Annotated in this window: 92 protein-coding genes, 1 pseudogene and 1 riboswitch (2 of these 94 cut by a window edge); of the genes and pseudogenes, 26 read left to right on the top strand and 67 right to left on the bottom strand. The window is 51.9% G+C overall.

Features of this window, described 5'->3' with window-relative positions; translation table 11 throughout:
* From GYMC10_RS06680 to GYMC10_RS06645, 8 genes are all read right to left on the bottom strand, one after another.
* A protein-coding gene (locus GYMC10_RS06680; protein WP_015733850.1) for an ABC transporter ATP-binding protein crosses the window boundary here: on the bottom strand, positions 1-81 show its 5' portion. 1,782 nt of this gene lie to the left of the window's left edge; the window shows 81 of its 1,863 coding nt (coding positions 1-81); the start codon lies at positions 79-81; its stop codon lies beyond the left edge, outside the window.
* Positions 62-1,804, bottom strand: a complete 1,743-nt coding sequence (locus GYMC10_RS06675; RefSeq protein WP_015733849.1) for an ABC transporter ATP-binding protein — start codon at positions 1,802-1,804, stop codon at positions 62-64. Before GYMC10_RS06675 ends, GYMC10_RS06680 begins: the two co-directional genes overlap by 20 nt.
* A gap of 284 nt (positions 1,805-2,088) precedes the next feature.
* Positions 2,089-5,403, bottom strand: a complete 3,315-nt coding sequence (locus GYMC10_RS06670) for an ABC transporter permease (RefSeq protein ID WP_015733848.1) — start codon at positions 5,401-5,403, stop codon at positions 2,089-2,091.
* 10 nt (positions 5,404-5,413) lie between these two features.
* Positions 5,414-6,115 carry an ABC transporter ATP-binding protein gene (locus GYMC10_RS06665; protein ID WP_009591627.1) on the bottom strand — a complete coding sequence of 234 codons (702 nt, stop codon included), beginning with the start codon at positions 6,113-6,115 and terminating at the stop codon, positions 5,414-5,416.
* A 371-nt stretch (positions 6,116-6,486) separates the two neighbouring features.
* Positions 6,487-7,077 (bottom strand): hypothetical protein, encoded by a 591-nt coding sequence (locus GYMC10_RS06660; protein ID WP_235201753.1) that lies wholly within the window; start codon positions 7,075-7,077, stop codon positions 6,487-6,489.
* A gap of 16 nt (positions 7,078-7,093) precedes the next feature.
* On the bottom strand, positions 7,094-8,101 hold the full coding sequence (locus GYMC10_RS06655) for a C45 family autoproteolytic acyltransferase/hydolase (protein WP_015733846.1): 1,008 nt from the start codon (positions 8,099-8,101) through the stop codon (positions 7,094-7,096).
* Positions 8,102-8,231: 130 nt separating this feature from the next.
* Entirely contained in the window at positions 8,232-8,714 is a 483-nt protein-coding gene (locus tag GYMC10_RS06650) for an SRPBCC family protein (RefSeq protein ID WP_015733845.1), read from the bottom strand.
* Between the two features lie 66 nt (positions 8,715-8,780).
* Positions 8,781-9,098 carry an ArsR/SmtB family transcription factor gene (locus GYMC10_RS06645; protein ID WP_015733844.1) on the bottom strand — a complete coding sequence of 106 codons (318 nt, stop codon included), beginning with the start codon at positions 9,096-9,098 and terminating at the stop codon, positions 8,781-8,783.
* 159 nt (positions 9,099-9,257) lie between these two features.
* On the opposite strand from GYMC10_RS06645, the gene GYMC10_RS06640 reads away from it, so the two are divergent.
* From GYMC10_RS06640 to GYMC10_RS06625, 4 genes are all read left to right on the top strand, one after another.
* Entirely contained in the window at positions 9,258-10,076 is an 819-nt protein-coding gene (locus GYMC10_RS06640) for an AraC family transcriptional regulator (protein WP_015733843.1), read from the top strand.
* An 81-nt stretch (positions 10,077-10,157) separates the two neighbouring features.
* On the top strand, positions 10,158-11,123 hold the full coding sequence (locus GYMC10_RS06635; protein WP_015733842.1) for a proline dehydrogenase family protein: 966 nt from the start codon (positions 10,158-10,160) through the stop codon (positions 11,121-11,123).
* A 173-nt stretch (positions 11,124-11,296) separates the two neighbouring features.
* Entirely contained in the window at positions 11,297-14,779 is a 3,483-nt protein-coding gene (locus tag GYMC10_RS06630; protein WP_015733841.1) for a copper amine oxidase N-terminal domain-containing protein, read from the top strand.
* Positions 14,780-15,124: 345 nt separating this feature from the next.
* Positions 15,125-16,837: a cellulase family glycosylhydrolase gene (locus GYMC10_RS06625; protein ID WP_015733840.1), complete on the top strand. Its 1,713-nt coding sequence runs from the start codon at positions 15,125-15,127 to the stop codon at positions 16,835-16,837.
* A gap of 57 nt (positions 16,838-16,894) precedes the next feature.
* Here the strand turns inward: GYMC10_RS06625 and GYMC10_RS06620 are convergent, their stop codons facing one another.
* The 6 genes and pseudogenes from GYMC10_RS06620 to erm all read right to left on the bottom strand — a co-directional run bounded on the left by GYMC10_RS06620 (position 16,895) and on the right by erm (position 21,736).
* Positions 16,895-18,823, bottom strand: a complete 1,929-nt coding sequence (locus GYMC10_RS06620) for a PAS domain S-box protein (protein ID WP_015733839.1) — start codon at positions 18,821-18,823, stop codon at positions 16,895-16,897.
* Between the two features lie 149 nt (positions 18,824-18,972).
* Positions 18,973-19,122: pseudogene (locus tag GYMC10_RS31795) on the bottom strand (short-chain dehydrogenase); the annotation flags it as partial.
* A 105-nt stretch (positions 19,123-19,227) separates the two neighbouring features.
* Positions 19,228-19,905: a CPBP family intramembrane glutamic endopeptidase gene (locus GYMC10_RS06615; RefSeq protein ID WP_015733838.1), complete on the bottom strand. Its 678-nt coding sequence runs from the start codon at positions 19,903-19,905 to the stop codon at positions 19,228-19,230.
* A gap of 141 nt (positions 19,906-20,046) precedes the next feature.
* Positions 20,047-20,367, bottom strand: a complete 321-nt coding sequence (locus GYMC10_RS06610) for a thioredoxin family protein (RefSeq protein WP_009595391.1) — start codon at positions 20,365-20,367, stop codon at positions 20,047-20,049.
* Positions 20,364-20,741: a MerR family transcriptional regulator gene (locus tag GYMC10_RS06605; protein WP_015733837.1), complete on the bottom strand. Its 378-nt coding sequence runs from the start codon at positions 20,739-20,741 to the stop codon at positions 20,364-20,366. The genes GYMC10_RS06610 and GYMC10_RS06605 overlap by 4 nt, the downstream gene beginning before the upstream one ends.
* Before the next feature lie 122 nt (positions 20,742-20,863).
* The gene (erm, locus tag GYMC10_RS06600) at positions 20,864-21,736 is read right to left on the bottom strand and encodes a 23S ribosomal RNA methyltransferase Erm (RefSeq protein ID WP_015733836.1); all 873 of its coding nucleotides are present in this window, start codon (positions 21,734-21,736) and stop codon (positions 20,864-20,866) included.
* Between the two features lie 349 nt (positions 21,737-22,085).
* Between erm and GYMC10_RS06595 the strand changes: the two genes are divergently transcribed.
* Positions 22,086-22,514 (top strand): GNAT family N-acetyltransferase, encoded by a 429-nt coding sequence (locus GYMC10_RS06595; RefSeq protein WP_015733835.1) that lies wholly within the window; start codon positions 22,086-22,088, stop codon positions 22,512-22,514.
* Positions 22,515-22,560: 46 nt separating this feature from the next.
* On the opposite strand, the gene GYMC10_RS06590 is transcribed toward GYMC10_RS06595, so the two are convergent.
* From GYMC10_RS06590 to rlmD, 5 genes are all read right to left on the bottom strand, one after another.
* Positions 22,561-22,947, bottom strand: a complete 387-nt coding sequence (locus GYMC10_RS06590) for an iron chaperone (protein ID WP_015733834.1) — start codon at positions 22,945-22,947, stop codon at positions 22,561-22,563.
* Positions 22,948-22,971: 24 nt separating this feature from the next.
* Complete coding sequence (locus tag GYMC10_RS32890) at positions 22,972-23,232, bottom strand: hypothetical protein (protein ID WP_015733833.1); 261 nt, start codon at positions 23,230-23,232, stop codon at positions 22,972-22,974.
* Complete coding sequence (locus GYMC10_RS32885) at positions 23,229-23,510, bottom strand: hypothetical protein (protein ID WP_015733832.1); 282 nt, start codon at positions 23,508-23,510, stop codon at positions 23,229-23,231. Before GYMC10_RS32885 ends, GYMC10_RS32890 begins: the two co-directional genes overlap by 4 nt.
* Before the next feature lie 255 nt (positions 23,511-23,765).
* Positions 23,766-24,341 (bottom strand): 50S ribosomal protein L25, encoded by a 576-nt coding sequence (locus tag GYMC10_RS06575; protein WP_015733831.1) that lies wholly within the window; start codon positions 24,339-24,341, stop codon positions 23,766-23,768.
* Between the two features lie 276 nt (positions 24,342-24,617).
* Complete coding sequence (gene rlmD / locus GYMC10_RS06570) at positions 24,618-26,216, bottom strand: 23S rRNA (uracil(1939)-C(5))-methyltransferase RlmD (protein ID WP_015733830.1); 1,599 nt, start codon at positions 26,214-26,216, stop codon at positions 24,618-24,620.
* A 235-nt stretch (positions 26,217-26,451) separates the two neighbouring features.
* Between rlmD and GYMC10_RS06565 the strand changes: the two genes are divergently transcribed.
* Positions 26,452-27,225, top strand: a complete 774-nt coding sequence (locus GYMC10_RS06565; protein WP_015733829.1) for a sporulation protein — start codon at positions 26,452-26,454, stop codon at positions 27,223-27,225.
* An 89-nt stretch (positions 27,226-27,314) separates the two neighbouring features.
* Here the strand turns inward: GYMC10_RS06565 and GYMC10_RS06560 are convergent, their stop codons facing one another.
* From GYMC10_RS06560 to GYMC10_RS06485, 16 genes are all read right to left on the bottom strand, one after another.
* Entirely contained in the window at positions 27,315-27,989 is a 675-nt protein-coding gene (locus GYMC10_RS06560; protein ID WP_015733828.1) for a GntR family transcriptional regulator, read from the bottom strand.
* A 59-nt stretch (positions 27,990-28,048) separates the two neighbouring features.
* The gene (locus GYMC10_RS06555; protein ID WP_015733827.1) at positions 28,049-28,849 is read right to left on the bottom strand and encodes a Nif3-like dinuclear metal center hexameric protein; all 801 of its coding nucleotides are present in this window, start codon (positions 28,847-28,849) and stop codon (positions 28,049-28,051) included.
* Between the two features lie 92 nt (positions 28,850-28,941).
* Entirely contained in the window at positions 28,942-30,567 is a 1,626-nt protein-coding gene (locus tag GYMC10_RS06550; protein ID WP_015733826.1) for an extracellular solute-binding protein, read from the bottom strand.
* Positions 30,568-30,614: 47 nt separating this feature from the next.
* Positions 30,615-31,487, bottom strand: a complete 873-nt coding sequence (locus GYMC10_RS06545) for a carbohydrate ABC transporter permease (protein WP_015733825.1) — start codon at positions 31,485-31,487, stop codon at positions 30,615-30,617.
* 13 nt (positions 31,488-31,500) lie between these two features.
* Positions 31,501-32,466: an ABC transporter permease gene (locus GYMC10_RS06540; RefSeq protein WP_015733824.1), complete on the bottom strand. Its 966-nt coding sequence runs from the start codon at positions 32,464-32,466 to the stop codon at positions 31,501-31,503.
* A gap of 522 nt (positions 32,467-32,988) precedes the next feature.
* Complete coding sequence (locus tag GYMC10_RS06535) at positions 32,989-33,990, bottom strand: DUF4179 domain-containing protein (RefSeq protein ID WP_015733823.1); 1,002 nt, start codon at positions 33,988-33,990, stop codon at positions 32,989-32,991.
* 61 nt (positions 33,991-34,051) lie between these two features.
* Entirely contained in the window at positions 34,052-34,594 is a 543-nt protein-coding gene (locus GYMC10_RS06530) for an RNA polymerase sigma factor (RefSeq protein ID WP_015733822.1), read from the bottom strand.
* Positions 34,595-34,805: 211 nt separating this feature from the next.
* A complete protein-coding gene (locus GYMC10_RS06525) occupies positions 34,806-35,777 on the bottom strand; it encodes a DMT family transporter (RefSeq protein ID WP_410002339.1) in 972 nt (323 codons plus the stop codon).
* A gap of 142 nt (positions 35,778-35,919) precedes the next feature.
* Positions 35,920-36,086, bottom strand: a riboswitch (FMN riboswitch).
* A gap of 233 nt (positions 36,087-36,319) precedes the next feature.
* On the bottom strand, positions 36,320-36,673 hold the full coding sequence (locus GYMC10_RS06520; RefSeq protein WP_015733820.1) for a hypothetical protein: 354 nt from the start codon (positions 36,671-36,673) through the stop codon (positions 36,320-36,322).
* An 86-nt stretch (positions 36,674-36,759) separates the two neighbouring features.
* A complete protein-coding gene (locus tag GYMC10_RS06515; RefSeq protein WP_015733819.1) occupies positions 36,760-37,707 on the bottom strand; it encodes a RimK family alpha-L-glutamate ligase in 948 nt (315 codons plus the stop codon).
* Between the two features lie 17 nt (positions 37,708-37,724).
* Positions 37,725-38,873 carry a M20 family metallopeptidase gene (locus tag GYMC10_RS06510; protein ID WP_015733818.1) on the bottom strand — a complete coding sequence of 383 codons (1,149 nt, stop codon included), beginning with the start codon at positions 38,871-38,873 and terminating at the stop codon, positions 37,725-37,727.
* A 30-nt stretch (positions 38,874-38,903) separates the two neighbouring features.
* A complete protein-coding gene (locus GYMC10_RS06505) occupies positions 38,904-39,911 on the bottom strand; it encodes an ABC transporter ATP-binding protein (protein ID WP_015733817.1) in 1,008 nt (335 codons plus the stop codon).
* Positions 39,880-40,908, bottom strand: a complete 1,029-nt coding sequence (locus tag GYMC10_RS06500) for an ABC transporter ATP-binding protein (protein WP_012819419.1) — start codon at positions 40,906-40,908, stop codon at positions 39,880-39,882. The genes GYMC10_RS06505 and GYMC10_RS06500 overlap by 32 nt, the downstream gene beginning before the upstream one ends.
* Positions 40,905-41,834, bottom strand: coding sequence for an ABC transporter permease (locus tag GYMC10_RS06495; protein ID WP_012819418.1), 930 nt, complete (start codon positions 41,832-41,834; stop codon positions 40,905-40,907). Before GYMC10_RS06495 ends, GYMC10_RS06500 begins: the two co-directional genes overlap by 4 nt.
* A 12-nt stretch (positions 41,835-41,846) precedes the next feature.
* Positions 41,847-42,797 (bottom strand): ABC transporter permease, encoded by a 951-nt coding sequence (locus tag GYMC10_RS06490; protein ID WP_012819417.1) that lies wholly within the window; start codon positions 42,795-42,797, stop codon positions 41,847-41,849.
* Between the two features lie 143 nt (positions 42,798-42,940).
* Entirely contained in the window at positions 42,941-44,539 is a 1,599-nt protein-coding gene (locus tag GYMC10_RS06485) for an ABC transporter substrate-binding protein (RefSeq protein WP_012819416.1), read from the bottom strand.
* Positions 44,540-44,700: 161 nt separating this feature from the next.
* Between GYMC10_RS06485 and GYMC10_RS06480 the strand changes: the two genes are divergently transcribed.
* On the top strand, positions 44,701-45,588 hold the full coding sequence (locus GYMC10_RS06480) for a LysR family transcriptional regulator (RefSeq protein WP_012819415.1): 888 nt from the start codon (positions 44,701-44,703) through the stop codon (positions 45,586-45,588).
* A 106-nt stretch (positions 45,589-45,694) separates the two neighbouring features.
* Here the strand turns inward: GYMC10_RS06480 and GYMC10_RS06475 are convergent, their stop codons facing one another.
* Positions 45,695-50,806 carry a choice-of-anchor I family protein gene (locus tag GYMC10_RS06475; RefSeq protein WP_041621938.1) on the bottom strand — a complete coding sequence of 1,704 codons (5,112 nt, stop codon included), beginning with the start codon at positions 50,804-50,806 and terminating at the stop codon, positions 45,695-45,697.
* Between the two features lie 234 nt (positions 50,807-51,040).
* A complete protein-coding gene (locus GYMC10_RS06470; protein WP_036662393.1) occupies positions 51,041-51,250 on the bottom strand; it encodes a hypothetical protein in 210 nt (69 codons plus the stop codon).
* A gap of 303 nt (positions 51,251-51,553) precedes the next feature.
* Here GYMC10_RS06470 and GYMC10_RS06465 point away from each other — a divergent pair, with 303 nt between their 5' ends.
* The 6 genes from GYMC10_RS06465 (at position 51,554) to GYMC10_RS06440 (ending at position 59,424) form a co-directional block, all read left to right on the top strand.
* A complete protein-coding gene (locus GYMC10_RS06465) occupies positions 51,554-53,785 on the top strand; it encodes a helix-turn-helix domain-containing protein (RefSeq protein WP_012819412.1) in 2,232 nt (743 codons plus the stop codon).
* Positions 53,786-54,143: 358 nt separating this feature from the next.
* Positions 54,144-55,511, top strand: coding sequence for an ABC transporter substrate-binding protein (locus tag GYMC10_RS06460; protein ID WP_012819411.1), 1,368 nt, complete (start codon positions 54,144-54,146; stop codon positions 55,509-55,511).
* A gap of 80 nt (positions 55,512-55,591) precedes the next feature.
* Positions 55,592-56,569, top strand: a complete 978-nt coding sequence (locus GYMC10_RS06455; protein WP_012819410.1) for a carbohydrate ABC transporter permease — start codon at positions 55,592-55,594, stop codon at positions 56,567-56,569.
* Complete coding sequence (locus tag GYMC10_RS06450) at positions 56,566-57,405, top strand: carbohydrate ABC transporter permease (protein ID WP_012819409.1); 840 nt, start codon at positions 56,566-56,568, stop codon at positions 57,403-57,405. Before GYMC10_RS06455 ends, GYMC10_RS06450 begins: the two co-directional genes overlap by 4 nt.
* A 26-nt stretch (positions 57,406-57,431) precedes the next feature.
* Positions 57,432-58,436, top strand: coding sequence for a Gfo/Idh/MocA family protein (locus GYMC10_RS06445; protein WP_012819408.1), 1,005 nt, complete (start codon positions 57,432-57,434; stop codon positions 58,434-58,436).
* A gap of 1 nt (position 58,437) precedes the next feature.
* Positions 58,438-59,424, top strand: a complete 987-nt coding sequence (locus tag GYMC10_RS06440) for an aldose 1-epimerase (RefSeq protein WP_012819407.1) — start codon at positions 58,438-58,440, stop codon at positions 59,422-59,424.
* A gap of 189 nt (positions 59,425-59,613) precedes the next feature.
* On the opposite strand, the gene GYMC10_RS06435 is transcribed toward GYMC10_RS06440, so the two are convergent.
* From GYMC10_RS06435 to GYMC10_RS06425, 3 genes are read right to left on the bottom strand one after another with little or no spacing between them, the layout of a single operon-like run.
* On the bottom strand, positions 59,614-61,233 hold the full coding sequence (locus tag GYMC10_RS06435; RefSeq protein ID WP_041621937.1) for an extracellular solute-binding protein: 1,620 nt from the start codon (positions 61,231-61,233) through the stop codon (positions 59,614-59,616).
* Positions 61,234-61,266: 33 nt separating this feature from the next.
* Positions 61,267-62,148, bottom strand: coding sequence for a carbohydrate ABC transporter permease (locus tag GYMC10_RS06430; protein WP_009595368.1), 882 nt, complete (start codon positions 62,146-62,148; stop codon positions 61,267-61,269).
* Between the two features lie 16 nt (positions 62,149-62,164).
* Positions 62,165-63,055 (bottom strand): ABC transporter permease, encoded by an 891-nt coding sequence (locus GYMC10_RS06425; protein ID WP_254778116.1) that lies wholly within the window; start codon positions 63,053-63,055, stop codon positions 62,165-62,167.
* Positions 63,056-63,418: 363 nt separating this feature from the next.
* Here GYMC10_RS06425 and GYMC10_RS06420 point away from each other — a divergent pair, with 363 nt between their 5' ends.
* Positions 63,419-65,686, top strand: a complete 2,268-nt coding sequence (locus GYMC10_RS06420) for a helix-turn-helix domain-containing protein (protein WP_012819405.1) — start codon at positions 63,419-63,421, stop codon at positions 65,684-65,686.
* 129 nt (positions 65,687-65,815) lie between these two features.
* Here GYMC10_RS06420 and GYMC10_RS06415 read toward each other — a convergent pair whose 3' ends face one another.
* Entirely contained in the window at positions 65,816-67,009 is a 1,194-nt protein-coding gene (locus tag GYMC10_RS06415) for an acyltransferase family protein (RefSeq protein WP_036662614.1), read from the bottom strand.
* Positions 67,010-67,189: 180 nt separating this feature from the next.
* On the opposite strand from GYMC10_RS06415, the gene GYMC10_RS06410 reads away from it, so the two are divergent.
* From GYMC10_RS06410 to GYMC10_RS06390, 5 genes are all read left to right on the top strand, one after another.
* Positions 67,190-68,122, top strand: coding sequence for an AraC family transcriptional regulator (locus GYMC10_RS06410; protein WP_012819403.1), 933 nt, complete (start codon positions 67,190-67,192; stop codon positions 68,120-68,122).
* Between the two features lie 204 nt (positions 68,123-68,326).
* The gene (locus GYMC10_RS06405; RefSeq protein WP_012819402.1) at positions 68,327-69,634 is read left to right on the top strand and encodes an ABC transporter substrate-binding protein; all 1,308 of its coding nucleotides are present in this window, start codon (positions 68,327-68,329) and stop codon (positions 69,632-69,634) included.
* Positions 69,635-69,720: 86 nt separating this feature from the next.
* Complete coding sequence (locus GYMC10_RS06400) at positions 69,721-70,671, top strand: carbohydrate ABC transporter permease (RefSeq protein WP_012819401.1); 951 nt, start codon at positions 69,721-69,723, stop codon at positions 70,669-70,671.
* Between the two features lies 1 nt (position 70,672).
* The gene (locus GYMC10_RS06395) at positions 70,673-71,497 is read left to right on the top strand and encodes a carbohydrate ABC transporter permease (RefSeq protein ID WP_012819400.1); all 825 of its coding nucleotides are present in this window, start codon (positions 70,673-70,675) and stop codon (positions 71,495-71,497) included.
* A gap of 140 nt (positions 71,498-71,637) precedes the next feature.
* Positions 71,638-72,177 (top strand): GNAT family N-acetyltransferase, encoded by a 540-nt coding sequence (locus tag GYMC10_RS06390; RefSeq protein WP_012819399.1) that lies wholly within the window; start codon positions 71,638-71,640, stop codon positions 72,175-72,177.
* 96 nt (positions 72,178-72,273) lie between these two features.
* Here GYMC10_RS06390 and GYMC10_RS06385 read toward each other — a convergent pair whose 3' ends face one another.
* Positions 72,274-72,783, bottom strand: coding sequence for a GyrI-like domain-containing protein (locus GYMC10_RS06385; protein WP_012819398.1), 510 nt, complete (start codon positions 72,781-72,783; stop codon positions 72,274-72,276).
* 56 nt (positions 72,784-72,839) lie between these two features.
* Positions 72,840-73,790: a helix-turn-helix transcriptional regulator gene (locus tag GYMC10_RS06380; protein ID WP_012819397.1), complete on the bottom strand. Its 951-nt coding sequence runs from the start codon at positions 73,788-73,790 to the stop codon at positions 72,840-72,842.
* Between the two features lie 238 nt (positions 73,791-74,028).
* Between GYMC10_RS06380 and GYMC10_RS06375 the strand changes: the two genes are divergently transcribed.
* Both GYMC10_RS06375 and GYMC10_RS06370 read left to right on the top strand, forming a co-directional pair.
* Entirely contained in the window at positions 74,029-74,511 is a 483-nt protein-coding gene (locus GYMC10_RS06375) for a PH domain-containing protein (RefSeq protein WP_012819396.1), read from the top strand.
* Positions 74,504-76,183: a PH domain-containing protein gene (locus tag GYMC10_RS06370; protein ID WP_012819395.1), complete on the top strand. Its 1,680-nt coding sequence runs from the start codon at positions 74,504-74,506 to the stop codon at positions 76,181-76,183. Before GYMC10_RS06375 ends, GYMC10_RS06370 begins: the two co-directional genes overlap by 8 nt.
* On the opposite strand, the gene GYMC10_RS06365 is transcribed toward GYMC10_RS06370, so the two are convergent.
* The 6 genes from GYMC10_RS06365 to GYMC10_RS06340 all read right to left on the bottom strand — a co-directional run bounded on the left by GYMC10_RS06365 (position 76,178) and on the right by GYMC10_RS06340 (position 89,428).
* Positions 76,178-76,816, bottom strand: a complete 639-nt coding sequence (locus tag GYMC10_RS06365) for a TVP38/TMEM64 family protein (RefSeq protein ID WP_012819394.1) — start codon at positions 76,814-76,816, stop codon at positions 76,178-76,180. The two genes, GYMC10_RS06370 and GYMC10_RS06365, sit on opposite strands and share 6 nt — an antisense overlap.
* Before the next feature lie 206 nt (positions 76,817-77,022).
* Entirely contained in the window at positions 77,023-79,962 is a 2,940-nt protein-coding gene (locus GYMC10_RS06360; protein WP_012819393.1) for a family 10 glycosylhydrolase, read from the bottom strand.
* A 333-nt stretch (positions 79,963-80,295) separates the two neighbouring features.
* A complete protein-coding gene (locus tag GYMC10_RS06355; protein WP_012819392.1) occupies positions 80,296-81,291 on the bottom strand; it encodes a Gfo/Idh/MocA family protein in 996 nt (331 codons plus the stop codon).
* Positions 81,292-81,328: 37 nt separating this feature from the next.
* The gene (locus GYMC10_RS06350) at positions 81,329-81,655 is read right to left on the bottom strand and encodes an antibiotic biosynthesis monooxygenase family protein (protein ID WP_012819391.1); all 327 of its coding nucleotides are present in this window, start codon (positions 81,653-81,655) and stop codon (positions 81,329-81,331) included.
* Positions 81,656-81,818: 163 nt separating this feature from the next.
* Positions 81,819-87,908, bottom strand: coding sequence for a phosphodiester glycosidase family protein (locus tag GYMC10_RS06345; RefSeq protein WP_041622110.1), 6,090 nt, complete (start codon positions 87,906-87,908; stop codon positions 81,819-81,821).
* A gap of 479 nt (positions 87,909-88,387) precedes the next feature.
* On the bottom strand, positions 88,388-89,428 hold the full coding sequence (locus GYMC10_RS06340) for a CapA family protein (RefSeq protein WP_012819389.1): 1,041 nt from the start codon (positions 89,426-89,428) through the stop codon (positions 88,388-88,390).
* A gap of 499 nt (positions 89,429-89,927) precedes the next feature.
* On the opposite strand from GYMC10_RS06340, the gene GYMC10_RS06335 reads away from it, so the two are divergent.
* The 4 genes from GYMC10_RS06335 (at position 89,928) to GYMC10_RS06320 (ending at position 92,295) form a co-directional block, all read left to right on the top strand.
* The gene (locus GYMC10_RS06335) at positions 89,928-90,410 is read left to right on the top strand and encodes an Lrp/AsnC family transcriptional regulator (RefSeq protein ID WP_012819388.1); all 483 of its coding nucleotides are present in this window, start codon (positions 89,928-89,930) and stop codon (positions 90,408-90,410) included.
* 52 nt (positions 90,411-90,462) lie between these two features.
* Positions 90,463-91,032, top strand: a complete 570-nt coding sequence (locus tag GYMC10_RS06330; RefSeq protein ID WP_041622109.1) for a chromate transporter — start codon at positions 90,463-90,465, stop codon at positions 91,030-91,032.
* The gene (locus tag GYMC10_RS06325) at positions 91,032-91,574 is read left to right on the top strand and encodes a chromate transporter (RefSeq protein ID WP_012819386.1); all 543 of its coding nucleotides are present in this window, start codon (positions 91,032-91,034) and stop codon (positions 91,572-91,574) included. The genes GYMC10_RS06330 and GYMC10_RS06325 overlap by 1 nt, the downstream gene beginning before the upstream one ends.
* Before the next feature lie 172 nt (positions 91,575-91,746).
* Positions 91,747-92,295 (top strand): hypothetical protein, encoded by a 549-nt coding sequence (locus tag GYMC10_RS06320; protein ID WP_012819385.1) that lies wholly within the window; start codon positions 91,747-91,749, stop codon positions 92,293-92,295.
* Positions 92,296-92,873: 578 nt separating this feature from the next.
* On the opposite strand, the gene GYMC10_RS06315 is transcribed toward GYMC10_RS06320, so the two are convergent.
* The 13 genes from GYMC10_RS06315 to GYMC10_RS06255 all read right to left on the bottom strand — a co-directional run bounded on the left by GYMC10_RS06315 (position 92,874) and on the right by GYMC10_RS06255 (position 109,798).
* Positions 92,874-93,230, bottom strand: a complete 357-nt coding sequence (locus tag GYMC10_RS06315) for a Rieske (2Fe-2S) protein (RefSeq protein WP_012819384.1) — start codon at positions 93,228-93,230, stop codon at positions 92,874-92,876.
* 543 nt (positions 93,231-93,773) lie between these two features.
* Complete coding sequence (locus GYMC10_RS06310) at positions 93,774-94,829, bottom strand: amidohydrolase family protein (RefSeq protein WP_012819383.1); 1,056 nt, start codon at positions 94,827-94,829, stop codon at positions 93,774-93,776.
* A gap of 29 nt (positions 94,830-94,858) precedes the next feature.
* A complete protein-coding gene (locus GYMC10_RS06305) occupies positions 94,859-96,409 on the bottom strand; it encodes an extracellular solute-binding protein (protein ID WP_012819382.1) in 1,551 nt (516 codons plus the stop codon).
* A 61-nt stretch (positions 96,410-96,470) separates the two neighbouring features.
* Positions 96,471-97,331: a carbohydrate ABC transporter permease gene (locus GYMC10_RS06300; protein ID WP_012819381.1), complete on the bottom strand. Its 861-nt coding sequence runs from the start codon at positions 97,329-97,331 to the stop codon at positions 96,471-96,473.
* Positions 97,332-97,343: 12 nt separating this feature from the next.
* Positions 97,344-98,264 carry an ABC transporter permease gene (locus GYMC10_RS06295; RefSeq protein ID WP_012819380.1) on the bottom strand — a complete coding sequence of 307 codons (921 nt, stop codon included), beginning with the start codon at positions 98,262-98,264 and terminating at the stop codon, positions 97,344-97,346.
* A gap of 189 nt (positions 98,265-98,453) precedes the next feature.
* Positions 98,454-100,763 (bottom strand): helix-turn-helix domain-containing protein, encoded by a 2,310-nt coding sequence (locus GYMC10_RS06290; RefSeq protein ID WP_012819379.1) that lies wholly within the window; start codon positions 100,761-100,763, stop codon positions 98,454-98,456.
* Positions 100,764-100,988: 225 nt separating this feature from the next.
* A complete protein-coding gene (locus tag GYMC10_RS06285) occupies positions 100,989-102,947 on the bottom strand; it encodes a copper amine oxidase N-terminal domain-containing protein (protein ID WP_012819378.1) in 1,959 nt (652 codons plus the stop codon).
* Positions 102,948-103,125: 178 nt separating this feature from the next.
* Positions 103,126-103,467 carry a hypothetical protein gene (locus tag GYMC10_RS06280; RefSeq protein ID WP_012819377.1) on the bottom strand — a complete coding sequence of 114 codons (342 nt, stop codon included), beginning with the start codon at positions 103,465-103,467 and terminating at the stop codon, positions 103,126-103,128.
* A gap of 55 nt (positions 103,468-103,522) precedes the next feature.
* Positions 103,523-105,781, bottom strand: coding sequence for a PQQ-binding-like beta-propeller repeat protein (locus GYMC10_RS06275; RefSeq protein ID WP_012819376.1), 2,259 nt, complete (start codon positions 105,779-105,781; stop codon positions 103,523-103,525).
* Between the two features lie 185 nt (positions 105,782-105,966).
* Positions 105,967-106,287, bottom strand: a complete 321-nt coding sequence (locus GYMC10_RS06270; RefSeq protein WP_012819375.1) for a hypothetical protein — start codon at positions 106,285-106,287, stop codon at positions 105,967-105,969.
* A gap of 241 nt (positions 106,288-106,528) precedes the next feature.
* Positions 106,529-107,746 carry a sensor histidine kinase gene (locus tag GYMC10_RS06265; RefSeq protein WP_012819374.1) on the bottom strand — a complete coding sequence of 406 codons (1,218 nt, stop codon included), beginning with the start codon at positions 107,744-107,746 and terminating at the stop codon, positions 106,529-106,531.
* Between the two features lie 21 nt (positions 107,747-107,767).
* Positions 107,768-108,460 (bottom strand): response regulator transcription factor, encoded by a 693-nt coding sequence (locus tag GYMC10_RS06260; RefSeq protein WP_012819373.1) that lies wholly within the window; start codon positions 108,458-108,460, stop codon positions 107,768-107,770.
* A gap of 153 nt (positions 108,461-108,613) precedes the next feature.
* The gene (locus tag GYMC10_RS06255) at positions 108,614-109,798 is read right to left on the bottom strand and encodes an acyltransferase (RefSeq protein ID WP_012819372.1); all 1,185 of its coding nucleotides are present in this window, start codon (positions 109,796-109,798) and stop codon (positions 108,614-108,616) included.
* A gap of 471 nt (positions 109,799-110,269) precedes the next feature.
* Here GYMC10_RS06255 and GYMC10_RS06250 point away from each other — a divergent pair, with 471 nt between their 5' ends.
* Positions 110,270-111,016, top strand: coding sequence for a class I SAM-dependent methyltransferase (locus GYMC10_RS06250; RefSeq protein WP_012819371.1), 747 nt, complete (start codon positions 110,270-110,272; stop codon positions 111,014-111,016).
* Positions 111,017-111,122: 106 nt separating this feature from the next.
* On the opposite strand, the gene GYMC10_RS06245 is transcribed toward GYMC10_RS06250, so the two are convergent.
* The 5 genes from GYMC10_RS06245 to GYMC10_RS06225 form a co-directional block, all read right to left on the bottom strand.
* Positions 111,123-111,872, bottom strand: a complete 750-nt coding sequence (locus GYMC10_RS06245; RefSeq protein WP_012819370.1) for an SDR family NAD(P)-dependent oxidoreductase — start codon at positions 111,870-111,872, stop codon at positions 111,123-111,125.
* A gap of 177 nt (positions 111,873-112,049) precedes the next feature.
* Entirely contained in the window at positions 112,050-112,538 is a 489-nt protein-coding gene (locus tag GYMC10_RS06240) for a cation:proton antiporter regulatory subunit (RefSeq protein ID WP_009589718.1), read from the bottom strand.
* An 82-nt stretch (positions 112,539-112,620) separates the two neighbouring features.
* Positions 112,621-113,841 carry a cation:proton antiporter gene (locus GYMC10_RS06235; protein WP_009589754.1) on the bottom strand — a complete coding sequence of 407 codons (1,221 nt, stop codon included), beginning with the start codon at positions 113,839-113,841 and terminating at the stop codon, positions 112,621-112,623.
* A 363-nt stretch (positions 113,842-114,204) separates the two neighbouring features.
* On the bottom strand, positions 114,205-114,807 hold the full coding sequence (locus GYMC10_RS06230; protein WP_012819369.1) for a response regulator transcription factor: 603 nt from the start codon (positions 114,805-114,807) through the stop codon (positions 114,205-114,207).
* Positions 114,804-115,343: the end of a sensor histidine kinase gene (locus GYMC10_RS06225; protein WP_012819368.1), read on the bottom strand. Its footprint extends 594 nt past the window's final position; 540 of the gene's 1,134 nt are visible here — the last part of the coding sequence; its start codon lies beyond the right edge, outside the window — the gene reads right to left on this strand; its stop codon occupies positions 114,804-114,806. The genes GYMC10_RS06230 and GYMC10_RS06225 overlap by 4 nt, the downstream gene beginning before the upstream one ends.

Below are 115,343 nucleotides of genomic sequence, written 5' to 3'. Positions count from 1 at the left end.
ACGGCTGCCGCCATCCTTGTTCTTGTCAAGATCCAGCTTCGGCTTTGGGTGACGAAACGGTTCAGTGAATGCCTTGAGCATGATGCTGCGCCTCCTCTCCATACTGGGATTCATAGATGCGTCGATACAGAGCGGAGCTTTTCATCAAAGCGTCATGATTCCCTTTTCCGATCAAACGCCCGTCATCCAGCAGCAAAATCAAATCCGCCGAAGTGGTCGAGCTGATCTTCTGCGTAATCAAAAACGTCGTGCAGGATAAATCCTTGAGGGCATCCAGCAGGGCGCCTTCCGTTCGGACGTCAAGAGCGCTGGTGCTGTCGTCCAGAATGAGGATGGCGGGCTTTCGCACGAGCGCCCGCGCAATCGACAGGCGCTGCTTCTGTCCGCCGGACAAATTGACCCCGCGCTGGCCCAGCATCGTGTCATACCCGTTAGGCAGATGCTCAATGGTCTCATGAATCTGAGCTCGGCGAGCCGCCTCCTGAATTTCTTCCATCGTTGCATCCTCGCGTCCCCAAGCAATATTCTCCCGCACCGTCCCGGAGAAGAGCAGCACTTCCTGCGGCACATAGCCGATGCTGCTGCGCAGGTTCACCTCATCGATCGACGCGGCGTCCACGCCGTCTACGAGCACGGTCCCCTTCTCTTCCTCGTAAAGCCGCGGAATCAGCTGGACCAGCGAGGATTTGCCGGAACCCGTGGCTCCCATGATGGCGATGCGTTCACCAGGCTTCGCTTCAAAGGATATATCCGTCAGGACGTCGATGTCGCTGCCCGGATAACTGAAGCTCACTTGCTCGAATTTGACGCCCCCCTGAATATCCACTTTTCCGGCTTGGTCCTTGTTTGCGCCTGCCGCCATATCCTCCGTGCCCAGCACCTCCTGCGCACGCTGGGCGGAAGCCCGTCCGCGGGAAAAGGCAACGACGACCCAAGACAGGGCTGACATGGCGCCGATGCAGCGCAGGGAATAGTTGACGACGGCGACCACCTCGCCGACGCTGGCACTGCCGGACGCAATATCTTTGCGGCCGAACCACAGGACCGCCATGATCCCGGCGTTCATAACGAGGAGAATAAACGGCATCGTTGTCTCCGTTAATCGCAAGGTCGAGACGGTGGTGCTCATCAGCTTGCCGGAAGTACGAGCAAAGCGCTCAATCTCATGACCCATGCGCACGAATACGCGGATCAAGCGAATCCCGGTCAGATTCTCCTGGATGACGCCGTTCACCGCATCCAGCCGCTGCTGGACGCTGCGGAACGCATCGGCAGCCCGCTTCATGATCCAAGCGATGAAAATAAACAATACGGGCACGGTCAGCACAAGCAGCAAGCCCAGCTTCACATTCACTACCAGTGCCATGATAATGCTGCCGAGCACCACCAGCGGGACGCGCGTCATGAACCGCAGGCCCATGAACACCGTGTCCTGAATCTGGGTGACGTCACCCGTAAGCCTGGTAATCAACGATGAGGTGGCGAACCGGTTAAATATCGAATAAGAGAACGACTGCACCTTGTCATACAATTGATCGCGAAGATCATAACCGAGCCCCTGACTCGTATGCGCAGCAAAAAAAGAGCTGGATATCCCGGCGATGAAGGCTATAATAGCGCTTCCAGTCAAAACGGCTCCCCACATCCATACGACGGACATGTCCTGCTTCTGTATGCCGTCGTCGATGATTTTGGAGATAAGCAGCGGCTGAATCAGCTCGACGGTGAGCTCGATCAGCATCATGGCAAGTGCCGCAATCGCTGCAACGCGGTACTTTTTCAAGATCGAGAAGACAATTCCCATATGCATTCCTCCGAATGTCGAAGACCCTTATCCTATTTCTTACATCATTTACCCACAGGTCTTCATGTAGTAGCAATATTAGTTCGTACATTGGCTGGATATGTCTATTATAATATATTTTCTCCTAGATCTTGCCGGCGGATGAAAATTATCGCCGAAAATCGCATTCCATTACCTCTTCACGCATGGCGCGCAACATAAAAACCAGGATGAACAGGCAGCGAAAAAGAGAGCCCGTTCACAAGGATCGTCTCCCGAAAATGGCTCTCTTGCCGAACTATATGTTATTCCACGGACTTCAGCGCTTCGATCATGTCGATCCGCTTCAGCTTGTAATGCATGGAAGCCATGACGATGGCCGAGAACAGCAGCGTCAGCAGCGCCGCGTAGCCATAACTGATTTCATGGATGGTGGGACTGAACATCATCGCATCCACTTCTGCGGTCAGGAGCACGAAGCGGTGCAGGAATATGCCTGCCAGATTGCCCGCTATGATCCCGAGCACGGTCAGGATCATGTTTTCCCGATAAATGTACATGGTTACTTCCTTGTCGTAGAAGCCAAGCACCTTAATCGTCGACAGCTCGCGTATCCGTTCGGATACGTTGATATTCGTCAGATTGTACAGCACGACAAATGCGAGGGCCGCAGCGGACACAATCAGGACGACCACCACGACGTTCATGCTGTCCATCGTATCGCTGAAGGCGTCGCTCACGCCGCTCGTGAAACTCACCATGGCGACCCGTTCGCTTGCGGTTAACGATTCCCCGAGCCGATCCTCCCACTCCGGATCGTTACGGTCATAAGTCAGCAGCTGGCTGTTTACTTCGGGCGCTGCGTCAAAAATGTCTTCGTAGTACTTCGGCGTCATGTACACGTAGTGCAAGGTATAGTTCTCCGTGATCCCCGCCACGCGTATTTCAAAGGGTTCATTGTCGCTGTTCTGGACGGCGAATGTGCTGCCAATGCCGAGACCGAACAGCTTGGCCAGCTTCTCGGTAATGATCGCCCCGTCATCCGTTAACGACAGCGTCTGCCCCTGTTCGCGGGGCTTCAGCACGATAAACGAATCGATCTTCTCCGGCGATTGCGGCACGAACAAATTCACATCCTGGCCGTTCACGCCGGGAGCTGCCGCGGTCATCGCCTCCTGGGTCACGTTCAGGATTCCCGTAATCTCCGGAACTCCCGCTAGGCGCTTGTTATAATCCTCCAGCCCGCCGCTCTCGCCGTTATCTTCTTGGAATACCACGGTCGCCTGGTGCTGCATGATTTTGCCGTATTGCATCGGCGCGATATCCCCGATGGAGTCCTTAAGACCGAAACCGGTCAGAATGAGGGCCGTGCACCCGGCCACGCCGCAGACCGTCATGAACATCCGCTGCTTATAGCGGAAGAGATTTCGCGCGGTTACTTTTCCAATAAAGCCGAGCCGGTTCCACACCCAAGGCACTCGCTCCAGCCATATGCGGGATCCGTTCTTGGGCGCCCTTGGACGCATCAGGACCGAGGCGTTGCTTCGAAGCTCCACCCGCACGGCCACATAAGCCGTCATGGTGGTGCAGAGTACAGCCACGACAACCGAGACGACGCTATAGCTGAGATAGAAGCTGGTTCTTACATCGGGCAGATTATATAAAGCGCCGTAAGCATCATAGATGATGGCGGGAAACAGGGTAAAGCCGACGGCCAGTCCGGCAGCCGATGCGGCAACGCTCGCCAGCGTCGAATAGACCAGAAACTTTTTCATCACGTCCCGGTTGCTGTATCCAAGGGCTTTCAGGGTTCCGATCTGCAGCCGCTGCTCCTCAACCATCCGGGTCATTGTCGTCAGGCTGACGAGGGCTGCAATCAGGAAAAAGAATACCGGGAACGCGGTGGCAATGGAAGATAAACGGTCCGCGTTATCGCTGTATTCGGTATATCCCGGGTTGACGCTGCGGTCCATGACATAGACCTTGGGAAGCTCAAGCTGATCCAGCTCCTTCCGGCCCTCGGCCACTTCCTTCTCGCCGTCGGCGATCTCCCGCATAGCCTTTGCTTTTTCCTCTTTGAATTTCTCCTGACCTTCCCGGTAGTCCGCCTGTCCTTGGGCAAGTTCCGCTTTCGCATTCGCGAGCTTGGCTTCCCCCTCCCGTCTGGCGGCTGCAAGCTCTTCCGTTCCTTGCTTCCACGAAGCCTCTCCCTGCGCGAGCTGACGCTCGGCTTCCCGAAGCTTAGCCTGCCCGTCCTTCAGCTCTGCTTCGCTTGCATCCAGCTTCTGCTTAGCCTGATCCAGCTGCAGCGAAGCCTCGTCCAGGCCACGCTGGAACGCGGAAGCCGCCTGTCGCAAAGCAGCGCCGTCCAATGCGCCGTCCATGAAGCCGGCGGCGACCGCCCCTAGTTTCGGATCGGCTGACTGAGCTGCCGAGAGCAGCTCTTGCCTCTGCTCGTCCGGGATGACCTCCGGGTCCAAGCCGGAGATTTGCTGCAGCGCCTTGGCCAATTGCTGTCCTTGTGCCAGCTTTGGCGCAAGCTCCGCCTTTTGTTGGTCCAATTGGCTCTGACCCGTCTTGAGCTGATTCCGGCCCTGTTCCAGCTTCTGCCGATTGCGTTTCAGTTCCGCTCTGCCTTGCGAAAGTTCTTGTTCCGCCGCATCCAGTTTAGCCTGCCCCTGGGCCAGCTCGGCCTGAAGCTTGTTCACCCCATCGCGGTACGTTTGCTCGCCTTCATTCAGCTTGAGCCTGGCATCCGTTAACTCCTGCTCCGCATCGGCAAGCTGCCTCTTGGCATCCTCGATTTTGTGCGTCGCCTCGTCCAGCTTCTTCTGCCCTTCTGCACGGATTTCCGCCAGCCGCTCCTGCGGCATGGCCTCCAGCGCCAGTTCAACCGCTTCTTTGTGCCGGCTGATTTTCTCGTCATACTCGGCTGTATAAGGAGCAGGTTCCGCCGTGTCATGAAAGGTCAAGTAGACTTCCGTATAAACAGGCAGTTTAAAATCCTTCTCCGGAATAACGGCAAATACATCCGCCGTTCCTTTGCCGATACCGCTCGTTCCCCGGCTCATGCTGCTTATGAACAGCGGGCTTTTCGCTCTTCCAACGACTGTATACGTCAGGTGATCAAACGTTTCCCCCAAATCCACTTCCTGATCCGGATTGGTAAAGGTGACCTGATCCCCCAGTTTAAATTCGTTTCCTCTCTCTCCTGCATCGATGACGATTTCGCCTGCTGCCTCTGGCATTCGCCCCTCTGTAAGCACATATTGATTCAGATTATTTCCTGGGTCATAGGAGAGCACCTTCGCGATCCGCCCGCTGTCGCCGAGAAATACGTCCGCGCCGTAGCCCGGTTGAACCGCATCCACGCCGACAACCCGTTTCAGCTTTTCAATATCGCTTGGTTCGAGACCCAAGGTCGATTGAACCTTAAGGTCCATCAGTTTTAAATCCATATAGTAGTGATCCGCCGTATCCAGCATATCCGGCCCGGTGGCCTTGATCCCCGCGAAAAAGCCGACGCCGAGCATAATAATCGCAAAAATGGACAGAAACCGTGCCTTTGTACGCGATATTTCCCGGAAAATATCAGTCCATAACGCTTTCTTCTTCATCATCTATGTCTCCCTACCACTCAATGCTGTCTACGGAAACGGGATTCGGATTTACCACCGTCTTCCGAACCTTGGCATTGTTGATCTCGATGATGCGATCGGCCATCGGTGCCAGGGCAGAATTATGCGTAATGACGATAACGGTCGTTCCCGTGTGGCGGCAGGTATCCTGGAGCAGCTTGAGCACCTGCTTCCCGGTATGGTAATCAAGCGCACCCGTGGGTTCATCGCAGAGAAGCAGCTTCGGCTGCTTGGCAAGCGCCCTGGCAATCGCCACCCGCTGCTGTTCGCCGCCGGACAGCTGTGCCGGAAAATTGTTCAGGCGCTGCTCCAGGCCGACATCCCGCAGCACTTGTTCGGCATCCAGAGCTCGGGGCGAAATCTGCGAGGCTAATTCCACGTTTTCTTTTGTCGTCAGATTGGGAACCAGGTTGTAAAATTGGAACACAAATCCGACGTCATTGCGCCGATATCCCGTCAGCTCCTTGCTGTTAAACTTGGCTATGTCCGTTCCATCCACCAGCACTTGTCCCTCATCGGCGGTGTCCATGCCGCCCAATATGTTCAGCACCGTGGATTTTCCTGCGCCGCTGGGACCGACGATAATCGCGAACTCGCCCTTTTCGATCTCCAGGTTGATTCCGTCGTTGGCTACAATGGTGGTCTCGCCCATCCGATAGCGCTTATATCCATCCTTAATGCTCACAAAAGCCATGTCACTCCACTCCCAACTCATCGTTGCCGTTTCGGCCTGGAACGTTATGTAGAATCTTAGGTAACCCAAGCGGTCTATAGGCGCTTCAGTTGCAGGATGGTCAATGTCTATACGGATACGTATTGCGGCGTCTGCCTAAACCTGTGCAGCCGGCTATTGTATTTGTGCGTTCTTCGTTGTTAGATTCACTTGTTTCGCTTGTCCTGATCCGTGAATCCATCCTTAAAACCAGTGTAGCATAAACAAATCCGCCAAAGAAAACGCTGAACCGCCCCAGACGGCTAAGTCACAGAATGTTCCAGATTCGGCATGCACGAACGGCACAAAAAAAACGCTCCTTCACCCGGAAGAAGCGCTGCACCATAAACATCCTATGATTTCCAGAAGATCGCCCGGTCCTCCGCACGAAGCTTCGTTACGAAACCGGAAGGGTCCTGTGCCGTGTACCCGATCGAATCCACGATCCATCTGCCCCCTGCGTGCTTGTATTGAATCGTGGCCAAGCCGGTATCCCGAAGACGATGCTCGCTGGTTCCCGTCTCATGGGTCGCGTCGGTCATGAGCTTAAAATAGGGATCGATCCGTTTGACTTCTTGAGCAAGGGCTTCCCCTGGAACCAAAACTTCAAACTCGCTCCACTCCGGGAGTCGGCTAAGCCGCCATTGATCCGTGAGATGTCCGCCTCGGGGATAAAAGAACGAAACCAGCTTGCTGCCATCCGCCATTTCGTGAATTTCATACGTATAGTCCCGTTCTTTTCTTACGATATCCGGTTTGCCGTATTGGCTTTCTACTGTATATGAATCCGGGGCATACGACATTAGCAATCGATATAAAAAAGGAATGTTGATCTCGTTCTGAAGCGTCATATCCTCATCGGCTTTTCCGGCACAAAGCAACAGGAGGACTAACATCGCCGCGATTGCACCCAAGCGCAATCCTGCTGCCCGAGCTTTAAACACCCTGTCCGTCCTCATATCAATCGATATGTCCCGTCAACGCCGCTTCGGGGATATCTTGTCCCCGGATCCACTCCCTGAACGAAAAATCAAGCACGCCGCCCTGAGCAAGCGAGGTCATGACCCTTCCATTTTCGAAGGCGTACGAAAAGGTATGCAGCGTTCCGAACAAATCGTCGTAATCCGTAAAAAACAACGGGGACTTTGGATCCTTAAACAAACCGAAAGCCTCGGTTTGGGTTAACCGTTCCGCATCCAGGCTGTCGAGGTAACGTTTACGCCGCAGGGAATGCTCGATGGCAGGCCTGTTTTTGCCCGTCAACGCCTCATAATGGTTAACGCAGGCGATTGCCGCCTCCCCGCCCATACGGGGAATCACTTGGTCCGGGCTTGCCTCGACAACGGCCATGTTGCCCCGTGCATCTCCTATTGAAAAGTTATAACAAGCCGCATGGGGAATATGGCGCAGCATATAAGACGCTTCTTCTGCCGTGCCGCACGATTCCAGTATCATCCGAACGCCGACCCAAGGCGACAGTCCCGTCCGGTATCCGTCAAAGCTGACAAAATGCAGCCCGGCGGCAAGCCCTTGCTCATTCACCCCGTCATGCCTGCCTATGGCCTGCAAATTATAGCCCGCGGTTGCCAGGCCTTGATCGGCTTGAGCCACAGTAAAATAACCATCGTAAAACGCAGGCGTAAAATCGTAATTTCTTACGTAATACGAAGCCGTGATCATCGCCGAGCAGCCCATGGCCGCGATTTTCGGGACGTCGTATCCGCCCAGAAGCGCCGCGGTTTTGGGAAAGGACATTTCCAAACCTTCCGACAGTCCTTCAAGCTCCGTTAGCAGCTGCGGGGCAAACTCATTATAGATGCTCTTCAGCTGTTCCGTGTCGATCTCCGGTTTGGTGGCCGCTTCGAAAGCTTTCAATATGGGCTGATTTCGCAGGCTGCGGCCCAGCTTAAGCCCGTTATAATAGTTATCTTCTCTAAGCTGCAAGATGTTTACCTTGTAATCCGGCATTTTGATCCCTCCACCCAGACGGTAGTCCATATGGGAATATATCCCTCATCCGATTATAGATGGAATTCAATCTCCTTCCAATAAAAAAAGCTCCAACCCCGCATGTTTGCATGCTGGGAAGGAGCAAAATTTATGCTCGGGGCAATTGTTCAAATACGTGAACGTATTGCTCGTATTTTTCGGACCAGGCGTCTTTGCGCGATTCAAGCGTCCTGCCATCCAGCAGTGCCTCAATGACGTCCAGGCATACGTCCCAACCGGCAATATCCTTCGGCGTATGATCCGTGATGTTCGTTATCGTCTCGATCAACACCAGACGGCAGCCTTCGGCCTCGGGATGCAGCTCAAAACGCACCCGGTCCTCTCCCCACGTATACTCCAGTACCGATAACTCCCGATAGTCCGTAATCTCAAACTCTTCGAACGTTCCGTCCTGCATGTCAAAGGTAATTCTTCCGCCTTGGCGCAAATCCTCCACCTTCAGCTCCGAAAACCACTGCTTCAGCTTGTCATTATCCGTCAGATAGGACCACACCTTCTCAACCGAATGCTTCAGGCGGCGTTCAAATCGGACGGTCGTTCCGAACTCGTCTTGCCGTACAACAGCCAGCATCACTCATCCTCCTCATGGAATGTTTGATTCAAAAATGGTTCATCCAATCTGGCGGCCTTAGGATGATTACGGAGCTTCATCCTCATCCAGCAGCCTCTCCAGATCATCCAGCTTGTTCGTCCAGAACTGCCGATAGGGCTCCAGCCAGTCGTGGATCTCCTCCAGAGGCTTGGCATTCAGGCTGTACACATGCCTCTGTGCTTCTTTCCGCAGCGAGACAAGGCCTGCATCCCGCAAAATGCGCAGATGTTTGGACACGCCGGGTTGGCTGAGCTGCATGAGATCTACAATCTCCCCCACCGTACACTCTTTCACGCGCAGGTAGTCCAATATCGTCCTGCGGTTCGGCTCTGCCAATACTTCAAAAAGGTTATCGTTCAACATGTTTATTATATTACTATACAGTTATATTTCCGTAAAGTTATATAATAGGCTCACGCCGTCTTTGAACAAACATAACGACTTCTTTATAATGTAGCTATTGATGTCCGGTTTTAACACGGTAATACGGGAATGCCCCAGTCAAAAAGAGGAGTGACGAAAATGCCCGATATTATATTTTTGCGCGACCCTGATCTGCCGTTTTTGGAAATCAAACAATGCGATGCTTGGGATCATCTGGCCTACAAAAAGCATTTTCACGAAGAAATCTCCATTGGTCTCATTGAGCAAGGGGCTACCCGCATATGGTCTGCCGGGAAACGGTATGAGGCTGCTCAGGGACATATTGTGCATTTTCCGCCGCTGCTCCCTCATGCTTGCCACCCCGAGAATCCCGCCGACTGGAAATATACGATGATTTTTATCCATCCCCGGTGGCTCGACCCTGCGCCTGCCCGCTATCATCCCTCCCAATCCGATATGCCCATCCTGCTGCCGAAATATCAAAACGATCGCTGCCGAAATCTGGTTCATTCCTGCAGAACAGGGCTTCAGCAAAAAGCCACTCCATTGGAGATTGAATCCATGCTGATGGCATTAATGCGGGAAACGGGCCTGCTTCAGGAGGAAAGCGCCTCGGTGCCTGGCGGCAATGTGCCTGAATCCCCGGCTATGCTGCGAGCGAAGAAGTATTTGGATCATCATTATAAAGATCGCATTACACTCGATACCCTGCAGGACATATCCGGGATCAGCAAATTCCACCTCATTCGGATGTTTACGGAAACCTATCATCTTGCTCCGCATGCCTACCAAAATTTATTGCGCATCAATTATGCGAAAGAGCAGCTGTTACAGGGGAAGACCATCGCCGACGTTGCTGCCGAGTCCGGGTTTTACGATCAGAGCCATTTCACGAGAGCTTTTGCCGGGTGCGTTGGGACAACGCCTCTTCGGTATGCGAAAGCAGCGTCATCTTAAACTAACCGCAATTTTATACAATACCGCCTCGCGCAGACGCTGATAGAATTATGAAGATCCCAATGTTGCGAGGTGTTTAACTTGAACGATTCTTTATCTGAACGGGATTTTGCCGACGCTCTGAAGTCAGTTGCCCGTAACCTGCAGCTCAAACAATACGTCCGGCAATCGGCCGAATGGTATCCGATCCTGCTGCGTGCAGCCGAGCGTTTTGTCGCGGGAGACGTGCTGGAGCGAGGTTTGTTCTGCCGGGATGCACTGGATGCCCGAGGTTATCGGACTTCGCTGGAATATATCGGGGAGAACACCCTGACCGAAGCCGAATGTACACAGGCTTTCCTGGAGTTCTCCCGTTTAATCGAAGCCTGCTCGAATGGCCGGCCGGGCACCCGTATTTCGCTCGACCTGTCCCATATCGGATTATCGGTAGACGGGGATTTGGCTTATCGGCATCTTGAAGGGCTTGCCTGCCAAGCGGAGGAAGCCGGTTTGGAGCTGGTCATCAGCATGGAGGAGTCTGCCAAAACGGATGCCATCCTTGCGCTGCATCGCAAAATATCGGCCCGGTTCGCGAATGTCGGCATCACGCTGCAAGCCCAGCTACCCCGAAGCCTGGAAGATCTCGAACAAATTCTTACCTACGGTTCCGGCACGATCCGCATCGTAAAAGGCGCCTATCAGGAACAAGAGGGGCACTATATTCCTCGTTCCGAGACGCTTACCTCTAGGCATATTCAATTGGTGGATTTATGCGTTCAGGCAGGCAGGCCGGTATCGGTCGCCACTCATGATGAACGTATCCTGCGGCATATGACCCGCAACGAAGTGTATCGCGGCGCAGCCGTCGAAATTGAAATGCTGTATGGCATACGAACGGACTTTGCCAAGCAACTGAAAGACGACGGCTTCCCCGTCCGAATCTACCTGACATACGGCGAGGAGTGGTTCCTGTACTTGTGCCACCGAATCGCCGAGTACCCGCCGAATATCTATGACGCGGTGACCCGGTCGATCGCAGGCGGCACCGAACCCATTACCCAATATTGATCAACAATAACGAGGGAAGAAACAGCAAATATTTGCTGTTTCTTCCCTTATTTATGATCTGGTACTAAAAAATATTTTCGGAATGCCGATGTAATAGTTGAAACTTTATTATGAACGAATGCGTCATATTGTAGAGGAAAATAATAACAAAGCGAATTCAGGAGGTTGAGCGTGTGAAAAGAATATGGACTGCCTTGCTAGCAGCTATACTGTTAATTCCCATGACATTCCAATCGCAGGCCCAGGCGGCAGTGAACATCAGCGTCTTGATTGATGGCGTCAAGCTGTATACGCCTCAAGCACCTGTCATGATCCAGGGGCGCGTCATGCTTCCGATGCGATCCATCTTCGAAGCCTTGGACGCATCGGTCAAATGGAATCAAAAGACGAAAACCGTCACGGCGGTCAAGGATGGCACAACCGTCATCCTAAAAATCAACTCCAAGACGGCCACCATCAATAACAAGACGGTAGCGCTGGATGTACCGGCGAAGAACTTAAAAGGCAACACCATGGTGCCGGTCCGCTTCGTAAGCGAAGCCCTTGGCCAAAAAATCGGCTGGAATTCCAAAACGAAAACCGTTACCGTCACCACGACGAACAATTCCGGCGGCGGTGGAAATACTACTGGCATCGTGCCGGTGAATTATGTGACTCTTCGGGACATCGGCAATGCCGGAGACGGCCGCGATTTGCAGGTCAGCTTCTCCAAATCGTCGACCGAATCTTTAATCTCGCATTACCGCGTCATGATTGTGAAGCAGTCCAAGACATTGAACCAAACCGAGGCACAGCGAGTATCCTCCGCTGCTTACGCCACGGTATATCCGTCCGGCTCGGATCCGACGCTGACCCTTACATCCGGCTCAAAGGATGTGGACGGTGACCTTATCCGCGATAATCAAGCTTATAAAGCTTATGTATTGGCAGTCAGCAAAACTGGCGGCACGTATGCCCTTTCCTCGGCTTCCCCGTCGTTGACGCTGACTAACACCAATTCGGTGAACGGAGCAACCAACGTAAAAGCGAGCGATGTGAGCGACTACGGCGATGGCCGTGATCTTCAGGTCAGCTTCACGCGCGCTCAGAGCGAGAGCAATGTAAGCAACTACCGCGTGTTTGTCGTAAAAACGAAGGATGCAGCTAACTTCAACCTGGCGGCAGCCAAGTCTGTATCCAGCCAAAATTACTCAACGGTAAGCAAAACTAGCACGACGAACACAACGCTGACCACGACGCTGAGCTCTTCCGCCCGCGATACTTCAGGCGAGCTCATTCGCAGCGGAGTCGCTTACACCGTATTCATTCAGTCTGTCAGCAGCAACGAGAGCGTGCTTGCAAGCAACCTCTCCTCCGGTTCGGCCAGCATCACCCTCAGCACGGGGAATACAACGGTTCCTTTCATCACGCAGGTAACGGATATCGGCGATGCCGGTGATGGCCGCGATCTGCGCGTAAGCTTCAACAAGGTATCCAACGAATCCAGCATTCATTCTTATCGCGTGTTTGTCGTAAAGGACAGCAGTTATAGCAGCTTCAACCTAAGCAGAGCCAACACGGCTTCCAGCTACAACTACTATACCCATGTCAACAAAACCGGCAATAACATCACGAACCTGACGCTGTCATCGGGCGCCAGAGACGTGGATGGAGCAACGATTCGCAACGGCGTGTACTATCGCGTATTCGTCATGGCGGTGGACAACAATAACGCCAATAACAACGTACTGTCCGCTCCATCGAGCTCCATCATTTTGAGTTCCAGCTACAATGTGGGCGCGGTTACCAGCCTGTCCGTCACCGACGTGAACAACTACAATGACGGTCGCGACATGCAGGTGTCATTCTATCGCCCGTCCGATCAATCGAATATTAGCCATTACCAGGTCTTCGTTGTCAAATCATCGAATAGTTATTTTGATCTGTACAGGGCAAACAATTTAAGCAGCTATTATTATACGCAAATCAGCAAGAACAACAGCAGCAGCAACTACATGTCGCAAGTGCTGAATTCAGGCAGCCGCGATATTGACGGAGAACTGATTCGCAACGGGGTCAGCTATCGCGTTTATGTCCTGTCCGTAGGATATTCGACCAGTAACAATGCATTATCTGACTATGCTTCCATTACGCTTGGGAACGCCAATCAGAACGTTAACCCTGTTTCCACGCCGTCCCTGACGCTAAACGGCAATAACGGAAACGGAAGCGACCTGAGAGTCACCTTCAGTCCTGCTTATGGCGAAAGCTACATCGACCATTACCGGGTGATCGTCGTAAAGTCAAACAAAAGCCTGAACGTGTCGCAAGCTTACAGCAACGGGTATTACACGTTGGTTAACAAAACCGGCGGTACCATCACTCGGGATTTGGCTAACACGACCAAGGATAGCGATGGAGACCTCATTCAAAGAGGTCAAAGCTACCGCGTGTATGTCTTGTCTGTAGGCAACAGCTATTCGAATTACAGCAACGCGCTTTCGTCGGTCTCTAGTGCGGTTACGATTCAAGGCGTGACCCAGGTAGCGGCAGTAACGAACGTTACGGCAGCGGATGTGGGAGACAATAATAACGCAAGCGACTTGAAAGTATCATTCACCAAAGCCCCAAATGAAGCCAACATCAAAGAATACCGAATCATGGTCGTAAAGCAAGCCAATGCTGGCAGCTTTACTGTAGCTCAAGCTAACAATGTAGGTAATGACAACTATGATAGTGTAACGGTCGGTACCGATTTCAGTAAAGCTCTGAGACCTGAAACAAGAGACGTCGAAGGTCAGCCGATTCGCAATTCGGTGGATTATCAAGTATTCGTACTGTCCGTAAGCAATAATGGCTCCATAAGCAATGCCCTGTCGGCACCATCGGCGCCTATCAAGCTTACGGGTACGGCCGTCACGGTTCCTTCGGATGTATATGCCGGGATTGAAAGCACCAACGGGAATGCCAGTGATATTGTTGTTAAGTTCTCGTCCGCAACAGGAAGCGTTGAAGAATACCGGATCATGGTGGTACCAGAAACCAAAAAATTTGGTGATTATGAAGCAGATAAAGTACTTCCCGGAAACTACACTGTAGTCGATGTCGATACAAGACTAAATCAATATGTGAAAAACTTGGAGGCTACAGCAAAAGACGTCAATGGTGCAGCCATTGCCTCTGGTCATAAGTACAGAGTCTACATTCTGGTAGTTGCCGACGGCACAACCTCTACCACCAACGCACTGTCCGATTCATCTGGTTTGTTTACGATCCCGAACCCGATCCAAACCACGGCCGTCACAGCCAAACTGGATGCAAACGGGAAGCTTCAAGTCGATTTCAAGAGGGCGATCGATGAGCGAGGCATTACGGCTTACCGCCTGTTGTTTGTAGAGGAAGACAACATCAAGACCTTTACTCTTAAAGCAGCAACGGACGCCGCTGCCAAAGAAGATAAGAATGCAACAATAAAACCGGATGGCAAAGATGTCTCGACCCTCATCGATATCCCTGCTAAGGATGCCCTGGGTAAAGACATTAAAGACAATGCGAAGTACGCCGTTTATGTCCTGTCCGTGCAATCCCAGGATAAGAAACTTGCTTCGAGCGCACAATCCGCAACGCCTCTATCCGAAGCGTCCAAAACGCTTGTTGTATTAAAGAAAACGCCTTAATCCAAGGTGCATCAAAATAAGCTTTAACATGAGAGCCGTTCCCTCATCACTAAGACGATGAGGTACGGCTCTTTTTTTATCCGCTTCTTCCATCAAGCCCCCATTTTCAGAACTCCTTGCATCTCATAACTAATTTCCACATGATTTTAAGATGAATTATCCGGGTACTTCCCCATGGAAAAATATGATAATTTATTATTAGAAAGCGCTTTCAAAAATATCATTTGGAGGTGAATCCTAACCTTAATAGCCAATGTTGCAGCTAGGTCCTCAACAACGGATAACGGTTATTGAATGAATCTAGTGAAAATACCGCTTCACAACTTCAAAACAAAGGAGATGCTAATGATAAACCTCAATAAGAAATCCATCTGTTCCTTGGTTCTCATCGTTTCTCTGGTCATCTCATTGTTCCCTTCATACGCATCCGCAGCGAAACACGAACATCCAAAGCATCCAAAGAAAAATCTCCAAGCCTACGTCAATGATATGCAGCCCGGCTGGAACCTGGGTAATTCGCTGGATGCCGTGGGAGCTGACGAGACGGCATGGGGAAATCCGCGCATCACCAAAGCGCTGATCGACCAAATTGCGGCACAGGGATATAAGAGCATCCGCATTCCGGTAACCTGGAGACATCACATCGGCAGCGCACCGAGTTATGCCATCGACGCCTCTTACATGGACCGGGTCGAGGAGGTTGTCGATTGGGCGCTGGACGCCGATCTGTACGTCATGATCAACGTCCATCACGATTCGTGGCTGTGGATCAGCCATATGGAGAACAACCGCAACGAGGTCGTTGCCAAGTACAACGCCGTATGGACTCAAGTTGCCCAGCGCTTCCGCACCCATTCGAACAAGCTGATGTTTGAAAGCGTCAACGAACCCCGCTTCTCGGATGGCGGGACCACCGACGAGTCCAAAGCCTTTCAGATGCTGGATGAGCTTCAAACGTCGTTCCATCGGATCGTCCGCGGATCTGGAGCACGCAATGCAACCCGGCCGCTTGTGCTCTCTACCCTTGAGGCATCCCCGACTCAAGCTAGAATGAACGAGCTGTACAACACCATGACCAAGCTGAATGATGCCAATCTCATCGCCACCGTCCATTATTATGGATTTTGGCCGTTCAGCGTGAACATCGCGGGGTATACCCGTTTTGAGACGGATACCCGAAACGATATCGATCAGACGTTCAACCATGTATATGACACCTTTATCGCTAGAGGGATTCCCGTTATCCTTGGCGAATACGGGCTGCTTGGCTTCGATCAAAGCACAGGGGTCATTGAGCAGGGCGAGAAACTGAAGTTCTTCGAATATCTGACCCATTATCTCAAACAGAAGAACATTACCCATATGTTATGGGACAATGGCCAGCACTTTAAGCGAACCGCCTTCACCTGGTCCGATCCGGAGCTGTACAATATCATGAAGGCTGGTTGGAGCGGACGTTCTTCCACGGCTGATACCGATCTGATTTTTGTGAAAAAAGGAGCGGCTGTCCAGGATCAAAGCATCCCATTGAACTTGAACGGCAACGCATTGGCCGAAATCCGCTCTAACGGACAGCGGTTAGTCGCCGGGCAGGATTATACCCTAAACGGAAATGAGATTACGTTTACATCCAGCCTGCTGTCCAGGCTGACTTCATCCGGACAATTCGGAGTGAATGCCGTACTGACGGCCAAGTTCAACCGAGGCGCGGACTGGAACTTCAGGGTTGTTTATCATGATGCGCCTGTGCTGCGCAGCACGCAGGGAACCACTGATTCGTTCAGCATTCCCGCGACGTTTAACGGGGATCAGCTGGCCACGATGGAGGCTGTTTACGCATCGGGAGGCAATGCAGGGCCGCAGGACTGGACCTCCTTCAAGGAATTTGAATACACGTTTTCCCCATCCTACGCAAGCCATGAAATCAAGCTTAAACCTGTCTTTTTTAACGAGGTCAGAGACGGAGAAGTCATCCTCAAGTTTCATTTCTGGAGCGGCGAGGTCATTATCTACAACCTAACGAAGAACGGCAGCGGCGTGACCGGCAGCACCTCTTAGGTTATGCTGCATGGGAATAACAAAAGCTCAAGTGAAATCACTTGAGCTTTTGTCTATTTAGGCTTGCGCAATATTTCGTTCAGCCAGAAACCTATCGATAATGGCCGAGATGACATTCAAGCTGACAGGCTTGCTGACATACTCATCCATGCCCATTCCTAAATATTTCTCGCGATCCCCCTTGATCGCATGGGCCGTCACGGCCACGATATAAGGTTGATGATCGGGCGGGGCCGATTCCTTAATGAGCTGGACCGCTTCCATGCCATCCATGAAGGGCATCTGTATATCCATGAACACCATGTCATACGGATATCGCTTAAAGGCCTCTACCGCCTCAAGCCCATTGAGAACGGTAGTCGAATTGTACCCCAGCTTCTCAATCATCTTCTTGAGGACTAATTGGTTCACCTCATTATCCTCAGCAATCAAAATTTTCAGATCGCTGCCGTCGGAGTGATTCTCGTGAACCGTCCCGGCCTCCGGCATGTTGCCCGCGTTTGCATTAAACGAAAAATCGACCGTAAACGTAAAGACGGACCCCTGCTGATTCGGATTTCGCTCATACCAGATATCCCCGCCCATCAACTGAACGAGTTTTTTGCATATGGCCAGCCCGAGTCCCGTTCCTTCCACCTGCCGTGTCATATAATGATCCACCTGATAGAAGGGTTCGAACAGCTGCGCAATCTTCTCGCTTGGCACCCCTATGCCCGTATCCGTAACGGAGAATTGTATGAGCTTCGAGTTAGCTTGGTCCCTGACACACTGAACCGAGATCGAAACGGCACCGTTCGGCGTAAATTTAATGGCATTGCTGAGCAGGTTCATTAATACCTGCCGCAGCTTCGTCACATCCCCATAGACTTGATTCGGCACGTCGGACGCTACAGAGGTGGTCACCTCAATATTTTTGTCCAGCGCCTTCGGAAGAATCATATTCAATGTCTCGGACAGGGCCGTTCTTAAGCTGAATGTTTCCTCCACCAGCTCCGTTCTGCCCGATTCGATCTTCGAGAAATCCAAAATATCATTTATGATGTTCAGCAGGGTTGTCCCGCTCTTCTTGATGATCTGCACGTACTCCCGCTGCTCCTCATCCAGCTCGGTTTCCAGTATCAAATCCGTCATTCCGATTACGCCATTCATCGGCGTACGGATCTCATGGCTCATCATTGCCAGAAACTCGCTTTTGGCTTTATTCGTCTTCTCGGCTGCTTCCTTCTCGATGATAAGCCTTTTCTGCTCCGTCATATCCTTGGCTATAATGTAGAACCCCACATTCTTGCCATGAATGACAATGGGAGCAAGCGTCGCGAGCACTTCAACCTGATGCCCGTCCTTGTGATGGATACAGTTGATCCCCTTCTCGGCGGCAACATAATCGGCCGCAGAAGAGAGCACTCGGGCGAGATTGCGTTCGCCGATCAAATTCGAGATTTTAGTTCCGATTAACTCCGGAATCTTAAAACCCGTCAGCTGCTCCGCCATCTGGTTCCCGTTAATAATCCTGCCTTCCAGATTGAAAGAAATAATCGCATCATGGTTATACTTCTTCAGCGAGGTGTATCGCTCAATGCTCTCCTGGAGCTTCTGCTCGGCTACCTTGCTGTCGGTAATATCAACAATTTGCGAAATGAAGAATAAGGGAGTTTGATCCTGATCGTCGCGAACCAGAGAAACATGTATCGACGCCCAGATGACATTGCCGTCCTTATGTACGAGTTGTTTCTCCACCGCAATGGTTGAGGACGCCTCATCCAGGGACCGTAAAAGCTTGTCTTTATTGTTAATGCATTCAGAATAAATATAATCGGTTGCCGGCTGTGCCATCAATTCTTCGTCCGTGTAGCCAAACATTTTGCACGCCGCAGGATTTACGCTGATCCAGCTTCCTTCTATCGTAACCAGGGCAATGCCAATTGGAGCACTTTTGTAGACATGTTCAAACAGAGCCTGATGGCCGAAAATGTTGATATCACTCATACTCTGCACCTCCTGATACCGCTTATTATACATCAGCATCTTCAAAATAGGAGTTTTTTCAGAGTAATTTTATATTGCTAATCATTAGTAGAGTCATCGGTATACCATATGATAGATTTAATCCCTTGTTAGCTGAACTATGTTCCGCATTACCAAGCGATTCGTTGCCGTTCACGAAAAAAACTCCCGCTGGGTCCATCAACTTCCATCGTCGCCAGCCATACCGCCGTATCGGCCCCTTCGGCAACGGTTAACGGAGCGTCTGCTCCTCCCATATCGGTCTGAACCCGGCCCGGGCGCAGCAGCTCCTTTTTCATCGGTTTATCCGCATTTTAAAGCATCACATCATGTGAGGGTCAATCCGTCATTTTACAAGGCTATCCCGGGAGCCCGACGCCCTACACTCAAATCATCCCGAACAGCATCAAACCGATCGCATTGATCGCAAAATTGGCAAACATATGCACCATCCAGGACGCGTAAATATTGCCGTTTCGCTCATTCAGCCAGTTAAACAACAGTCCCGCCACAACCAGTCCCGCGATTAACAAGAGGAACAGTCCTACCGAGAACCAGCTGGACATCATCGCAACATGATACACGGCAAAAGCCCCGGCACTGAATACATATGCAAACCTCCGCCCGACCTGCTCCTTCAGCGTGAAAAAAGCAAATCCGCGGAAAAAGAACTCTTCCAGCAATGAATTCACGATGGATATGTAAAGGGCGACAAATACGAAATTGCCTGCATTGACACCCATATTATCCTCCAGTGCCCCTGTCACCTGGGTAAAGTCGAATAAAGGCCCCAGCCCAAAATAGGCGCCGAGTATGAAGGCGAATACGCCGAGTCCCAGCAGCAAGGACATCAGGAGACCCCTTCTCTCGAATGCGAACAGCCTGCGAAACGGAACCCCGCCGGACATGATGGCGTAGCCAATCGGCAGTGTCAGAAAGAGGATGATTTTGATGGCGGATTTGACGGCGTAATCCGGACGGATCACCGCGTCGACCAAGCTCATGGCTAGACAGCTAAATACGATGATGACCATAAGAGAAACGATTTTCCTTCTTGATCTCATTGAAAGTATCTCCTTTAAACAGGTTACATCCCTTCATCTTCTATATATTAGAGTTCGATACGCCGGGCGTAATGCCCTCTACTCCAAAAGAAAACGCCCCTGACATCACCATATCAGAGGCGTTTTCGCTATTCATTCATTTTATGATACATAACGGCCCAGCGCCGCTTGGTATACACTCTTCGGCCGGAGCCCTATCAGTTTATCTGCCGGTTCTCCGTTATGAAACACAATCACCGTCGGCATGGACATGATGCCGAATTGGGCGGCAAGCTCGGGGGATTCGTCACAATCCACCTGATAGATGTCCAGGCGACCCGCCTCCTCCCGGCTCAGCTCTTCCAGAATGGGAAGCAGCACTTTGCAGGGCGGACACCATGCGGCTCCGAATTCAACAAGCGTGACCCCGTTCTGGTTGATCGAGCTTTGAAAGCTCCCTGCGTCTAATCGTGGTAAACTCATTTGCATTCCTCCGCTTCCTCCGATTCCCGTTCATCCAGAATCGATTGCATGCGTTCCTCCAGATTCATCTTGATATGATTCAGCTGGTGAATCTGCGCTTCGATCTCTGCGATTTTTTGACGAAAAATCGGGAACACCTCCGCACAAAACGCCTCTTTGTTTTTCAGGACGCAATGCAGGAAACCGGCGATCTGCTCGGTGGTCAATCCAAGGTTTAGATATAACTGGATGGTACGCACCTGCTCTTCCGCAAGCATCGAATATTCCCGATAACCGTTCTCGTTTCGGACCGGCGTCAGCAATCCTTGCTGCTCGTAGTACCGTAGCGAACGAATGCTGACGCCGGTACGGGCCGCGAGTTCTCCGATTTTCATGCTTTCACACCTCCTGGACGAACGATTCGATTTCATTGTAAACCCTGACACTAGTGTCAGGGTCAAGAGGATTTCGCGATTTTTTTTTCAAAAAGCGAAGATTCGAAGTGTTGGCTAACGCTTCAAAGTCGCTTTCTTTTCTTGGACTTGCTACCGGCGCCCTTGCGAAGCTTCGGCCAGCGATTCGCCGGCACATGCTGGAGCATCGTATGAAAAACGGTCCCCCACTGCTCTTCGTTCAGCCGACCGATGGGGAGCTCTCGGTCCACTCTAAGCACTTTAACGAGCTTCGCCATCTGGGGAGGCGTAAACACGCCGGATAGAGCCGCAAATAACGGCAGCCGGGCATCCCGCAGCCCATAGGCGGCCAGCGCCGTAAACTTGGGCTGATGCGATGCGGCAATGAGCGGCTTCTTCCTCCGATGAATGGTCAGAATGGCTGAATCCACTTGGGGAGGCGGCGCAAAATGACGGGGCGAAACGGTCCGCACGAGCCGAATGTCGTACTGCATCCTCCAGCTGAGAATTCGCGGATCTTGAATGGGAACGGCCGTAAAACGTTTGGCTGCCCCCATCTCCACAAGCAGTACGGCCCGCTGCAGAGGGAGGCCGGGGCACTCCAAAAGCTTCCCCATGATCGGCGTAGTGATGGAATACGGAATATTGGCCACGACGGCAAATGGATTTCTCGGCAGCGGGATTTCCAGAAAATCCGACTGCTTGACGCGAATGTTGCTGCTATCCTTCATCTTGCCCAGCAGTTTATCCACAAATGCCGGATCCGTCTCGATCGCAAGCACGTGTCCTGCTTTCTCTGCAAGAGGAAGGGTTAACGCCCCTGTACCCGCGCCGATATCAAGAACGGTATCGGTGGAGCGAATCCGGGCCAAGTCGATCATATCATGAATCAGCCTTTTGCTGATTAACAGATGCTGCGCGGAAAAGTTGGACGGTTTCTTCAGCTTTTCACGATGGTTTTTATGATATTTGGACACAAAAAAGCACCTCATTCATTCGTATAGTAATGAAAAAGGCACAGCACAAATAATCCTTCGCATTTTTACATGAAAATGGATGGATGTAGATGTTCTGTACCCTCATTAACGAATACGTATGAATGCGATGCAGCACATGTCAGGACAATCCTCCTTAGATGAAACGGATAAAATAACACTGACAGTATAACATAGCTCCCCCGCGGGCTCACGGGTACATTCTGTTAAAAGGATTTTTTACCGCCGGTACATGCAACACATATGGTATGTTGAGGAGGATAGCTAGCATAACCCGTGTTCGAATCCTGCAAACACCTCGCATCCGGCATACCAGAAGGAGTAAAACGATATGAATATCTATTTCACGAATGAATCAAATGAAACCAATAGCGTGGACAAACATTACGTAAGAAACCAAATGATTGCGTATAATCTGAAGCATTTCCCTGACGATTTAAAAGGCCGTTACCAGGAAATCAACTTGTTGTTAAGGAAGGAGGACGGTCAGATTTTGGGCGGAGTCGTTGGGGAAATATGCTGGAACTGGCTGGAGATCCACTATTTGTTCGTGGATGAACCCTTCCGTCAATCGGGGTACGGCGCCAAACTGTTAAACAAGGCCGAAAACATCGCGAAGGAGAAGCAATGCGAGTTCGTTAAATTGGATACGCTGAGCTTTCAAGCCTTGGATTTTTACCTCAAGCAGGGTTACGAAGTGTATGGCAAAATCGAGAACGCCGGGCGGCATACGCACTACTATATGAAGAAAAATCTATAAGATAAAAGAAGGCAGCAAGGCTGCCTTCCCCTCCCGAGCACTTCGCCTACCTCTTCTTTTTCGCTTTGCTTTCTGCCTTCTCCAGGTTTTGCTGAACCCGATATTGGACGATTCGGCGTATCAGGTCATAAGGCAGCGGCTGATCGATCGGAAATTTCAAGGTTCCCTTGGACGCATGATATACCTTCAGCTCATCTTGGAACGCCTCGATCCCGCTGGGCGCGGGGTAAAAGCCGATATGTTTCTTGAATGCCGCAAAATGCACGAGGTTCCCGTGGAGGTCGAAGGTTGGCATCTGGTAGCTGATTTTTTCCTTGGCATGCGGGGCTGTTTCCTGTATCACACGCCTTAATTTCTGCAGAATTTCCTGGACCTCCGGTGCACAGCTCGAAATGTATTCGTCGATCGACCCGTATACGATTTTGTCATTCATCAGATATAACAGCCCTTTCGCAGGTTAATACGTTTCATAAACGAGATCCCCGTTCATTTCAAGCTTGTCATTAAACAGGACGTATATGTATAGTTGTCCGGCCGGCGTATCGCCTGCATCATACCCTAGCCGAAACGTGCCGTCCTTGTCGAAGGCAAGCTCGGATAGAACCAACTCGTTCACGTCTTCGTCGGGGTGCATCCCGGCAATCAGATCCAGCGCCCGATCGTTCAGCTCCCCAAAATTCGTCCAGGCATTCCGGATAACCGGGGACAGCCGGTTCATATCCGCTTTGGCAGAGGCCTCCGTGCTGACGGAGAGCTCCGTCTCCTTCCATTATTCTTGCTGAGATCAAGCTCCGTCAAGCTATTGGACGAGCAATCCAGCTCTTCAAGCGACGTGAAATGTTCGATCCCCTTTAGGCTTGAGTATCCATGATTTGAAAGCTGCAGCGATATAATATGTTCTACATCGCCCGCCTGAATCCGTTCACGGTTCCCGCAATAGGTTTCGAGCACATAAGCTTTGAATCGTTCATCTATGAAATCCTGGGTTATATCCATCGCGTCCTCCTTAGGGCAAGCTCCTGATCGATTCGTGCTTAACCGGGATTCCGATGTCCGACTTCCCGCAATTCCATTATAGGGTTCCGCCTTGAAAAGGTCAGGGGTCTTTCTACCTACTTCCCAGGAGAATTATGGAAGAAATTGACGGGTAAAGAGCTTTCCTCTGCCAGCGCGGATTCCGATCAAGGGCTTTAACGAAAAAAAACGGCAATGGCTTCCCGATATTCGGGAAGCCATTGCCGGCAGCAGAAGCTACATAGCCTCTGGTTGTTCCGACTGGACCTTCGGCGTTACCACCGATACAAGCAGCTCGTTGGCCGAAGAAATCGGCACGACACCATCGGGCAGCTTGAGATCCCCGACATGCAGCGAATTCCCGATCTCTAGTCTGCTGATTTCAACGGGAATCGTGGCAGGAATTTGGTCCGGGAAGGACTCGATCTCAACGAACGTGCTTTGGATTTGGACGACTCCTCCCGATTTGGCTCCTTTTGCGGTGCCGATGTAATCGAGATTCACTCTCGTCCGCACAACTTCATTTATATTGATACGTAAAAAGTCGACATGAATGTATTCACGAGTTACCGGATCACGCTGAACGGACTCCAGCAAAACCGGAATCGGCTCCCGATCTTCAAAATGAAGCTCAAGGATTCCTCCTTTGCCGTTCCGTGCCCATTTGCCGAACTCTTTGGCGGACAGTTGAATCATCATATTGTTTTCCCCTGTGCCAAATACAACCGCCGGAATTCGTCCCGAAAGACGAAGCTGCTTCAGTCCGGTTTTGTTCATCGCAGCGCGCGCTTCTGCTCGTAAATTTACTCTCATCTCAACAACACTCCTCAGATTATCGTTATTTGGGTGCACTCTCCATCGATCGTCCGTTATGAACTACGGATTTCTCCCCCCGTAGCGGGGAAATCAGGAGCACCATTGCATCACCTCCAGATAGACATTTAATGTAAAAACCTTTTATATATGCGAGAAGGCACCTCGTTCCATGGGAACGAAATGCCTAATTACTTGCTACCATATCATAGAAAGGGGGCGTTGTCGACCAAAGCGAAAATGGAAACTCGCTTACATGAAGCCATCATATGGCTTCTATGATTTCAGCTTCATCAATAGGACTGCCTCCACATGGCTGGTTTGCGGGAACATATCGACCGGCTGCGCCCATTCAAGCTCGTAGCCGCCGTCCAGAAGCACCTTGCAATCTTTGGCCAAGGTCGAAGGGTTGCAGGATACGTATACAAACCGCTTCGGCTTGGTGCGGAGCACCGTTTCCAGGAAGCGCGGGTCCAGGCCGGTGCGCGGCGGGTCGGCAATGATGACGTCCGGCTTCATGCCCTCCTTGACCCAGCGCGGCAGCAGCTCTTCGGCTTGGCCGACGTGGAAGCTGGCGTTAGCCCTTCCGTTCCGCTGAGCATTCGCCTTGGCGTCCTCGACGGCTTCGGGAATCGTCTCGATTCCGCGCACCTCCTTGGCATACGGCGCAAGCCACAGACCGATCGTGCCGGTGCCGCAGTAGGCGTCGATGACGGTTTCCTTCCCGGTCAGCCCCGCTGCCGCCCGGACCGACTCGTACAGCTTGACCGTCTGCTGCGGATTCAGCTGGAAGAACGCTCTCGGCGACAGCGAGAATTGCAGGTCGCTCAGCGATTCCTGCATGCTCTCGGCGCCCCATAGCGAGACCGTCCGGTCTCCGAAGATGAGCGAGGTTTTCTTCGGATTGATATTGAGTGAAATTCCGCTTACCTCCGGAATGGTAAGGCGCAGCATACGAACGAGATCGTCCTGCCTTGGCAGCTTGCTTCCAGCCGTGATCAGCGTCACCTGCACTTCCCCGGATTGAAAGCCGTGACGGACTACGATCGTCCGTACCCCATCCTTGGCACCATTCTCCTTATAAAGCGGAATCCGCAATTCCTCAAGTACGGATTTGACCTTCTCCACCGTTTCATTGACCTTCGGATGCTGAATCGGGCAGCCGCTGATATCCACAATCGTATGGCTGTCCGCTTCATAGAGCCCTGCGATCACTTCATGTCCCTTCCGCTTCAGCTGCAGCTGCGCTTTGTTCCGGTAGTCCCATGGATGCTCCATCCCGAGAATCGGCTTAAACTTGACATCGTCCAATCCCACGTAGCGGCTGAACGCCTCGCGCACGATATCCGTCTTCGCCTGCAGCTGTCCCTCATAGGAAATATGCTGAATTTGGCATCCGCCGCAGATGCCGAATACCGGGCAAGGGGGCTCTATCCGGTGAGGCGAACGCTTCTCCACTTCCAGCAGCTGCGCCTTGATAAATCTAGGCTGAACCTCCCTCACCTCGGCTTTGACCACCTCATTCGTGATCGCTCCATCGATAAACACCGCCTTGCGGCGGTAGTAACCCACTCCCTCGCCGTTAATGCCGAGGCGTTTAATCGTAACGACAATCACGTCCCCGGCCTGCAGCTCATCCGCATGCTCGCGTCCGGATGACGGCTTCGGTCCGCGTACCCCTTGCTTATATTGATCCGCTCGTCTCCCCTTCGCATGCGGGGATACCGACGACGAATTGCTGTTCTTCATACGGTCACGTTGAAAAGTCGGCTTCGCCCCTGCTTTGTTCGCTGCAGTCCGCTCACCCGGCTTCTTCCCGTATGCCGCTGATTTGCTGTTGTTGGTTCCTTGTCCGGAACGCCGTTGTTCACTCATGCCTTGATTGCTCCATCCTTAATGGTATCGTGTCCAATATACCATGCCGGACCCGCGAATGCGAACGAGCCATGTACTTTTTCCCGGTGTCATACGGGGATTCTTTCGCTTCATTGGCGCCAACATCTTGACTCCGCAAAAAAACCCAAAAAAATATTTTTTCGATATGGAAACCAGAGACGATCCTCCAGCGTATAATTCCATTATCATACATTCTCTTATGGAGGTATCTTTTATGTCGTTTTTTAACAAAATGCTAGCCAGTGTAGGAATTGGAGCCGCCCAGATCGATACGCACCTCGAAAAATCCTCCTATTATCCGGGTGAAGAAGTACGCGGAATCATTCACATTAAGGGAGGCAACGTAGAGCAGACGGTCGACCGCATCTATTTGAAACTGATGACGGAATATACCAGGGAAAGCGACGACAAGAAATACATAGAATCCTATACCATTGCAAAAGTCAACGTCTCAAGCCGCCTCACCTTGAAGCCTGGCGATCAGCAGGAAATTCCGTTCGCCTTTCCTCTGCCGCTGGAAACGCCGCTCACCATTTCGCGCCAGCCGGTATGGATCCACACCGGACTCGATATCGATAATGCCATCGATCCGAAGGACCGCGATTTCATCGACGTCGAGCCGAACGAGGACGCATCCATTGTGTTCGATGCCGTTGAATCGCTTGGCTTCAGCTTCAAAATAGCAACATGCGAATATCATCCGCGGCTCGGCCAGGGTGTTCCATTCGTGCAGGAAATTGAATTTTATCCCGGCTCCTCCTATGCCGGTCATATCAAAGAGCTTGAATTGATCCTCTATCCGGAGCAGGAGGGGATTTCCATCCTGGTCGAAGTCGACCGGAGAGGCAGAGGCGTTTCAGGCTGGCTCCAGCGTTCGCTCGATATGGATGAACAGCACTCCTGGGTAACCCTCGACAAGCAGGATCTGGCCCAAGGTCCATCCCACGTGGCCCAAATTCTGGACCGTGTCATCCGCAGATCGATCTAATGAACAATGGCCCGCAAGGCAGGTCGCTTGATTCCCAGGCGACTCTCCTGCGGGCCATTATTTTTGAATGATGAATGTATATCGATCCCTTAGATGAAATAATGCGGATACTTCTCTCGCAAAATATCCTGCTCCACAACGACGAGGCGCAGATGACGCTCCATCACGTTCATGGCTTGCTCCGCTTGCCGATTGACAATCAGCTGATACATTTCTTTATGCTGCGAGATGATATTCTCCCAGTTGGAGTCCTTGGACAGGCGAAGCAGCCGCAGACGGTTGAAATGAATGTTCAATTGCTGCAGCATCTTCCAGGTCCGTTCTTTGCCCGTCCCCTCAAACAGAATTTGGTGGAACTCCTCGTCCAGCTCAAACAGCTTATAGAAGTTATGGTTGCCCGCGCACACGTCCTGCAGCGCAATATTGGTTTCCAGGCGGAAGCGGAACTCTTCGGGAAAAGAACCGCAGGCGAGCGCCACGATTTCCTTCTCGATCTTCTCCCTGATAAATCGGCCTTCCTCAACATGCCGAAGATTAATACGGGATACGATCGTCCCGCTTTGCGGAATGATGTCCAACAGCTCTTCCTCCGCAAGCTTCATGAACGCTTCCCGGACCGGTGTCCGGCTGACGTTCAATTCATCCGCAATTTCTTTTTCCGAGATTTTCGTACCCGGCTCCAGCTCCAGATGAAATATCCGATCCTTCAATAGCTGATAAGAATACTCTCTGGTAGAGCCTTTAATCTTTTGCTCTGTTGACATATATCGCTACCTCTTTCTTTAATGCTCTATGTTCTCTTTGCTTAAAGTTACCCTTCCCTCTATATTACCCGAATCAAAGGCCCGGACGGTATATAATGTATAGGAATCCCCGGAAAAAACTCCCGCAGCCTATCGGCCACGCAGGCCATGCCGGGCTCCTCGCTGGCAGCATGGCCAAGCAGAAGCAGGGACGGGCCCCTGCCCTGCGCCGCCGCATCGCCCATGTATTCAGGCGTCTCCCATTCCGGACCTTCCCCTGCGATGAGAAGATCCAGCGACTCCTTCAGGCAGAGGGGAATGGCATGCGCGCCGCCGCCGCGATAGCCCACGGTTATGCCGATTCTGGAGCATATGCTGCTTCGATTACCGACATAACGAAGGTAAGGAAGATTCAGCTTTCTTTTTACATGCTCCGCAATATCCGGCAGGCTCATCTCTTCCGGCAGCGTGACAATGGCCGCTGCCTTAAGATGCTTATCGACATAAACTTCCCAATCCAGCGCCTGAACCAGTCCTTGCGTCATGATATCGGGAACGTATCGGTGAGGCGCATCATGGAACCGGTAAATCGTCAGATCCCCGGACTCCATCAAGCGGAGTTTATCCTGAAAGACAGGACTCGCCTCCACCCCCTCATATCCCTCCTCCTGATGGCTGTAAAACGCCCCTTCATGGGTAATGACAAGGTTGGCCCCAACTTCGACCGCTCTCTGCAGAACCGAATACGATGCCGCAAACGTGACGGCAATGCCGTGGACCACCGCTTCGGCGCTTCCTGCCGTAACCCTGTCCACCTTGGATTCAAGAAATCCTGCGGGCTCTGTTAAGCGGTTGATGATGTCTTGAACGGTGACTCGCAATCTGGAATGCCCTCCTTGGGAACAACGCAAACGGCCGAACCGAAAAACAGGCTGCCCTTCCATCAAGAAACGGCAGCCTGTCGATCCGTTGGTTATTGTTGCTCTTTATATTTTTTATACGTTTTATTCGCAATCTCCAGGTATTGCCCCACGCCCTGGCTATTCAGCTCTTGCACGAACTTGTCGTACTCGGCGAGATCGCGGTCGCCTAGAATGAACTTCAGCGTGTTCTGATCCGTGTAGTCCTTCAGCGGCGTGCTCAAAAGCGTCACTCGCTCGCGCTCTTCTACCGAGTATGGAATCGGCGGCTCCGGCTTCACAACCGTTTTTGTTTCGCTCATGCTCTTCTGGAACTGCTGCTCTTCCTCGCTGAACATGGATTGCAGCAGCTCGGTCGTGCCTCCGTATGCAAACACGCCGCCCGAGAAGCCGTGCTCGATCCGCAGATCCTTCGTGCCCTTCGGATTCAGTCCGTTGTAGTTGATGTCGTCCATCAGCTTGCGTACGCCGCCTTCCTTCGTATACGTTACGCCTTCGACGCCCCACTTCGCGAATTCCTGTCCTTCGTCGCTGTAATAGAGCCAGTCGATAAACTGCAGAATGGCTTTGAAATGCTCGCTCTCCTTCACTTTGGATGAGATCATGACCCCGTTCTCGAGTCGGCTGCCGGACATCAGCTGGCCGGACGGTCCGCCGGGAACCGTGATTTTGCTGATGGCATACTTGCCTTCGCCCAGCGTTTTGTCCATATCGGTGCGGTGCTGGACCACGGTCTGGGAGTTGCCGTTGATGATGAAGGATTTGCCGGTCACGAATTTTTGCACGGCCTGATCGTCATCCTGGGTAAAGCTCTCTTTGTCCAGCAGTCCTTCGTCCACCAGCTTGCGGAAGTAGGTCAGCATTTCCTTGTATTCGTCCGTAGCCGCCGTGTATACAAACTCATCCTGCTCTTCCTTATACGTCAGCCCGCTGCCGTAGCCCCAGCCGCCTTTGGTGCCGAAGCCGGTAGCGGCGATATTCAGCGTACTGTTGAATTTAAAGCGGTCGGAGAATGGCGTAACGTCCGGATATTCCTCCTTCAGCTGCTTCATGGCCGTATACAGCTCATCCCAGGTGGTAGGAATCGCGATGTTATGCTTCTCGAAAATATCCGTGCGCACGATCAGGGTGTAGTCCGGCCACACCGCTTCATGGAGGCCCGGGAGCACATAATATTTTTTGTCCTCCTGGCGAAGCCCTTCCAGTTCGCTGTCCATGTCCCATTTCTCGATCTTGTCCTTGAAGTTCGGCATCAGGTCAATATAATCGCTGATCGGCAGAATCGCGCCGGAAGCCACGAACGCGGATTCCTCCCCAGGGTAAGTCTTCGGAATGACCAGCGGCGCGTCGCCGGAGCTGATCAGCAGACTGCGCTTTTGGCTGTAATCGCTCATCGGCACGATTGTCGGCTTCAAGGTCACGTTTGTCATTTCTTTGAGTTTAGCAAAAAGCATCCAATCCTGCTTATAAGGATACGCCGGCTGGTCGCTGTAGAGGATGGACAGCTCAAACGGCTCCGTCGCCTTGAACGCATCGCCTACGGCGTAGGTTTCCATGGCGCCTTTATTCTGAATTTCGGCCTCTTTGCCGCCTGTCTTGTCGGTACACGCCGCCAGTATCACAACGATTAACGAGAGCAATAAAGCTTTGCCTGCAAACGATCGACGACTCTTTTTCATTTTCCCATTCCCCCCATGATATCAACAAATTGTCCTTACGGATGGTCCTATTGCTTGACGGAGCCCAGCATGATGCCGGTCACGAAATATCGCTGAACAAACGGGTAAATCGTCAATATCGGCAAAATGGTCAGTACCATGGTCACCGATTTAATGTTGGCGGAGATCTGAGTCAGGTTATCGGCCGAGGTAGCGCCAGCGGAAGTAACGCCCGTCGCGCCCGCAATCATGTTCCGCAAATAGATGGTGACCGGGAAGAGCTCCTTCTGGTCCAGATACAGGAAGGCCGGAAACCAGGAGTTCCAGTGCCCGACGGCATAGAAGAGGACCATGGTCGCGATGACCGCTTTGCTTAAGGGCAGCACGATCCGGAACAGCATGCCGTACGTGTTCAGTCCGTCAATGGCCGCGGCTTCCTCCAGTTCCTCCGGCATATTTTCAAAAAAGGATTTCATGATGAGCATGTTATAGATGCTGATGGCTCCCGGGATCACGATGGCCCAGATGGAGTTGCTGAAGCCCAGGCTGTTAATGAGCACATAGTTTGGGATCAGCCCCCCGTTGAAGAACATCGTGAACACGGCAAACATCGTCAGGAACTTTCGGCCGACCAGCCTTTTTTTGGACAGGGCGTAAGCAAAAATCGTTGTTAAAAACATGGATATGGCGGTGCCGACCACGCTGTAAACGACCGTGTTTTTGTAATTCGTCCAGAACATGGCGTCTTTGGTCACGGTTTTGTAGGTATCGAGATTGAAGCCCCTCGGAATTAGATTCACCTTCCCTGAGTTGATGTACGACTCGCCGCTGAAGGATTGAGCGACCACGTTCAGGAAGGGGTACAGCGTGATGAAGACAACGAACAGCAGAACGATGGCATTGCACACTTTGAACACCTTATAGGATCTTGACTCCTTCATATGCGCTCCCTCCTTACCATAAGCTTCGATCCGTCAGTCTTCGCGAGATCGCATTCACGGAGAAGACCAATATCAATCCGATCACGGATTCGAACAGTCCGATGGCCGTCGCGTAACTGAAGTTGTTCGATACGAGACCGACCCGGTAAAGGTATGTCGATATCACGTCCGCCGTCTCATAAATGACCGGATTGTAGAGCAGCAATATTTTCTCGAACCCTACCGCCAGGAATGCCCCCATGTTCAGGATCAGCAGCGTCACAATCGTCGGCAGGATGCCCGGAATCGTGACAAACAGCGTTTGCTTCCAGCGGTTGGCCCCGTCGATCCTCGCCGCCTCGTACAGGGATTCGTCAATCGTCGTTAAGGCGGCCAGATACAGGATCGCGCCCCAGCCCATGCCCTGCCAGATTTCAGACGAGATATAGATCGCCCGAAACCACTCGGCCCGCTGCATGAAATTGATTCGTTCCCCGTTAAAGAACTCCACGAGCGAGTTAATGGAGCCGTTGACCGACGTCAATTGCAGAATCATCCCGGCAACGATGACGATGGACAGAAAATGCGGGAGATACGAAGCCGTCTGGACGAATTTCTTGAATCGCTTGCTCTTCACCTCATTCAGCAGCAGCGCGAAGATGATGGGTACCGGGAACGTAAAGAGCAGGGACAGCGCACCGAGCAGCAGGGTGTTCTTGAACACGTTCCAGAACGCCGGGTCATGGATAAACATGTTGAAATAGTGCAGTCCTACCCACTTTTCCCCGTAGATGCTGCCCCCCGGCATAAACCGCCTGAAGGCAATCACGTTGCCGATCATTGGTCCGTATTTAAAAATGAGCAGATACATAATCGGTAGAACCAATAAAGAATACAGCTGCCAATCCTTCCGGATCAACGCAGCGATGGTTTTAAGCTTGGCTGGCTTCTTAGCCGCTTTCGCGGCAGGCAAGGAATGATTTGCAACTTTTGGCTCCATTACGTTCTTCACTCCAATCCGTAAGGCCGTTCCTCATACTTCTTCATTCATGGACTAAGCCCATGTTTCATCATCCATCTCCATTCAACCTTCAGTAAGAAATCGTATACCGTTTGCTACTATTCAGCGTTTAGCAGGATGTCCGCCACCCTTTTTTTCAGCCCCCTTCTACAATTAAGCGCTTACATATTTGGCTTAAAGGATAGACTCCCTCATTTGGAGCGTTAGATTCAATAGATTCCGCTGCTGCTTTCACTTATGTAGAGAGTCGTAATTTTGTATACTAGTATAACTAGTATGGTAGTTGGTTTCATTGTAATGGACGTTTTCTTCAATTTCAATACATTTTTTTCTCATGTATAAAATTCAGATCCCAAGCTGCAAAAAAACCGTGAGCATTCAGGCTATGGCCTGCTGCTTCACGGTTTTCGGGTTCCATTGCTGCCCGAGGTATTCATCATGGATAAGGGGCAGAAGCCTTCGCTTCTGCCCCTTTATGGTTTCCCCATGCCGGCTTTATATTTATTTCAGCTCCGTCACGTTGCCGTCAATGCTGACGCTTTTGATGTCCATATCCCCCAGAAATACGAGGTTATTCTTGCTGTCCAGATTATACAGCCACTGAAATCCGCTCTTCGTGGTGCTTGTCGAGCTGGCGTGAAGCTTCAATTCCGATCCGTCCGCGGCGATGACCTTAACCTCCGGCGTATAGTCCGGCAGTTTATCCAGCTCACCGTCGGTACGCTTGCCTTCGATGGCTACACCGATGGATGAAACACTAATGGTGTGGAGAGACAGTGCTTCCTTACCCTCATCAATTGCCAGATTCAAACTCTGTTCTCTTTGCTTGCCCGGAGAAATGGTGAATTGCACATTCCAAGGGCCTTCAACGGCTTGGGCGTTGTCCGCTGACATGATTCGATCGGCTGTGATCCGTGCCTTCAGTCCCTCGAGGTCATTCATCGCATCCATCTCAAACACGCCGACAAGCTTTTTGTTGTCGTCAAGAAGCTGCTGCCCCACCATATAATTCACACTCTGCTCCGTTTTCAGTTCAAGTAGGGGGATCGAAGCACCCTCGGGGAATGGCATGCCGTCCTGTTTCATGAAACTGACCACCAAATAACCGCTGTTGCCGACATAAACCCCTTCTTCAACATTCATGGTTACCCCGGACGCTGTATCCGTCCCTTGTATAGGTGACCGTTCGTCTTCCGCAATGGACGCGGATTGACCGAAGAACTGCTTCAAGCTATCCATGTATTGGCTCGCAAAAGCGGTCGTGCTAAGTATCATGATCATCGCGGCAGCGATAACGATACTGGCTTTGTATTTTTTCACTTTCCTGTTTTTAAACACCATCGTTTCCTCCTCTTGAATACGGTTCATCGCCCGGTTCTTGATCCGTTCCATACTGATCTGCTGCGTTAACTCGCGTTCTTCTTCCTCCGTAAGGAGGAGATTGTCCAGCTCCTGATTGTCGATATTGGCCATGATATCTACAATTCGCCGCTTCACTTGCATCCATCCCCTTTCGCCATCGATTTGAAGCTTCACTCCTATAGACACGGTCTTTATAGAAATCCTACGGATTCTCGGTTTCATAATGTATGCGCAGTTTGTCCCTTGCCCGGCGGATCCGGGCGGTGACGGCTTTCTCCTGCATATTCAGCCTGCTAGCAATATCGCGGACTTTCTCTAAATAAAAGTACCTGCGGATGAATATTTCGCGATCCGGTTCGCCCATCCCCTGTACCATGCCGCTTATCGTTTCCTTCTCCTGCCGTAGAATAGCCAGCGCCTCCGCAGAGGGACAAGAAACGGCGTCATCTTCCAATTCGGATTCAATGACCCGCTGCCTCTTTCGCAGGGCATTCAAGGTATGATTACGCGCGGCTATGGCCAGATAAGGCTTGAGACTATCTCCGCGCAGCATGATTTTTGTCCCGTCTGTCCACAGCTTGACCAGTACGTCCCCGGTGATCTCCTCCACATCGAAGGAATTAAACCGCCCTCCTGCCACCTTAGCAACCACCGCGGCTATGTAGCGTGAATAGCGGTCAACCAATGTTTCAAAACATCGCGGATCTTTCCTCGCTAGCCCATCCAGCAATGTGTGATCCTCCATGGATCCTCCCCCCCTTTATAATCATCTCTTTTGGTAGAACCAAGCCACAGATCCCGTGCTACTATATAAGACACCTTTAATTCCGGAAACCCTACACATCTTTTGAAAAAATAATCCTTTCGCCAAGCAAACGGATTGGAGTAGCTTTGCTTGGGATAATGGCAAAAAAGCCGACCCCATCGGGATCGGCTTTTTCTACAAACGTATGATTTTATTGCAATTGCGGAGAAGCCTCGGATTGCTGTCTCGATATGATGAACAGCACGATCCAGATCAGCAGGAATCCAAGGAGCTGAGGCCCTGTCACGATTTGCTGGAATACAATCCAGTTGATCAGCACGCCCACCATGGGAAAACTCAGTTCCGCGAGTGTTGCCACAGAGGCTTTGGTCGTGGTTAACCCTTTATAATAAACCAGCAGGCTCAGGAGACCCGGCAGCAGTGCCTGCCCGATCAGGTTGAGCGACACCAAGGCAAAAGCCCCGGTATTCCATGCCGGCATATTCCAGGCTGCCCCCTCGCTCCACGTCAAGACGGTCAGGAGCGGCAGCGCGAGCACGAAACGAAGCGAGGTTACCGTCTCATACTTCAGTTTGCCTACCATCAAGCGTCCCATGACCGTTGAGCCGCCCCATAAGGCTGCCGCGCCTAAGGACAGGAGGCTTCCGACTTGAACAAACTCGTTCCAATGGCCGATCGGCAAGGTTAAGCCGAAGGTGAGCAAATACGTGCCTGCCAAAGCGATGATAAGCAGGAGCCCGAAATGGCGCGGGAGCTTCTCTTTCAGAAGCAGGCTGGCCAGAATGATGGCAAACAGCGGCTGCAGCTTCTGCAGCAGCAGGACGGCATTCAGATTGCCGCTCGACAGTCCCATCGTGAACAATACGGTTGCCAGTGCCGATCCGCCCCAGGATATAAACAGCAGCGCGCCGACATGATTCCAGCCAAGGCCTTTTAGTTCCTCCCGGTTCTTCCACAATACAGGGATTGCAATCAGGGAAATAATGATATGTTCGAGCAAAACGATCTGAGCCGAAGTCAGATTCTTGAGCAGGATGACCCGAAATAACGGGTCAACGCCCCACAGGGCGGCCCCCAAAACAACGAGCCAAAACCCTCCTTTAAAACGTCGATTTGCCTGTGTGTCGGAACCATAAGGTTTCACCTTGATCCCGGTATTCATATTACTCATCTTGCCCTCTCCTGTCTTGAATACGGAGGTCTTACTAGCAGAAAGCCCCCGTCATCGGCATGGCCGACGTATACGGGGGCTGATCAAATAAGCCTGCGTCGAATGGAATATTTACATTCACGGCAAACTCATCTTTGATCTTCTCCCATCCGGACTTTACCGTCGGCCTTGGAATTGCACCAAGTCAGTCGCTGCATTCATGTTGGATACAGAACGCAGCGAGTCGCGGGCTTGGGTTCGTTCGCGAAGGAACGAACCATCACCGCCGGTCAGGAATTTCACCTTACCCCGAAGATCCATATTCATGTTTTATTTTGGTCGTGCCATCAAACTGATTAACCGATAATTCCTATAAACTTAGTTGTTATATTGAAATTATAACATGAATCCTTTCATGTAAATACATCTATTTTCAAAATAAACGAAATTAGACTTGAATACAATGAAAAATCTCACGTTCATCCAATACTTACTGAGAATTATACAGCAAGTATCAATTTGTTACCAGTATGATATTTTACCATCTCTTGTTCTTATCCCGAATACGTTCTAGGTTTGACAACAGCCGCTCCTGCCTGGAGATTCAGCAAATCTAGCGCTTCCTTGGTATTGAGGCTCACCCCCCCCCAATGAGGCTTAGATAACAGCTGTGAAGCACTTTCCACAACTGTCTCCTCAGGTTGTTTCGACTCACTCAACAATATTTTGCTGCCATCAGGCCGAACGATATACTGACACAAATATCTGCCTTCCCTTATCGTCACAAGCTTCCCTTGGCTCTCCTCCTTCTTGCTCTTCTGGAGTATCTCTTCAAACCTTCCTTGGGCAGGTTCGACTTTCTTCCACTTAGCAGTGTTCCAGTTCATATAGTCGAATTCGATACGCATAAGGCCACATCCTTATCAGCTTATTCATTCACTGATATTATCGGAAACTGGGCACTTCTCCTTAACTCAGGTTAGCGTTAACCGTTTCACCGCAGCACAAGCTCCCGCTTCAAATACTCCGAGAGCGTTCTGGCGATTTCTTTCATGCCTGATACATCCGCAAGCGCTTCGGCATCGGGATTGTAGTTCGTATTGGTGTTCACGTCATACGTATAGGTCTTGCCAGCCGAATCGGTAATAAATTCAATTCCCGCAAAGCTGATGCCATTCTGCTGCAGAAACGCCTCGTACTTGGCAATGAGCGGGCTGTCGAATCCGTTAATGACTTCGAACTTCGGCCGTATAACCGCTTCCTCGCCGACAGGACAGAATTGGTCGCTAATCTGGCAAGCATCGGCCGGACACAATTGGAATCCTTCGGAAGTGTCTACCCGAACCGCATAATAGAATTTGCCGTCGATGAATTCGCAGCGGGTAATATACTGATCCTCGTTCTTGATGTATTGCTGGATTAAGGTTACGCCATCTACCGATTCCTCGAAGCCCGGTCCGTTTACATAGGTCTCCAGGCTCTCTAAACTATCAAACAAGTAGACGCCAAGCCCTTTGCCGGCACGGTTATGTTTCGTAATAAAGGAGCGGTAAGGAAATTCCCTCGCCGCTTGAATGACTGCTTCCTTCCCTACTGCGGCCACCGTAGCCGGGGTCTCGATGCCGAATTTTTGCAGCTCCAGGTACTGCTTGATTTTGTTGATTTCCAGTTCCAGGGCCCGGCTGTTATTCAGTACCGTACGCCCGTTATGCTCCAGCCATGCCAGCACGTTAGACGTATATTCCGCCGCATACCGATGGTTCCGGGAATGGGAGGAGGCACTCATCCGGTTATAAAAGACGCCTGTCGGTGGCAGCTGGCCCAAATCGAGCGTTCCCTCGTGCAGATGCCAGAACTCATGCGGAACCCCCTGCTCTTCCAACGCTTGACGGAGCGGCACGATCCAGCTCTCGTTCTCATGTATAATGTATGCTTTTGTCATGTTCCCATCATCCTCCCTTATCCTTGCTGTCCACGGCTCAATCGCTCAATGACATTAGCGAGCAGCCGGGTACGCGGCACCAATGTATCGATATTCAAGTATTCATCTTGGCTGTGGGCATTCCCGCCGCGCGGTCCGAGTGCATCGATGGTAGCAATGCCTACCGCCGAAGTGATATTGGCATCGGAACCGGAACCCACGCTTTTATCGCCGATATCCTCGCCCAGCTCACGCGCTTCCTCCTGCACGATGCGGAGCAGCCATTCCGAAGCCTCATTCTTGATCATCGGCGGCCGGGTTATGCCACCCGTAAGTTCGAGCGATGTCCCCTCGATATCGACCGTGGAGCAAATCTCGCGGATTTTTCGATCCAGCTCATCCGCCTGCTCCTTCGTGCTCATTCTTACATCAATGAAAGCATTCGCATGGGGAGCGATCGTATTGCTTGAAGTTCCCCCGCTGATTACGCCAACATTGACGTTGATCCCAACCGCTGGATCACTCAAAGCGTGAAGCTTGATGATTTTATGAGCAAGCTCGCCAATGGCGCTCCGTCCTTTCTCGGGTTCAGCTCCGGAATGGGCAGCTACCCCTTTTACCGTCAAATAATATTTGCCGCCGCCTCTTCGTCCCGTAACCAGCGTTCCGTCCTCGTCGCTCGGCTCGACAATCAGGGCGTATTTGCTGAGTTTGGCCTGTTCTTCGATCAGCGCCCGCGAATGAACGGAGCCGACCTCCTCATCCGAATTGAGGATAATGCGAAGGTTCTTGTAGCTGTTGCTGCCCGACTCAATAAGATGCTTGATCGCATACAGCGTCGTAACCTGGCTCGCCTTCATATCGAATACACCCGGCCCATAAGCACGCTTCCCATCCCTGGAGAATGGACGCTCCGCCACCGTCCCCTCCGGAAACACCGTATCCATGTGCGCAATAATCAATATTTCCGGATTAGCGGCCTCCGGATGGGTGATGAGCAGATTATTCCCTCGCTCTGTCTGAGCCTGTACAGTGACCTGGAACCCGGCCTCCTCATACAGACGCCCCATTCTGGACGCTACGAGATCCACGCCTGATTTCAAGAACGTGCCGCTCTCGATGTTCACGATCTCCTCAATTTCTTTTAACATTTCCGCCTCTTTCTGTTTCCAGTCTGCTGTAGTCACGCCATCAATCCCCTTTCCCTTTCGATATCGTTAACTCCCGCTTGCGGATTCCTCGAACAAATGGCATTGAACCGTATGCCCTGTCGATGTTTCCCGATTGGCGGGTTTGACTTGTCTGCAGACATCCAACACATACGGACACCGGGTATGAAATACACAGCCGGAAGGCGGATTCAACGGGGACGGAATATCCCCTTGGAGAATAATCCGCTCCCGCTTTGTCTTCGGATGAGGTGCCGGAATCGCGGAGAGGAGAAACTGCGTATACGGATGCAGCGGATGCGCAAACAGCTCGTCTGTAGGTGCCTGTTCCACCAGATGTCCCAAATACATCACGCCAATCCGGTCCGCGATATGCCTCACAACGCTTAGATCGTGCGCAATAAAGAGGTACGACAGTTGAAATTCCGACTGAAGCTCCACCAGCAGGTTCAGTATTTGCGATTGGATGGACACATCGAGCGCGGATACCGGTTCATCGCATACCACCAGCTTCGGACTCAATGCGAGTGCCTTGGCTATGCCGATTCGCTGCCGCTGGCCTCCGGAGAATTCATGCGGGAACCTGTCCAGATGATGCGAGGCAAATCCAACTCGGCTCATGAGCTCCAGCACACGCTCCTGGCGCTCCGCCTTCGTTCCTTGTCCATGAATGATCATCGGCTCGGCTACGCTGTAACCGATTCTTTTCTTCGGATCCAGTGAAGAGTTTGGATCCTGAAAGATCATCTGGACTTCTCGGCGAAAATTCTGCAGCGCCTTGGATCGTAAAGAAAAAATGTCCTGATTGTCAAAAAACGCCTCTCCGGCGGAGGGATCGGTCAATCGCATAATCGTTCTGCCGGTTGTGCTCTTCCCGCTGCCGGACTCTCCGACCAGACCGTAGGTTTCTCCTTCATGGATGACGAAGGATACATCCTCCACCGCTTTCACCTGCTGCTTCCTCCACGAGGAGCCGGACTTCAACGCAAAATATTTCGTTAAATGTTTAACCTCCAGCAGAGGCTCATGCTTCGTAACCGATGTAACTGAAGACATCTCCTTCACCTCTGCTTTCTGCAATTTCCTTGTAATGCCAGCAGCGGACCCGATGTCCATCTGCTGCTTCTTCCAGTATGGGCGGCTCTGATCTGCATACATCCGTGGCAAACGGACATCTTGGGGCAAACCGGCAGCAATGCGCCACATCCTGCATCGCCGGAACCGAGCCCTTAATCTCATACAGCTTCTCTTTACGCTGCCCTTCCATGTTTGGCACCGATTGCAGCAGTCCCATGGTGTAGGGGTGAAGCGGATGATCAAACAGCGTCACCACATCGGTCTCTTCGATAACCTCTCCCAAATACATCACGATCACCCGCGAACACATCTGTGCCACGACCGACAGATCATGGGTGATGAGCATAATACCCATCCGAAGCCTGGCCTTCAACTCGTTCATCAGCTCCAGAATCTGAGCTTGAATCGTGACATCCAGCGCTGTGGTCGGCTCATCTGCAATCAGAAGCCTCGGCTCACAGGACAAGGCTAACGCAATCATCACCCGCTGGCGCATGCCTCCGGACAGTTCGTGGGGATAAGCACGGAAACGCTTCTGCGGATCGGAAATTCCGGTCAGCCGAAGCAATTCCACTGCCCGATCGCGGGCCTGCCGGGACGATACCTTCTGATGCAGGGTTATCGCTTCAATAATCTGGTCGCCAATCGTATACACCGGATTCAGAGAGGACATCGGGTCCTGAAAGATGATCGAGATATCATTACCGCGCACAGTCCGCATCTTCTCTTCGCTCAGTTGAAGCAGATCCTGGCCCGCGAACCGAATCTCTCCGTCATATCGGGTTGTCGTCTCATCGAATAAACGCAGAATCGATTCTGCCGTCACACTCTTTCCGCATCCGGATTCCCCGACAATGCCTACCGTTTCCTCCGGGTAAACTTGAAATGACACCCCATCCACGGCATTGACCGTACCGTCGTCTGTCGCGAAGGTAGTGATCAAGTTCTTCACTTCCAATAAAGGAGTTTGGCTCACTTAAGTTCACTCCTATCGATGCCTTGCGTCTGTTTTTTGCGAAATGCATGTTTTTTCTTCATCTTCGGATCTAGAAGATCGCGCAGACCGTCTCCCATCAGATTCAAGCCCAGGATCATCAGTATGATACAAATTCCGGGAAAAACCGTCATCCACCAGGCGTTAAAGATCACGTTCTTCCCATCCAACAGCAGGTTTCCAAGACTGGGAGCCGGTGCAGGAATGCCTGCCCCTAGGAAACTCAAGGACGCTTCCGTCAAGATGGATACCGCGAAGATAAAGGAGGCCTGTATGATTAACGGGGACAACACATTCGGTAAAATATGCAGACCAATAATCCGGACAGGACCTGCACCTTGTGCACGCAGTCCCTCAATATACGTCTTCTCCTTGATGACCAGCGCAGCCGACCTCACGATGCGCGCAATGGATGGAATATACACGATGGACAGCGCAATGATGACATTACTCGTCCGCGGCCCCATGATCGCTACAATCGAAATGGCCAGCAGAATGGACGGGAACGCATAGAGTCCGTCGCATATTCGCATCAGAATATGATCGCATAGGACGTAATAAGCAGACAGCAAACCCACAACGAGACCAATCAATCCAGCGATCAGCGTGACTGCGGCTCCTACCAGCAAAGATACACGCATGCCATACAGTACCCGGGAGAACACATCCCGGCCAAAATTGTCCGTTCCGAAAATATGCTCTGCACTCGGGGCCTTTAGCCGATTCATCGCCTCCAGCGCATAGGGATCATGGGAAGCAATCCACGGTGCAAGAAGCGCGGCTAATGACACCAAGGCCACCAAAATGGTGCCCGTCATCAGGAGTGGGCTTGATATATAACGCCGCCACTTCAGCGCTCCCGGCTTCGGCGTAGCCGCTGAAGCGGCAAGCTTCACTTCAGACATCATCTTCACTCCTTCCTATCGACGATTCAACTTGACTCGGGGATCAAGGAGACCGTACAGCAAATCTATTAGCAAATTCAGCAGCACGTACGTTACAGTGATGAGCAGGATACTGCCTTGAATGACGGCGAAATCCCGGCGTTCGATGGAACGGATAATAAGCTGCCCGATGCCGGGAACGTTGAATACCGTTTCAATAACCGAGGCCCCGGTAATCAAGGTGCCGAACGTCTCCCCAATTACGGTAAGAATCGGAATGAACGCATTTTTAAGCGCATGTTTATAGACGACGATTCTCTCTTTAAGTCCCTTTGCCCTTGCGGTTTTAATGTACTGCTCGCTGAGCACCTCAATTATCGATGAGCGCGTCATTCTCGCAATTAATGCAGCCTGCATCGCACCCAGGGCAATCGCGGGGAGCAGCAAATAACGAAGATGGTTCCATAGCCCGCTGCTCAGCGGCTGATATCCCGCTACGGGCAGCCATTGCAGCTTTACGGCAAAGAACAGGATCAGGAATAACCCGAGCAGAAAGCTGGGTACCGAAATGCCGAGCAGCGAGAACCCCATGACGGCTTGGTCTGCCAGCGTGCCTCTTTTGCGGGCGGCAATAATACCCAGAAACAGCGCAATGATCACGGCGAAAATCTGAGCCAGAATGGCAAGTGACAGCGTAGGAGGAACTCTGCTAAAGAACGCCTCAGCAACGCTCATATCCATGAAAATGGACTCACCCAGATCTCCTGTTACCACACCCCCGAACCAGGATATGAACTGCTGATATAACGGGAGATCCAGCCCAAGCTGGGCTCTCAGCTGAGCAACGGCTTCTTCACTGGCCTCATCCCCTAGGATCACGCTTGCCGGATCACCTGGCGTCAGATGGATCAGCATAAATACGACAACGGCCACAACTAACAATATGGGGATCAGTGACAATATTCGCTGAACAATATACTTGGTCATGATGGCACTCCTTCAGTGTCGAGAACTTCCCTCATACAAGTAAGCGGCCTGTCTCAGAAGGAGCAGACCGCCCTCGCATCCAAACCCGCATGAACGATGATGGCGATTCCGTGATGCTTCATCAGCCCCAGACCGCCGTACATTTATTTTTCAAGCGTTACATTCCACAGGATGGGACCGATCAAATCCTCGAATCCTTTCACGTTATCGCGGACTGCAATCAGATTCTGTATATTCCCCAGCTTAATAATCGGCAGGTAGTCCCAATTGACTTCATTCAGCTGATCCACCAATGGTTTAGCCTCTTCAATGGAAGGAGCTGCCTGAATTTGAGCCAGTAAATCGTCGAGTTCAGCGCTGTTGGACCATCCCGGATAATTGGCACTGGATTCAAGGAATGGATACTGGTGAATGGTCGCACGCGTCGCAAACGTCATAGCAAACAGGTCGAAATTGTGCTCATCTGTACGACGTTCCTGCACGGTCGGCCAATCGTATACGTCCAGTTCCGCATTCACGCCGATGGATTTCAGAACATCCTGCGCTACAACGGCCAAATTGTATTGCTCCGGATAGTCGCGCGTCGTCAGTATAACGACCTTCTCGCCGTTATAACCGGACTCGGCCACAAGCTGCTTGGCTTTTTCCAGATCGTTCACATTGTATCGATCTGAGCCGGCTTGACTGTACCAATCGGTTTGGGAAGTCAAGGCCAGGGAGGAATCGAGCTCATAGAAGCGATTGTCACTATAGGCGGCGGTAAGAGCTTCGTCATAGCTCAGCGCAGTATTGAACGCCTGCCTTAACTTCTGATCCGCGAATGGACCGGCTTTTTTATTAAATACGTAGGTTACGATTCCACCCTCACTGAAGTAATTGCTAACCCCGTCAGTTGCGTCGATCTGGTTGGCATTATCGAAAGGAATGCCGAAGGCGACATCGTACTCACCCGTCATGATTCCAGCTACGCGCGTCGATTCATCGGTCACGTAACGAAAATAGATTTCGTCCAAATAGGCATTTTTCTTCCCGCTAAGTCCGCTGGATTCTTGCGCTTGCGCTGCATAATCCGCAAACTTCGTCAAATGCACGTATTGGTCGGTCTTCCACTCCTCCAGCTTGTAAGGACCTGTCCCAATATACTCCTTGATGCCCTCCGCAGCAGCCGATTCAATGACCTCCTTCGGCATAATTCCCGGGAACGGTGCCGTGTCAGCCAGAATGTACGAACCTACTAATGAGGGGCGCTCCAGCGTCAGTTCAACGGTATAGGGGTCCACCTCCTTGAACTTCGCACCTTGCAGATTGGCTTGCCCCTGCGTCGACGTCGACAGCCACTTGTCCATGGAAGCCACCACATCCTCAGCCTTCATCTCCTTGCCATTGTGAAAAGGAACCCCTTGACGCAGATGGAACGTGTAGGTTTTGCCATCATCGCTGATATCGAGCGATTCAGCTAACTGAGGCACGACTTCATAGTTTTTGTTGAGTGTGAGCAGCTGCTCGTAAATGTTTCGCGACACGTCCCTTGTCGCCTGGTTGGTCGTTAAATGGGGGTCCAGCGTTGCCGGATTTGCGGGATACGCCACATTCAGCGTACCGCCCGATACCGGATTTGCCGGTTCTGATCCAGGGTCTGCCGCCGGCCCGTTGCCCGATTCCGGACTACTGCCGCAAGCGGCAAGTACAGCAATGAAACCGATCAGCAGTCCCTTGCCGATCCATCTGTTTATTGATCTCATACCTCGACTCCACTCCTTGATGAACGATAATTTTTTGTATAAACACTAGTATTCCGCTTGGAATTATATAATAATATACCATAAGCTAACCGGGACTTATCTCTAAGGAACGTAATAGAGTCTATTACGATTATTAATATCTCAACGTGCGGAGGAATAATATGGACATCCAGTATTTCATCACCTTCCGGGAAGCCGCCCGCTGCCAAAGCCTGACCAAGGCTGCTGAACAGCTGAACTATGCCCAGCCCACCGTCAGCGTTCAAATCAAGAAGCTCGAGAACCATTTTGGAACCAAGCTGTTTGAGCGACACAGCAACAAGCTCAAGCTTACGGAGCAAGGACTTCGACTACTGGGTTATGCGGACAAAATCGTAGATGGCTACCTTGGAGCGGAGAATCTGTTTATCCCTGATGCGGTTGTGGACGTAACGATCGGGACGACGGAGACTCTCGCCGCTTTCCTGCTGCCGCCCTACTTCCAAATGTTCCGTAAAAAATATCCCAAGCTCAACGTAACCTTCTTCCCGACATCAGACGATAAAAATATCAGTAAGCTGAAGAACGGGGAAATCGATCTAGCCATCGTTCTGAACACGCCCATCACGGCACCTGATCTGCGTTCCTTGCCGATCCGGCACGAGGATTTCGTATTCATATGCCCGAAGGATCACCCATTAAGCGGAAGAAACGATGTATCGATTCATGAGTTGCACAACAGCTCGTTTATTTTCACGGAAAAAGGGTGTACTTACAGGGAAGCGTTGGAGAGGTCCATGAACGACAATGGCGTGACTTATGAAACGGTATCGGAAATGGGAAGCATTGAGGGGATCAAGCAATGTGTAATCTATGGGATGGGAATTGCCATGATTCCGAGGATTGCAGCGGCCGAACAGTTGCAGCACAATTCACTTTCGGGCTTTTCGATCAAACAAGGACCCATACAGCCCTTCTATTCGCAGATTCTCTTATCCAAAAACAAACATATTACCGCGCCAATCAACTATTTAATCTCCTTGCTGTCTTCCGGCAGCTCTTATGCTTAATTTCATATAGCAGCGTGCTTTTATAGTCAAACCTATAAAAAAGACCGTCCCAAGGCTCCTGGAGAACCTTAAGGACGGTCTTGTCGGTTGATGACTTCAATTCATTCTAGTCGACGAATTTCAGTTGGACCAGAGCCCGGTTCAGAATCAGCGTTGCTTGCGCACGCGTGACCGAATCGAGTGCTCCGAAATTGCCATGGTTGTCACCCTGTACGATGCCTTGCTTAGTAAGACTGGCCACATGGGCAGCCGCCCATGCCGGGATGGATGCCTGATCCTTGAATCCGACAGCGGCATTCGCACCCTGATTCGATAGATCTGCAGGATTCACCGCCTCCATGGCCCGGGTGATCATTACAGCCATTTCCGCACGGGTCATGCTGGCATTCGGCGAGAAGGCACCGCCGTTGCCGCCCTCGATCAAGCCGTAGCGCGAGGCTGCGCCAATCTCGCCGGCATACGCGGAATGATCCTGAACATCCTTGAATGCACCGCTCTCGATGACCGGGCTGAGCCCCATCGCACGGACGAGCATGGCCGTAAATTCAGCTCGCGTGATCGCCTTGCCCGGTGCATAGGAGTCCGCGTTGACTCCGTTCACGAGCAGCTTGGAAGCCATCGATTCGATTTCCGATTGCGCCCAGTGGCCGTCAAGATCCGCAAACGTCTTCTTGTATTGCAGCAGCGCATAAACGCCGTTTCCGGCATGCTTGACTTCGATCGCCGCTTTACCGTTCCATGTCGTCCTTACGGCCGGTACAAACCGGAAAGTCCCCGCCGCTTCATCATAAATGACGGCAGCAAGCGAATCCGGATTCATCCCTGCCGGCAGCGGCATGATACGGCTGATGACGCGCTTCCCGAAATCCTTCAGTTCCTGCTCTGCGCCAGGCGCTCCAACCGCTGCACCGAACCGCAGTCCTCCATTCGCTGCCAACGAGGCGCCCATGGAAGAGGCCTTGCTTGTCATAGCGTCCGCTACCTTGCCTGCTGCCGGAGCCACCGACACCTTCACCTGGATGCCGCCGGACCCTTGTGCCGTCTCCAGAGCCTCATCCAGAGGCAGAGCCGTTATCGGAAGACGGAAGGCTCCAAGTGCGGTCTCCAGCACCAGGGTTGCCTTCGGATTCCGTTCCATGGCCTGCTTCAGGCCTGCTGCCGGAAGGGACAGCTCCGCGGCACGGTTCAGTTCAGGAGCCCGAATAATCAGTTCCTGCTGCCCGTTCGCGGACAAGCCGGTCACGGCCTTTTTCCACGCCTCTTCCTTTACCGTAATGTGGTCAGTCATTCCGCCTGCAGCAGCGCTGATATTCAAACTATTGCCTGTCATCACGTTTGGCTCGGATGCATTTCCGCCAGTAGCAGGAGGATTAGGCTGCGTTGTCGGCGGCGTTACCGAGCCGCCTCCCGAACCGCCTGATCCTGATCCGGGAGAAGAGCCGTCGCCAGGATTCGCCGGCTTCTTCTGCTCCGTAATTCGGCCCTCGACCTTCGGCGATACCTTACCGCCCAGCTTGTTCACATACTCCATGAAAATTTCATAATCCGGGTAACCCAGATCCTCGTTGTATTTCCCTTCGGCAATCGCATCGGCAAAGGATTTATATCCATCTCCGCCCTTGGCTACAAAGCTGTTCGTTGCCATCCGGTACGTTTCGGTCAATACCAGAGGTTTGTAGCTGCCGTCTTTCATGATCTGTACGTCGAACACTTTATCGCCTGCCGGAGCGCTGGGATCCCACTTGAATTTCATCCCGGCGATTTGCGGGAACTTCCCTGGCAGATCCGCCAGTTTGGCACCGCTTATTCCGTTTTCCAGCCCGTCTTTCAGCTGCTGTCCGGTGACGTCCATAACAAACAGCGTATTTCCGAAAGGCATCACCGTACGCAGCTCGCCCATCGTAATATCACCTTCATCAATCGCGGCGCGGATGCCTCCGCCATTCGTGAGGGCAATATCGGCGTTTTTCAGCTCTTTGGCTTTAGCCAGCATGCCGTCGGCAATCAGATTGCCCAGGTTCGTCTCCTTGGAGCGGACATTCTCGCGTTTGCCGTCAAGCTCGACTCCGGCAATGCCGATAACCTGCTTCATCAGTTCTTCCAATTCCGCTTTGTAAGGAGCCAGCATATCCTTCGCTTGCGTGTCTTCCTGGACCGTGTTGTCTACCGGAATCAGCTTCCCGCCAAGTTCGCCGTCTCCCACGAGAACAACGCCGTTTTTATCAAACTGCAGATCTACCCGGCCGAGGAACTTGCCCCATTCATTCGCTTGAACGATGACGGTAGGGGTATGATGCTGACTGTCCGTCACCACTTCCGGCGCGTTTAGCGTCGTATGGGTATGACCTCCGACGATGAGGTCGATGCCTTCGACGGCTTCGGCCAGCGCCAGATCTTTGGCGTACCCTAGATGGGACAGGGCGATGATCTTGTCCAGCCCCTCCTTCTCCATCGCCTCAACGGTAGCCTGAGCCGAGTTCACCGCGTCACGGAAGACCACGTCTTTACCCGGGCTGGAGGTTTCCGCGGTATCTTCGGTCGTTAAGCCGAACACCCCGACCTTCTGGCCGTCAACCAGCAGTATCACGTATGGGTATACCCCGCTATTTGCCGTCGTCTTGGGCTGATCGGTATCGATAACCGCCGGCTTGTTAATCAAATGTGAAATGTTAGCGTCGCGGCTAAGATCCACGTTCGCGCTGACGAGCGGGAAATGCGCCTTGCTCACGAAATCCGCAAGCGTCTTGGTGCCTTGATCGAATTCATGGTTACCGAACGTCATCGCGTCATACCCCATATAGTTCATGAAGGCCAGATCAGCCAGCCCAAACCATTTGGTGAAATACAGATCGCCGGAAAAGACGTCCCCAGCATCCAGCAGCAGGCTGTTTCCGCCTTCGCTGCGGATCTCCTGAACCAGCGTAGCCCGTCTGGCCACTTCCGCCAGATGCGCATGGGTATCGTTGGTATGCATCACCGTTAACTTCCACGGTTCTCCATCCGGCGAACCGTCCGTTACGTTAACCGATACTTCCGCCGAACCGTAGCCATCCTTGCTCAGGACGGTGATCACGGCTTCTCCTGCGGATACCGGCGTAACCAGGCCGTTTTGGTCCACGGCGGCTACCGTTTCGTCGGAGGAACGCCAAGCCAGCTCGGCCGATCCGCCCTGAACGGGCTCAACGCTTGCTTGCAACGGTTCCGGGGACCCGCCCGTTTTCAACGTGAGCGATGGCTTATCCACCGTAATTTTGGTCACCTGAAGCTCCAGCAGCACCACCGTTCCGCTAACTTCATTCGCAACCAGCAGCAGCGGGCGTCCTGTTTTGCTGTCCGAAGCCGGAATAAAGTCCAGTCCCTCCGGTCCGGAATCCGATTGGATGCCTCCGTTGAAATCCCGCGAGTTGAAGTAGTTCAGGAACGCCGGCGCGGCCGGATCCGTTACGTCATAGGTCATGACGCCGCCAATGCGCTCCAGTCCGACAAAAGCCAGCGTCTTCTGTCCGACCTTGCCCACGGCAACATATTCCGGCTCCGGGCCTTTCTTGGCGCTGCGGCTGTCCAGATCGGTTTTGTCATTGCTTGCATTGAAATGATTCGGCAAGCGCTCCGCCGTAATCTTCTCAAAATCACTGCCGCTGTCGTATGTCTGGGACAAATCCGCCGCATTCCAGATGGAGAAGGAACGCCCCCCGTACAGATACAGCCCTTCATTGCCCATATCGCTCGCAACTTCAACCTTGTCATAGGTTGTCCCTTTGCCAGCCAGGAATTGGGCTGCCGGCGACGATGGATCCAGATTGGATTTCATTTTGCCGATGTCGCTTTCATTGCTTCGGTCATCCCAGCCGGTAGCGTCCCCTTCGTTCGCGGACAGAATATACTGCTGCCCGTTCACGCTGTAGGTCGCAATTCCGTCCGGCATATACATGCCGTAAAAAGGAACATTCTCAAACTTGATTTGTCCATCCTTCAGGAGGTCGAGCTGATTTTCCGGTTGATTGAAATCCTTATATCCGAGTCCCCGGACCGATTGAACCCGCTTCGAGGCGATATCGACCACGGCTATCGCATTGTTTTCCTGCAGGGCCACGTACGCTGTCAGCTCGTCCTCCGACAATGCGATGTATTCGGGCTCCAGATCATGGACGGCATCGTTTTTCGTTCCGGTGCTGCGAATTTGGCCGTCCGCTTCTACATTCCCGCGAATATGCACCCGATCGTCAATGATCGACGGGTCATCGAACTTCAAATGGCTTACTTCGCCAGCCAAAGTATCGATAATCGTGATGCTTCCTTCCGGATCCTGTGCGGTCTCCGTGCGGGGCTCGCCTTCATCCGCCGTCAGGATATAACGGCCATCGGACGTGTACTTGACCATATCCGGCTGAACGCCGGTTTCATAGGATCCGATCAAGCCGCCGTCATAGTCCAGCACCAGGACCTTGCCGGCTTTCGTATGATCCTGCTCCTGAACGGCAACCACGACCTGCTTCGTCTTGGTGTTGATATCCACGCTGGTCAAGTCTCCATACAGGAAACCGCCCGTGTTCGCCAAATCTTCTACATGGATCTGCTTGTCCTTAACCAAGCTGCCATCGGCGCCTAGAGACACGATTTCGAGACTGGCCGGCTGGGTCGATCCGTTAACCAAATAGAGCTTCCCGTTATCTTTGTTGTATTTTACAATCTCCGCTACGCCGCCATCCTTGTTGGAAGTACCTACGGAATAATGTCCGATCATCTTCATGGCCAGCTTGTCGGCCACAGGTGCGGGACGCTTGCCCAATATTTGCAATTTCACAACCGACTGGGCCGTAGCAGGTAAGGCTGCACTATCCTGTACCGTTACCTCAACCGTATGCTCGCCCTCTTGGCCAGCCGCAGGCGTACCTGAAATGGCTCCCGTATCGGACGCAAGGGTCAAGCCTGCCGGTAAACCTGTCGCGGAGAACGTATACGGCGCTTGTCCACCATATACCTCTACGGTGACCGCATACGGCTCATCCGCATATGCATCCGGAAAGATCATATCGGTAATGCCCAAATCCACGGCAGCTATAGCTGCATCTTGTGATGTCGTCTCCATGCTGGCGGTCTGGAGCAATTCCTGCCCCTCGCCAGCATTCACGCTGCCCCCCGAAAATAGAGAGGCCATCGTGATTTCCGCTGCCATCAACAGCGAGACTACTTTCATGCTTTTATGCTTCAACTCCATATCCCCTCTTCTACCTTATTTACATTCAAGTGTAAGGAGGAAGTGTTAACGGATGCTCAACATCAGTCGCGGTTTATGTAAAATGGCTCCGAGCAGCAAAAAAAAAGCCTCGACCTCCAAGTCGGGCTTCCCAGAGCAGCAGCTGCATTCGAGCTGGCGGCTTCCTTATTCTTTTCTTCCATATGTATTTCGGTCTGCTTATAACATGCGCCAGCCTCGGATCATCTCACCTCTTCAATCAAAAACCCCGAAATGCCGCAATGTTGCAATCGTGATCAGGATGAACCACCGAATGAGAATGATCCCCCAAACGATAAGAAGACCTTGGAACAGCCGCTCAACCATCCATTCGATCTTCTTGTTTGACGTATATCTGCGCCTCTGCTTAAAAAACCACGCCGCGAATCCTTTGGGAATATCGCTGAAAGTTGTCTTTGGCTCCATTGGCTGCGTCCTCCTCCATTTTCTATCGATTAGCATGTCGGATATACAACGCAAGTCTTCGGTTGAACCGTTTCTTGAATTTTATCATGTTTAATGGAAAAATCCACCATACATCATGTTTCTTTGTCACATTTCCGACAATATTGTAGTCAAATCGACATGATGTCTGATAAACTAACATAAAGAATTGCTATTTGTAACACAAACACTTCACAAGAATAACAGCCGAAGATCTATTCATGACTATTCGAAGGCCATAACGTGTGCATATCATTTATGTTTGCCTAGGAAAGAGGAACCAACATGAATCGTAACTGGTTTACGCGGATGCTTATGCTGTATATCCCTGCTTTTCTGATCGTCCCCGCCTTTTTATTTTTCGTCTTTTTCCAATCATTGAGCGAAAGCAACCGAAAGGATGCCGAACGTTCCAATGCTTTCGTAACCCAGCAAGCGATGCTGATGATCGATACGTCGTTGTCTTCCCTGGATCAGAAAATTTCGCTTGAGATGCTGCGCAATCGAAAGGTCATCTCCTTTTTCTCCAGAAGCACGGAAAAGGATCTGCCCCTTCAGGTGGACGTGATGAATCTATTGCGCGATTTAAAAATGACCAATCCTCTGATTCATTCCATTTACATGGTTCAAGCGGATCATAATCAAGTCCTCAATGAAAGCACAAGCTATTCCTTGGATCAATATGCCGATAACGCCTTCATCCGCTCCAAGCTGGAAGCACCCAACAGCCATTGGTCGGATACCAGGCTGTATAAGGAGCTTCCGTCCGACAAAGGGGTCCCCGTCGTCTCATTGACGCGCAGCGTTTCCATCTTCTCCAAGCATCATGGGTTAATCGTCGTTAATGTAAGCGCTGACGCCCTGCAGGGAATGCTTCTTCAAATGCACGACCCGTCTTCCCGCATACTAAGCCTATATGATACACAAGGGAACAGCGTGTTCGATATGGCAAAATCGGAGACTTCCGTCAGCAGGAGCGGAACCAGCAACGGCGCCCTTCAGTCGGAAGCGAATTCCGACTATACGGGCTGGCGCATCGTTAGCAGCGTTCAAGGAGCGGATACCTTCAATTTCATCATCAGCCTATCGAATATTTGGTTTATTGCCGGTTTGCTTCTCTGTGCCGTTTCGGTCGCCTGGATCGTCTACGTGACGCTGCAAAATTACAGGCCCATTCAGCGCCTGGTCAACCAGCTGCAGCAGCTATCCTCCAAGGAGGACGCCCCGGAGGAAATCCATAAAAACGAATTTACGTTCATCAATTCTAAATTGCAAAACATGATTGATCAGAACGCAAGATTCCAGCTTCAGTTCGAGGAGGATTTGAAGGCCCAGCAAAATTTTTTCGTGTATGAGTTGCTGGAAGGGACGCGTTCCTTCGATTTGAAGGAATGGGAGAAGGAATCGGCCAAGCATGGCCTGCCCGTGCTGTTTGGCAAGCAGCTGGTTTTTGTCCTGGAAGTGGATCACCGTTCCGAGTGGAGCGCAAATTACGGTCAGATGCAGCATGGCACTCAGCAAAAAGCCATCGAAACCATCATCCTGGAAGCGGCGTCGGATCATGCCTGCGAGGTGAAGCTGCTCTGGGTATCCTTGCACCAGCTTGCTTGCATTCTGGTCATATCGCCAGAAGCGGAGAAGCTGGCATTCGAGGCACTCTCCTTCGCGGAAGAATGCCAGCGCCGATTTGCCGATGCCTTATCGTTCACCTTATCCGTCGGCCTCGGGGAGCCGGTCGAGCATCCGGACAATCTGCATGATTCATACCATGAGGCATTGGATGCCCTGCAAACGAAGCCCGTCAATCGAAGTGCCATGATCATTCCTTATTCGTCCGATCCCTTATCGAAGGATCATAGTTTTCATTATTTTCAAAAGGTTGACCGGATCGTTGACGCCTTCCGACTCCAAGAAGCCAAGTGGAAGACGGATATGCAGGCGCTCTTTCAGAACATGCTGGAAGAAGGCATATCGCGCCGGGGCGCAAGCAGCGTGCTGCACTACCTGACCTACCATCTGAACAAAACGGCTTCCGGAATGAACGACGAATACTACCTGCTCTGGAAAACAGAAACGATGCCGGCACTGGACCGGGTTCAAAAAGAAATCGACCTGCCGGAGGATTGGACGCAGATGGTGCTTCAGCTTCTGGAGCAATTTGCCGAACGGCTGGATACGCAGCGGAATCTGCGAAGCCAGGGAAACCTCGTCCAAGAGGTTAAGGCCTATATTGAAAAGCATTATACGAAGGCGGAACTATCCCTTGATTACCTGCAGGACAAGTTCGGGATCAGCGGCAAATATTTGAGCAGATTGTTCAAGGAAGAGTACGGCTTGAAATTCGTGGACTTTTTGATTGATTTACGAATTCAGGAAGCGAAACGGCTCCTCACGGAAAGCGCATTGTCTGTACAGGAAATTACGGAGAGGGTCGGTTACAGCAGCCCGATTTCATTTGCCAGGACTTTCAAAAAAATTACCGGCGTCCCCCCGATGGATTACCGCAAAGGCAAATAAAACGGCGCAGAACCTAAACATCAAACGAAGGTCGAGAAGGACATAACATGGTCCCTCGGCCTTTTCCCGTTTATGCCGTAGTGGCTCCTGCCCGCGCAGCCATTCCCATCGGGCGCAAAGTAGAAAATAGTTCCGGGTAGAGAAAAGTTTTTTGTGATTTATATTACATACATTTTCCAGTGTTATTTAAATTGCCATCGCGGTAACGTTTACACTAACACTAGATTCGCCTTTCGGTTTGTTAAGAGAAAAGTGTTTGTTGTCTGGCCTGGCAGCAGGTGTTTTTATTAAGGGCAAGGAACGGCGCCTCACCGCGCTTTCCACCATAACCAAAAAACCAGAAGGGGATGAACTAGCAATGGTAGACAGAAACAGAAAGAAAAAGGGATGGACGGCGCTGATCGCTGCAGCCGTTACGTTATCAACCGTATTAAGCGCCTGCTCGGGTGGCAAGGAACCGGCCTCCGCAAGCAACGCCCCGTCCGACGGCGATCCAATTACGATCTCGTTCGAGACGTCGGTATACGCCGAAGAGCCTCATAAGAAGGCAATCGATGCACTCATTGCCAAATACAATGAAACCCACCCTAACGTCACCATCAAAGTTCATGGAACAGACTACGAGAATTACTGGGATAAACTGACCACCGAGATTCTGGCAGGTACGCAGGGCGACATCGTTCAGGTATACCCGGAGAATATCGCCACCTATAATGCGCTGCAGAGCGGGGGCACCTTCGTGAATCTCGACGAGAAGATTCAAGCGAGCGGACTTGAGGACAAGCTTGTCGGACAGGAACTGAGCAAGGTGGACGGCTCTTATTATGCCTTATCCAATTACGCATGGGGATCAACCGGCATTTTCTACAGCAAATCGATGTTCGAAGCCGCCGGAATCGATCCGGCCTCCATTCAAACGATGGATGATTTCAAAGAAGCCGCCATACAGCTTGGCGGTGTTAAAGACGGACAATACGGGTTCTCCAGCGTCATCGGCACCCATCCCTTTATCGCCTCGGAATGGTACCGGCTGCTCGCTCGTCCCGTATCGGGAGGCATTTACTTCCCGGACGGCGAAGCTGGCCCTTACGAGGCCGACCGGATTAACGTCAATTCCGCACCAAACGTTTGGGCAGCGGAGTGGTGGCAGGATCTGATCAAGAACCCGCAGGCCACGCCTCCGGGAACCCGCGACAAGAAGGTCAGCCGCGAGATGTTCTGGAACGGCCAGGCCGGCATGATGATGGATGGTCCTTGGTTTATCGGCATGACCAAAGAACGCGATGAAGCTTTAATGGACGACCTGGGGCTCATGCCGCAGCCTTCCGTCGTATACGAAGGCCAAACCTATAAACCGAACCCGCACAATTATCCGATCGTGTCGATGATTTCCAAAGACAGCAAGCATCCTGACGAAGCTTGGGAGTTCCTTGAATGGATGACCTCCCGGGAAGCGCAGCAAATTATTGCCGGTTCCGGCATGATCCCGAGCAGCAAGGAATACGCCGAATCCGAAGAATACAAAGCGGAGAATCCGCTGGCTGCCCAATTCTTCGATTTCCAGGAGAATGTATACGCCCCGGCCGTGATGGACCCGCCCATCCCTGAACTCGGCTCCCTGTCCCAAATCCTGATCAATGCCGCGCAGGAGATGTTCGTCGGCATGAAAGACGCCAAGACGGCGCTGGATAGCGCGGCTGAGCAGATGAAAGACACGATGCATTAAGAGGCAGTCGAATACATCAAACGATTGAAGCTGCCCGGCTCCACTGCCGGGTGGCACTTACATCATAAGGAGGTGGGGGAATGAATCCAACGCGAACGGATGTGACAAGCAGGCAAACTCCCTTGCCGTTGAAGAGAGCTTCGAAGGCCAAGCGATTATGGCTGGAGGAAAAACGGCATTTCAAAAAAAATACAGCCGCCTATTTATTTATTGCGCCGCTGGCCATTACCGTTGCTCTTGTACTCCTCTATCCGATTTTGAAATCGGCGCTCATGAGCGTGCAGTACTGGAAGGTTGCGAAGCCGATTGCCGAAGGCAATCCCTTCGTAGGCTTGGACAACTATGCAGCCGCCATCCAGTCGGGGCATTTCCTGAAATCGTTGGGCATTACCTTTCTATACATTATCGTGACGGTGGTTCTGCGTTTCCTGCTGGGAATCGGTACGGCCGTCCTGCTGAACATTCCCTTTAAGGGCCGAGGACTCGTAAGAGCGCTGGTGATCATCCCATGGGCCGTCCCTGAAGTCGTTGCTTGTCTCGTATTTATTCTGATGTATGATTACCAATTCGGCGTGATCAACGATCTCCTGCTGAAGCTCAACCTGTTTTCCAATCCGGTCGCTTTCCTCGGCGAAGCCGACACCGCGCTCTGGGCAGCCATGTTCGTCAATGTATGGAAGGGCTTCCCGTTCGCCGCCATCATGCTGCTCGCCGGTCTGCAGAGCATATCCAAAAGCTTGTACGAAGCGGCGGAAATCGACGGTGCCTCGAAATGGCGCCAGTTTCTCAGCATTACCTTCCCGATGTTAAAGCCCGTATCCGTCATCGTCTTCCTGCTGCTGATCATCTGGACCATCAAGGATTTCGGCATCGTCTACGTCCTCACCGGGGGCGGACCGAGCCGGGTAACCGAAATACTGACCATTTTTATCTACAGGGCAGGGTTCAAATCGTTTGACTTCGGTTTGGCTTCCGCTGCGGGGATGATCCTGCTGGCCATCTCCATCGTATTCACCGTGATGTACATGAAAGCAACGAAGGCAGGTGAGATGTCATGAGCAAAGGGATCAGCAAAATCATCGTATATGCATGCGCCGTTCTCATTTCGTTGTTTGCCGTATCCCCTTTCCTATGGATGATCCTGACTTCGTTGAAGCCTCAGGCCGAAATCTACAGCACGCCGCTGACGTATCTTCCTAAAGAGCTTCATTGGGAGGGCTACAAGGGCATGCTGAATCCCCATGCGGACGACAGCGCCAACTTTATGAAATGGTTCGGCAATACGGCGTTTGTCTCGCTGCTAACGACGGTATTCTCTCTTATCATCTCCGCCTTTGGCGGCTATGCGATGTCCCGGTTCGGTTTCCGGGGACGGATGTCGCTCGGATATATCATCTTGTTGACGCAGATGCTCCCCGGCTCGCTGCTCATTATTCCGCTGTACCTGATCATGAAGGATTACAATCTGCTGAACTCCCATCTGGGTCTCGTCATTGCCTATACCACTTTTGCGGTACCGTTCTGTACCTGGATGCTGAAGGGCTACTTCGACAGCGTATCCCAGTCCATCGATGAAGCTGCGAGCGTTGACGGTGCCAACCGCTTCACAACCTTTATCCGGATTTTACTCCCGCTCACGCTTCCCGGACTCGTGGTAACCGGCATCTTCTCTTTCTTAACCAGCTGGAACGAGTTTATGTTTGCCCAGACGTTCATCAGCGATTACGACAAATGGACGCTGTCGGTCGGCATCGCCAGCTTTCAGGGACAGTATGTCGTCAACTGGGACTACCTCATGGCGGGCTCCGTCATAACCACGCTTCCGATCGTGATTGCGTTCTGGCTGCTGCAAAAGCATCTGGTCAGCGGAATGACCGCCGGAGCCGTTAAATAAAGCTAACCATTCAAGGAGGGGTCACAATGATCAAATTCGGAATCGTAGGCATGGGGATTCGCGGCAGCATGTTCGCCGATACCCTCAGCCAAAATCCTTATGCGGAGCTGGCCGCGGTCAGCGACGCTTATGAAACTACCCTGAACGCGAGCATAGAGAAATACGGGGTTCCCGGCTATTTGCAAGTTGAGGATATGCTCGAAAGCGAGGCTTTGGATGCCATCGTGATTGCCACGCCGGATTTCCTGCATAAAAAGCCCGTTATGCTCGCGGCTGAGCAAGGCATCCATATCATGGTCGAAAAACCCTTCTCCACCTCCGTCGAGGAGGCCGAGGAAATGTACGCCGCGGTAGAGAAAGCGGGCATCAAATGCCTCGTCGCATTCGAGAATCGCTGGAATTCTCCTTTCGTTGCGGTTAAGGAAGCCGTCCGGAATGGGGACATTGGCCATATTCTGACCATCAACACCCGCTTGAATGACACCATCTACGTGCCTACCAAAATGCTGAAATGGGCCGGGGAATCCACGCCGGGCTGGTTCCTATTCCCGCATGCGACGGATATTGCCTTATGGCTGAAGAGCGGGGTGCTACCGGTCAGCGTCTACGCGGTAGGGACGAAGAAGAAATTGGCCGGGATGGGGATCGACACCTACGATTCCATGCAAACGATCGTATCCTTCGACGATGGCACGCATGCAGCATTCACGACCAGCTGGGTGCTGCCCGAATCGATGCCGCTGATCTATGACTTCAAAGTCGAGATCATCGGCGAGGACGGGGCATTGTATGTCGACTTATCCGATCAAATGGTCCGTAAGGGCGGCAGCGTCTACAGTCATGTCCATACGCTCGGCACGCCCATCAACGGCCAATATACCGCGGCGCCCCATTATATGCTCCATTCCTTTGTCGATCATATCCGCCTGGATACGATGCCCGAATCGGGCGCAGCTGCCGGCCTGCTGAATACCAAGCTGGTACATGCCATCCATCGCTCCGTCTTAAGCGGACAGGTTGAGCAGGTGTGACATGGAGGCATGCCCAGCGGTTGAATCATGCACTTTTCTTGACATGCCTGCAGTGAGGGCCGAAAATGATCGCTTATCCATGACGGTGGTTCCGGGATGGGGGAGCAGAGTCATCTCGCTGCGCTGGAAACCATCGGACACCGAATTGCTGCGCACGCCGCCATCCATGACGGAATATGAGCGGACACCCTTCTTATATGGCATGCCTGTCTTATTTCCGCCCAACCGGATCGAGAACGGCAGCTTTACCTTTAAAGGCCGCCCCTATCAATTCCGCATCAATGAGCCGCAGCATCACAATCATGCGCACGGACTTGTTCATGACGAAGCATGGGAAGTCGGACGCTGCTGGACCAAGGGGAATCGGGCCGTGATCGAAACCGTGTTCTCTTCGAGAGGCCGCCCTGCGGTCATGTCGCAATTTCCGCATGAGTTCTCGATCCTTCTGCGCATGAGCATTGACGGCGCTTCGTTCAGGCAGACGGCAGAAATCCGCAACAAAAGCAAACACTCTTTTCCATGGGGATTGGGGTATCATACCACCTTCCGCTTTCCCTTCGGGGATGCGGAAGCTCAGGAGCGCTGCACGCTGCGGGCGCCTGTCGGGAAACGATGGGTCCTTAACGACCGGGTGCTGCCGACCGGGGAGCTCGCGCATGACTTCCGCAGCAGAGGCTTGCGGGACGGCATTTCCGTCAACCAGTTTCCGCTCGATGACCTGTTCCTTGCCATGCCGGAAGACCGTAACGAAGCCGTATTAACCGATCCGGCGGCTGGCCTCCAGGTTACCTACCGCGCGGATGACGCCTTCAAGCATTGGGTGCTGCACAATGGCGATGAGGCGAGCGGTTATCTATGTCCTGAGCCTTATACTTGCGCTACCAATGCCTTCAACCTGGGGATGGATCCGGAAATCACCGGCATGCAGGTGCTGGGGCCCGGCAGGACCGCCCTGCTGTTCTGTACCATCCATGTGGAAGAACTCTGATTCTCATCGACTTCAACCATGACAAAAGCGGTCCGCTACCAAGGATGTTTCCTTGAGCGGGCCGCTTTCCCAGTTTGTTATACGCTTGCTACGACCTTATCACCCCTTTTGGCATATTTCACTAATTGAATAATAAAACGCGATTCGGGAAACTCCCCGAATCGCTCCTTGGATTTACATATCTTTCGTTTACTCCGCTTGATAGCGCTCATATGCGGCCTGATAAACTTCCATGTAGCGGTCCAATCCCATCTTGTTCAGCGTGTTCACATACTCTTCCCATTGGCTGAACGAGGCCGAGCCGTTCACGAATTTCGCTTCCATTTCCTTCACGTAATCCTCGATATCTTTACCGATCGAGGTCATGACGTCCGTTTCCTCCAATGTAAAGTTAAAGTTGTACAGGATCTCCTTCACGGCATACGGCTCTGCTTTTTCGGCAGCGGCCATGGCGTTAGGACGAGTCTCCGAAGCTTTGAACCATTTCTCCCGCACAAAGCCCGGATAGCTGCCCCCGAGCCAAGTGAAATTCTTGGCCAATGCCTGATCCTGCGTTAATCCGTTAGGATTCTCCGTAATCTCTTTTACATATTCCAGCTGACCGTCCGCATTCTTCGTGTAAGTCTCGCCTTCTTTACCCATGAAATAGAATTGCGCTCCCTCGTCCCCATAGAAATAATCCATCCAGCGGATCGTGGCTTCCGGATTCGGGTTCTTATCGGTAATCGCAAATGCACCCACGTGAACCATCGGCACTTTGACGTGGGAATAGAGCTGGTCACCGTGCGGTCCCTTAAGCGCCCCGAGCCCGATGTATTCTTTGCGTCCCATGACCATCTCCGGATTCGGCACGATCGTGGCACCGAGCAGGCCCTCCTGCCCTTTCGCATTCAACGCGCCGCCTTCAATCGTGAAGATCTCTTTATCGAGCAGCCCTTCCTGGTGCAGCTTGTTGACGAATTGAAGCATTTCCTTGTACTCCGGCAAGGCCTTGGTAAAGCGCAATTTCCCAGTGTCCGGATCGACATCCACCAATTTATGGCCAAGTCCGCTCGTGCCAAGTCCCCAAGAGCCTTTCAAATGATCGATGATCCCGGTAATGCCTGTGGAAGAGAATGGAATCTCGTCATGCTGTCCGTTACCGTTCAGATCGGTTTCCTTGACCGCCTTCAAATAGGCATAGAATTCTTCGGTCGTTTGCGGTTCTTTCATCCCGAGCTGATCGAGCCATTCCTGATTAATCCATATCGGGGTGCCGATCAACATGGAGAGCAGTTCAGGATCATAGAAAGAAGGCAGGGAATAGATGTTGCCGTCCGGCATCGTCAATCCTTTCCGAATATCCGGGTACTGCTCCATCAGCTTTTTGAAATTCGGAGCATATTGATCGATCAGATCGTTCAGCGGTATAAATACTCCTTGTTCCCCATAGCGGGTCAATTCGGCGGAGCTGACCCTTGCGGAATAGAATACATCCGGATAATCCCCGCCTGCAAGCGCCAGGTTCCGCTTCTCGGTCAGCGTATCGAATGGAATGAGGTTCCAGGTCACATTTACATTCGACATTTCCTGGTAGGTTTTCCATACAAGGGTTTCCTCGAATTTGCTTCCGTTCGTTGGCGACTTCCCTGTGAAAAACGTAAGGTCGAGGGGCTCGTTCACAATCGGCATTCCGGTCTCGTTAAAATTAGCCTGCGGCGTTTCGCCCTTATCGGCTGCGCCCTCCCCGCTCTTGCTTCCACAACCGGCCAGCAATCCGGCGGCCAGCACGGCAGCCAAAGTAAGCGAAGTCCATTTTTTCATCACCATAAATTTCATATCCCCCTCATCGATTGTCCGTAATCAACCTTTAATTGCACCAATCATAACACCCTTCACAAAATACTTTTGCAGGAACGGATACAGCAGCAGCATCGGCAGATTCGTCACGATGACCGCCGCATATTTGATCGCCTCCGCATCCATCAGGCTGCGAGCCAGTGAATCGTCGCTGATATCCACCATCTCCTGCATTTGCCCCTGAACCAGAATTTCGCGCAGGAACAGCTGCATCGGATAATTCGCGCGGTCGGACAAGTAGATCAGCGCGCTGAAATACGAATTCCAGTGGCCCACGGCATAGAACAGCACCATCACGGCCAGAATCGGACCGGATAACGGCAGGACGATGCGCCATAGCACCCGCATGTTGGAAGCTCCATCGATAAACGCCGCCTCCTGCATCTCCTTCGGAATGGAGCTCTGGAAGAAGGTCCGCATAATAATGATGTTCCATACGGATACCGCCGAAGGGATAATAATGGCCCAAATCGTATCCAGCATCCCCAGTTCCTTCACCAGCAAGTAATTCGGGATCATTCCCCCGCTGAAGAACATGGTGAATACGATAATCGCCGTAAAAATGCCGCGTCCGTTAAAATCGGCTCTGGATAACGGATAAGCAGCCGCGATCGTCATTAATACATTCAAGGCCGTTCCCGTCGTCGTATACAGCAGCGTGTTCATGAATCCCCGCATGAGATCCGAATTGGCAAATAATCGTTCGTAACCGACAAACGACAATTCCTTCGGCCATAACCATACTTCCCCCCGCATCACCGTTTCCGGGGCGCTGATGGAAGCAATCAGAACAAAAAATAAAGGATAGAGCACAAGGAGCGTAATAAATGATAGTATAATGTAAATAAATACTCCGGCTATTCGTTCACTGCGGCTTTGCGGCATATGCCATCATTCCTCCTTACCATAGGCTGTTCTCGCTGACTTTTCGGGCAATCCGGTTTACGGTAATCAGCATGATAAAGTTGACGATGGAGTTAAACAGGCCGACCGCAGCCGAGAAGCTGTACTGGGCACCCAGTATACCGCTCCGGTATACGTTCGTGGCGATGACGTCGGACGCTTCCATATTAAGCGAATTTTGCATCAGGAAGATCTTCTCGAAGCCGACGCCAAGAACGGAACCGATGTTCAGAATGAGCAGAATCGTCATCGTGGGCGCGATCCCTGGCAGATTGATATGCCAGATTCGCCGAAGCCAGCCTGCACCATCCACCTTGGCCGCCTCATGCAGCTGCGGGTCAATCCCGGCGAGTGCCGCCAAATAGATGATGGAGCTCCAGCCCATGCCCTGCCACACGCCGGACCACACATAAATGCTCTTGAACCAGGAGGGCTCCGTCATGAATGCAATCGGCTCTCCGCCGAAGGAGGTGATAATCAAATTGACGAGGCCGCTTACCGGCGACAGGAACATCATGATCATTCCGACAACAACGACCGTGGACAAGAAATGAGGTGCATAAGTTACCGTTTGTACGAATCGGCGGAACCGGCCCGATCTGGCTTCATTAATCATTAGGGCCAGAATGATCGGAATCGGAAATCCGACCGCCAGCTCATATAACCCGATACCCATCGTATTTTTAATAATGCGCCAGAAATAAAAGCTGTCAAAAAAGCGTTCAAAATGCTTGAAGCCCACCCATGGGCTATCCATGATCCCTTTGTTGGCCATAAAATCCTTGAATGCAATCTGGACGCCATACATGGGTACATAATGAAATACAATGAAGTACAACAGAACCGGTGCAAATAAAGCGTAAAGCTGCCAGTTTCTGCGCATCTGCATCATGGTTCTTCGCCAGACACTTTTCCTTTGAATTTTTGAATGCGCTTCCACGTTGCTTAGCTGACGTTGCAAAATCGGCAATCCCCTCTCTTTCGTCTATGCGTCTCCTTTGTGTTCCAAGGTCCACGTCTGCATCATAAACGACCCGAAAGCATGAGGGGTATTGACCATTTTAATGATGTCTTGCCTTTCATTGGATGGAAGGGCGGAAGCCGCGTTTTCCTAAAGCAATGCTTAAAATCTAAAATATTGACTATCCCATTTTTACGAAAGATTAACACGATTCGGGCACATTCCTTAATACTTGTCCTATATAATGTTATGAAACCTGGAACGTCAGAAAAATACAAAGGGGGGAAGACTGTGAATTGGATCCGGCATAAAAGCCACAGTGTATTCTTTAAAATTTTTCTGAGCTTTCTGGCCATCATCGTGTTATTCGGATTGTTCTATGCGGTTATCTTCCAGCTCTTCAAGACCAGCCTGCAAAAAGAAATCATCGATAACAGCCAACGGTCGGTTCACGATACGGCAGAACGGTTCAACAACCAATTCAGCAGGCTGCAGGTATTAATGTTCGATATATATAACCAGTCCGAATTAATTGGCTTCAATAATCAGCTTCGCCACCATGCCGGAAACGAAGTCAATTACTTGAAGGCACGAGATGTGATGATGCAGATGCGGAGCGATATCTATAACCCGCTGTTCTTTCTGGAGGACACCCTGATTTATCTTCGCGAGTTTGATTTTGTGCTCAGCAAATCCGGGAGCGGCGATGCTGCCTATATGTTCAATCGTTCCTATACGAGTCCGATGTACCCTTATTCGTTCTGGAACGGTTATACGGGCGATCCGGAATCCTTCAAGCTCCTCCCTGCGTCAACCTATCGAATCAACAACGATTTGTCCGAGAAAACGCTGATGCCTTTTGTTTACAAGCAGCCGGACAGTCCATATGAGGTCATTGCCCTCATCGATATCGATAAGGCCGCCCAGTCCTTCTTCGGCGAGTCGAACGATCGCGCGCTTGCCATTCTGAATGCCGAAGGCCAAGTGCTGTACACGCTGGGCTCCATGGACCAGGATCAGCTGCCGCCGTTCGAGGCCGGTCAAAAAGCCGTGCTAAAGGATGGAACCTACTATTTTGCGGAAGCCGGATCCGACGGATTGACCTATGTCTCGGCCGTACCTTATAGCCATGTCTCTTCCCAGCTGAGCCGGTTAACCGGCGGTTTGCTGCTTATTTTCTGCCTATCGCTCGGGGTAGCGCTGGCTGCATCCTATTTCCTCAGCCGGCGGCTGCATAAGCCGGTGAAGCAGATCCTGACGACCGTGCTGAACAGAGCCAGCAGCTCGGCGATGCCGGAAACCGGCAGCGTCACGGAATACGACCTGATCCAGAACCGCATTCAGGAGCTGTTCCGGGAGAAGGAAGAGATTCGGGACCGCATGAACAAACACAAGTCCGTCCTGACCAGTTACTCTTATATCAGTCAGTTGAAGAGCATCAATACCGATATCAGCGAATGGGAGGATTTCCTGTCGGATGACGGAAGCTTCATCGTGGTTCTGTACCATATCCGGTTCCGGATGAATCCGGTCTATGAGCTTCCCCTCCAAACCGATCAGGCCGTCCGCCATATGCTGGAGCATATTCATCTGATCACGGCCGAACGCTATCCGGGCTCCCATACGTTCCAGATCGAGAAGAACGAGATCGTCTCCATCTTCAAACGGGAGGAAGCGGCCCGCCTGGAGGAATTGCTGCTGGAGATCAAGGATATGCTGAACGAGGAGAAGGAATTGTTCCTGGTCACGATTGCGGTCAGCTCCCAGGTAAGCGATTCGTCCGAATTCAATCAAGCCTACCATCAGGTCAAAGGATTGACTGCCCAGGCTCCGCTGCTCGAGGAATCACAGATCGTAACCATGCAGCGGGTACTCCCTACCACCGTCAACCTGAGTCCGCCGCAGGAAAAAGGACTGCTCGATGCGCTGCAATCCGGCAGCCATGGCCGCTCCCTGCAGATCATCGACCAAGCGCTTGAAGCCATGCAGCGCAAGGAGGCCGGCATCGCGCAATTCCGTTTCTTCGCCGATTCCGTGGCTTCCAAAATTCTAAGTTATATGGAGATGGCCCAGATTGACAAAACCTCCGTCCAATCCTTGAAGCAGTGGAGCGCAAGATTGGCGGAATGCCATTGTTTATCTGATTACCGTGGGGTATTCCGTCAGCTCGTCGAAGCCTCCTGTGCCCTCATCCGCAAGAAAAAGGATACCGGGGAAGAGCCGCTTATCGCCATGTTCATGAACATTGTCCATAACCAGTATGCCGATGATCTGTCCCTGGACTATCTGTCAGCCAAACTGAACCTGTCGAGCGCCTACCTCTCCGTTTATATCAAGGAGAAGACCGGTCTCAACTTCAGCGATCACCTCCTCGGCATCCGCATGAACAAAGCGAAGGAGCTGCTGGCGTGCACCGACCTGACCGTCAATGAGATCAGCCAGCGCGTCGGCTATCTCAACATCACCTCCTTCAACCGAACCTTCAAGAAGGCCGTCGGCATGACGCCGGGCGCATACCGCAGGCAGCATGTGTTGCAAACCCATGCGAGCGGATCCTGAAGAAAAAACAAAAAGAAAACCTTCTCTTTCTCGGCATGGACCGGGCGTATGCCCGGCCGGTATCCCCGAAGAGAAGGTTTTTTTGCGTTTCATTGTTCGCTCAGAAGATGGAGGTTACCGAATCTGTATCTAGTCGGCCTTTATGGTCTGTTCCGTCTGTATTTGGCCCTTGCGTCCTCTCAGCTTCCCAGACGCGAATAACGCTTTGTTCCACCTGGATAACCCGAGCAGAATCCGGGCATCCACGAGCCGGTAAAACCAATGGGCCACCGCGGCGATAACCGCAAACGTGAGAATCGTGGTAAGCAGCACGCGGGGACCATAACCCAGAAACGGGCTGAGTTGCAGAAAGACATAGCTTCCGAACGAGCAAATCACCGTAAAGTGAACGAGGTACAGCGAGAACGAGATTTTACCCAAATAAGCAAAAAAACGATGGCTGAATATCGACTGCATTCGGCTTGAATGCAGCAGCGCCGTCAGGACCAGGAATGATCCGATTACATGATAAAACACAAAGAAATCAAAATCGGCAGTTCTCCACTGGAGGATCGAATATACCGTTCCTTGCGGTGCGACATAAGGATAGGAGCCTAGGTAAATACCGGCGCAGAGCAGCAGGAGCTGGATCCAGGACCGATGGATAAATGCCGGCCGCTCCCTTCCGCTGTTCTTTACATCGCTTAACAGCATTCCCAGGACGAATCCCAAATAGTAGGAATCGATGAATAAACAGATGAGGATTGCATACACGGCATAACGAATCCGATGGCGGCCGCAAACAATCAGAAAAACGAAGATCATGAACGAACCAAACAGCTCGTACGTCATCGTCCATAGCACGGGATTGTACTGCGAGCCATAAGTAAAAAAGGTATGGAACAAGCTTTCCTTCAGCATAACCAGCAGATTGGCGTCCGCGGCAAACGGATCGGGCATCGAAGATAACGTCATCCCGCGTATATTGTCATAAGCCCCGAGATCCCATACGAGGATCAGATATGCAAGGAAAACGGATGCCAAAGCCGGCACGGCCAGACGAAAATAGCGGCGGATCGCGGAAGAATAAACGATGAACCTGTCCCCTGTTCCAAAAAAACGATAGCTGAGCACGTATCCGCTGAGCACAAAAAACAGGCAGACGGAGAAGTTGCCGTTAAACAGCAGATTGAACGGCGTTCGCGCGGCAATCCCCTCAAAAGCGAAATGCTCGATCTCCTCCCTCCCCTCAAAAACCGACGGTGCAAACACTTGAAAAAAATGAGATACCACCACGATCAAGGCGGCAAGCCCTCTCAAGCCGTCCAAATATACGATTTTCATAAACAACCCCACGTTCCCCTATGAAATAGGCTGATAATGTAACCTATATTTCTTAGGGAGGAAGAGGAATTCTGTACACGATCCGGATGTTTTAGGGATAATCATGTTTAAGAAAATGGCTGCCACCTAAAATGAAAGCGTTTTCTTAAACTAAGAAAAATCATAGGGGAGGGAAAAAATTTGAGTATTTATTGGAGTCAGGTCGATATTGAAGAACTAACGGGATCAGGTGTCGTTTATTTTAACTCAAAGATGGAGATGTTGGAAGGTCTTCCATGCAAAATGTATAAATTGACCTATCAGCAGAGCCTATGGACGCATTGCCATGATTATTTTCAGATATGGTATGTGGCAAAAGGCGCTTTCCTGCACACCGTCCAACAACAGGTATACGAGATACGCAAAGGCGATATTTTTGTTATTCCTCCGTTTACCCTGCACAGCGTAAGCATTTCACCCGATGAGGACATCGAAATTTACGGATGCGAATTCATGCCCTCCTTCGTGAACGAGAGATTTCAGGAACAGCCGACAGACCATGCCTTTTTCGATGTGGCCTTTCTGGAATACTTTCTGCGCAAGGAAATGAACGCCCAATCCCAAATCACGCTGGACAGCGTGACCGACGTAACGGTCCGAAATGTCCTGAAGGATATGCTGATCGAATACGAGAGACGCACCCCTTTTTTTCAAATCTCGCTCAAAGCCAAGCTGCTTGTGCTTCTCTCGATTCTGGCACGGCAGGTCAACGGCGAGCTGCTGCGTGAAGGATTCGAGAAATCGGAGAAATACCGGGAAATCATGACAAGAGTCGTTGATCACATCCATAACCACTACCAGGAAGATATGAATTTGAATGATCTATGCAGCCTATCGAATTTATCAAGGTCCACGTTCTGCATCCTCTTCAAAGAATGGACAGGCAAAACATTCAACCGTTATCTCACCGACCTGCGGATTCTGCAGGCCATGATGATGCTGAAGCAGCCGGAATTATCCGTAACGGATGTGTGCTATTCCACCGGATTTAACGAACTCTCCTATTTCTGCAGAATCTTCAAAAAGTATACGGGCATCTCTCCCACCGACTTTCGTAAACAAGCGATGAAATAGAATATTCAATGCCATACGATAATCCTATTTTTGAACACGATAGTGAAATGAAATGATTTTTTTACATGCTACGATATCCATAATTCTTGCAAATAACTGGATCAGGGCCGGTTGTTTAGTCAACTGTGTTGGGGAGGGAATTGATAGAACTTCGATGAATGACGTTGCACGATTGTACACGATTGCTCAAGGGGAGGAAGAGGAATGAAGAAGAAATCTTGGATCTGGAGCCTTATTCTATTGTTCTCTATCGTAACAGGATGCTCGGGCGGTAATGCGCCCCAAGCGGGCAGTGATGCTGGTGACAAGCCATCCGATAATCCGCCTGCCCAGGATGCCGTAACACTCGACTTCTGGTACGGATGGACCGGACCGGAAGCGGAAGCGTTGGAAGCGTTGATTGCCAAGTGGAACAGCGCCAATCCCGACATTCAAGTGAAGGGGCTATCCCAAAGCGATTACCAGAAACAGCTTACCGCGATCACCGGGGGCAATCCTCCGGACATCGCATCCCAATTCGGACAAAATGTCGTGCCGTGGGGACTCCGTGGCGCCATGATGCCGCTGGATGATTATATAGCGAAGGACGGCGTCGATCTTAAGGATTTCGTGCCGGCTGCCCTAAGCACTTCCCAGCATGAAGGCAAGACGTATGCAATCCCGACGGCCATGCACGTGTCCATGCTGTTCTACAACAAGGATATTTTGCAGGAAGCCGGTTATGACGGTCCGCCGGAAACGATAAGCGATTTGAAAGAGTATATCAAGAAGCTGAGCGTCGTCGAGGATGGAGGCCGCCTCCAGCGGCTCGGATTGTGGCCGGGCATGGATGCGTATACGTTCAGTTATGCCTTTAACGGATCGTTTTATGATGAAGCAGCGCAAAAGGTGACGCCTGATCATCCGGGGATCCAATCGGCCATCAAGCTCTCGAAGGAGATCTGGGATCAATACGGTTCCGATAATCTGGACAGATTCTCCTCCGGGCTCGGCCAATACATGTCGGCACAGAATCCGTTCTTCTCGGGCAAATATGCGATGACGATTGACGGAGAATGGCTGCCCACCTTCATCAAGCAATACTCGCCTGATTTGAATTATGGCATAGCTCCCATTCCTTATGATGAAAGCAACCCGGAACTCAAAAACTCGGGGAATGTGACGACCAGCGTATTCTATATTCCGAAAGGCGTCAAAAACCCGGACGCTTCCTGGAAATTCATCAAATGGATGACCGAGCCGGAGCAAATGGCCGAGTTTACGGCTGCCCTCGGGAATCTCCCGACGCGAAATTCGGCCTTCTCCAACCCACTCTACGAGAATGTGCCAGGGTTTAAGGAATTCCTCGACTATTCGGGGAGCGAAAACCTGAAGTCCTTCCCGGCTTCTTCCTACGCGAACGAGTACATGACGGAGTTCAGCGCGCAATATGACGCTATTCTCCGAGGCACCGTCAGCATGGAGGAAGGCTTGGAGAAGGTGAAGGCCAAGATTCAGCCGCTGGTGAAATGACGAACCAAGCAGGCTCTGTCCAATGCAGCGTTGGTTTGGGCAGGGCTGCGTTACTAAATACTTAAAGCGGAAGGAGAATCGCGAAGATGAGAGTCTCCACAGCAAATCAACGAAAGCCCGTGTCAGGCTGGTCCAGGAAGGAGCGTCATTATGTGTATCTTGGCCTGGCGTTCGCCTCTCCTTGGATCATCGGGTTTCTGGCTTTTACCGTCTATCCGTTCTTCGGTTCGCTCTATCTGAGTCTGACCGAATACGATTTATTCAGCCCTCCCCAGTGGGTGGGGCTACAGAATTACGAGCAAATCCTCGCGGATGACCGCTTCTATAAGTCGCTCGGCAACACCTTTTTCATGGCGTTCATATCCGTGCCGATCACGCTGGCCGTCTCACTGCTGATCGCCGTGATGCTCAATTTCAAAGTGAAGGGGATCAACTATTACCGCACCATCTTCTACCTTCCGTCCGTCATACCGATCGTTGCAAGCGCTCTATTGTGGACATGGATGCTGAACCCCGACTTCGGGTTGGTTAACATGGCACTTCGCACCCTGGGTTTAACAGACCCGGCGTGGCTGCTGGATCCCCGTTATACGAAGCCGTCCCTTATCCTGATGAGCCTGTGGGGCTCGGGTGCGGGCGCTTTAATCTTCCTGGCTGCCCTCCAGGGCGTGCCAAGGCAATATTATGAAGCGGCTCAGGTGGACGGAGCGAACTGGTGGTACCGCTTCTGGAAGATCACGGTCCCTGCCCTGTCCCCCATCATTCTTTTTCAGCTCATCATGGGGTTGATCGGCGCCTTTCAAATCTTTACGGAATCGTATATTTTGGCTGGCGGCAAGGTGGATGGAAGCGGCTCATTGGGGGGGCCGGAGCAATCGCTGCTGTTCTATGCGGTCAATTTGTACCAGGAAGCCTTTGTCTTTCTGAAGATGGGTTATGCCTCGGCGCTCGCCTGGATTCTGTTCATCATCGTGCTGCTGATTACGTTCATCCTGTTAAAAACGTCGGGCCGCTGGGTCTATTACGGAGGTGAGTAACATGGCTGTCAGGTTGCGGGTTATCTTGCCGCATGCGCTCCTTCTTCTATTCGCTGTGATCTTCCTGTTTCCATTTGTATGGCTGGTGATGACCTCGCTGAAAACGCCGGAGGAGATACTCGAGTTCCCGCCGAGCATTTTCCCGGAAACGTTCCAGTGGTCCAATTATAAAGAGGCGCTTTCTGCCATTCCGTTTACCCGCTACATGATGAACACGTTTCTGATTTGTATGGTGAATATCATCGGCCAGCTATTCTCTGCACCGCTGGTAGCCTACTCGATTTCCCGCATTCCCTGGAGGGGCCGGAACATCATCTTTACCATCGTCGTGGCAACCATGATTCTGCCGGCTCAAGTGCAGATGATTCCGCAGTACATCATCTTCACCAAGCTCGGCTGGGTCAATACGATCATGCCGCTTACCATCGGCGCATTCTTCGGGGCGCCGTTCTTCATCTTTTTGCTTCGGCAGTTTCTGCTTGGCGTGCCGACCGAATTGTCCGAGGCAGCAAAGATCGACGGGGCTTCGGAGCTGCGGATCTATATCAAGATCATTATGCCGATCCTGAAGCCGGCACTGGCCACCGTTGCTTTATTCTCTTTTGTGTGGTCGTACGTGGATTTCATGGGACCGCTCATCTATCTGAACGATTCGGCCAAATGGACCATCACCGTCGGCCTGCAAAGCTTTCAGCAGGATCACGGGGCGCAGTGGGAGAAACTGATGGCGGCTTCCACCATCATGGCGATTCCCATGATCCTGATCTATTTCTTCGGACAGAAATATTTCATGAAGTCGGGATCGGCGTTGACCGGGTTTAAATAATGGGTTGAATGAAAACCTTCTCTTCCATGGCAGCTAGGCCGATCAGGCCCGCTGCGAATATGGAAGAGGAGGTTTTTGTGCTGATCGTGCAGAAATAAACGATGAAGAAACGATATCAATAGACATAAAGGATGAGATTAATGACTTATCATATCACTGCCATGACGGAGGCGTTTGCCGATCAAATCATGTCTTGGAACTATGAGCCTCCCTATGACTTCTACGACAGCGGACAGGATGAGGAGTTTCGAAGAGAGCTTCTGGAATGTTCGTATTACGCCATACTGGACGATGAGCAGCAATTGATCGGTTTTTGCTGCACGGGTTCATCAGCCCAAATACCGATTGCGATCCCGTTAGGGGCATACGATGAGGATCTGCTCGATATCGGACTCGGCATGAAACCGGAGCTGACGGGAAAAGGCTTGGGACACAAGTTCCTCTCCTGCGTGCTGGCATCCATGGGAGAACTTCACCAACGCAAATCGTTTCGGCTGACCGTAGCCCGATTCAACGAACGAGCCATTCGCCTGTATGCCAAGCTTGGCTTCTCGGAGGCTGCATCGTTCGATAAGGGCGGCACCTCCTTCATGACGATGGTCAAAAAGCGCGGGGCATCTTCAAACAGCAAGAAGGGCATCTCGCAAGATCCAGGATCTTTTGAGACACCCTCTATTTGATGTTGACAACCATCGGTTGGCCCGGATCGGATCGTAGTCCCTTTGGATCGTCTTATCAGCTCCAGGCACCCGAACCGGTCTTCCGATGCTTCGCGGCTATTCAACTGCGATATATACGTTCACCACAGTATTCGCAGGATCAAACCGCTGCATGTCATAGCGTTCGTAATCGCCCGTATAGGTTCTTTTTTCCGCCGCTTGGTCGAAGTAGCTCCAAATTTCATGCCATACCTCAGGCACGATCTCCATTAAGGGGCCGCGTCTTGTCCGGAATACCAAATACCTGGATGCAGGGACGGAGGCTTGCTGAAGTTCACTGGAGGTTTCGGCAGCCACGTCTTCATCTATCCTGTTGCCGATTATTAAGGTATACGACCCGGATGCGTCGCTTTCGTAATCCGTGTACAACGCATAGATGGCTTGATCCTTATCAGATAATCGTGCCTGCAAGCCGCTTTGGAAATACCGATCCCATAACTGCGGTATTTTGCCTTGCGGTCCTGCCTCCGCTTCGTTTGTCGTTCGGACGCCGACGCCCTGAATGGACATGGCGGGTCTAGTTTCGATCCATCGTTCACTTTGATTCTGCTGTTGACTATGACTCATAGTTGTTTCCTCCTTGAGATGAATATATCTCTATTCTAAAGAGGTAACGTGGACATCTATCTGTCCGGGTTATCGTAACGCAGCAGCATCCGTTTCGCCCTTCGCTTCACTTCCTCGGCTGCTTCGCCCGGAAGCTCAACCAGCACTTGATCCCCGAAGCTCAGAATCATGCCGTAAAACCAATCGTCCAGCTTGTATAACACATGAACGCGCAAAGATCCGTCCGGGTTGACGGTCACTTGTTCCGGCGGAAACATATCCGCCACCCGCTGACGCGCGGCAGCCTCGAATAGCAGCACGGTCTCCTGCTCCCGAGCATTGGACCAGGAGGAGTCCCATTCCAAACGTTCCTTGCCGGGCCATGGCCTTGGCTCATACGCTTCGCTCAGCATCTTGATATCCTGCATGCGCGACAACCGGAAGAGGCGAAAATCTTCCCGCTCCAGGCAAAAGGCCTGCACATACCAAACATTGCCCTTCAGAAACAAGGATGCCGGTTCAATGGTTCTTCGCTCCGCGCTGCCTTCCGCATCGATATATTCCATCTGCACCCTGCGCTTGTCATGAATGGCTTGTTTGAGCAAGCCCACGGCGGGTTTCAGTCCCTGACGCTGTCCCCAAGGCTGAAAGTCCATGACTACGGGCTCCTTCCGATATTCATCGCCAAGTCCCTGCTCTACCCTGCGCAGCAGCGCTTTGATCTTCTCCAGCAGCATGCCCATCTGCGGATCCTCCAGTGCGCTGCTCAGCCCCTTAACGGCTGTAACCAAGGTGCTCATCTCCTCGGCGGACAGCCAGTACTTATCGATCATATAATGCTCCATGATCTCAAATCCGCCGGTGATCCCCTGGTGGGCAACAATCGGAATGCCGGCTTGGCACAGCGTATCCATATCTCGGTATATCGTCTTGCTGGATACCTCGAACCGATCCGCCAGCTCTTTGGCGCTCAGTCTCCCACGGTTAAGAAGCAGGACGGTTATGGCTAACAGCCGGTCTATTTTCATGATCAGCCATCCTTTCGTTCTCGATCATTTCATCAGCTTTCTTAACTCAAGCTTAACAGAATCGGGATGTGTTCATGCAACCGTTAGGTCGGGTTCAGATGGTCGTTAATCTGTTATGCTACAATGATAAGCACGGCAAGCAAATAGGGGCGGAATGAAACGCAGTTTTCCCAAGCAACGTAGACATACATATAGGTAAGGAATGATCGAATCTTTAACATCAAGGAGGAACCTACATATGGACCATCGGCTTGACGCCATGCGCAAGTGCCACCCGGACTCCGTCACGATCTCCCGCATAACGGGCTTCATCACGGACGGAATTATTATGCTCGCTGCAGCAGCTTATCTGATCATCGCGGCTATACTCGGATGGACCCTCATTCCCGGGTGGATCACCATCGGACTCTTGGTTCTCGGAGCATGGTTTACTTGGGCCGTGCCCTCTTTCACTTACAAACAATTCGGCTTTAAAGTCAGCGAGGAAGAGTTGGAGCTTCGCTCCGGCTGGATCTGGCTCAGCGACACCCTCGTTCCCATGACGCGGGTCCAGCATGTCGAGCTGGAACGGGGGCCGCTCCTTCGCAAATACGGGTTAGCCAAGGTCAAGGTGGTCACGGCTGCAACGACCCATGTCATTCAAGCGCTCAAGCTGGAAGAAGCGGAGGAACTAAAGAAACAGATCGGCGAGCTGGCCAAAGTGGTGGATCACGATGAATGAACCGACAAGGCTGCACCGGCTGTTCATCCTGTTTCCGCTCGCAGACAGCGTAAAATCGCTCATTCCGATCGCAGCCCTGGTATCCATCAAATTCCTTAACGGAAAATCGCTGCGCGACATCCCTTGGTATTGGCTGTCCGCCGCCATCGTCATCCTGGTCTCCCTTCTGCTCCTGTACGGTTATCTGAAGTGGAAACGCTTCGTGTATACGCTGGAAGAAGACAAAATCCTCATCCGCCGCGGCGTGCTGTTCCGGGAGGAATTGTCCATTTATACGGGCCGCATCCATTCCATGAATATGGAGCAGCCCTTGCTGCAGCGTTTATTGGGGCTTACCCAGGTCCGGATCGAAACGCCGGGCAAAAAGGAAGGCGGCGGCGGCATTCTTCCGGCCGTCACCAATAGCGAAGGCGAACGGCTGCAGCGCTGGCTGCGCGAGCAAACCCAAACCAGGCAGGCGGATCGCGACGTTCACCCAGCTGCGGAAAACTCCGGCCGATCCGGTCAGAGCCTTTCCTCAGAGACGGAGAGACCGTCCGTTCCTTCTCCGGGGACCCCGGAGGCTTATGAATCCGTTCACCACCCGTCGTATCATAACCGGGACTTCGAGAGCGTTCTGTTGATGGATTCCGAATCCACCGCCGCCGGCAGAGAGAAGGCAAGCCGTCCCATCCCGGCCGAGGAAGAACGCAGCACGCTGCTCCAGCTATCCTCGGGCCGTCTGCTCATCGCCGCGCTCTCTTCGCCCAACCTGTCATTGGCTTTAGCCTTTGTGGGCGGTATCGTGTCTTTTGCCGATGACCTGCTGCCGGATCGGATGTACCAATCGCTGTTTCAATCGGCAGGAAAGCTGCTGCCCGGCAGCTGGATCAGCATCGCGGCATTGGCGCTCATCGTGTCCTGGCTGCTCTCGGCCGTGCTCTACACGATCAAATATGCCGGATTTACCGTCGAGCGTTTCGGGAAACAAATCTCGGTCAGCTGCGGTCTGCTGGAGAGAAAAAGACTGCTCTTCTCCCCGGAACGCGTATTGGCAATAACCGTAAAGGAAGGCGTATTCCGGCGATGGTTCGGTTACGCCGAAGTGAAGGTTCATGTGCTTACGTCAGAGTCCGAAAAACATTTCATGCTGCATCCTCTGCTGAAGACCGGGGATATCCCGGCGCTGCTGAAGCGGGTTACGCCTCAATTCAGCGCTCAGGCCATTTCGGCTTCGCCGCCGCCCCGCGCCAGATGGATGTACGTCCGCTGGAAGCTGGCTTTTGCCGCAGCGGTCAGCGCCGCATGCATTTGGTATTTTGACAGGCTCGGTTTATTATCGCTCTTGCTGCTTCCGCTCTCGTTCGCCTGGGGGCTTCTGTCGCACCGGGATTCCGGACTGAACGTCACGGGTAAACAGCTTACGATCCGCAGCCGCTTCATAGCAATGTCCACCAGGTACATACGCCGGCCGCAGATCATTGCCATGGAGGTCAGCGGTACCCGCAGGCAGCGTAGAAAGGGGCTTCTGTCCCTTCAAGTGAAGATGATATTCAGCGAAATCAACGAGAGTTTAAGCGGAATGGAACAGCAAGAGATCGAGGCCGTACGGGCATGGTTCCAACAGAAAAAAGGCGAGACCTTAGCACCTCCGGAGCGAAGCGGTCCCACCTCATCGATCGAACGCCTATAAGCGTTTGGCCTCCGTTCTTCCCGAACGGCCAAAGCCAGACAAGCGGTAAACCAGAAGGGTTACGGCAAGAAATACGCCATATACGCCTATGGTTATTAGGATATGGGAAGGATTGGACATCAAATTGTCTCCTACCATCGAGAACAGCAGCATGGCGGGAATTTTGCCCAATGCGGACGCCAAGCTGTACGATACGAACGTTACCTTGCTGAGCGCTGCGTACACATTGATGACAATGGAAGGAATAAACGGGATCAACCGGGTAAACAGGATGGTCAAAAAGGCGTTCCGTTCAAACATCGTGGTCACTTTTCCCAGGCTGTTGTAACGGTGAAGCGCCCGGTTGCCCCATTCCTGATAACCGTAGCGGATGAACATGAACATCAGGATGGAAGCAGCTGTGGAGCCGACCCAAGTAACCATCCCGCCGATAACCGGACCCAGGGCCGCCCCGATTACGCCACCGACAACGGGATAAGGGATCACCGGGAACAAAGCCATGGCGACAGCGACGAGCATGATCAGCATGATGCTGTCTGTCGATCGAATCCATGCCAATATGAACTCGCCTTTATAGTAAATAAGACCACCCACGGCAACGTAGACAAGTGCCATTCCTAATTTTTTGACCATGCACCACACTCCAAGACATAATGCCTCTATTGTACCATGGAGCAAGTCGATTGGAACAAGCAGCAAAAGGGACGTCCTAAGGCATTATGCCTAAGGATGTCCCTTTTTTTTGATACAGGCCAGTCCGTTCTCTAAAGCGACATCTTGCTAGAGAGGCAAACCCGCCGTGAACCGATATGGGTTACACTCTGCGGGCGCATGTAAGCTCACGGCTTGCTCGGTTTCCCTGGTGGATTTACCGGGGGCTTTCCAGGCTTGCCGCTATGTTTCACTTTCACCGTGACCGGTTTGCTCGGGGCGCTCTCGTTATGCAAACGATCGACAGCCGTCACCACATACGTGTATGTTTGTCCCTTTACAACGGTACGATCAACAAAGAACTGCGTCATTCCGGCGTTTTTCCTGAAAGTCCCTATTAAATTCGCCGGTTCCTGAACGCTGCCGGTTTCCCGACCGTTAAAGCGATAAACCGCGTAATACGTCTCGTCGTCAGACGAAGACCAACTGAGCTTCACGCCTTCCTGTACTTGGTCGGCCTTTGGCTTCTTGGTCGCAGCCGGTGCCTCCGATTCAATCCAAGGCATGGCCGGGATGAGCGCCGGGTATCGGTACAAATCGTTTTTCAGTCTGTCCGTAAATCCAAGCGCGTTGTCCTTAAACCATTTGGAGCTGAAATACATGCTGCCCCGAACTTCCTCGAAGTTTCGATTGTATTGGATCTGGTTCGGCATTTCGTCGGGATTGGACCAGTCGGCATTCGACCCGATTCTATATACGGCCTGTCCGCTGTACAGATGAACGTTCTTGCCGGACACGATCCCGCTCCACCAATCGATCAGCTTATCGTAAGCCGCTGCGGAGTACCCGATGTTCCAATAAATCTGCGGCGTGATATAGTCGATCCACTCTTCTTCGACCCATTTCTTCGAATCCGCGTAAATCGCATGATAACTCTCGAGTCCCGTCGTTTCGGAGCCGGACGGATCGCTGGATTTGTTTTTCCAAATACCAAACGGGCTGATGCCGAATTTCACGTAGCTCTTCTCCGCCTTGATGGCTTCCTTCACGTTTTGAATGAAGGTATTGACGTTATTTCTTCTCCAATCGCTCTTGTTCGTAAAGGAGCCCTTGTACTGATTAAACGTATCCGTATCCGGGAAATCCACGCCCGTTACGGGATACGGGTAGAAATAATCGTCAAAATGCACGGCGTCGATATCGTAATTCCGAACGACCTCCATGATGCCGTCAATGATGAACTGCTGCGCCTCCGGCACCCCTGGATTGAAATACAGCTTGCCGCCGTATTCCTCGACCCATTCGGGATGCTGTCTGGCCGGGTGATCCGCTACCAGCTTGTTGATGTCTCCCTGCAGGCTGATGCGATACGGATTGAACCAGGCGTGGAACTCCATGTTTCGCTTATGCACTTCCTCGAGCAGGAATGCCAGCGGATCGTAACCCGGATCCTTGCCTTGTTCACCTGTCAGCCACTCGGACCAAGGCCCGTATTGGGACGGGTAAAAAGCATCCGCCGTCGGTTTGATCTGCATGATGACCGCGTTCATTCCGGCATCCTCCAGTTGATCGAGCAGCTGAATGAATTGCTGCTTCTGCTGCTCCGGATCGGTAACCCCTTTTGCCGGCCAGTCTATATTATCGACGGTGGCGATCCATGCCGCCCGCATCTCGCTTTTCGGATGCCGGGAAGCTTCATTCACGGTGATATAGAGCGAATCGGTCTTTCCTTGGAACGCGGCTGTTATTCTAGCGGAGCCTACCTTCAAACCGCTCACCACCCCTTGATCAGAAACCGAAGCGACGTCCGGGTTGCTGCTGGTAAACGTAACGCCTTCCTCTATGGTTAGCGGTTCAGTCATCCATGAGTACGTAGCGGATACCACCGTTTCAAAAGAATCTCCAACCGTCACGGACGTAAGCCCCTGAAGTTTAATGCTTTGCAAAACAGGAACCGGATCCGTCACGGTAATGGTATGATGGGCGGATGCTCCCCGGTACGACGCCGTAATGGCAGCCATCCCTTCGGAAACCGCGGTCAGTCGACCCGCTTGATCGACCGATACAACGCCAGGCTGATCGCTTGTATAGCTAATGCCTTCGGTCATCCACACCGGATCCGTCTGGTTTCCGTAGACGGAGTAAACCACGCTGGTTCTCATGTTGTCGGTAACGCTAGTCTCCATATGAAGCGGCCCGGACAACAGCAATTCATGGGGAGCCGGGGCATCTGCCGCCACATGCAGCTCCAGCTGGGCTTTTGGCGCATCGCCGTACTCGGCCGTGATGGTCACCGTTCCCGGTGCCAATGCTTCAATGGTGTCGTATGTAGCGCCTGTCACGGTGGCAACGGATTCGTCGCTGCTGGTCAGTTTCACGCCGGATGTCAGTAACGTTGGTTCCGACTGTCCTTCATAGGTTGCATAAACTTGCGGTTTGACCGTTTCACCGACGCCCATAGGCGTCAGTCCGCCGATGTCGAGCCCATAAACCGGAGAAGCCGTATAGAAGGCGGACAGCCTGTCGAAGTATATGGTACCCTTGTTTTTATTCGTGTCTTTTAATTCGGCTACGTAGATTTGATTCACTTTGAGAGGAGCCTGAATGGTAGAAGGAATGTTTAATTTGACGTATTTCCAGCCCTTCCAGTTAAGACCGGAGGTGGCTGTAAAATCAACGGTATGCTTGCCGCCGGAAGAATCCTGAAGCTGTGCACGGAGCCAGTGGTTACCGCCGTCGCCGTAAACCCACAAGCCGAGTGCCTTCGGTGATCCGGGAACGCTCCTGCCTGTTGATCCATCCGGGTCTCTGAAATTGAGATAAGCCGCCGAGGTGCCGGATTCGCTGCCCACAAAATCATAGCTTAAGGCTGCAGCATGATGTCCGTAATAGATCGGCTCCGGTCTCCCCGCCAAATCCAGCTCGGCCTTCCCTCTTGCGGAAGACGCAAATAAATTCGTTACCGATTCGAAATCCTCCAGAACCGCTGCTTCCGGCTGTCCTGCGCTTGCGTTCGTTTCAACGGAATTGCCCCAAACAGACACGGCCGAGCTGAGCATCACGGCGAATGCCAACGTCATGGACAGAATGGACTTACTGTTTCGATAGACACGCCTTTTGGTTATCATTCATCAATTCACTCCCTATAGTATGAGTGCTTGCTATCCGAACCGAAGCCCGATTTCCAGCGAAATCGGCTGCCGCTCACCTCCGATCATGCGACTGAAGTAGATGACGTCATGCTGCTGTACCTGTATTCATCTCTATCACTATCATATTGAAATTTTATTTCAAATTTCAATAGTTTTTGTAAAATATAATTTTAAATCTCCGGCAGGAATTTTAGTCCGCATGACGTACAATGACCAAAAAAAGCCAATACGAGGCAAAGCCCGTATTGGCTACTTCAAACCATTCTTTTATTTCGTATACTCAAGAAGCCCGATCATAAGCGTCACGGCTTAACCTTCTGAAGGATACTTCAATCCCCACTGCCCCCGGATCTGATCCAGCAGCCTCATAATCGCAAGCGATTCGTCCAGCGGCATCACATCGCTCTCGAGCCGCCCTTCCAGCAGGCAACGTCCCACTTCGTAAGCCTCGAAGCTATACCCCTTCTCTTGTCGGTCATCCGTCACAACCACCGGTTCCTCGCCATCGACATGAAGCGCAGCGGATGTCGCGTTCAAGAAGGACGGAATGTGGATATGCCCGTTGGTGCCATAAATATAAGCTTCATTCGTCAATCCCAGCCGGATCGCCCCGTTTAACGATGCCGTCTTGCCTGATTCATAGGATAGAATAACGGAGAACTGCTCATCTACGCCCGTCTCGCCGATATGCGCGGTGCTCCAAATCTTCTCGGGCTCGGCTCCAAAGATCATGGCCGCAAACGACACCGGATAAATGCCCGCATCCAGCAGCGCGCCCCCGCCGAGCTCCAAATTCAGCAAACGGCCCTGCGGATTCCAGCCGCTCCGGAAACCGAAATCGGCCTTCACCAGCCGGACGTCGCCGATAAGACCGTCCTTTAGCCATTCGCGCACCTGCCGGATCGGCGAAAGGAAACGCGTCCACATGGCCTCCATCAGGAACAGCTTATGCTCCCGTGCTGCTGCGACTAACTCCTCCAGCTCATCCCCATTGATCGTAAAGGGCTTTTCGCACAGAACGGATTTGCCTGCTTGGAGACACATCAGCGCATGGTCCCTGTGCATCGGATGCGGAGTCGCTATGTACACAACGTCGACATCAGGATCCGACACGAGCTCCTCGTAACTGCCATACGCCCGTGGTATATCGTATTTCGACGCAAACTCGCCTGCACTGCTGGCCGTACGGGAACCGACCGCCAGAAACTGAGCGTTGTCCACATATGCCAAATCGGCTGCAAACTGCTCCGCAATCCATCCCGTCCCCATAATTCCCCATTTGACCTTGCCCGGATTCTGCACCATAAAACTCCTCCTCTTCCTCTCCATGATCTGGCCTTGCCTATAGCTTATAGAAGCTGTCCCGCTCCACCTTGCAAATTCGCAAGCCAAAGCTTTCATACCACTCGTTCTTGCCCCGTTCCTGGGCTACCTGATGAGCCGCGTTCTCCTTCCATAAACGTATGGACTCCAGGGAGTCCCAATACGAAACCGTGATCCCGAGACCCTCGTCCCGAGCGGATTCCCCCCCCAGATAGCCGGGCTGCTGCGCAGCGAGCTCCGCCATTTTATCGGACATCGCTCCGTAACCCCGGTCGCCCTCCGTTCGTTTGGACACAAAAATGCAAGCATAATAAGGCGGCTTCGGCGTATTCGCGTATTCCGTCATCCTCTTCCCCCTTTCCGGTTACTCAATAGGTGTAACTTCGGCTTACGTTCGTTCATTGACCTTGTATATCATTATATCGGAACTTCCGCCATACTTTAACCTAAAAAAAGCCTCTCTCCTCTGTGAAGTTCTACAGTGGAGAGAGGCGGTATTCGCCTAAGCTTTACTTCAGCTTATTCAACAGATTATGGATGACCTGCGCGCTTTCCGCACGCGTGGTCAAACCTTCCGGTGCAAAACGGCTCGGCGCATGGCCCTGAACAAATCCGAGGGCATGCGCGGTTTCTACCGCTTCGCGAACCCAGTCCGGAGACTCGGCGAGATCGGCAAATCCGCTTCCCGCGCTGATGTTCTCCTGCTGTTGTTTCATCGCGTGGGCATAAGCGCGCACCAGCATCGCCGCCATTTCCTGGCGTTTGATCGGGGCGTCCGGTGCAAAACGGTCTTTGGCCGTTCCGTTCACGATGCCGGACTGGGCGGCCGCCGACACGGCCTCGGCGTACCATTTGCCTGAAGCTACATCGGCGAACGGCGCAGGTCCTTCTGCCTTAAGATCCAGCAGACGAACCAGCATCGCGGCAAACTCGGCCCGGGTCACTTGCTGCGCCGGTGCGAAGCGGTCCGCGCTGACGCCTTCGATGAGCTGCTTCGCGGCCAAATCTCCGATCACCTCCGCTGCCCAGAACGAGGATGGCACATCCGCAAAGGTTTTCTCGTAATCCAGCAAACCGTAAGCGCTGAAATGGCGGATTCCCGCGGCCATGCGGCCGTCTTTGTTTACACCGCCTATATACTCCAGCTCTCCGCTGCCGGATACATAGTACATGGAAATTCTTTTGCCATGAGCATCTGAAGATACCGGCAATTCCAGCATGATCGGATGATCGAATTCGGTTAAGCTGTAGACTTTGCCATCCGCTGTCGTCAGTTTAAGCTCGAACTCCAGCATGGCTCCGGCTGCTGTCAGCTTAGCGCCGGAGACGCGGGCAGCTTGCGCGATCCGCTGCTTCATCTCGGCCTCCGTTAATGTGGCGGCACTCAGTTTTATCGTGCCCTTCTCAAGCTGGCCGGCATCTGCAAGGGCGCCCAGCTGGCGAAGCACTTCGGCCGGGATCGTTAGGGACAAATTCTTCGCTTCAAGGTGGATCGAACCATCCTTGAGGATGTCTGCTGCATTCCCTGGCAGCGTGATATCCGTAAAGTTTCCGTCTACCGACAAGGTCACTTGCCCGTTCGACAGTTTAGCTGCAAGCTCGCTTCCCGATAAGGTGATGCTGCCTGATGACGGCGGTGTCACGGGCGGCGTTACTGGAGGCGTAACCGGTGGTGTTACCGGCGGCTGCACGGGCGGGTCTACCGGCAGCTCCGGTCCCGGATCGGGATTCCCTCCACCACGGGTGATCACCTTCAAATCATATTCCGACTTAAACCCTTCATAGGTTGCCGAAATAACGGTTGCCCCTTCTGCCAAAGCCCGCACCGAGCCCTGTTCATCAATGGAAGCTACGTCCGGCTTACTGCTCGCATAGGTTATGCCTTCGATTAAACGGATACGGCTGCCGTCGGTATAAACCGCCTCGGTTACCGTCTTATCGGTATCCCCGACCTTCAGCTCGGATTTGCCGCTTAAGAGTATCGATTCGATGCTGCCGTTCGGGATTCGGTCTACCGTAATACTCACGTCTGTATAAACGTCCGGTGCCGCCGTGCTGGTCGCTCTGACGACGGCATTGCCCAGCCCTTGAGCCGTCACGATGCCGTCTGCGGATACGCTGACGACGTCATTCGACGGTTCGGAATGGTATACGGACCACACAACGGTTCGTTCCGCACCGCTCGGCTTCACATCAGCCAGTAACTTTTGACTCTCGCCTACAGCTAGCGTCAGCTGGTTTGGAGTTACTTCAATCCGCTGCGGCTCCGGCTTCGTATCCGATTTCGTCAGCGTAAACTCGTCCACGACGCGTCCGCCAACCGTTTTGGTTACAAAATGAAGCTCGTCTCCCTTCACTTCCACGGAGGCATACATTTGAGTCTTCTCTTCGTCGACCACCTCATGCCAGCCCCGCTCCGTGTGGGAGTAGAATTTAGGACCTGACGAACCTGCCACGACGTAAGTCGTGCCCTTCCCGTCCGCGGCAATCTGGTTGTTCATCATCGGGTAGGAACGAATATAAATATGATCATGTCCGTTTAACACGAGATCCACGCCGAATTCCTCTAGCACCGGCGCCCACAGGCTCCGTACCTCGGCGGAATCGTAGATGCTGCCGTAAGACCCGCGGTGGAACATCGCGATGGTCCATTCCTTAGTATTGTTAGCCAGATCCTGCTGAAGCCACTTCTTCTGATCCTCCAGCTGATACTCGCTGTTCAGCATAATGAAATGAACATCCTTGTAATCAAAAGAGAAGTTGGTTCCCTTCAGGCTGTCCAAGCCATTGCCCGGCTGATTAAAGTGAGCCAGGAAATCCCCGTTCTCCTTATTCCCCATCACTTCATGGTTACCGATGGCCGACACTAACGTTGTATTCAGGAAATGCTTCTGGGCTTCATCGAACCAATAGTTCCACTGCTCCTCCAGGAAGCCCTTGTCCACCATATCCCCGGCATGGATCATGAATTCGGCGTCCGGATGCTCGGCAGCCGCCTTATCGATCGTATTCCCCCACAGCTCGAACTCCTTCGCAGTGGAGGCCTGGGAATCCGCAAAGTACAGGAATTTCGTTGTGTCTCCCGCGAGCTCTGTCGTTTTAAACGAGCCTTGTGCACTGTAATGGCCTTGTCCATCGCCGACACGGTATACATACTCCGTGCCAGGCTCAAGACCGGCTGCCGTCGCTTTATGAACGCGGACCGTGCCGAGATCCAAGGTATGGTACAACTCGCTGGCACCATCGAACTTCTGGACGTTCGGCGCATCGAAATCCGTAAATTCGGACTGCTTGGCCAATTCTACAACGGTCCCATCCGTCGCCGGGTCCGTGTGCCAGTTCAGCATCCGCGACGTGGCCGGATCTTCTCCCATGCCCACGCTGATGTTGAACGGAGTAGGACTTCCAGCCAGCGGCGAAACCTTAAACTCCAAAGCTGGACTAAATTGATTGTTCTTCACGGCCTGCACGGTATACGTCTTGACCTGGGACGTCAGCGCCCCGGTCTTCAGGATACCCGCCGCATCCGTTGTCCCCACCGCTGCTGCGTCTGCCATGACCTGGACGCCTTCCACAGGCTGACCTTGGGCATCGGTCACTTTAAATTCGGTTTCATAGCCCTCAACGATTCCATCCTCATTCCAGCTCAGCGCATAATGCGTGGTGATCTTCGATTCTATCGGAAGACCGTAGAACGAGAACTCGGTATTGCCCGTATCGGTGAAGGATACCGCTCCGGACGTGAGCGCTATGATGCTGCTGCCGGTTGCGTTCTTTTTCACGTCATACCGGATTTGGCCGATCCAATCCGTATCCTGCAGGGATGCTGTATGGATGTCCTTCCAGGTCACTCTTACCTTTCCTGTTGTACCGTCGATGCTTGTACTAACCTGGGATGCACTCAGCTTGTCCCCTGGTATGAGCTCCAAATTCTCCACTTTTGTAGGATCGAATTGGAAATCGACATGGCCGCTGCGGATTTGGGATGTCTTCACACCGCCGATATCCAGCGTGTAACTGCCGCCAACATAGATCGTTTCCGGCGTATCGTACACCACCTTGGCTGAGCCGGTATTTACGGTGAAGTTCCATTGCTTGGTCGTTTGGTTGCCCGACAGATCACGGACGGTGACTTTTACTTGATGAACGCCATCGGCGAGCGGAACGCTCGGCGTGTAATGGATTCTTCCTTCCGGCGGATACAGGGTATGCTGCACCAGACTGCCATCCAGATAGAATCGGATTTTGTCCGGATCGATCAGCGTCGTTCCCGGATGCGCTACAGGATCATAGCCTGCATCCTCGGCATACACGGTAATGGTCGGCGTATTCTCCTTAATCTCCGCACCGTCGGCCGGCGAGAATTTCTTCAGAACCGGCGGATCGATATCGTCGTTGGCCGGGCCGTACAGTGCGCGAATTTCGTCCACGTAGATGGCTCCGGCGTCTTTTTTCGCGTCTTTTGTTTCCATATATCGAACCGGCATGTCCATCACGAGCGGAAGGGTTCTTCCTTTGGGTACGGACGCTTCGAGATACTTCCATCCCTTGAAATCGACACCGGTCGTTTCTTCGGTAAAATTGAGCGCTATCGTGCCTTTGCTGTCACGCAGTTGGGCACGGAGCCAGTGCGCTTTGCCGTCCCCGTATACCCACATGCTGATTTTCTCCGGATAGCCCGGAATTTCGATATTGTCCGCGGTGCCGTTCGTCTGCAGATAAGCACCGGAGGTACCGGTAATTCCGGTAAAATCGTACTCCAGCTTCAAGGCGCCATTCCCGGAACGAATATAGGTATCATCGGTTTCAATGGATACCCTGCTGTATTTGAACAGCGCACCGGCGCTCGGTTTATAACGGCTAAGGCCGTTCTCGAAATCTTCGAGCATCACCGGCGGAAGACCGACATTCACATCGATTGAAGTCTCGATTTGATCGTACTTCACGAAGATTTTGCCGCTGACGTCCTGCTTGTCCGTGGCGGTAAACGTACCGTTGCCGTCAATTGTCCCGATATCGCCTTCGGTACGCCACTCCAAACGGCTATTGTCGGCCTGTACCACTTGACCATTGCGAAGCGCCGTGACCTTGAGCGTTTCGGTCGAGCCGGAAGAGAAGGTCTTCACCGCGTCCGAGAACTTGAGCTCGGTCAGCTCATCAACGACTTCCAATGCGGCTTTACCCGTCAGATTACCGGATTGTACGGATACCTCGGTCAATCCAGGTTGGTTGCCTGCCGTAAACGTCCCGCTGGCGTCGATTGTCCCATAGGCTGGATCAACGCTCCAAACCGCGGCCTCCGTCATTTTCGCCGGATGCAGATTCTGATCCACGGCCGCCGTTTTGAAGGTAGCGGATGAACCGGTCAGCACTCTTTCCAGCGTCGGTGCAACGACAAGTTTATCCGCCGCTCCCTCAGGCGCTTTGTTCACCAGCAAAATGCCGTTGGCCGTTTTGCGTTCCCCGCCGTCAGAAGGCGAGTTGAGCACCTTGCGCTCCGTTTCTCCCGGCAGGCGGGCAACGAAGGTAGCCGAACCGCCTCCGTCCAGATTCAGTGCGTTAACCACGCCAAGCTCCTGCAGCATTTCGCCAAGCTCGATGTAGTTAAGCCCTTCACTGAACCCCGGCTGGCGGCCATCAACCTCGAACAGCACGACGGAGCCGTCCGCTTTGGTGCCCACCACCGTTCTCGGGTGTACAGCCGGATCGGTATGCTGCTGCACGACCCCATCCTTGACCAGCATCACGGTACCGCCAATCGCCATCGTGACATCCTGCCACTCGTTATCCAGCTGAAAACCCGCCGTCACTTCATCCCCTGCCTTCAGCCCGGCAAGCTTGCTCCGCTGCGAGCCCGAAGCGGACAGAACCACTTGACCTTGGCCGATCGGCGAATTCCCCTGATCCTTAAGAACAGAGACCACCTTCATCGTCAAGGTCTCTCCGCTGGCGACCCTGCCGCTCACGATATCCAGAACCACTTCGTCTCCCAGATTATTGGTCATCGTGGTAGCATTGAATTTTTCGGTATAAAGCACAAGTGCGTCCGTCCCTCTTAGACGGTTGATAGAGGACAGGCTGCTGACCGTTCCGCCTATCGTCACATTTTTCGTTAATTTCGGACTGCCGTAGAGGCTCGTTCCGTCCTGTTTAATGCCAAAGGCGTTCCGGCCGCTGGGCGGATCCGTCAACAGTTCTCCGTCCCCCATGAACAATCCGAGCGGAATTCCGGTGGACATATCGTAGAAATCTCCGTTCACCGCCGCGATGACGCGATTGCCTGCCTTATCGGCATCCGACGCCATTTTACTGACTCCCTGCATGCCGTATACCTTGCCATCGGTGAGACCCGGCTGAAGCTCCAGATTTCCTTGCGATGGATCAAACTCCACCATATGGACCTTCTGCTCGCCGCTGCCTTTTTGCATATTCGCCCACGTGTATGTAGCCCCCGGCCCGATCTCCATCTGCCGCATATCAATGACCGATGCAGCGGCGGCCGCTGGGTCGGCAGCAGCAGCTTGTCCTGCGGGAAACAGCAGCGATAGAAACATCACACCGCTGAGCAGCGATGATATTCTCTTTTTGCTCCTTAACATGTACATGAATTCCTCCTTCTCTATGCTTGGACTCTGGTTCCTCTCGGTTGTAAGTCCGCTCATGAACGAAAGACCTACTCGGGAGTATAGCGCTCGCTTGTTAATTCCACCTCCAATCTGTGTTAAGACCGGGTTAACTCTGCCGATATCGGCTTTACATTCAGTCATTAGCTGGAAGGGCTGCAAAAAAGTATGCTGCCGATTCGTATTTACCGCTTCCGACGAACGAAATTAACCTGTCTTCTTCCCTTCATCATATTGAAATTTTATTTTAAATTACAATACATTTTGTAAAATTTTATTTTATTTTTTCGGCAGGAATTTCCGGATGGGCGGCGTAAGCGCAGCTTTTGTCGAATGCGGGGAATGAAAACAAACGCCTCGCCGCCAGTTTCCGACTTGTTTTTACGGCGAGCTTCCAAAAAGCGCATAAAAAAACAACCGCAGCTTATAGCCGCAGTTGTTTTCAAGATTCCCTATTATTTTTTGGTGACGTTGCCGTTGGCATCAATTTTTGCATTGTAGGAGAGTTTGTTCAGTTTCGCGATGATCTCTTTATTATACTTCTTGTCCATCAGATTCGGCTGACCTTGAAGAATCTTCACCGGCGTAATTCGGCTCGTGATCTTGGAGCCCTGGATCTCAACATGCACCATCATCGACAGCAAGGTTTTGTCTCCGCCCCGGGTGGAGCGGTTGAACACGAAGTTGCCAAGCGAATAATAAATCGGCTTGTTCTTGTAATATTCGATGCCCATCAACGTATGGCTGTGCGATCCGATAATGATGTCGGCCCCGGCGTCAATCATCTTCTTGGCCATCGTGCGCGCATATTCTTCCGGATAGTCGGCGAATTCCTGGTTCCAGTGGACGTATACGATCGTATAATCGTTGGTTTTGGCCGACTTCTTAATATGGGTCAGCATCGGCTCCATCGTGTAGGCGGAAGCAGCGCCCGGATGATTCTTGCCCGCAATCCAGGAATTTCCTGACAGCACCCGGCTGACGCCCAGCACGGCAACCTTCTTCCCGTCAATGTTTTGCACGTAAGGCTTGAAGGCCTCGTCTATATTGCGCCCAGCACCCGTATACCCGATCTTCTGCCGTTTCAGATGCGTGATCGTGTCCAGCATGGCCTGCTGGCCATAGTCCAGAATGTGGTTGTTCGCCAGGGTGACGCCGTCGATTCCCGCATAAACGAGACCCTGGAGCGTTTCCGGCTTCGAACGGAAAGCAAAGGTTTTATCCGCAGCCTTGCCCCGAATGGAGACCGGCGTCTCCAGGTTGGCAAACGCCATATCCGCCTTTTTCAAGATGGGGGCTACCTTCTTAAAAGGATATAGGTTACCGAATCTATCGATCTGGTTCCCCACGTATCCGTCTAACAGAATGTCACCTGCAAAAACAAGATTTATCGGTTTGTCCTTCGACTTGGCTTGAGTGGTTGTGCCTGCCGCCGAGACGATGCTCGCCGGGATCAGCATAACGATAACCAGAATGAGGCAAAATAATTTCTTCATATCCATGCCGCCTTTCCAAATGATAGTCCTGAGAAGCTAGTTATTCACCTCGTTTATCCTATCATAAATTGATATAAAAGGGTAATTATATAAAAGGAACCATTTAATAGAATTATAAAATGGATTCTAACCAGTAGCCCTTTCAGCACTACGCATGCGGATTATTCTTCCGTTCCCTGTTGCCCCCAGATTATTTTAAACGGATACAAGTGGTGAAAATCCAGTGTCAAAGGGGACCGCTTCGCTTCTCCAGAATCATTCCGCCTTCTCCATTGAGGCATGTCAACATCCAAATCATTCAAATCTATCTTGTTCTATCCATAGTCTTAGACTTGAAATGCGGAGAAAAAGTTTCAAATTTTGCAAATCATATTGAAAACAATGTAAAGAACTTATATATTTAAACGTATCGTAAGTGTAACTTTAATTTTAATTACGTTTTGTAACATTCACACGAGGTTAGTCTTACATATAAGTAAAACTAAAGGAGCTGCAATCCATGAATATTCACGCTGCGGGCGAGAACTCAACCCCCATGATTGATGATACGGACCGCAAAATCATTGCGATCCTCGGCAAGAACGGGCGAATCTCGTACACGGATTTGGCCAAGGAGATTGGATTGTCCCGCGTAGCGGTACAGGCCAGGATCAATGCCCTGATCGATGACGGCGTCATTGAGCGCTTCGCGGCCGTCATTAATCCGGAGAAAGTGGGGATTTCGGTGTCCGCTTTTTTCAATGTGGAGGTTGAGCCCAAATATTTGCAGCAGGTGGCGGACACACTGGAGAACGAGCCATATGTCACCAGCCTGTATCATATGACCGGTCCCAGCAAACTGCATATGCACGGCTTGTTTGCCGATCATAAGGAAATGGAAATGTTTTTAAACGAGAAGCTTTACCCGCTTCCGGGCATAACCAGCGTGGACACGCAGATTCTAATCAAGCGCTATAAAAGCCGAATGGGCATCAGACTCTGATTTTCGACAGAAAGGACTCCTACCCTTGGATGATAAAAATAACAATCCATACATGGAATTAACGTTCGGCATGTTCCGAACCGGCATACTCGGCTATGGCGGCGGTCCCTCCGTCATTCCGCTGATCCGGCATGAGGCCGTCGTTCGTTACAGTTGGCTCAGCGACGATGAATTCGGAGAGGTGCTCGCGCTCGCCAACGCACTTCCGGGTCCAATCGCCACGAAGATGGCCGCCTATCTCGGTTACCGTGAAAAAGGAGTGCTAGGCGCGGTGGTCGCGGTTTTTGCGCATATCCTCCCGACCTGCATCGCGATGATCGCGCTGCTGTCGGCGGTGACGTTCCTCAGCAACTCCAAGATAGTGGCCGGTATGATTGCCGGCGTTACGCCGGTCATTGCGGTGATGCTGGGCACGATGGCTTACGAATTCGGCGAGAAGGCCGTGAAGGGACTTGGCATTTACGCCGGGATCGGATTTTTTGTGGTGTCGTTTCTCCTGCTGGAGAGCATCCAGATCCATCCGGCCCTCGTCATTATGCTGTTCCTTGCCTATGGCACCGTGCATTTTAGAACCGTAGCCAAACTCAAAAAACAAAGACGGGATAAGGAGGGGTCCGCCTGATGGAAGAATGGCTTCAGCTGCTGGTCAGCTTTTTTGTTTCCAACGTGCTCGGTTATGGCGGCGGCCCTGCTTCGATCCCGCTCATGTATAAGGAAATCGTCACGAATCACGGCTGGCTGACCGACCCGGAATTCTCCAACATGCTTGCGCTTGGCAACGCGCTTCCCGGGCCGATCGCCACCAAAATCGCCGCTTTTGTCGGGTACGGCGTATCCGGCTGGATGGGCATGACGCTCGCCCTCGCGGCGACGGTCATCCCTTCCGCGGTGGCGCTCATCTGGCTGCTGAATCTACTGCAAAAATACCGCACATCGCCCGTGGTCAAAGGCATGACCCTGCTGGTCCAGCCGGTCATCGCGATCATGATGCTGACCCTGACCTGGCAGATCGGCAAAAGCTCCGTCATCTCCATCGGCCTCCTGCAATCCCTCGGCATCGCCGCCGTCGCCTTCTGGGCCATGAACATCCGCAAGATCCATCCGGCCTTGGTGATCCTGGCCGCGTTCGCTTACGGGGGGTTGGTGCTGTCGCAGGTGGTGTGAGGGGGTATTCAATTATCAGTAAATAAGCTGCATTATCAATAAAAAATTATCAAGAAGGCTACGAATGACCGTAGTCCTTTTTCCTATTTCAGCAAACCATATTTCATAAGGATAAATAGGTTTCGCATGGTAAAACTAGGATAAACATTCCAGCCAGGAGGGAATAAAAAAGATGAAGAAGTTCGTATTAGCCCTAATGTGTGCCATGCTTTTATTCGGATTACCGCAGTCGGTGTTTGCTGATGATCAAGCCTTGCACCAGCTCAGTAAAGACACTGATTTTGTTATTTATGCCCCTCAACTGCCGAAGACCGATTGGAAACTTGACATCCCAGTGCCTTATCCGTTTAAACCCGGCGAGAAAAAAATTACCTTTACCAGGTTTAGTTACTTTGACATGTCTGGAGATATTTATTTATTGGGAGTCGAACAACATAAGGCGCACGGTTACAAGACTACCCAGTCCATTACAAGCATCGATCTGAAGAACAACACCAGTTCAACCAGACAACAAGAGCGCACATTTACATTCGATTCAAGGGGCGAACCGGTCACGTGGGATGATATCGAAGCGCGATTTGAACCTTGGGCGGATAAAGAACAGAATGGCGGTTTTCTGAAATGGATTCAAGGTGATACTTTTATTGAAATGAGCAGCGTCGTGTTGACAAGAGAGCAAATGATTGAAGTCGCCAGATCAATGAAGCCGGTTGAACATTAGTGTATTTCATTCTTAAGAGGAGCACCCATTATGCTAACGTAACCTTGTTTCGGACAACAATAACCCGTTCGCTAAAATCGTCATGACTAAAAGAGCGAGTGTGAGGGACTCATTCCCATCCATACTCGCTCTTTTTTCAATCGAGAGCCATTCAAACATGCACCGGACTACGCACCATACCTATAGCCCCGCTTAGACCAACAGAGCAATGAGCAGAAAATCACCTGTGAACCGGACTTCCAAAAATACAATCGCCATATCATTCAAGATGTCTCGAAGTCCCCTTGCTCAATGGTCGTTAGGACATTCTAACGGACTCAGAATACCTTATTTTGTACAAAATAGCCCTTTTGGTAGCTTTAGCGGACACAGAGGACCTTATTTGCTGTTTTTATTGGTATTAGCACCCGTAATTCGCACAATAGCGGATCTGGAGTCCGGTACATTGTAAAAAATCGAGTTTTGAACTTAAATAACGGATCTAGGGTCCGTTAAAAGCTGACACAAGTAACCTGAGTGCCCATGGCTAGTAATAATACCTGCAGCCCCATTAATTAAATCCCTTCAACTCCCGCCTGCTACCTCCCCATCACCACCCCGATCTTGCCCTCATGAATTTCCACCTTGTATTTCTTCACCCGGATCCGGTCGCTGAACAGCGACTTGCCGGTCTGCAGGTCGAATTCCCAGCCGTGCCAGGGACATCGGACGATCTCGCCTGCCCGGCCGTATTCGTAATCGTACACCTCCGAGGGCAGCGTCGTACCGGAGACCAGTCCTGCGCAGATCGGCGCTCCCTGATGCGGGCAGTAGTTGAGTATCGCATGGTACTCGCCGTTGACCCGATAGATGCCGATTTCGCGTCCTTCGATGTTGACGACTTTGTGCTCACCCTCCGGAACGTCCTCCTCCACCAGCACGTAATGCACCACCATGCATGCACCTCCTTGACTTCAAACCCTGTTAGTTGGATCTAATTGATATTCCCCCGTGCCCAGTTTATTGAATGAGTTTGCATTCACCTGTTGAGATTCATCCAGAGTAACCTAGTTGACCTAGTCAAATTCCCATTACTTCCGGTCAATCGAGTTACGGCACTTACCAGTCTACATTGTTATATTCATTAGTCCAAATACTCACTTCGACTTTAGTCAGTTCCATTCAGATAGCCAAATCGTCGAACTTGAATTGCTATTCATACACAGCAAAGTTATCCCAATTTGATCGTTGACCTGGTTCATCATGCAAAAGCCTGCTTCGACCATGCAAGCCAACCTCGAACATGCATGCCTGCTTCGTTCATCCAAGCCATCCACAGTTATGCAAGCCTGCTTCGATTATGCAAGCCACCCTCGAACATGCATGCCTGCTTCGTCCATCCAAAGCACCCTCGACCATGCAAACCTGATTCGTCCATGAGTATGCTTTCCATTAGTCCAAACCCACTTCCATCCGCCCCCCAGACATCATCCAATCCCTCAATCCAGCCGGTACAGCTGTTTCGCATTCTCATAAAAAATCTTCCGCCGCGCCTCCGGTTTCAGGCCCCGCAGGACATGGCCCGGCGAGTCGAAGTCCCAATGCGGATAATCGCTGGAATAGAGCAGCATGTTCTCAGCATCGATCATATTGAAGAGATCGATGAGATGCTGCGGATTATCCGGCTCCTCGATCGGCTGCGTCGATAAGTAGCAGTGATCCCGGATGTACTCGCTCGGCATTCTCGTCAGCCAGGGCACGGTTGCGCGCAGCGCCTTGTAATTTTTGTCCAGCCGCCACATCAGGCCCGGCAGCCAGGCTACTCCGCCTTCAACCAGAACGACCTTGAGGTTCGGATACTTCACGAACACGCCCTCGCAGACCATGCTCACCAGATGCGCCATGAACATCTGGGAGAGGCAGGTGTGCCATTCGATGTAGCGGGTCGGGTAGCCGGCCGCGGTGGGAGCCGTCGAGCTCCCGCCGCCTTCCGCTCCCGGATGGATCGCGACCGGTAGGCCGTTACGCGCCGCCGCTTCGTAGATCGGGTGATAGTGGCGCTGTCCCAGCGGCGACCTCGCCGCACTGGAGATCATCACCTCTACGATATCCGGATGGCCGCCGATCCGGTCGATCTCGCGTGCCGCCAGCAGCGGGTCCTGGGTAGCTACCGCCAAGGCTCCCTTAAAAGCTTTATGCTTGCCAAGCCACTCGGCGATCAGATAATCGTTATAAGCCGAGCATATCGCCGCTGCATAATCCGGATCATGCGTGGAGGAGATGTTATAGACGACTCCCGTCAACACGGCATAGTCTAGATTGTAGCCTTCGATCAGCTGCTTGATCATATAATCGGGATCGGAGCCGGCTTTCCCTCCGCCCGGAGGGATCGAGTCTTTTTTCATCACGCCGATCGGTGAGTAATACCCAGAACCTGCATACCCGATGCCGGATGCCGCTACCCGGGAGCGCCAGGGCTCCTGCAGATATGGCAGCAGCGCCCTGTCGTCCTGCTCGTTATGAACGTCGACATCGATGATTTTGGTATCGTCCATCGCCTGATTCCCCCCATCTCCATTAAGAATTACTTGCCGCCGTATGTGCGCGTATATGCGGTGTTATACATGGCAAGAAGTTCGTCGGAGCCGAGTTTCTTCGCTTGATCGATGAATTGCTGATACGTGGAATCGTTGATCGGCGTTTTGCCGGTTACGAACTCCGTTACCTTCTGTTCAAGGAATTTATTCAGATTGTTCAGCTTCGATTTCTCGAGCTCCAGCTCCTCTTCCGTCTTGACGATCTGCTTCGGTGCAGGGACGATATACTGCTCATACCTTGCATTGATATCCTTGCTCTTCTCGCTTAACCCGCGCTCCCACACTTCCCGCGACTTGGCGTTATTCAGCGTGATCAGGTCATACCATACGCCCCAATCCTTGCGGAGCGCATTAAACGGAGATTCGCCGAACTCCTTGTTATATACCGCTTTGCCGTCCTCCATCGTGTATGTTTTACCTTCGATTCCTAGGGACAGATAGTTCGTTCCCTCTTCGCTGACCAAATAATCGAGGAATTGGACGGCGCGCTCCTTATCCTTCACTTTGGCCGATATCGCTCGGCCGACGGTGCCAACGACCGGACGGGAGAACTGATAGTTCTTGATCCCCTCGGCGGCAAAGGAAGGAATCGCATCCAGCTCATACTCTGCCGTACCAGCCCCCCTCGCCTTGGCAACCAAGGATTCCAGATCGGCCTTCCAGAAAAACGTCACCAAGGATTTACCCGTTAGGATGCGCTCCTCCCACTGCGCTTGCGTCAGCAGCGAGAATTCCGGATCCAGCAATTTTTCCGCATACAGTTTATTCAGGTACACCAGCATATCCTGATAATTCTCATGATACGGCGCGAATGCGTATTGATCCGTGGTTGGATCCAGGTTGTAAAAACCGCTGATGCCGGTAAAGATACGCCCGAAGGTCGTATACAGCCCCGTATCGCCTACGATCGCGTTCGATATGAGCGGGTAGGAGTCCGGCACTTTTTCTTTCAACGTTTTCAGATATTGATAAAATTCATCCACGGTGGTCGGCGCCTGTATCCCGTGCTGATCCATAATGTCCTTGCGGGCATACCAGATAAAGTTGAAGCCCTTGCCTTCCGCATCCCCTTCCAGGACAGGCACGGTATACAAGCCTCCGTCCGTGCCCGTTGCCAGCGCCTTGGCTTCAGGATATTTCTCGTAGAAGGCTTTCAGATTCGGTGCCCGGTCCAAATAATCATTGAGATTCAGGAACACCTTCTCCGGCCCATGCTCCCGGCCGTCCTGCGTCGGCACCTGAATAAAATCCGTGGCGGTATTCGTGGCAATCATGATCTGCCTTTTCTCCTCAAGCCCTTCCTGGCTGACGATCTGGAACTTCACTTTGACGCCCGTCTTGGCCTCGATCTCTTTGAAAATCTCCCAGTCATCCCGAACCTTGCCCTCCACCCGGTCGTATACGAGCCATGAAAAAGTAACCGGTTTGTCAGGGCTTAACGTCCCCGAATCGTCCTTGCCTCCGCCGGTGCAGCCCGTAACCAGCATCGCGCAGAGCAGAATCATGGCAAGCGCAGTTCTGAACCCCTTTCGCCGCATTCCATAACCTCCTTTTTTTATCATCACATCGTATAGAAATGGATTCCCGTTAAATCCATGACTACCCCTTAATGCCCCCAATCATCGTGCCCTGTACAAAATATTTTTGGATAAACGGATAGACGCACAGGATCGGCAGCGTCCCGATCATGATCATGGCGTATTTCAGCGTTTCCAGATGTGTCAGGTCGCCTTCGCCCTGCACGTTCGTGCCGGCGATCAGGATGTTGCGCATCATGATTTGCAGCGGGTACATCTCCCGGTCATTCAAATAGATCAAAGCGCTGAAGAAGGAATTCCATTGATTCACCGCCGTGAACAGGCCGATCGTGACCATCACCGGCACGGACAGCGGCAGCACGATCCGCACCAGAATCTGCATGGATCCGCATCCGTCGATGGCAGCCGCGTCCTCAAGCTCCTCCGGCAGCGCCTCGAAGAATGTCCGCATTATGAACAAGTACCATGTGCTGATCAGCGACGGAAGGACGATCGCCCAGATCGTGTCCAGCATCCCCAGCTTCTGAACGATCAGGAAGGTTGGAATCATGCCCCCGCTGAAGAGAAGCGTGAACGCTGCCATGAGCAGAATCACTCTTCGGCCGGGCAGCCACCGCTTCGCCAGCGGATACGCCATCGCCGAGGTTGCAATCAGCGTCAGCAACGTATGCAGGAACGTGTACCGGATCGTATTCCAGTAACTCACCCAGAGATCGGGGTTGTAGATGAGCTGTTCGTAAGCGATCAGCGTAATCTTTTTCGGCCATAGCAGCACCGCGCCGCTCGCGACCATGGCATTGTTGCTGATGGAAGCCGAGAATACGTACACCATCGGGTAGGCCATCACCATGATCAGCACAATCATGAACAATACATTGAATACGTCAAACAGCTTCGAGGCGAAGCTCTCCTGCTTTTTCATCGCGCACCTCCCTTACCACAGGCTGGTCTCCGAATATTTGCGTACGATCCGATTGGCCGCAACGACCAGAATGAAGCCAATCGCCGACTGGAACAGGCCTACCGCGGTCGCAAAGCTGAAGTCGGCATCCAGGATGCCCCGCCGATACACAAAGGTGTTAATGACATCCGAGGTTTCGTAATTCATCGTGTTGTAAATCAAGAGGATTTTCTCGAAGCTGGCCTCCATGAAATTGCCGAGCGACAGCACGAACAGAATAATCATGACGGGCACCATGCCGATGAACGTAATATGCCGGACCTGCTGCCACCGGTTGGCCCCGTCCATCTTGGCCGCCTCGTACAGCGTCGGATCAATGCCGGCAATCGCAGCCAGGTAGAGAATGGTCCCCCACCCGACCTTCTGCCATATTTCGGAGCCCACGTACACCGTCCGGAACCACTCCGGCATGCCGAGAAACATGATCGGTTCGATGCCGAACAGCTTGACGAGCAGATGGTTCACCACGCCCGTGGTCGGAGACAGGAAGGTGACGAGAATGCCCGCGATCACGACAGTCGACAGGAAATGCGGCATGTAGCTGATGTTTTGCACGAACCGTTTGAACCATTTGCTCTTCAGCTCATGGAACAGGATCGCCAGAATGATCGGCGCCGGAAAATGAAACAGCAGATCGTACACATTCAGCATGATCGTGTTGCGAATCAGCTTCCATGCATCGGGGGTGACATAGAAAAATTCAATGAAATGCTTCAGTCCCACAAATTTGCTTCCCAAAATGCCCCGGCCGATCGAATAGTCCTGGAAGGCAATGATGATGCCGTACATCGGCGCGTACTTGAATATCAAGTAGTACAAGATGCCGGGCAGCATCAGCAAGTACAACGCTTTATGCTTTTTCAGAACATAGCCGATCCGTGATAGCTGCGCCAATAATCAACCACCTCCGATTGAAAGCATTTACATTCGTTTGTTGTTGTCCCCACTATACGAGCTGTACTCCTTCGCGTAAAGCACGCATCTTTTCCTTGAGACGCATGTTTTGTTATGCCTGCGCCGCAAGGCTTTCGGCCTGTTCCATGCAAAAAAAGAGACTTCAGAAAAAATGCAGTCTCTTCTTTCCTATTGATGGGAACTCCGGTATTTGGCAGGCGTAATGCCTTCATATCGGCGGAAAGCCCGAATCAAGGAATTCCTCCCCCAATACCCCACCTTTTCGGCGATCTCGTCTATTTTCAAATCGGTTTCAAGCAAGAATTGCTTCGCCTTCATCAGCCGGTACTTCGCGATATATTCCACGTACTTCTCGCCGACCTCCTCCTTGAAGGTTCGACTGAAATGCCCGATGGACATATTCATCATGCCGGCAAAATGCTCGATCGACAGCTCTTGATCGTAGTGCTCGTGAATGTACTCCAGAATCTCCATAAATTGTTGGCTGCGGCTGCTGGAGGCCGGTTTCCGGAACAGAAAGCCATGAATGTCCTGGAAGCATTGCGTCAGCTCGTCCCATGTCATGCAGCGATTCATTCGCTCGAACAGACCGGAATAATAGGGAACGTTCAATTCATTGCGTTCCGACTCCACTGCCCGAATCCAAGTGTTGAGCACATCGGCGAGCAGATATTTCATCTGTACGGCTGCGGCATCCTTGCGCTTTCCTTCCTCCAGCAGATCCAGCACGGAATGGAGCAGCTTGTCATACTCCCGGGTTTTGCATTGGTTGTGGATACGCTGGACCTCCTGCACGGACAGGAAAGAATCCCATTGCTGGAGTTCCCTTGAAGGCGGACTGCCGCAAATCTCCACCGTGGAATGCAGTCCCCGGTAATTCAGCATGGCCAGCGCATGCTCATAGGACTGATGCAGCTCTTCGATGGCATGAACGGTTCTGCCGATCCCGATCGTCGCTTTATAATAGACACCGTATTCCAGAAACACGTGCCTGATCTGCTCCGCTGTTCGTTCCGGATAACCCTCCGTGATGTGATCATGCTGGATGACGCAAGCCATCAAATCCGGCCTTGTCTGGCAGATCCAGACCATGCCGGGCGCCAGCCGGTGGATCTTGTCCTTCAACTCCGTCAGCAAAAAGATCTTCGCGGATTCCGAAGTCGAATCATAGAACGACCGGTCATAGTGAAAAGAGATACACAGGACGGTTCTTGCCGCCTTATGGCTGTAAGCAAACTCAATCTCCTTGGCGTAGTACTCAATCGATAAGGCATCCCGGTATTGCCCCAGCAGGATTTTCGTGAAAAACTGCTCCTGCACGATCGGCAGCATCCCGTTCACCATCTGGTACAACTCTTTATTCTCGGTCATGATGAACTGGGAGTAGCGTTTAATGACATCAAACTCGTTGCCTTCGTAACGACCCTCTTCATTCGGAGCATGGTGCAGCTTCAAGCCATCCTTGATCTCCCGAATCGGCCGGTACAAGCGCCGGCTTAAATAATACGAGGCGAGCGCGCCGACAACGAGGAAGAACAGGAGGAACAACCAGCAGATTAAGCGGGTAATATGGACCGGCTTCATCAATGTGCCCAGATCAACCATGCTGATATAATGCCAGGACTCGTTGAAGCCGGACGCCATGAAGGACAGCCCCATCTTGTCCGATATCGTAAATTGCGAAGCGAAACCATCCGTGCGTATTCGCTGCTGCAGGGCGAGCCGGTCCTGCTCGGTCAAACCGGTCATGGCGATCACTTGGGCGGTATCATCCACAATGGCCGTGCCCGTGACCCAGCTCTCCGGAATATGAATCCGCTCCTCAAGCTTGTCTCGTTTCACTTCAACCAGGAGGTAAACTTCAGGGGCGGCGGTATTGAACGGGTAACTCATGGAAGCCGTCACGGAAGCGGGAGAATCCATGAAATCCATCATTTTCTTGCCGGATAATTCGGCTTCCAGCTGGTGGCGGCGGTTCAGATCCAAGGGATAGCGGGAACGGAAATAATACGCTTTATTCGTATAGGTTTCGGCATCGATCATTAAATCCTGATGGACAAAATAATAATAAGCTTTCTCGACCAATTCATCCGATTCCAGCTGCTGCAGCTGCTCCCGCAGGGAATGAAGCAGCTCCGGGAGGAGCTGGCTTTCCGGCGACGAAGACATGGGAGCGAGCAGCACGCTCCGTAATCTGGATGTGCTCAGGATATTAATCATGCTTGTCTTTAGCGATTGAAGCTCGGCATCCGTCTGCTCGGAGAACCGGTTCATCACCACTTGGTTAAAACGCTCGGCATCCTTTTCGATAATGCGAACGACAAGCACCTGAGCAAGAACCGAAGCAACAATGACGGGGATGAGAATAAGGAGAAAATAGTTCGCGAACATTCTCCAAAACAGGGTGTGCCTTCTGGGAGGCGGAGTATCGGCGGCCCCCGGCTCAGCCAAGCGGTCAGGCGGTGTCCTTCGCTTCATGAATGTCCCCCCTTTGTATTTAAAATTGCAAGTAACAGGGCTTGCATTTACGTTTACTATATTTTGATGTAAGTTATAATATTCGCCGCATAAGGGAGAGCGATCGAGCTTGCAGTGGAATAGTATTTGTCCACGAGAAAGGATTGCTTCCATAGCAAAAAGGGCCAGGAATCTCCTGGCCCTTATCCGAAACGAGAATATCTTTTTTTGCTTGCACGGGTGCACTTACTCGTATTCAAATACCGCATCCGGCGTCAGGGTGACATTGGGTGCATAACTCGGCATCTGACCGGTCTCTTGCAAATACTGCTCAACAATCCGAGCGGCATCTACCAAAGAGCTAAGCAGCCAGTCCTCATAAAGCTTTCCGAACTTTTTGTGGAGCCATTCTGAGGTGTATTCATTCGAAAGGGTGAACAGGGAGTAGATTTCACGGACGGTATTGGTATGCTTGCGGCCGTAATCATCCGTCCAAGTCACTTTTTTATTCAAATCCACTTTGCGGATATCTTCCGTTTTGGTCGACAGGATGCCATTCTTGTATTGGTAATAAATGCGCAAGGATTTTTCATATTCATGGCCTTTTAGCAGCCTCCAACCAGCCATGCTTCCGGTCGCAGGAACCGATGACATTTTGCTTTTCCCGGCGTTTCCGGTGTTGCCGCTGGTCGTGGCTTTCTTCGGCTCGCCCTTTACGACGAATTGTGCCGCGCCCAGCGTCACGGTCATTTGCTGTTTGGATGCATCCCATTTCAGTTTTGCACCCAGTGCTGCGGTCAGCAGATCCGCAGATACGAGCGTCTCCCCTTTATTCTGGATCGGAGCGCCTTTCATGTTCACGGTTTTGCCGTTGATCTTCGCCTGCTTGCTTCCTGCCTTAACGGAAAGCTTGGTTTCTCCTACGGTAATGTCGAAGGTCTTGGAAGCAGCCTGATATTGGACCGAGCCTCCCACGGCTTGGAATACCGGCTTCAACGGCAGGTAAGTAATCCCCTTTTCCTGCTTGGCGTTCTCCAGCGGCTTGCCAAGTCCTGAAACGATTTTCACGGACTGCTTCTTGCCCGCGGCCTCCACCGTCAGCGTGGCTTCGCCTACGCCCATGATTTTGTATGTGCCTTTATCCGCTGCTTTGACCAAATGGGGCTTGTCTACGGACAAAGCGATCATATTCGCCGGAATCTTGTGCTTCTCTCCGCTGCTGTACTGAAACTCAACCGTTGGCGTGATGGAGCTTCCCACCTTCAGCTTGCTGTTCGCTACCTTTAGCGTAACGCCCGTAATGCTCGGAACCGTCACATCATATAATTGTCCATGATCATACTCGGTCCAAGTCCCATCCGATAACCGGGCGAAAAAGCTCTTGGAGCCTTCAATTCCTACAATCTCTTGTACTCCGCTGATTCCCTTCAACGGGCTCATTTCAAATGTTTGCGAGAATACATCCAATCTGGCATTCCACACCGTTCCGTCCTTTTTGACGAAAATCAGTTTCTGTTCTTTACCGAAAGAAATATCAGCCCCGTCGCTAATCAAGTTTTGGGACAGGTAAGTCGTGCTGCCATTGATACGAAGCGTACTGAACAGCACGAGTCTTCCGTCATTGTACAAAATAGCGGCATAGTCTCCGGCGACCTTGATTTTGCGGATCGCGCCCACGTCCGCTGCTTGACCCAGAACCACAGGTTCCGGCGTATAGGCACGATTATGGTATAAGACCGTCCCCGACTGGGTAACGCCACCAATAATCCCGTTGTTCTCGTCAAAAACGGAAATTCCCTCAAACCCCTTTACAGTCTGCGGCTTGGAATCAACCATGCGATGGACGATGCCGTCAGAAGTCAACCAGTAACCTTGTCCAACCTGTTTCACATGATTCGCACCCGCTACGGACTGATATCCCGATTCCCCCCACATGACCAATCCGCCCGTATTATTGACGCCGAATCCGTATCCGCTGGAGCCCGCGATGAACTTCAGATCTCCGCCCATCGGAATCGGGATTCGGTTGATGGGAAGACGGCTGTACGTAATCCAGACCGTGCCGTCCTCCATCAAGGGCGTGCCATCGGGCAGCAGCATTGCAATCTTGGCGCTTGCCTTGCCCGACTCGCCATATGCTGCACCGGCCACGCTGGGAACCATCACGCAAACCGCCAATAGCAGAACCAACATTTTCTTGAACATGAATGAACCTCATCTCTTATCAGAATGTAAGTCTTTCAAATCTAGTTAATTTGAACCAGGAATATTATACCACTCGATAGAAACGAAACAATATCAAAATTCGCAAGATAACATAAGACCAAAAAACGCCCCCAGCATCTGTTTCCAGACACCAGGGACGCTTGTCATTCACCTGCATTTATTCCATGCGCTCAAACACCTTGAACCTTCGGCCTTCCTGCAATGCCACCAACGTATGTTCATCGACTACATAGATTTCCGTGCCTTCGGGCAGCTCGTTCGACGATAAATGCGTATCCGGATATTGATCCGGTTCGAGCCGCTTCTGGATCGTGCCCGCCAAGGTCAAATCCGCCTCCGCAAAAGCCTCGGCACCCTCAGTGCCTTTTCCGATATACTCTTGGTCATCGTATTTTACCAGAGACGCATAACTGGCCGACTGCTTGCTGCCGCAGCCCAAACATAGGATCAACAATAGGCTGATGATCGGAATCCCTGCTATCTTAAGCCTCTTGCCCATAAGTCTTCCTCCTTTCGGACGTCTCCCTACGGTCTTTGTCATCTATCAATAAAAGCTATAACAGCTCATCCAAGCGTTCCTTTAACGCTCGGGCATCATAACGAATAAAAGCTCCGTTGACCGTGCCGACGAGCACTTCCTGATCCGTTACGTTCAGCGCGCCGTTTTTGGCATAGGCCTCTCGCAAATCGACGTTGCCGGTGATCACGTCATGCAATCTGCCCAAGCTTCTGCCGTCTTCCTTATGCAACACCACAAGATCGCTTCCCAAACTTATCAGCAGGTACGAATCCAGGATTCCGTAGCTGCTGCCAACCAGATGGGACAGATCGTCACCCGCTTTGGACGTGGTCTCCATCTTCCATAGGATGCTGCCGTTCTCTATATCTACCGCAGCCGGAATGCCGTTCAAGGCAAGATAGACTCGCGCTCCCTCGATGACGCCACGGGTGGCCTTCCCTTTTATTGTCCATAGTTCCTTATCTTCAAGGCGGTCATATAGTACGCTTTCGTAAGCGGCGGCCCCGCTGAAATACTCCCCGCCAAGCGCACGCTGCACCAGCAGATACCGCTCATTCAGCACCTCGAACCTTTCCATCTCAAGTGCCGGATACGTGTCTTCGCGCTCGCCGGTTTCCGTATTGAGCAGAACCCATTCCTTGCCAAGCAGCATCCATCGTGTTGTCATATCCGCTGGCGCAGTTGGAGCGTAACGATAACCTCCGGTAAAATACGGATCTCGGGACGGATCGTCCATCACCCTCTTGCCGACCTTCACATTCCATGACGCTTTGCCGGTGACCGGATCGTAAGCGGTAAGCTGTCCGTTCTGCTCGATGAGCACGTACGGATCGTCCGTTCCTGCATTCAGCAAGCGGTGTTCGCCGGACAAGGTCTTTTTCCAACGCAGCTTACCGGTATCCTGATCCAGGACGCTCAGCACGCTTTTGGTTTCGTTCATGTTCAAAGTTTCAACCAGTACGATCGCATCGGCCGCAGCCGTCATCGTCAAACCGAATTCGTTCTTGGGCTTAACCTCCCATAACACGTTGCCATCCGACAACCGGATATGCCGCACGCGGGCCACGTAATCCTTAACCTCCGGATTATATGCCGAGTACATCGTGATATGCTGCCGCTCCCGATCTGTAATGGCCGTATACCATCCGAATCCCGCATCCTCCTGCCACAGCTTCTTGCCGGTGCCCCGGTCGATTGCGTACAAGGAAGAGTTATCGTGCATCCCGCTGAACCCGCCGTCATCTCCCTTGAGGAGCAGGACATCCTCGTTGGCCTCCAGCAGGAAGGTGAAATTCAGATTACCCTGATTTCGCCAATCGGGATCGGCTGTTATGGTCTTGCGCAGCGGCAGGACGTCCAAACGATAGGTAAACTCGTAATCATCGCCAGGATTGTAACTCCGCTCGAAGGATCCCGCCGAAGGGATCACCCACTCGCTGGACGTCAGCTTTCCGGATGGGGAGAACGTCACGGTATAATGAGCATCCCGCTGCTCATATCTCCAGGTCTCCCCGAGTTTCATCGGTTTATTGGAGCTCGATTCCTGATTCCGCGATGTCTCCCTCGCCTGCGGTTCGCCGAGCAGCTTTTTTACGTACGAAGAAGGAGTCCCCTTCTTAAAAAGAAGCTCCGTCAAGTTGCGCACCACATCCGTCGCTACTTCCGAATTGCCACCGAGAAGCGCTTCAGGCATCGCCTTCTTGGCTGTCGTGTCCTTCCCTTGTACCCACATCATCGCCGGACGATAGATCCGGTAATCTTCCTTCCACTTGGAAGGAGCGACCATAACGCCGTACCAGTCCTTCCACTGGGCTACGGCGATGAGGGACGTTCCCGTCTGGGACACCGGCCATTTCACCGAGCTTCCGGGAGCCAGGTATATGCTGCCGCTGCTGCGCAGTTGAAGCGAGAGCGGGGAAATATCGTTCACTTTGGCAGCTTCCTTGGAAACATACCATGTCGGGAGCCACAGGTCCCCACGGGAATCGGACTTGATTAATGCCATTTCCCCCTTCACGGAGTGAAGCCGGAGCGATTCTCCATCGGCCCCGTAATAGCTGGCCTTGAGATTCCTCAGATGGCTGTTCTTGCTAAGCGCATTAGGGAAAAAAGCAGCCCTCTGCTGAAGCGTGACGCGTTGACCGGATGTAAAGCTCCCGGTTCCGGCAGCATCGGCGAATACGGGACGAGTGCCCTCCTGCGTCTGCTGAGCCGGAAGTCCGACGAGTGAAATGCAGGCGGCTGCCGTTATTCCGATGAATAGTCGCTTACGGATCGAAACGCGTGTACTCACAAGAAACCATCCTCTCCCATACAAGCATATATATTGTAAACGCTATTATAAGACAATATGTTCCAAAATCAAAACAAAAAAAGCTCCCTTTCAGAAAAGGAGCTCTTTCTAACGCGTGTATGAACGGGCTATTCCTGTTGTGATGCTTCCGCGGCTGATCCGACGCAGGCTCGCTCTCTTCAGCATCATCGGACATTCATTCGCCAGGCTGAATCAGGTACGCTGCGGCTCTGCGTTTGCCTGCCTGTCATGATTCTGGCGCGATTAGACACGCCGTCCGATAATTCCTCCCATACTTGACCGATAAAGGATGCGGGGGCAATAGACGATTCTCGATTGCTTCCTGATGCCGCCCCGCCGATGGGTCGCTCCTCCATCTGCATATTAGCACGGAATGCACTGAACTCTGCGCATCCCGATAATAAAATGACACCAACCATCACAATCATAATCTGCCACGCCACCACGAGCCTAGCGTTCCGTTTCGAATAATCCAAGGATTCCATCCGACTTCCTCCTTATGTACGTTCTGAAGGAAAGTATAAGGAACATATCTTATCAATCAGCGGGGCAAGTTCTTAACGAATGCTTAAATAAAACTGAACAATTCCATAGGGTCCTTGCAGCAGCGATCGGGGAGCCCTTCTCAGGATCATATAAAAACGCTCCCTCGAAGGGAGCGTTCGCTTGGGCTGCCTCAATTGCTTCGCAATGCAGAACGACCACCGTGCGGCAAGCGAACTGCTGCTATACGACTTTGGGAAAGCGGGTTTCAAAGGTCGTCCGCTGCCGGTCGCTCCGAACCCGGATTTCGCCGCCCTGGACCTCCACGATGCTCTTCGTGATCGCCAGTCCCAGACCGGTGCCCCCGGTCTGCTTCGAACGGGAAGCCTCCACGCGGTAGAAGCGATCGAAGATGAAAGGCAAATCCCGCTCGGGAATCGGATCGCCGTAGTTGGTGAAGCTGATGCTCACCTGACCGCCAACGCTGCGGACGGCGATGTCGATCCTGTGTCCCGACTCTCCGTACCGGATCGCATTGGATATCAGATTCTCGTAAGCCCGGACAAGCTGGGCGCCGTCTGCCCGAATCACGAGGCCGTCCTCCGCCGCAAGCTTGCATTCCATCCCGGCTTTCTCCAAGGACGGAACGAATTCCTCGATCAGCTGTCTCATGAACTGTGCCATATCGATCTCCCTAATATCCAGCGGAAGCCCGTTATTGATCCTCGTGTATTCGAACAGGTCATCGATCAGCTTCTTCAGATTCTGCGCTTTCTCATAAGCGATATTCACGTAGTACCGCAGCTCTACTTCATCCTGGTACCGGTCTTCCTCGATAACCTCCAGAAACCCCAGTATCGATGTCAGCGGCGTCCGCAGATCATGGGATACCCCCGTGATCAGATCATTTTTGGTTTTCTCCGCATGGCGCTCTTCCAGAATGGATTGGTGAAGCTGCCTGCTCATCTGGTTGATGCTCTCGGCGACCTCGCCCAGCTGGCTGCCTGAGCGAACGGGAATCTCGGTATCGAAATTCCCCTTGGCAATCTCGCGAAGGCCATGCGTGATCTCCTCCAGGTAAACGTTCAGCTGCTCGGTCATGCGGTTAATGCCGGCAGCGACGGCGCCTACTTCGTCCCGGGTGTCGAGCTCGATTCTGGAATCGAATCGTCCGGCCGTGATGTCCTGAAGACCGGTCTCTACCTTCCGCAGATCCAGGGCAAACCACCTCGTGCTCATATAATAGCTTGCCAAAAAAAGAATGATGCCCGTGAACAACATAACCGGCTTCGAACCGAGGTTATTGACGATCCAGGCAAGCGGCGGGTTGATGGCCGGAATGGAGAGCACCAGCGTGCTTAACGCATAGAGTATGATAAGCAGGGCGGCCGCGATGCCGATGCTGGCCAGCAGCATAAGCAGCATCTTCAGGCGGATGCTATGAAGCTTCAATCCTTTCAAGTCAGTCACCTCTGGTTAAGTTTACTCTATTTTGTAACCGATCCCCCATACCGTCTTAATGTATTCCGGCTGCTGCGGATCCTTCTCGATTTTCTCGCGCAGCTTGCGAATATGGACCATGACCGTGTTCTTCGATTCCATGAACGGCTCGTTCCATACCTCGGTATAAATCTTGTCCATGCTCAGCACGAGTCCGCGGTTGATGGCCAGCGTATGCAGCAGGGAGAATTCGCGCGGCGTCAGCTTAATCTCCCTGCCGGCCACCGTTACCCGGTGGGACGCGACATTGAGGATCAGCTCATCGATCTGGATTTCGTTCTCGTCCCGCACCGATTGATTGTTCAGCTGTTTGTACCGGCGGAGCTGCGATTTGATCCTTGCGACCAGTTCCAGCGGACTGAACGGTTTGGTCACGTAATCATCCGCGCCGATGCTGAGTCCGGCGATCTTGTCAATCTCCTGGCTCTTGGCGGACAGCATGATAATGGGCGTGTTGTTCTCCTCCCGAATCTTCATGCATGCCTGGATGCCATCCATCTGCGGCATCATGACATCGAGAATGATTAAATCCACTTTATGGTTTTTTAGAATCTCCAGCGCTTCCAGGCCATGAGATGCGGTGAGCAGCGTATAGCCCTCATTCCTGACGTAAATCTCCATCAATTTCAAAATTTCGGTTTCATCGTCAACCATCAGTATCGTAACTCCAGACATGGCTCCTCCTTGATCATAAAGCGGCAGTCAGCATAACGCCTTTTACGTTCTCTTGCTCCATGGATGTTGTCAGGCCGGGCGATGCTGCTGTTTTGGTTTCCTTTCGCCATGGCCATGCCTCGTCGGGTATACGTCCTATTCTTGCGAAACAGGCTAGGAACCGGAAAGCGGCACAGCCGGCGTATCGGTTGGTTTACCCGATCTCTTCGCCTTCGGAATATTACCGAAAATCACCCATGAGCCCGGTATATAGCGAACCGTCAATTCCACGACGATCCATGAACAGCCTAAGGCTGCCGCAAAACCGCCTGCATACCACAGATGGGTCAGGATCGAGTTCCCCGTGGTTAACGGGAATTGACGGTAGACGAGCAGAAAGAACGGATGAATGAGATAAATCCCGAAGGATACGGCCCCCAGTCTCTCCAGCGCGGGCGTCCATCCGCGTACCCCGGCCCGGTAGAACAGAATGGCGAACTGGAGCAGGACAAGCGCCCCAAAGTAAGTATGCATATTCCACAGCAGCTCGTACAGCGTTGAATTATATCCGGTTCCGTGAAGACGGTTGTTGTAATAAATGTACACATGGCCGAGACCGGCAGCTGCCCATGCGATCCACAGCATCGTCCAAGCCGCGATGCGGTAAGGCTGTGCGTTGGAACGGCTGATCACAAGCCAGGCCTTGAGTTTCGGATAATAGATGCCGATAAAAGCGCCCAGCATGAAGTAAGCTATATAGGACAAGGCCCAGCTTCCCTTATTCGGCACCTGCCAATAATACTTATTCATCAGTATAAACGTCCACTGGATCACCAGTCCAATCGGAATCGCCCATTTTGCAAGCTGCGGCATCTTCTTGAACAACCACAGCACCAGCGGAAACAGCACATAAAACTGAATGCTGATAAACACGAAGTACAGATGCGTATACGCTTTGCCGGTCAACAGCTTTTGAATAAAACTCTCCATCGTCTCGCCAAACGGCCTGCCTTGATAATGCAGATAGTGCAGCAGCCCGAAGTAAAACACGGAAAAGAGTGTATACGGGATGATGATGTACAGCAATCTTTTCTTGTAGAATCCGCCGATCAGCTTCTTGGTCGTAGGGCGGTCATAATAATTGTAGAAGAGTACCAGGCTGCTCAAAAATATAAACGTCGGCGTTCCGTATTTCATGAAGATGTTCATAAAATTGTAGATGAAAAAGTATTTGGAGTCCGTCATGGCCGATACGGCATACGATGTCGAGTGAACGGACAGCACGCCGATAATGGCGAATGCGCGGACCAATTGCAGCTCGGGAAGACGCTCCCTTGGCAGAGAATTCATTTTGTTCATGGCAGTACCCTCTCATTTCAAAGTCCTAATTTTCTCGTTCCAAACCGAAACAATTCAATAAGTATAGTAAACATTTCTTAACGCCTTGCTTCCAAATTCTTAACAATTGCTTAAGATTCTGGTGATGCTCCTAATAAAATTCTACTTGATCCCAAAATATCCTTGCTCTTACAATAAGAAAAACATCTATCGACGTACTTTCTCAGAAGACAGACCGCGTATAGCGGAAGTTTTTCTTGCGAGATAATGATGGCAACCTCTGAAGCTTACACTTTCTTATCTCTTAAAAATATTCTTTCAGAATTGGGGTGAATTGGATGCTGATTAGGATCCTTGCCGTTCGAAGTAGCTAGGCCCGGTCTATCATACTGGACCGGGCCTAGCCGGAATCACAGTAACTGAGCGAACGAATAAGAGACGATCTGTTTTCAGCATCCCATTTTATCTCAATTGAAAAGGTGAACCATATATATGAAATCACAGGAATACAAGTCATTTTATGATATCGTAGGAGCCTTAAACGGCTGGGATTTCAGCAAGGTCAGATGGATCTCGGAAGGCGTGGAGTGGAATTTTTACGATGAGGTGAGCAAGCGGTGCACATCATCCGACGCTCTGCTGGATATCGGCACGGGAGGCGGAGAGAACTTGTTGTCCATCGCCTCGAAGGCGGCATTGCTGGTTGGAATCGATCTTTCCCATGCGATGATAGAGACTGCCCGGAGTAACAAACGGAAGGCTGCGGCTTCCAACGTACGCTTTGTCCAGATGGATGCAGGAATGCTTCAATTCCCGGAGGCGTTTTTCGATTTGATTTCATGCCGGCACTCCCCTTTCCGTGCTTCGGAGGTTGCCAGGGTATTAACCGATGATGGCGTGTTTCTAACGCAGCAGGTTCGCGAATGCGATAAAGCTAATCTGGCCCAAGCCTTCGGCAGAGGACAATCCTCCCGCGAAGACGGCGCTTTAATGAAGGAATACAAGAGGGAACTTCAGCTAGCAGGGTTTCGCGATATCCAATGCGCTGAATATGATGCCGTCGAGTACTATGAGCGTGAGGAGGATCTTATCTTCCTGCTCAAACACACGCCCATCATTCCCGGATTCGGACAGGAGGAATCGGATTTCCGCATCCTGCAGCAATTCATCGAGGAGCATCGCACAGATCTCGGAATCCGGACGAATTCCGCACGGTTTATGATCGTGGCACGGAAATAGCCGGTCCTCCATGGTTATCCATAACCCGCAGTCTACGGCTATTAAACAGAAAAAGCGCACAAGGGGCACAGCCCTTGGCGCTTTTTTTAGAAATCGGCATCGTATATTATCTCAGCATGATGGAACCGCCGTCCACCATCAGCGTTTGGCCGGTCATGTAATCGGAATCGGAGCTAGCCAAGAACACGGCCACGCGTCCGATATCCTGCTCGGGATCGCCCATTTTTTTGAGCGGAATTTTATCGACCATTTCTTGATACGCTTCCGGAAATGCCTGCTTCCACTGCTCTACGCCCGGCGTCAGCGCGATCGGACTGATCAGATTGACATTAATGCCGTCCGCTCCCCACTCGTTGGCAGCCACGCGTGACAGCCCCCGGATCGCTTCTTTCGCTGCGGCGTAGGAGGCCTGGTTTACCATGCCGGACAGTCCCGCACCGGATGCAAAATTGATCACCTTGCCCTTGGCTGCTTTCAGATGAGGATAACATTCCTGCATGAAATAAAACGTCGGATAGAATCCGGTATTGAACGACAATGCCATCACTTCATCGGTTGTTTCCACAATGGGTACCTGCTTGGACACATGCGCGTTGTTAACGAGAATATCCAGTCTGCCGTAGGTGTTCACAACGTCATCCACGATTCCTTTAATCGAGGCTTTATTCGTAATATCGCCGTTAATAAACATCGAATCGCTATATGCCCTCAGCGCTTTCTCCGTTTCGCGACCCTTATCCTCATTCACGTCCACGATGACGACCTTGGCGCCTTCCTTGGCCATGGCCAGAGCCATGCCGCTGCCGATTCCGCCGGCACCGCCTGTAATTATAGCTACTTTGTCTTTCAATTTCATGCTGTATACGCCCTCTTTCTCGAAAATGATAGCCTCACTATCAAAGATAGATCATTTCGCGAAAAATTTCAAATTTAAAGGATCCATGCAAAAAAAAGCAAGCCCCTCACCCATGGAGGAGCTTGCTGCTTACGTGTTACGACAGGATCAACTAAAGACCTGTGAAGCTATTCGTTATTAGCCGTTGACCAGCAGTTCTTTCAGCTGCTTGATCTGCTTGCGCTCGCCCGCAAGCACCAGCGTCGATCCTGCTGTCAGGATGTCGTCCGGACCCGGATTGATTTTCTGCTCTTTCTTGTTCACAATCGCTAATACATTAGCGCCAGTACGTTGACGAACCTGAAGCCCTGCAATGGATTGTCCCACGCATTTGTAATGCGGCTCGATTCGCGCCCATTCGATGATCAAATCTTCGAGCGTCACTTCGATGGTCTCCAGCGCTTTCGGTTTATACGTCATGCCGCCGATAATGCCTGCGATTTGTCTTGCCTCGTCATCCTCTAATGTAATCTGGGAGATGGTCTCCTCAGGATCGTCATCTTCAAAGTGGTACAACTCTCTACGGCCATCGTCATGAATAACAACAACCAGCTTATCCCCTGATCTCGCCTGAATAAGGAACTTCTTCCCGATACCCGGCAGATCAGATTCGCGAATAATACTCATGTGTAAATCCTCCGTTCTGGGGTTAATTCAATCTCTAGATTATATAGATTAGTTGGAAGAAAGTAAATCATCCCGGGCTTCCCTATGCATTCCTTTTTTTCACTTTCTCCACTGGATCGCTCCATTTGAATATTTTATTCATTCCACGGTACACGCGCTTCGACTCCTTGGCCAATAAGGGCCCGAGAATCGCGAGAATCAGGACATAGAGTGCCGAGAATGGTTTCAGCATCGCGGACAGTCCGCCTGCAAGTCCCAGATTCGCAACGATAATCGTAAACTCCCCGCGCGCCATAATAGTCAATCCGATGTTAAGCGACGATTTATGCGATAGTCCGGCCTTGCGCCCCGCTATCATGCCTGCGACCAGGTTGCCGATTATGGTCAGTACCACGGCGCCAAGAGCCAGCCATAGCGCATTCCCCAGCGTGGTCGGATCGATGCCGAGACCGAAGCTGAAGAAGAAGATCGCTCCAAAGAAATCACGGAAAGGTATGACCAGCTGCTCGATCCGTTCGCTATGATCCGTCTCCGATAAAGCCAGTCCGAACAGCAGCGCGCCGATCGCTTCGGCTACGTGCAGCGTCTCCGAAAACCCGGCAATAAAGAACATCGACGAGAACACTACGATAATGAAAATCTCGCTGGACGTAATATTCAGCAATTTGTTAAGTATGGGTGGACCTTTTCTCGCAATAACAAAGAACAACAGCATGTAACCTATGGAAATGCAAACCGAGAGGATCGTTGCCCCTATCGATGTAGCCCCGCCTAACAGCAGTCCCGACATAATCGATAAGAACACGGCAAGGAAAATATCATCGAACAAAATCATGCCGAGTATGAGTTCCGTCTCCGCATTCCCCGTGCGCCGCAGATCCACAAGCACCTTAGCGACGATGGCGCTGGAGGAAACCGACAGCATCCCTGCAATGATCAGCGTCTCGTACAGAGGCATATTGATCACGAAACCGTAAGCCACACCCAGCACGAAGTTCAATACTACATATACGGTTCCGCCTACCACAATGTTTCGTCCGGACTTGATCAATTTTTGAACCGAAAATTCAAGACCAAGGTAAAAGAGCAGGAATAGAATACCGATCTGTCCCAGAAAATCGATGATCCCCTGGCTCTCAATGAACTTAAAGTCAAGAATCCCTATCGTTGGTGCATGCGGACCGACAAGCATCCCGAGCACAATCAAGAACGGTATGATCGAGAACTTGAGCTTTCCAGCAATTACGGAGGCTATAGCAACCAGAATCAGAGCAGTTCCAACCTCAAACATCATATGGTCCATAGAAGACCTCCTCCTCCTCAAATTTGACTTCTGGCAATCATTACTATTATACATAAAAATGCATACATTTACAAAGGAACTGCAATATATTTGCTTGATTGCCTTTTATGCAGGAAATGGCGTCATTTAAAAACAGGCTTATTTTTATTAGCGATTTCATTGTTTCCAAAAAATATAAAATCTATCCAAAATCGCATTCAAGCTTCATTAAATGAATAAATATACACTTTATTGCATACAATACCAGGTAAAAAAATCCATTATTTTAAGCGGCATGTTCACCTTCTTCCTGGTTTTCGTTTTTCTTATGCGCACGAAAAAAAACCCCGCGGCTGCAACCGCGGGGTTTTGCTCTTCTTTGCACTATTTAAACCAGCCTTTTTCCTTGAAACGCGTGATCGCTTCGATCCGGTTGCTGACGCCAAGCTTATCAAGAATAACGGAAATGTAATTACGCACGGTTCCCGTGGTTATAAACAGCTGATTGGCAATTTCCTTCGTATTCTTGCCGTCCGCGATGAGGCCCAGCACTTCCTTTTCCCGCTCCGTCAGCGGATTCTCTTCACCGGAATACGCTTCATCCACCAGCTCGGAGGCGTAGATACGCCTGCCTGCCATAATGCTGCGAATGGACGCGGCCAGCTCCTCGCTCGGGCTGTCCTTTAGCAGGTAAGCGTTGGCGCCCGCTTTCACGGCACGCTCGAAATACCCGGGCCGGGCAAAGGTCGTCAGGATCATCACCTTGCAGCCATAACCCTTGATCTCCTCGGCGGCTTCAAGCCCGTTCATGATCGGCATCTCAATATCCATGATGCAGATATCCGGCATATGAAGTTTGACAAGCTGTACGGCATCCTTGCCGTTGCCCGCCGTCCCGACCACCTGCATATCCTCTTCCAGATCCAGCAGTGAGGCCAGGGCTCCAAGCAGCAGCCGCTGATCTTCGGCAATGACGATTCGGATCATATTCCCGCCTCCTTATCCGGCATTCTGAGCACATTAGGGACTCGAAGGACAAGCGTAGTCCCCTCGCCTGAAGCAAACTCCATGCTTCCGTTGACGAATTCAAGCCGCTCTCTCATTCCCCGCAGCCCGTTGCCGCGGTTTTTCGCGTCCGTCACGAACCCGGTTCCATTGTCCTTCACCCTGGCAATCAGATCCGTTTCCGTGGATTCGATCACAATGGAGCAGGCCGTGGCATTGCTATGCTTCACGATGTTATTCACTGCCTCTTTCAGGCACATGCTGATCACATTTTCATTCATTAACGACAGATTCTCCGGCTCCAACGTACCCTCAAAGGTCAACTCGATCTGCGCCGCCTTCAAGATTTGCCGAATACGGAAGATTTCATCCGCAAGCCGGGTCCCCCGCATCCGCGTCACCATCTCGCGCACTTCCTTCAGTGCGGTTCGGGCCGTCTGACGGACATCGTTGATCTCGGCTTGGGCCCTTTCCATATCCTGCTTCATCAGTTTGCCGGCCAAATCGCTTTTGAGGCC

The sequence above is a fragment of the Paenibacillus sp. Y412MC10 genome, assembly GCF_000024685.1.
In the GTDB taxonomy this organism is placed as follows: domain Bacteria; phylum Bacillota; class Bacilli; order Paenibacillales; family Paenibacillaceae; genus Paenibacillus_AQ; species Paenibacillus_AQ lautus_A.
Note: the sequence above shows the minus strand (reverse complement) of the source record. Positions and strands in the feature narration are given on the sequence as shown.

What these genes read in the sequence shown, in the direction of transcription:
- GYMC10_RS06240 (WP_009589718.1), bottom strand. Translation starts at nt 112,538, where the DNA reads ATGAGTATTATTCGCGAATCTGATCTGCCGGGTATCGGGAAGAAGTTC.
- GYMC10_RS06445 (WP_012819408.1), top strand. Translation starts at nt 57,432, where the DNA reads ATGATCAAATTCGGAATCGTAGGCATGGGGATTCGCGGCAGCATGTTC.
- GYMC10_RS06355 (WP_012819392.1), bottom strand. Translation starts at nt 81,291, where the DNA reads ATGGTGCAGAATCCGGGCAAGGTCAAATGGGGAATTATGGGGACGGGA.
- GYMC10_RS06315 (WP_012819384.1), bottom strand. Translation starts at nt 93,230, where the DNA reads ATGGTGGTGCATTACGTGCTGGTGGAGGAGGACGTTCCGGAGGGTGAG.
- GYMC10_RS06325 (WP_012819386.1), top strand. Translation starts at nt 91,032, where the DNA reads ATGGAAGAATGGCTTCAGCTGCTGGTCAGCTTTTTTGTTTCCAACGTG.
- GYMC10_RS06505 (WP_015733817.1), bottom strand. Translation starts at nt 39,911, where the DNA reads ATGTCTTCAGTTACATCGGTTACGAAGCATGAGCCTCTGCTGGAGGTT.
- GYMC10_RS06360 (WP_012819393.1), bottom strand. Translation starts at nt 79,962, where the DNA reads ATGATAACCAAAAGGCGTGTCTATCGAAACAGTAAGTCCATTCTGTCC.
- GYMC10_RS32885 (WP_015733832.1), bottom strand. Translation starts at nt 23,510, where the DNA reads ATGGATATAACCCAGGATTTCATAGATGAACGATTCAAAGCTTATGTG.
- GYMC10_RS06320 (WP_012819385.1), top strand. Translation starts at nt 91,747, where the DNA reads ATGAAGAAGTTCGTATTAGCCCTAATGTGTGCCATGCTTTTATTCGGA.
- GYMC10_RS06645 (WP_015733844.1), bottom strand. Translation starts at nt 9,098, where the DNA reads ATGTTGAACGATAACCTTTTTGAAGTATTGGCAGAGCCGAACCGCAGG.
- GYMC10_RS06230 (WP_012819369.1), bottom strand. Translation starts at nt 114,807, where the DNA reads ATGATCCGAATCGTCATTGCCGAAGATCAGCGGCTGCTGCTTGGAGCC.
- GYMC10_RS06575 (WP_015733831.1), bottom strand. Translation starts at nt 24,341, where the DNA reads ATGAGAGTAAATTTACGAGCAGAAGCGCGCGCTGCGATGAACAAAACC.
- GYMC10_RS06485 (WP_012819416.1), bottom strand. Translation starts at nt 44,539, where the DNA reads ATGAGATCAATAAACAGATGGATCGGCAAGGGACTGCTGATCGGTTTC.
- GYMC10_RS06415 (WP_036662614.1), bottom strand. Translation starts at nt 67,009, where the DNA reads ATGAAAATCGTATATTTGGACGGCTTGAGAGGGCTTGCCGCCTTGATC.
- GYMC10_RS06545 (WP_015733825.1), bottom strand. Translation starts at nt 31,487, where the DNA reads ATGAAGGAGTCAAGATCCTATAAGGTGTTCAAAGTGTGCAATGCCATC.
- GYMC10_RS06475 (WP_041621938.1), bottom strand. Translation starts at nt 50,806, where the DNA reads ATGGAGTTGAAGCATAAAAGCATGAAAGTAGTCTCGCTGTTGATGGCA.
- GYMC10_RS06365 (WP_012819394.1), bottom strand. Translation starts at nt 76,816, where the DNA reads ATGGTCAAAAAATTAGGAATGGCACTTGTCTACGTTGCCGTGGGTGGT.
- GYMC10_RS06430 (WP_009595368.1), bottom strand. Translation starts at nt 62,148, where the DNA reads ATGCCGCAAAGCCGCAGTGAACGAATAGCCGGAGTATTTATTTACATT.
- GYMC10_RS06550 (WP_015733826.1), bottom strand. Translation starts at nt 30,567, where the DNA reads ATGAAAAAGAGTCGTCGATCGTTTGCAGGCAAAGCTTTATTGCTCTCG.
- GYMC10_RS06490 (WP_012819417.1), bottom strand. Translation starts at nt 42,797, where the DNA reads ATGACCAAGTATATTGTTCAGCGAATATTGTCACTGATCCCCATATTG.
- GYMC10_RS06530 (WP_015733822.1), bottom strand. Translation starts at nt 34,594, where the DNA reads ATGGAGGATCACACATTGCTGGATGGGCTAGCGAGGAAAGATCCGCGA.
- GYMC10_RS06625 (WP_015733840.1), top strand. Translation starts at nt 15,125, where the DNA reads ATGATAAACCTCAATAAGAAATCCATCTGTTCCTTGGTTCTCATCGTT.
- GYMC10_RS06375 (WP_012819396.1), top strand. Translation starts at nt 74,029, where the DNA reads ATGGACCATCGGCTTGACGCCATGCGCAAGTGCCACCCGGACTCCGTC.
- GYMC10_RS06395 (WP_012819400.1), top strand. Translation starts at nt 70,673, where the DNA reads ATGGCTGTCAGGTTGCGGGTTATCTTGCCGCATGCGCTCCTTCTTCTA.
- GYMC10_RS06640 (WP_015733843.1), top strand. Translation starts at nt 9,258, where the DNA reads ATGCCCGATATTATATTTTTGCGCGACCCTGATCTGCCGTTTTTGGAA.
- rlmD (WP_015733830.1), bottom strand. Translation starts at nt 26,216, where the DNA reads ATGAGTGAACAACGGCGTTCCGGACAAGGAACCAACAACAGCAAATCA.
- GYMC10_RS06495 (WP_012819418.1), bottom strand. Translation starts at nt 41,834, where the DNA reads ATGATGTCTGAAGTGAAGCTTGCCGCTTCAGCGGCTACGCCGAAGCCG.
- GYMC10_RS06350 (WP_012819391.1), bottom strand. Translation starts at nt 81,655, where the DNA reads ATGACGGAATACGCGAATACGCCGAAGCCGCCTTATTATGCTTGCATT.
- GYMC10_RS06650 (WP_015733845.1), bottom strand. Translation starts at nt 8,714, where the DNA reads ATGCTGGCTGTTGTACGGCAAGACGAGTTCGGAACGACCGTCCGATTT.
- GYMC10_RS06380 (WP_012819397.1), bottom strand. Translation starts at nt 73,790, where the DNA reads ATGAAAATAGACCGGCTGTTAGCCATAACCGTCCTGCTTCTTAACCGT.
- GYMC10_RS06260 (WP_012819373.1), bottom strand. Translation starts at nt 108,460, where the DNA reads ATGTCTGGAGTTACGATACTGATGGTTGACGATGAAACCGAAATTTTG.
- GYMC10_RS06370 (WP_012819395.1), top strand. Translation starts at nt 74,504, where the DNA reads ATGAATGAACCGACAAGGCTGCACCGGCTGTTCATCCTGTTTCCGCTC.
- GYMC10_RS06515 (WP_015733819.1), bottom strand. Translation starts at nt 37,707, where the DNA reads ATGACAAAAGCATACATTATACATGAGAACGAGAGCTGGATCGTGCCG.
- GYMC10_RS06610 (WP_009595391.1), bottom strand. Translation starts at nt 20,367, where the DNA reads ATGAGTTTACCACGATTAGACGCAGGGAGCTTTCAAAGCTCGATCAAC.
- GYMC10_RS06480 (WP_012819415.1), top strand. Translation starts at nt 44,701, where the DNA reads ATGGACATCCAGTATTTCATCACCTTCCGGGAAGCCGCCCGCTGCCAA.
- GYMC10_RS06270 (WP_012819375.1), bottom strand. Translation starts at nt 106,287, where the DNA reads ATGGAATCCTTGGATTATTCGAAACGGAACGCTAGGCTCGTGGTGGCG.
- GYMC10_RS06440 (WP_012819407.1), top strand. Translation starts at nt 58,438, where the DNA reads ATGGAGGCATGCCCAGCGGTTGAATCATGCACTTTTCTTGACATGCCT.
- GYMC10_RS06340 (WP_012819389.1), bottom strand. Translation starts at nt 89,428, where the DNA reads ATGAAGAAATTATTTTGCCTCATTCTGGTTATCGTTATGCTGATCCCG.
- GYMC10_RS06400 (WP_012819401.1), top strand. Translation starts at nt 69,721, where the DNA reads ATGAGAGTCTCCACAGCAAATCAACGAAAGCCCGTGTCAGGCTGGTCC.
- GYMC10_RS06460 (WP_012819411.1), top strand. Translation starts at nt 54,144, where the DNA reads ATGGTAGACAGAAACAGAAAGAAAAAGGGATGGACGGCGCTGATCGCT.
- GYMC10_RS06470 (WP_036662393.1), bottom strand. Translation starts at nt 51,250, where the DNA reads ATGGAGCCAAAGACAACTTTCAGCGATATTCCCAAAGGATTCGCGGCG.
- GYMC10_RS06335 (WP_012819388.1), top strand. Translation starts at nt 89,928, where the DNA reads ATGAATATTCACGCTGCGGGCGAGAACTCAACCCCCATGATTGATGAT.
- GYMC10_RS06405 (WP_012819402.1), top strand. Translation starts at nt 68,327, where the DNA reads ATGAAGAAGAAATCTTGGATCTGGAGCCTTATTCTATTGTTCTCTATC.
- GYMC10_RS06425 (WP_254778116.1), bottom strand. Translation starts at nt 63,055, where the DNA reads ATGCAGATGCGCAGAAACTGGCAGCTTTACGCTTTATTTGCACCGGTT.
- GYMC10_RS06565 (WP_015733829.1), top strand. Translation starts at nt 26,452, where the DNA reads ATGTCGTTTTTTAACAAAATGCTAGCCAGTGTAGGAATTGGAGCCGCC.
- GYMC10_RS06345 (WP_041622110.1), bottom strand. Translation starts at nt 87,908, where the DNA reads ATGTTAAGGAGCAAAAAGAGAATATCATCGCTGCTCAGCGGTGTGATG.
- GYMC10_RS06455 (WP_012819410.1), top strand. Translation starts at nt 55,592, where the DNA reads ATGAATCCAACGCGAACGGATGTGACAAGCAGGCAAACTCCCTTGCCG.
- GYMC10_RS06290 (WP_012819379.1), bottom strand. Translation starts at nt 100,763, where the DNA reads ATGAAGCGAAGGACACCGCCTGACCGCTTGGCTGAGCCGGGGGCCGCC.
- GYMC10_RS06330 (WP_041622109.1), top strand. Translation starts at nt 90,463, where the DNA reads ATGGAATTAACGTTCGGCATGTTCCGAACCGGCATACTCGGCTATGGC.
- GYMC10_RS06285 (WP_012819378.1), bottom strand. Translation starts at nt 102,947, where the DNA reads ATGTTCAAGAAAATGTTGGTTCTGCTATTGGCGGTTTGCGTGATGGTT.
- GYMC10_RS06435 (WP_041621937.1), bottom strand. Translation starts at nt 61,233, where the DNA reads ATGGTGATGAAAAAATGGACTTCGCTTACTTTGGCTGCCGTGCTGGCC.
- GYMC10_RS06665 (WP_009591627.1), bottom strand. Translation starts at nt 6,115, where the DNA reads ATGGCTTTTGTGAGCATTAAGGATGGATATAAGCGCTATCGGATGGGC.
- GYMC10_RS06255 (WP_012819372.1), bottom strand. Translation starts at nt 109,798, where the DNA reads ATGAACAAAATGAATTCTCTGCCAAGGGAGCGTCTTCCCGAGCTGCAA.
- GYMC10_RS06300 (WP_012819381.1), bottom strand. Translation starts at nt 97,331, where the DNA reads ATGAAAAAGCAGGAGAGCTTCGCCTCGAAGCTGTTTGACGTATTCAAT.
- GYMC10_RS32890 (WP_015733833.1), bottom strand. Translation starts at nt 23,232, where the DNA reads ATGAACCGGCTGTCCCCGGTTATCCGGAATGCCTGGACGAATTTTGGG.
- GYMC10_RS06250 (WP_012819371.1), top strand. Translation starts at nt 110,270, where the DNA reads ATGAAATCACAGGAATACAAGTCATTTTATGATATCGTAGGAGCCTTA.
- GYMC10_RS06245 (WP_012819370.1), bottom strand. Translation starts at nt 111,872, where the DNA reads ATGAAATTGAAAGACAAAGTAGCTATAATTACAGGCGGTGCCGGCGGA.
- GYMC10_RS06390 (WP_012819399.1), top strand. Translation starts at nt 71,638, where the DNA reads ATGACTTATCATATCACTGCCATGACGGAGGCGTTTGCCGATCAAATC.
- GYMC10_RS06675 (WP_015733849.1), bottom strand. Translation starts at nt 1,804, where the DNA reads ATGGGAATTGTCTTCTCGATCTTGAAAAAGTACCGCGTTGCAGCGATT.
- GYMC10_RS06235 (WP_009589754.1), bottom strand. Translation starts at nt 113,841, where the DNA reads ATGGACCATATGATGTTTGAGGTTGGAACTGCTCTGATTCTGGTTGCT.
- GYMC10_RS06535 (WP_015733823.1), bottom strand. Translation starts at nt 33,990, where the DNA reads ATGCAAGTGAAGCGGCGAATTGTAGATATCATGGCCAATATCGACAAT.
- GYMC10_RS06605 (WP_015733837.1), bottom strand. Translation starts at nt 20,741, where the DNA reads ATGAAAATCGGAGAACTCGCGGCCCGTACCGGCGTCAGCATTCGTTCG.
- GYMC10_RS06520 (WP_015733820.1), bottom strand. Translation starts at nt 36,673, where the DNA reads ATGCGTATCGAATTCGACTATATGAACTGGAACACTGCTAAGTGGAAG.
- GYMC10_RS06280 (WP_012819377.1), bottom strand. Translation starts at nt 103,467, where the DNA reads ATGGGCAAGAGGCTTAAGATAGCAGGGATTCCGATCATCAGCCTATTG.
- GYMC10_RS06655 (WP_015733846.1), bottom strand. Translation starts at nt 8,101, where the DNA reads ATGCCGGATTACAAGGTAAACATCTTGCAGCTTAGAGAAGATAACTAT.
- GYMC10_RS06595 (WP_015733835.1), top strand. Translation starts at nt 22,086, where the DNA reads ATGAATATCTATTTCACGAATGAATCAAATGAAACCAATAGCGTGGAC.
- GYMC10_RS06525 (WP_410002339.1), bottom strand. Translation starts at nt 35,777, where the DNA reads ATGAATACCGGGATCAAGGTGAAACCTTATGGTTCCGACACACAGGCA.
- GYMC10_RS06540 (WP_015733824.1), bottom strand. Translation starts at nt 32,466, where the DNA reads ATGGAGCCAAAAGTTGCAAATCATTCCTTGCCTGCCGCGAAAGCGGCT.
- GYMC10_RS06385 (WP_012819398.1), bottom strand. Translation starts at nt 72,783, where the DNA reads ATGAGTCATAGTCAACAGCAGAATCAAAGTGAACGATGGATCGAAACT.
- GYMC10_RS06310 (WP_012819383.1), bottom strand. Translation starts at nt 94,829, where the DNA reads ATGGACGATACCAAAATCATCGATGTCGACGTTCATAACGAGCAGGAC.
- GYMC10_RS06305 (WP_012819382.1), bottom strand. Translation starts at nt 96,409, where the DNA reads ATGCGGCGAAAGGGGTTCAGAACTGCGCTTGCCATGATTCTGCTCTGC.
- GYMC10_RS06615 (WP_015733838.1), bottom strand. Translation starts at nt 19,905, where the DNA reads ATGAGATCAAGAAGGAAAATCGTTTCTCTTATGGTCATCATCGTATTT.
- GYMC10_RS06620 (WP_015733839.1), bottom strand. Translation starts at nt 18,823, where the DNA reads ATGAGTGATATCAACATTTTCGGCCATCAGGCTCTGTTTGAACATGTC.
- GYMC10_RS06670 (WP_015733848.1), bottom strand. Translation starts at nt 5,403, where the DNA reads ATGATGAAGAAGAAAGCGTTATGGACTGATATTTTCCGGGAAATATCG.
- GYMC10_RS06560 (WP_015733828.1), bottom strand. Translation starts at nt 27,989, where the DNA reads ATGTCAACAGAGCAAAAGATTAAAGGCTCTACCAGAGAGTATTCTTAT.
- GYMC10_RS06590 (WP_015733834.1), bottom strand. Translation starts at nt 22,947, where the DNA reads ATGAATGACAAAATCGTATACGGGTCGATCGACGAATACATTTCGAGC.
- GYMC10_RS06450 (WP_012819409.1), top strand. Translation starts at nt 56,566, where the DNA reads ATGAGCAAAGGGATCAGCAAAATCATCGTATATGCATGCGCCGTTCTC.
- GYMC10_RS06465 (WP_012819412.1), top strand. Translation starts at nt 51,554, where the DNA reads ATGAATCGTAACTGGTTTACGCGGATGCTTATGCTGTATATCCCTGCT.